The following is a 115,343-nucleotide window of genomic DNA, read 5'->3' as shown; positions in this document are numbered from 1 at the left end:
GAAGCTCGACCACATCATGCCCCAGATCGCCTCGATGGGGGCGGGGGTCGCGGCGGTCGATTTCGACCGCGACGGTTGGCAGGACCTGTACGTGACCAACAGCGGCGAAGGGAGCCTGAATCGGCTCTATCGGAATCGGGGCGACGGCGCGTTCGAGGACGTCGCCGGGCCGATGGGCCTGGCCGACCTGAACCAGGCGGGCACCGGCGTGTCGATGGGGTCCATCTGGGGAGACTACGACAACGACGGCTACGACGACCTGTTCCTGTACAAGTGGGGCCGCCCCGAACTCTTCCACAACGACGGCGGCCGGGGCTTCAGCCGGGTCACGGAATCGGCGGGATTCGCCGCCTGGATCAACGCCGGATGCGCGACCTGGCTGGACTTCGACCGCGACGGCCTCCTCGACCTCTTCGTCGGGGGGTACTGGCCCGACGATCTCGACCTCTGGCGGATCGACACGACGAAGATGATGCCCGAGAGCTTCGAGTACGCCAAGAACGGGGGCGCCAACCACCTCTACCGCAACCTGGGCGAGGGACGCTTCGAGGACGTCACCGGGGCGATGGGCCTGGACAGCCCGCGTTGGGCGCTTTGCGCCGGCGCGGCCGACCTGCGCGGGACGGGCTATCCGGACCTGTTCGTGGCCAACGACTACGGCGTCTCCGAGCTGTTCGCCAACGACGGAGGGCGAGGCTTCCGCGAGATCGGCAAGGCGACCGGGGTCGGCTACGCCCCGAAGAGCGGGATGAACGTCAGCTTCGGGGACGTCTTCAACCAGGGCCGCTTCTCGATCTACGTGACGAACATCTCCGAGGAGGGGGTCCTCATCCAGGGGAACAACCTGTGGGTCCCCCGGGAGGGGACGTCGGGCGATTCGCTCGCGTACGACAACCTCGCCGACGACCTGGGCGTCGAGCTCGGCGGCTGGAGCTTCGGAGCCCAGTTCGGCGACCTGAACAACGACGGGAACCAGGACCTCGTCCTGACCAACGGCTACATCTCCGCGGCCAAGGACGCCAGCTACTGGTACGACTATTCCGTGATCGCCGGCGGCCACAGCTCCATCATCTCCGATGCGAAGAACTGGCCGGCCATGCGAGGCAAGAGCCTCTCCGGCTACCAGCAAAAGAAGGTCTGGGTCAACGACGGCGCGGGCCGGTTCGCCGAGGTCGCCCAGGCCGTGGGGTACACCGACCTGCACGACGGCCGAGCCGTCGTCCTGGCCGACCTCTGGAATCGCGGCGTGCTCGACCTGGTCGTGGCCAACCAGAAGGGGCCGCTGCTGGTCTACAAGAACACGGTCGATCCGGCGAACGAGTGGATCGGCTTCGACCTGACGAGTCGGTCGTCCAATCGCAGCGCCATCGGCGCCGAGGTCCGCGTCTTCTGGGACGGCCAGGAGCAGCTCCAGCAGGTTTCGGGAGGCGGGGGCTACTCGGCCCAGAACCCCAGGCGCCTGCACTTCGGCCTGGGCAAGAACCCGAAGGTGGAGAAGGCCGTGATCCGTTGGCCTTCCGGTCGCGAACAGGTGATCGAAACACCGACGACGGGGCGGGTCCACCAGGTGGAGGAGTCCTGACATGTCGACCGTCGTCTCGATCGAGCCGTCCCCCCCGAAGGCGGGCCGGCGCCTGCTGACGCTGATCTCGCCCGAGAATCGCTATCTGCCGCCGTTCCTCATCACCTGCATCTTGCTGGTGGGCCAACTGGGGTTCGGCTTCTTGGAGAGCTTCTCGCGAACGCTCCTGGCGATCGGCTGCAGCATCGGCCTGGAGCTGATCCTGGGACGCCTCCTGGTCGGCAAGTGGCCGCACCTCGCCAGCGCGTACATCTCGGGGATCAGCGTCGGCATCCTGATCCGCTCGCCGGCCTTCTGGCCTTATGCGCTTTGCGCCTTGATCTCGATCGCCTCGAAGTACGCGATCCGGTGGCATGGACGTCACCTCTGGAATCCCTCGAACCTCGGCGTCAGCGCGATGCTCTTCCTGGCCCCGGCCACCGTGGCGACCCTGAGCGTCCAGTGGGGAAACTCCCTGTGGCCGATGCTCGTCGTCTGGACGATCGGCTCGCTGATCGTCCTGCGGTTGAGACGATTCCACATCTGCGCGACCTACGCGATCTCGTTCGTCGCCCTGTCCTTCGTGCGCTGCGTCCTCACAGGCGCCCCCTTCCTGGCCCAGGTCGCCCCGATCACGGGGCCGATGTACCAGCTCTTCGTCTTCTTCATGATCACCGACCCGAAGACGACCGTTCGGACGAAATGGGGCCAATGCCTCGTGGCGTTCCTGGTCGCCTTGGTCGAGATGATCCTGCGTCTGAACCGGGTGGTCCACGCCCCCTATTACGCCCTGTTCCTCGTCGGGCCGGCGGCCGTCATCGTCGAGATCTGGCTGCAGCAGCGACGTGGGGCGAGGGAGTCCTCGGCGACGGCGCCCGAGGCCGCCGCGACGGCGGCCTCGACCTGAGCGTATTCGGACCAAGCGAGACTTCATCGATTTCCAAGAAAGGTTTCATCATGCTGCAAGGCGTCGAGAGGCTGGACGATCTGATCGGGCCCCGCGAGTCGGGCCTCACCGGGGCGACGCTCGCCGAGGTGGAATCGGCCGTCGACCGCAACGACCTGGGGCGGTTGGCGGAGACCGACGGCCACTTCGCCGCCGTCGCCCGCGAAGGATGCACCGTCCGGCTTGCGCGGACCATCGGGCTCCCGCTCCGGTACTTCGTCGCCAAGCGGTACCACGGCCCGTACCTCGTCGTCTCCGACCGGATCGACCGCCTCTACGATTACTGCTGTTCGCTGAAGATCGGCTGGCAATTCGACCCGCTCTACACGCGCATGATCCCGGCCCACTACCTCGTCGAGATCGATCAGATCGGATGTCCGGATCCGAATCCCCGCTACCACCGCTTCTTCGACCCCGAGGTCGCGCAAGGCCCCCGCGAAATCGACGCCGCCGGCGACGCGTACGTCCGGGCCGCGTACGATTCGACGCTCGACTGGATCCGAGGCGTTCCCGACGGGGAGCGGATCGCGATCCTTTTCTCGGGCGGCGTCGACAGCGGCTCGACGTTCCTGCTGGCTCGCAAGGCGCTCGAGGCGCTGGGCCGCGACCCCGGGCTGGCTCGGGCTTATACGCTGGACCTCGGCGGCGGCCAGGACGCCATCCAGGCCGAACGCTGGGTTCGCGAACTGGGCCTGGAGGCGCAGTGGGAGCGGATCTCGCTCGAAGGGACCGTCCCGGACCTGGAGGGCGCCATCGCGACGATCGAGGATTACCACCCGCTGGACGTCGAGTGCGCCGCGACCTCGCTGCTCCTCCTCGGTGCGATCCGCGACCGCGACCCCTCGGTCCGATTCCTCATCGACGGAGACGGCGGCGATGAGAACCTGAAGTCGTATCCGCTCGAAGACTCGGACCTCACCATCTCCAGCGTGCTGCGCAACCCACTCCTCTACCAGGAAGGGTGGGGGATCGACGCCGTGAAGCACAGCCTGACCTACTCGGGCGGCCTGTCTCGCTCCTATGTCAGGACCTACGCACCGGCACAGAAGTTGGGATTCACGGCCTTCAGCCCCTACACGACGCGCAGGGTGATCGCCAAGGCGGCCGCCATGCCGTTCGAGGAGTGGCTTGGGGGCGACGCCTCCCGGCTCGACACGCTGAAGGCCGACGTGGTCCAGGCCGGGGTCAAATCCTTCACCGGGGTCGACATGCCAGTCTTCCCCAAGCGACGATTCCAGGACGGGGCCGGCGGGTCCTATCGCCGCTGGAAGGTGAGCAAGGCATGGTGTCGCCAGGTCTTCCTCCGCCAGTGGGAGGAACGCCTCAAGGTCGCCTGGTCGCCGTTCGCCGAGCGCGTCTCGGGGAACGCCGTGCCCACCTGAGGATTCGACAGTGGCCCCCTACCCCGACTCCCCGGCCGCCCGAGATCGCTGGATCCTCGACCGTCGCCCCGATCGGAACCGCCTCGACCCCCGGCTCCCCTACGCTTACTTCGTGGAGGAGGAGCCGGGGCCTTCGGGGCCGGTCGACGTGGCGACGATTTTCCTGACGAACCGCGAATGCCCGTGGCGTTGCTTGATGTGCGACCTCTGGCGGAACACCCTTGAGGAATCCGTTCCGATCGGGGCCGTCCCTGCGCAGATTCGCCATGCCTTGGAGGGGATGCCGGGACTCGTCCCCGGACGATCGGAGCTGAAGCTGTACAACGCGGGCAGCTTGTTCGATCGCCGCGCCGTCCCTCCGGAGGACGACGAGGAGATCGCCCGACTGGCTTCGCCGTTCCGCAGGACCATCGTCGAATGCCACCCCGCGCTGGTCGGCCGTCGGTGCTTGGAGTTTCAGCACCGATTGGGCCGGCCCCTGGAGGTCGCCATGGGGCTGGAGACCGCCCACCCCGAGATCCTGGAACGTTTGAACAAGCGGATGACGCTTGATCAGTTCCGACGGGCCGCCTCGTTCCTGGGCGAGCACGGCGTCGGCTTGCGAGTCTTCATCCTGGTGCGGCCGCCGTGGATGACGGAGGACGAGGGTCTCGAGTGGGCGAAACGTTCCCTGGATTTCGCCTTCGATTGCGGGGCTGCCACCTGCTGCCTGATACCGACGAGGGCGGGCAACGGGGCGATGGACGCTCTCAGGGCGACCGGAGAATTCTCCCCCCCGTCGCTTCCCTCGCTCGAAGCGGCCTTGGAGTACGGACTTTCGCTGACGGCGGGCCGGGTTTTCGCGGACCTTTGGGAAATTGAGGCGATCTCCTTATGCCCTGTTTGCGCCGACGCACGCGTACGGCGACTCCGCGAGATGAACGCCACCCAAAGGATCCCGGAGTCCATCCCCTGCGCCGCTTGCCGACTGCCGCCTTCCCCGCCTCGATCGCCTTGCGGCGGCAAGAGTTCGGTCTGAACGTCTCGGGGACGGGAATCTCCGTCAAGGCCTTACGCATGTTCGAGGAGGCGTCGAACGCTTGGGCTCACGTTCGAACGACGCCCTCGGACGTGGATCTCTCCCATGTCATGGGTGTCCCCTGCCGGCGTGATGCTCCGTTTTCCGTCAGGTCGTCGACGCCCGGCCCACTCCGTACGCCGAAACGTTCTTCCTCGATCGAGCGGTTTCTCATGTAATGTCGATGTCGCTTCTCGTCGATTTCGCTCCTTCGCTCCTTCGCTCCCGCTCGACGCCTGTGTAGACTCGGCCGGCCCCACCCCCTCGAACCACGTTGGAGAACGACCTTGGCCCACATCTCGCTCCCTGACGGCGTCCCCGGGATCCGTGGCCTTATGGCCGCCTATCCTGAGGCGCAGAAGCCCCTGTGCGACCTCGCTGAAGCCCTTCTCAGGGGGCCGTCGTCGCTCACGTCCGGAGAACGCGAGATGATCGCGGCTTACGTCTCGGCGGGCAACCAATGCGGCTACTGCTGCGAGAGCCACGCGGCGGCCGCTCGCGCCCACCTGGGCGACCAGGCGGGAATCGTCGACCAGGTGCTGGCGGAGGGAGTCTCCGCGCCCGTCTCGCCGAAGTTGAAGGCGCTGTTTGTCATCGCCGAGAAGGTGCGCCGCGACGGCAAACTGGTCATGGACCGGGACGTGGAACTGGCCAGGGCGGAAGGGGCGGACGACAAGGCGATCCACGACACCGTCCTGATCGCCGCCGCGTTCTGCATGTTCAACCGCTATGTCGAGGGTCTGGGGACCTCGGCGTCCCGCGATCCGGCCGACTACGTCGAGGGCGGCAAGCGACTGGCCGAGCAAGGCTACCACGCGCTCGACTACGCCCAGGTCAGGGGCGACTGGACGCGGCCGGCGTGACGCGATTGGCGGGACGCGAATCGCGCGTTCCGGCACACGCCGTCCTCGGTCGACTCTCCAGCAGAGACAGCCGCGGAGGAAGTTGCCGGGGATAAGCTCCGCAATCGGGAGCGACCTCCCGCCCTCCCCTGCTCAACCCGGGTTGCCCCAAAGTCGCGCGTCCTGCACAATGGACGGCGGCGCGCGTGCGCGCCTTGCGGCCAGTCCGTCCCCCGTCAGCTTGCGGACCTTCCATGAAAACCGACGACCTCCGTGAAGCCTTCCTCGACTTCTTCGCCTCCAAGGGCTGCGTCCGCAAGCCGAGCGACGTGCTGGCGCCGAACGACCCGACGGTCCTCTTCACGCCGGCGGGGATGAACCAGTTCAAGCGCGAGTTCATGGGCCTGGGAGATCCCGGCCTCAAACGCGCGGCCACCTGCCAGAAGTGCATCCGCACCGGCGACATCGAGAACGTCGGCAAGACCCCTCGCCACATGACGTTCTTCGAGATGCTCGGGAACTTCAGCTTCGGCGACTACTTCAAGCGCGAGGCGATCCACTGGGCCTGGGAGTTCCTCACCAAGCGGCTCGCCATCGACCCGAACCGCCTGACGTTCACCGTCTACCAGGACGACGACGAGGCGTTCGACATCTGGAACAAGGAAGTGGGGGTCGCGGCCGACCGGATCAAGCGGATGGGCGAGGACGACAACTTCTGGCCCGCCGGAGCCCCGACCCACGGCCCCAACGGCGTCTGCGGCCCCTGTTCCGAGATCTTCTACCACGGCGACGGCGTCGAGGAAGTCGAGATCTGGAACCTCGTGTTCACCCAGTTCAACCGCGTCGGTCCCGGCCAGCTCGAACCGCTGCCGAACAAGAACATCGACACCGGCATGGGCCTTGAACGGGCCGCGGCGGCCCTCCAGGGGGGCAAGTCGAACTTCGAGATCGACCTGTTCGTCCCTATCGTCGCCGCCGCGGCCGACGCCTTGGGCGTCGACTACGCCAAGGTCAAGGACACGCTCGACGGCGTCCGCATCCGCCGCGCCAGCGACCACGCCCGGACCCTGACCTTCTGCCTCCACGAGAACATCCGCCCCGGCGCCGAGAAGCAGGGCTACGTCGTCCGCCGCCTCCTCCGCCGCGCCGTGCTCGACGCCTACCAGATGGGCCGCCGCGAACCGTTCCTCTACACCCTCGCCCCGGTCGTCGCCGAGGCCATGAAGGGGGGCTACCCCGAACTGGTCGACAGCGTCCCGCGGATCCAGCACGCCATCCGGGACGAGGAGGAACGCTTCCTCCGCAACCTGGAGAACGGGATGTCGCTTCTGAGCGACACCTTCCGCAAGACCAGGGCGGCCGGCTCTGACGTAATTTCCGGCGCGGACGCATTCGATCTGCATTCGACCTACGGCATCCCCGTCGAGGTCACCGAGAGCCTCGCCGCCGACCAGAACCTCCGGGTCGACGAGAAGGGCTTCGAAGCCGCCCGCGCCCGGTTCGCCGCCGTCTCGCGCGGGACCGCCGAGGCCGCCGACGTCTTCGCGGTCGGACCGCTCGACTCGCTCAAGGAGGCCTACCACAAGGGGAGCGCGTTCCTGGGCTACACCGCCACCGAGGCCAAGGCCAAGGTCATCGCCGTCCTGGAGCAGGGAAGGCTCGCCGACTCGGCCGAGGCGTCGTCGGGCGGCCCGCCGATCGCGGTCGTGCTGGACGAGACCCCGTTCTACGGCGAGTCCGGCGGTCAGGTGGGCGACGTCGGCGTGATCAAGGGGGCGGGCTTCACCTTCCAGGTCGAGGATACGAAGAAGGAAAACGACTTCTTCCTGCACCTGGGCCGCGTGGTCGAGGGCCGGCTCGACGTCGGCGCCGAGGCCGTCGCCACGGTCGACGCCGACCGCCGGCAGGCCATCCGTCGCGCCCACTCGGCGACCCACCTGCTGCACAACGCCCTGCACACGCACCTGGGCAAGCACGCCCAGCAGGCCGGCAGCAAGGTCGAGCCCGACCGGCTCCGGTTCGACTTCGCCAACCCCGAGGCCGTCGGCAAGGAGCGGCTCCAGGCGATCGAGAAGACGGTCAACGACCTGGTCATGACCGCCGCCCCGGTGCAGTGGAGCCTCATGCCGATCGCCGAGGCCAAGTCCCTGGGGGCGACGGCCCTTTTCGGCGAGAAGTACCCGGAGATCGTCCGCGTCGTCCAGATGGGCGATTTCTCCCGCGAACTCTGCGGCGGCACCCACCTGGACAGCGTGGGACAGGTCGGCCTGTTCAAGATCCTGGGCGAGGAGTCGGTCGCCGCCGGCACCCGCCGGATCATCGCCCTGACGGGCAAGGCCGCCCTCGACTTCGTGCACCAGGAAGAGGAGGCGCTCGGCAACGTGGCGGCCAGCCTCCGCGTCCCCGCCGCCCAGGTGAACGACCGCCTCGCGGCGCTCCTGGAAGAGATCAAGGCCCTCAAAAAGCAGGCCGCCCAGCGCAAGCCCGAGGCCGGGCCGAAGGCGACGGTCGACGACCTGCTCGCCGCGGCCCGCACCGCCGGCGACGCCGCCGTGGTCCTCGCCGCCGTCGCCGACGCCACGGCCGACGAGCTGCGCGTGCTGGCCGACGGCCTCCGCCGCAAGCGCGAGAAGGGGCTGGCCGTGCTGCTGGCCTCGGCGGGCGAAGGGAAAGTCCAACTCGTCGCCGCCTTCTCCAAGGACCTCGTCGATCAGGGCAGGCACGCCGGCCAGTGGCTCAAGAAGGTGGCTCCGGCCGTCGGCGGCGGCGGCGGCGGCCGCCCCGACCTCGCCCAGGCCGGCGGCAAGGACCCCGCCAAGATCCCCGACGCCCTCGAACTGGCCTGGACCGTGATCCACGGGGAACTGGGCGGGAACTGAAGAAACTCGTTATAATCGCCGTGGTCGTCGCGGTCCGGCCGCCTCGCGGGGGCGTCGAATCGTGGGTGAGGCCTTGACGCCGGCCCCGGCGTTTGTAGGATGGTATTTTTCCAATGGACTGCGCGTTTCCGCGTTACGCGTTTTGCTGTTCAGGCGTATTTTTCCATGAAGTGTTACCAAGCGAAGACCGGCGAGCTGACGCGCCAGTGGTTCACGATCGACGCGGAAGGCCAGGTCGTCGGCCGGCTCGCCGCCCAGATCGCTCCCATCCTCATGGGTAAGCATCGCCCCACCTACACCCCCCACATCGACACCGGCGACTACGTCATCGTCACCAACGTCGAGAAGGTCGTGTTCACGGGCGACAAGTGGCGGCAGAAGACCTACCAGAGGTACTCCGGCCATCCCGGCGGCCAGCGCGAAGAAGCCGCCTGGAAGCTGCTCGAACGTCGTCCCGAGCGCATCCTTGAGCTGGCCATCCAACGGATGATGCCCAAGAGCAAGCTCGGCCGGCACATGATGGACAAGCTCAAGCTCTACGTCGGCCCGAATCACCCGCACCAGGCCCAGACCCCGGCCCCCCTGGAGGCCTACTCCGGCCGCCCGGCCCCCGCCGGCGCCCTGGTCGCCCCCCCGGCGGTCGAGAAGGCGAGCCACAAGCCCGCCCCGGTCGAAGCCCCCGCCTCCGAGGCCGCCTCGACCGAAACGGCCGAGTGAGCTGAGCCCCGGACCAGTCACGCCGGATCGAATCCACGGACGGCCCCCAGCGAGCCGGCCCCCCCAGACACGCCAGAGGGTTAGAATACGAACATGTCCGCGACCGCGACTGCACCGAAAACGTATACCTGGGGCACCGGCCGGCGCAAGACCGCGGTCGCCCGGGTTCGCATCGCCGAAGGCACCGGCCAGTTCATCGTCAACGGCCTCGACGCCCGCGAGTACTTCCCGCTCGAGGTCCAGCAGACCGACATCCGCGCCCCCCTCAAGGCGACCGAGATGACCGAGCGCGTCGACGTCTGGGTCAACGTCGTCGGCAGCGGCAAGCCCAGCCAGTCGGGAGCCGTCGTCCAGGGCCTCGCCCGCGCCCTCAAGGAGTTCCGCAGCGACCTCGACGAGGCCCTTCGCGCCGGCAACTACCTCACCCGCGACGCCCGTATGGTCGAGCGTAAGAAGTACGGCCACAAGAAGGCCCGCAAGAGCTTCCAGTTCTCCAAGCGCTGATCGCAAGTCGTTACCAAGACGAACTTACAGCACCACGAGCCACGGGGGAATACCAAACCCCGTGGTCTACGTGGTATTCTACGTTTGTAAAACACCTGTTCCGGGGGAGATTTTCGGCGGCGTGCGAGCATGATTGGGTGTGGCGTTCGTCCGTCAGGTTCAAGTCTGGATATGGGACGGAATCCCCAGTCATCGAGGGACCGGCGACCAAGGACCGATCCGCCCAAGGTTGGGAGCCCTTACCCCGGTCGCCATCCCGAAGGGGCGTCCAAAAACCTACACACGGTCTGGTTTTCCAGCTTTTGCACCATGTTCACGATCAGCACGGGGGCGACCGCTATGGCCATCGTGACCGCACAGACCACGGTGCCCCCCTTCGCTCGATGGAAAAAACGCCCTGAAAAATCGGCGTGAAAGCTGGCTCACGGGATGTCCGCTGTTCGGACCTCGCACGGCCGACGTACCAGGCCCCCCTTCGACCGTCGGAATCCAGACGGCCGAGACCCCCGGCCCGATCGCCCCATCCTTACACCCACGCCTTGCATCGGACGCTCACGCACGCCTATCTGGCTTGATGGCGGCGGGGGCCGCCACCGCCAGATGGCTTCCGATCAGCGGCGGCTCACGGGGTCTCTGAGGGGGTCGGTCCCCGCCGGGGGAGTGTCGGTAAGATTAGTATCTGTATTGGACGCCCAGAACCGGACCGGCTTGGAACCCGTGATCTTGCCGCCGACGAACGTGTCGGCGTAGGTGTCCGGCATGTACACCGTGTTGTAGTGGTGCTTCCCCTGGAGCAACTCGCCGCCCGTGACCACGACGCCGGGGATCTTGGCCAGGATCTCTTTCAGGTAGTCGATCCCGAACCCCAAGCGATAAGCAAAGTCACCCAAGCCGATCGAGTCTTCGACCTTCCTCGGAAGATAGCGGTTGACCACCTGACGGTCGGCCTTGGGGTTCTCACCTGGGACGTAGACCTTGGGTGGAGTGTCGGTAAGATTAGTATCTGTATTGGACGCCAACCACTCGGCGATGATCGCCTTCCAAATCTCGTCTACGCTCTGGCCGTCCCAGAAGCCGGACGTGTACCACGTTGACTCCAGACCACAATCACGCCTAGCGGCCGGGATCAAGTGGGGCTTGTTCCGATCCCGGAGCACGGGTTTCGACTGGTAGCGGGCCGATGCGTCCAGGTCGTCGGCTTCGACTAGCGTACAGACACCGCCCTTCGATTGGGATTCCCACGACTTCCTCAAGAACGAGGCCAACGTCGTCGTCGGGTCAGACCCATCGTGCCAGAGGTGGAAGTCCCAGTGGGCGGCGTCGATGGCGGTGATGTGCAAAGTGGCGTGGATCTCGGCCCGGACGCCGTGCCGTTCCTTCCACCGCTTGAAGGACAACAGGAACCCCGCCTTGGCGGCTCTGTGGTCCTCTGGAGTGGCCCCGGACGGCATCGACAAGTTGCCCCGCTCGACCACCCGACCTTGTTCTTTCAGACGGCCGAGATGCTTGGCCAACACGCTCCCCTGTTTCGACGACCAGTTCCGATGGCATCGGAGGGAACACCGGGGGTCACGGCACTTGACGATGTACCCCTTGTCTTCGGACTTGGACTTGAAGTAAGAGGCACGGCGGCAAAAATATCGGGGGTTCACCTGGCCGAACTGGACGATCTTCCGATCACTAGCTATAGATACCATTGTAAGTTGACATGTGCTGGGGAGCACTGTTCCGAAGAAACCAAGGGCCGGGAAGATTTCGCCGTCTTCCCGGCCCGCTTTCGTCTATAGACGATTGTGCTCACACGTTTATTCGATCGTGTGGTCAGATTTTCATGTGTCGGCTTGGCCGGTGGCGGTCGAGGATTACAACACCGCTACAACGCCCCGGCCCAGGCCCACGACCGATCCGACCTTGTCGTCGCCACGGGCGGCTCAGGCGGCCTTCCAGGGGCCTTTCGAGGGGAGTTGAAAGGAACCGGCCCGTACCTCTGGAGTGAGGCGGGCCGGTCGGAGTCCCTAGGGCAGGATTAGCGAGGAATTAGTCGGTCGTCGGTTTGTCAGCAGAGGGCGAATGCCTTCTCGACGCCAGCGGCGATGGCATCGTCTTCGGTCGTGTGGTCGTACCTCTGGGTGCAGGCGACCGTCGTATGCCCGGACATCTTGGAGGCGTACAAGAGCGGCACGCCGACCCGAAGGACTTCCGTGATGAACGTGTGTCGGAGGATGTGGTTGTAGTGGCCCTTGTCGGCCGTGAACTCCCCCGCCTTGACGAGACCCTTGACCACGTAGTGGAGACGGGAGTACAGCCAAGCCCCGCCCTTGATCTCCGGGAACACCCTGACGGCTTCGGAGCCGAGTTCTTGGCGGCGGCGTGCCACGATGGTACGGACGGTCGGGTTGTAAAGCGTGCTGTACCGCTTGCCGCTCTTGCTCCAGTCCTTCGGCACGGTCGTCTTGCCGTTGCCTGTCGGGTCGAACCACGAGAACTCGGCGTGGATGGCGGCGTTGACCCGCAGCCCGGTGTTCAACATCACGAGCACGGCGTCTTCGACCCACTGGGGCAACTTGCCCCGAGCACCGGCGGGACGGTCGATCCGGCGGCGGATCTCGGCTAGGAAGTCGGCCCGCTCCGTTGCGGTAAAGACCTTCGGCGAGTCGGTGGTGTCGGTCCCCTTGAGGTGTTTGCACACCGCTCGGATCGGGTTTCGGCCCGTGTACTCATCCATGTCGATCGCTTCGGAGAAAAGATGCCCCAGCAAGGACAAATACGCCTTGGTGGTCTGTTCCTGGCAGTCGCCGAACGACATCTCGGCGAAGTCCTTGACGGTGGCCGCACGGACCTCATGCAGCCATCGGAGGCCGTTGTCCCGGCAGTAGGACCGGAACCGCCCCACGACGTACAAGAGCTTGTCCTGGGATTTGGGCCGGAGCGTGCGGCACTGGGCGGTCACGTAGCGGGTCAGCCGCTTATCCAGGTCGATCTGAGTCTGAGTCGGATTTAGACTCTGAACCACCGGGGCGATCGTCGGGGGCGTGATCTTGGTAGGCTGGTAGGCGGCGGCTTTGGCTAGGACGTGCTCAGGAACTTCGTCGGGGGCGGCGGGGGCCGGTTCGTTCGTGGCCAGCGTGATCGACTTCCACTTGCCGGTCGTCTGGTCCTTGGTCTTAATCAGCCACTTGCGGTGCAGTCGGTCGTAATAGGGGCGGGACATGCCAGGATCTCATTCTCATGTTCCTGCGATAGCTCCACTTGTCCCTGGAAGCGGTCTCAAATCCATAGGGCGAGCAACATACCCAGACCTGAACCTATGGGCAACCCCAGCTTCCAGTTCTCCAAGCGCTGATCGATCGCTCGGAGCGACCTGGACCTCTTCTCTTTCCGAACACGACACGGCCCGTTTCGACCCTGCGTCGACGCGGGCTTCGTCGTTTTCGAAGCCGGGCGTTCTTTCTCAACCCGATTGCGGCCCCCCTGCGTCTGGCTTATCCTGCGGCCACGTTATCGGGCGAACCGCAGCGCAGGACCGCCGACCCACTGCCGAGGAGATCGCGACGATGGATGAGAACCCGGAATTTGGCGAGCTGATGGATACCAGCCTTGAGGAGCTTCGCCTGAAAACCCAGGCTCACAAGGAAGCCTGGGGGTTCGGCGGTTTCGACCGCTGGGCCATGGACATCCGTCAGGGCGACCTGATTTTCAAGAACGAAGACGGTCTCACGGCCACCTGCCCGGCTCAGGCCGTCGGCTCTTACAACAGCGAGGACGGTTCCTGGATGTGGGCCTGGGCCAACGCGTCCCTCCCCGAGGCCTTCAAGCAGGACGTGCTGAAGGTGAAGCAATACGGGGAGGAGCACGGCATCGAATTCCTCGTCGAGCCTCAGCTTGAGATCGGCGAGGAGAAGGGGGCCTGGGAGTTGACGGCCCTCGCCACCAAACTCGGCGACGCCCAGGGCGCGTACTGCTGCCCGCTGGGGGGAACCTCGCTGTTCGTAACCTTCGGTGAGGTCCGATTGTCGAAGGCTGCGACCCCCTGAAGAGCCTGCTGGAAGTTCTGGGACTGAGCTTCCAGCCAGCCGGCGTCAGGACTCCGCCAGGTCGAGGTCATCCTCGATGGGCCCGTAGAAATCGAACCTCAACTCGAGATTGAGATCGGCCAGGCTCCTCATCTGGGCCGCGGGGAGGATCGGGCCGCCTTGCCCTTCTTGAGAGAGCCAGTAGCACCAGACGCACATCCGGCATCCCAACTCCTGGAGTCGGCGGGCCACGTCGTCCTTCGCCTCCAGGTGGTCGAGGAGCCAGTCCCGGTGGCGACGCGAATCGCGCGAATCGCGCGAGTCGACGCGGTCCTTCGTCGCGAGGAACCAACCGTCGATGGTCGCGAGCCTCGGCGGCCCGCCGTCGGTCCGGCTTGAGAGTGCGCCGCGGCGTTGCCAGCTTGAGGGATCAAGGCCGAGGCGTCGGGTGATCTCGACCGGGTCGATTCCGTTGGGATGAATGCAGAGCGTTGCGTAGGTCCGGGCGCACGTCGGATATTCGTCGTCCATGGGGCCCGTCTCGCCTCCTCTCGGTATCAAACCTTGACGCTCGGCCCACGCGAATGGTTCGCTCACCGAGAGGACAAGGTGCGATCGTCGAAGGCCGCGACGCTTGATCAGAGTCTCGGAGGGCGGGCGGCGGCCTGTCGTCCCGAGTTTGGCGGCCGGGGCCGCCCTTTTGCGAAGAATTCTTCGAGGGCTCGAGGCGCGTCGAGCTGGCGGTTGTTTCAGAAGCTCAGGAGGAACTTCCGTTGCGGCTCTTGCTCGGGTTCTGTCTGGGGATGCCGGCCGGGGCGTTACTCGGCCTGGGCACCTTCCTCGCCATCCTCTACTGGCCGCGGAGCGAGCCGATCGAGTTCGAGGGGGGAGGGCTTCAGTTCAGCTTCTTTCTGATCGTGTTCGGCGGCGGTTTCGCGATCGTCGGCGCGGCGGTCGGCGGCGTGGTCGGCCTGCTGCTGAGCTGGATCTTCGGCGGCGGACGCGGCGATGCGGGCTCGGAGTGGCGTTCGGCCGGGTGAGGACGCCTCGGGATGGGGCGTCCCCGCCCGGCCATGTCGCGGCACGTCCGCTCAGATGCGGAGGTGCTGGGCGATGATGTTGCGCTGGATGTCGTTGGTACCGGAGAAGAGGACGCCGCCGGTGCTGTCGCGGACGTCGCGTTCGAGGCCCTCCTCGATCGTATACCCCTGGGCGCCGAAGATGCGCACGGCGTCGAGGCTGTTCTGGGCGAAGCACTCCGAGACGTGGAGCTTGGCCATCGAGGCGGCGATGGTCGCGTCCTTGCCCTGCTTCTTCAGCCAGGCGTAGCGGTAGACCATGTACCGGCTGGTCTCGAGCCGGGTCATCATGTCGACGATCCGGTTCGACACCGACTGGAACTTGCCGATCGACTGGCCGAACTGCTTGCGCTGGCGGGCCCGCTGGACGCAGCGGTCGACCTGCCGCTGCATCGTGCCGACGACGCTGGCGAGGATCGCCCCTCGCTCCCATTCCAGGGCCTGGTTGAAGATCCGCGAGCCTCGCCCCTCGCGGCCCAGGAGGGCCTCCGCGGGAAGCTCGCAGTCCTCGAAGACCAGCTCGCCCATCGGGGCGGTGCGCATGCCGAGCTTGTCGATCTCGCGGACGACCTTGAAGCCGGGCGCGTCGCGGTCGATGAGGAAGGCGGTGATCCCGAGCACCCCCTTGGTCGGGTCGGTGGTGGCGAAGACGAGGAAGACGTCGGCGACGGGCCCGCCGGTGATCCAGACCTTGCGGCCGTTGAGGACCCAGCCGTCCCCCTTGCGCTCGGCCCGGGTCTTCATGCTGAAGATGTCGGAGCCGGCCTCGGGCTCGCTGGCGCCGTTGGCGCCGAAGGAGCGGCCGTCGCAGAGGGGGGGGAGATACCGGCGCTTCTGGGCCTCGTCGCCGAACACGAGGATCGGCATCGTGATCGTCCAGAGCGAGGCGTTGAGCGAGAAGAGGAGGCCGGTGTCGGGGCAGGCGTAGCCGAGGCCCTCCATGGCGGCGACGGTGGTCTCGATCTCCTCGCCCTGGCCGCCGAATTCGCGGGGGACGGGGAGTCCGGCGGCGCCGAACCGGGCGCAGCGCTCGTAGCCTTCACGCCAGAACTCGCCGCGGCGATCGCGGTCGAGGCTCTCGGGGTCGACGAGTTGCTCGCGGGCGAACGTGACGGCCGCGTCATACCACTTCCGCTGCTCAGTCGAGTATCCGAAGTCCATGGCTCCGACCTCCTTGCCTTCCTGCGCGTCCATTCGAAGCGCCGGATCGACGCCCGCCGCGACGCCGGGGCGGGACGGGATCTCGATCCGGGCGATGCGATGCGATCCTGATCTGGGCGACGGGCCTCGAACGGGTCAAACGGAGACCGGCTCCGGCCGTCCTTTTCGGCTTCCGGCGGCTTTCGTCCCACGGGGCGACGGGGTCACGCCGACGAAGCGCGGTTCGGCGTCCAGGTATCGCCGCTCCAGGACGATCCAGGCGGCCAGGAACCGCCCGAGCTGCTCCAGGCACCCCCCGCCCTCGTAATCGCGCAACTGCGCCGCGAGCTCGGGGAGCCACCCCGCCAGATGATGGCCGAAGAAGTCGCGTTGGGCAAGGTCACAACCGCGGACCTCGTCCCCCCGCCCCGCGCCCAGGCAGGCGACCCGCCGCTGAAATCGCGACTGGGCGATCAGCCAGGCCATGAACCCCAGCTCCCTCGCCACGTGGTCGCACCGCGACGGCGAGTCTTCGCGTGCGGGGAGCCCGGCGGCGTCGTATTCCCGTGACAGCTCGTCGATGCTCCGGTCGGGACGGCGACGCAGCCACGCGCTCTTATGGTCCATCTCCAACGCCGAGTGCGAAATCCGCCGTGACTTCACGAAGAAGCGGTCGTAGTCCGCCCTCAGACGACCCAGCGGCTGGCACAGTTCGACCATCAGCGGCCGCAGGTCCAGATCATCGGTTTCCAGGGGCTCCGAAGGCTTGCCCGAAGCCGGCGACGCCGCCGAACGCAGCACGTCGACCGCCGCCACGTCCCGCGCCTGCTCGGACGGATTCGTCACCCGCCCCCACGTCCCAAGGTCGGGATGCGTGAGGATGGCCGCCAGAAAGTCGTAGATCCGCTCGCGCAAGGTGTCGAAAGTGTCGGCGTCGCAACGGCATTGGTCGCACATTGATGAGGTCTCCCCGCCGGGACGGTGCCGATTCGGATGGGATTTCGTCGGCTGGAACGACCGTCGTCGGCTGCAAGCTCCATTTTGATTCCCGATCTCCAGTCTATTCGGTTTCGACGGAAATCCAAAACAGAAACACCTGCGCTTTTCCGATCCTGGATGACTTCGAGACGGCCTCGTTTCGCCCACTCGCGCCGATCCCCTGCGTGATCGGGGGTCGAGAGTATAGAATGGAGCAAGGCGATGATCGCGGGTTCGGCGGATGGGTCTGCACGACGTCGAGAGGGATGAGCGGATGGTGGACGCGGCCGTATCGGGACGGGGTGCGAGGCTGGATGTGGAGCGAGTGCGGGGGGACTTCCCGCCGCTGGGCGAGGAGTTGCGCCCGGGCGTTCCCCTGCGGTACTTCGATTCGGCGTCGACCGCGCTCAAGCCTCGATCGGTGATCGAGGCCGTCCGAGAGTGCATGGCGGGCTACCCGGCGAACGTCCACCGCGGCCTCCACGCCCTCAGCGAGCGGGCCACCGAGGCGTTCGAGGAAGCCCGGATGAAGGTCGCGCGGTATCTCGGCGTGGAGGATTCCGCCCAGGTGATCTTCACCCGGGGGACGACCGAGGCGATCAACCTCGCAGCGAGATCCTGGGGCCGGCTGGCCCTTCGGCCGGGCGACGCGATCGTGGTCAGCGAGCTGGAACACCACGCGAACCTCGTCCCCTGGCAGTTGATCGCGCGCGAGACCGGTGCCGAGCTGCGCTACGTCGAGCTGACCGACGACATGGAGTACGACCTCGACGCGTTCGACCGCCTGTTCGACGACGGCCGGGTCCGCATGGTCGCGACGACGGGTATGTCGAACGTGACCGGCGTCCGCCCCCCGGTCGAGGAGATCGTCCGTCGCTCTCGCGAGCGGGGCGCTCGGGTGCTGATCGACGCGGCGCAAAGCCTGGCGCATGAACGCCTCGACGTGACCTCCCTCGGCGTGGACTTCGCGGCGTTCTCCGCCCACAAGGTCTTCGGCCCGACCGGCGTGGGCGTCCTCTACGGCAAGCGCGAGCACCTGGAGGCCATGGAGCCGGTCCTCGGCGGCGGCAACATGGTGCTGCGCGTCGAGCGCCATCGGGCGGTCTGGAACGAGCTGCCCGACAAGTTCGAGGCCGGCACGCCCGCCATCGCCGAGGCGATCGGCCTGGGAGCGGCGATCGATTACCTCGAAACGCTGGACCATGAGGCCGTCGCGCGGCACGAGCGAACCTTGATCGAGCATGCGCACAAGGTTCTGGGTGCGGTCGAGGGGATGCGGATCCTGGGACCCGCGGCGATCGGGGGGAAGGGGCCGATCGTCGGTTTCACGCTGGAGGGGACGCATCCCCACGACCTCTCGCAACTGCTGGATCGATCGGGAGTCGCGATCCGGGCCGGGCACCACTGCGCCATGCCGTTGCACGCCCGACTGGGGATTCCGGCCTCCGCGCGGGCCAGCTTCGCCCTGTACAATACAACCGAAGAGATCGACCACCTCGCCGTCGCTTTAGGGTCGATCAAGACGCTGCTCCGCCGTCGCTAGGCCGGGGCCGGCCCTCGCGGGCGCGGCTTCCCCCGCGCCGCCAAGGAACCGAAATGGACGACCCGCTGTATCGCGAAGAGATCCTGGATCACTACTATTCCTCCCCCTACCGGGGCCGGATCGAGGACCCCAAGGGACCCAATTACGTCTGCGACCTGGACAATCCCTTCTGCGGCGATCAGATCCACGTCGAGATGACGGTGGGGGCCGACGACCGCATCCGGGAGATCCGGTTCGACGGCAAGGGCTGCGTCATCAGCCAGGCGGCGACGTCCCTGCTGGCCGAACACCTGGAAGGGGCGAGCGTCGAGGACGCCCGCAAGCTCGGCCCGGCCGACGTCGTCAAGCTCCTCGGGATGTCCCTCACGCCCACCCGCATGAAGTGCGGCCTCCTGGGCTGGAAGGCCATCCAGCAGGCCCTCCAGAACAAGGAAAATGCGACGGCCTGAGACGGGCCGAAACGACCCTCCCGCCCCTCCTCCGCTTCCCCGTCTTCCGGGAAGTTGGAGGGGCCTCCCCCTCCAGACCGGGGCGATTCCCACCCCTGAGCAGCCGCGTGCACTACCCCGCCAGGCCCCGCGCCTTGTGAGGCGAGCCGCCTGCGCGCCACGCTTGCCGCCCGACCGGTCGGATCCTGCAACGCCAGGGGACGCACGAGTCCCTTGGCCCTGACGGGGTTCCGGTCGCAGCCCTCCGCCGAGATTCGGGCCTTCTCGAAGAACCACGGCCGAATGGCACGTCGATTGCGATTTCCCTATTTCAACCGCCAGGGGCGAACGGACGAGCGGCGTCCGGCCGAACGCCTGGCAGGAACGAGCCGGGATCGCCAGGCGATCGAGGCCCGCGACCTCGGAACCGTGAAAGATCGCGCCGACGTCGTGGAGGCCGATCCGGCACTCCTAACCAAGAGGAAACCAATCATGGCCGTCAATCTTCAGAATCTCCAGGGGCAGTGGAATCAGCTCAAGGGCGAAGTCAAGAAGAAGTGGGGCCAGTTGACCGACGACGACCTCCGCTGGACCAACGGCAACGTCGACCAGCTCATCGGCCGGATCCAGGAGCGGACGGGCGAGAAGCGTGAACAGATCGAGAAGTACTTCGACGGCCTCCTGAGCGAAGGTTCGTCGATGCTCTCGAACGCGGTCGAGACCGTCGGCCACGCCGCCAATCAGGCGACGAACCGAATCCGCGAGGGCTACTCCCAGGTGAGCGACCAAGCCGGCGAGCAGCTCGGCCACGTCCGCGAGATGGCCGGCGAGCAGCTCGGCCACGCACGCGAGATGGTCATTCGCAACCCGGTGCAGTGGGTCGCCGCGGCTTTCGGCATCGGCTTCATGGCGGGCATGATCGCCGGCTACACCAGCAGCGCCGTCTCGCATCAGCAGCAGTCGCGCCGGTTCTTCTAATCGGATCGACTTCGCCTCGTCGAATTGAAGGCCTGACGCCTGGCCCGCGAATCCTCTCGCGGGCGGCGTCCAGCCCTCCCCTAACCTTTTGAAATCAAACGGAGGCCCGCGCATGTTGCGCCTGGCGATCCTTTTCGCGATCATCTCGATGCTGGCCGCGGCGTTCGGCTTCTACGGCGTGAGCGACGCCTCCGCCGGGATCGCCAAGTTCATCGCGCTGATCTTCGCCGTCATGTTCATCGCTTCCTTGATCGTCGGCCTGACGGTCGTCCGCAAGACGACCGCCTAGCCCGGCCGGTCGGATCCGAGAACAACCGACGCATCAACTCCGGGACGGTCGGCCTTCAGGTCGGCGGTCCCGGAGTTTTCGCGCGCTCAGGGGGACATCGCCTCGATGCGGTCGAGGTCGCACCAGGGCCCTCGGCTCCGGAAGGTGGGGGATGGCAGCTTGCGGGCGAGGTCCAGGGCCCGCGCCCGATCGATGTCGCCACGACGTCGGCCGATCCCCCGGAAGACCTTCAGCCCGCGCTGGAGGGCGATGATCTCGCGTCGGGTGCGGCCTTCGGGACTGTCGGGCCAGGGGCCGGGATGCTCCTGGAAGTCGAAGAAATGCGGGACCAGGCGGGTCATGTAGGCCCAGTAGTCCGGGTTGTCGGTCTGGAGGACGAACAGGCCGCCCGGCTTGAGGACGCGATGGACGTCGGCCGCGAACCGCGGCGTGACGAGCCGCCGATGAGCCTGGCGGGCGTCGTGGTACGGCTGGGGATGGTAGAGGTGGACTTCCTCGACCGCGTCGTCGCCGACGTACCGGTCGAGGAACGTCTCCGCGTCCTTGACCGCGAACCGGACGTTGGAGAGCCCACGCTGGTTGCCGCGACGGGTGGCGTAGCGGATCACCACGGGGAGGACGTCGATCGCGAAGTGGTCGACCTCGGGCCTGGCCAGCGCGCTGATCAGGGTGGACCGACCGTTGCCGCAACCCAGGTCGAGGACCAGCGGGGCCTCGCGGCCGAAGACCGCGGCGAAGTCGAGCGGGCCCGTTTCGGGAAGCCGCTTGACGGCCGTGCGGGCCCACTCCTCCTGGGGGAGGATCCGGCCGGGGATCGGGACCCCGAATTCCTGCTCGACCTCGTTGTCATCCGCCTGCATCGCCCCGCCCCTCGCCCGACCGTGTGCGCGGATCGCGGCCACTCGCCCCGCTCCTCGGCGGCTCGAGTGTAACCGACGAACGGGGTCGCGGTCGAACGATCTCGGGCCCGTCAGCTCTCGGAGTCCTCGAAGCCGGCTTCGTCGTCGGGGGCGGCCTCGACGTCGATTTCCAGGTTCATCCGCCAGCCGATCTCCTTCAGCCCCGAGGTCCAGTCCTCCTCGACCTCGGGCGGGACCAGGACGAGGGCCCTCATGGAGAAGAGCGGCGAGCCGCTGGTGGGTGCCGGCGCGGATTCGGAGTCCATCTCCACGATGCTGATCCCATGCCGGGCGAGGTGGCTGGCGACCTCGTGGATGATCCCCTCATGGTCGGCTCCGTCGACGGAGAGGTGGAACGCAGACCAGCCGACGTGCGACGACCCATCGTCCTCGTCGGCGGCGGTGATCGTGACCTTGTAGCCCTGGTCCGCCAGCCCCCCGAAGTCGCCGCCGAGGCCCTCCCCCTTCCCCTCGGGGACCGCGACGAGCATGAGCACGGCGAACTCGCCCCCCAGCCGCGCCATGCGGCTGGTCTCCACGTTGCCCCCGCGGTCGAGCACCAGGCGGGTCACTTCCTCGACGATCCCGATTCGATCCGGGCCGGTCAGGGTGAGCACGAAATTCCGGGGCATTGGGGAAGCTCCTTCGGCCGTATCGCGCCCGGCAGACGCCCCGATCGTTCGGTCGCCGCCGCATCTCGCGGACGCTTGCGAGCCTATCCCGGGGAAGGATCGGTCGCAAGCCTCGATCCGACGCATCGGCGATCGCATCCTGGTGATCGCCCCCCGGCCGGCCGCGTCGTCATCGCTTACGGGTTGAGGTTGGCGGCGTCGGGCGGTAGTTTACCCTGTTCGAGACACGACGAACGCGATTCTTCACGACAGGACTCCAAGCGTGGCCAGACCGAGCGTCTATTTCGACGTCAGCATCGACGGCAAGCCCGCCGGGCGCATCACCATGGAACTCTTCGACGACGTCGCCCCCAAGACGGCCGAGAACTTCCGTGCGCTCTGCACGCACGAGAAGGGCTTCGGCTACAAGGGCTCGTCGTTCCATCGCGTCATCCCCCAGTTCATGCTCCAGGGGGGCGACTTCACGAACCACAACGGCACCGGCGGGAAGTCCATCTACGGGACCAAGTTCGCCGACGAGAACTTCACGCTCAAGCACGACCGGCCGTTCCTGCTGTCGATGGCCAACGCCGGGCCGAACACCAACGGCTCGCAGTTCTTCATCACGACCGTCCCCACCGCCTGGCTGGACGGCAAGCACGTCGTCTTCGGCGAGGTGACCGAGGGCTCCGACGTCGTCAAGGCGGTCGAGGCGCTCGGCTCCTCCAGCGGGAGGCCGTCGGCCAAGATCACCGTCGAGGATTGCGGCCAGCTCTGATCCGCGATCGAAGCCGGACGGCCGGGGCTCCGGCCGTCCGCTACGACGCGTCCCCCTCGTTTCAAGGCTTCTTCGGCTCGGGGGCGGGGGTGGGGGCGGGGAGGATCGTAAGCCAGGGCCGATCCGTCTCGACCTCGAAACCGGCGACCTTCGCCAGGGCGACCCGCCGGCGGCCCTTCCCCTCGGCGGGGTTCGCGACGATCCGGAACGGGCCCGAGGCGGGTCCGGCCTCGGCACGGATTTCGAGCGTCACCGACTTCGCCGAGTCATCGGAAGGTTGGGACACGACTTTCGCGGCCGTGACGCCCTCCGGAAGTCCCTCGGCCGTCACCTCGATCGCGTCGTTATAGCCGTCCTTGCGGGCGACCGTCACGACGATCTTGGTCTCTTTTCCGGGCGTCGCCTCGAACAGGTCGGCCGGAAGCTTCAGCTCGAAATCGGGCTCGGGGACGGTCGCCGTGAGGAGGTACGCGTAACGCGGCCCTCCGCGACGATTCAGGTCCCGAACGACCACGCGAAAGTCGCCGTCCGCCGGGGCCGTGAAGGTGATCTCGGGATCGATCGATGCACCGACGTCGTCGGCCTCGGCCAGGGCCTTGCCGTCGGCGTCGAGGACCTGGAGGACGGCGTCGAGCGGGAGGCCGAAGGCTCGCGATTCCAGCCGGAAGCGGCGCTTCTCGTCCTTCTTCATGGCGATCCGGTAGGCGTCCCGGTCTCCCGGCGGGTCGATCCTCCCGCTGACGGCGCCTCGGTCGACGAACGTCTGAGGCGAAGCCGGATCGTTGGGCTCGACCTCGGCTTCCAAGGACCCCCCGACGCGCCGGACCTGGGCGCTTCCGGCGAGCAACGGATGGGTGAGCATGATCAGGTCGGACGCGGCGTCGGCGGGGACGACGAGGACGGAGTCGGCTTCCGCGATGTTCGGGCCGACGGCCGCGACGGACGTCGGGCTCTCGGCGGAAACGGCGAGCGGAAACGCGTGCTCGATGAAGCCGCCGGTCGTCAGCGTAAGGCGGTAGATGTAGGCGTCCCCCCCGGCGAATCGGATGGTGCTGTCCGGGGTCGCGGGGAAAGCGAAGAGGCGGACGACGTACGTCCCTTTCGCGGGGGCCTGGAACAGGATGCGCGGGTCGCGGCCGACGGCGTCGTTGTTCTGCGCGAGGATGAAGCCCTTGGTCGAGGCGACCTGGAGCACGGCGTCCATCGGCGAACCGATGTTGCGGTCGGCTTCCAGATCGGCCGCGAGGACCTGACCCGCCTCCAGGTTCACGGCATAGCCGTCGACGTCGTCGGACTTGGCCAGGCGGCCGTTGACGGTGGCGCGCGCGGGATCGATCGCCTGAGCATGGCGCGGGTCGTCGTTCGGTTCCGTCTCCATCACTTCGGGAAGCGCACCGATGAGGAAGGGCCGCAGGCTCGTCGCCCCTTCGTCGTCGTACACGCGCACCCAGCGCACTCCGGGCTGGGCGTCGTCGGCGACCTGGACCGACAATTTCCCCTTCTCTTCCCCGGGCTTCACCGAGAGCCCCGCCCCTTCGACCCAGCACTTCACGGGCCAGCGTTCGAACGTCCCCGACATCGTCACCGTCAGGGACTGGCCGCGCGCGGCTCCGGCCGGGAAGAATCCGGTGAGCGCCGGCGGCTTGGCCGGGGAGTCCGGGACGGCGACGACCAGCAGGCCGATCGAGAAGAGCGAGGCGGTGAGCGATCGCCGTCTCATCCCATCAGCTCCCGGATCGGGGTCGGGTCCGAGACCAGATAGGTGGGCCGGCCGCTGGGAGTGTAGAGGATCGTCCCGGGGTCGATCCCTAGCTTCCGATAGACGGTGGCCGCGAGATTCTCGGGAGAGAGGACGCGTTCGCTGGCGGCGTATCCCCGAACGTCGGTCGCGCCGACGACCTGACCCCCCGGGGTGCCGCAGCCCGCGACCAGGACCGACATGGCGTTCGACCAGTGGTCGCGCCCCGCGTCCTTGTTGATCTTCGGGGTCCGGCCGAACTCCCCGAGGGCGAGGACCAGGGTGGAGTCGAGCAACCCGCGCTGGTCGAGGTCCTGGATGAGGGCCGCGATCGAGGAGTCGAAGGCGGGCATCCGCTTCTCGTAGCCGTCGAAGATCGAGACGTGGTGGTCCCATCCCCCCTCGTTCAGTGTCACGAAGGGGACGCCGGCCTCGACGAGTCGTCGGGCGAGCAGGCAGCGCTGGCCGAACGAACTCCGACCGTACCGATCGCGGACGCGGGGATCTTCCTGGGTGATGTCGAAGGCGCGCTGGGCCTGATGCGACGACATCAGCTCATATCCCTGGTCGTAATATTCGTCGAGGGCCAGGGCCGGGTCGCCCGCCGACTTGTCGGTGAATCGCTTGAAGTGGTCGAGCCGATCGCGGAGGCCGCGCCGGCCGTCGACCCGGGGGCCGGCGACGTCGCGGGGCGGGGTGACGTCCCGGACGCGGAAGCTCTTGGAATTCGGGTCGTCGGGCACGACGAACGGGGCGTACTTCGCGCCGAGGAAGTTCGGCCCTCCGGAGCGCGTCATGCTCGGCATGGAGAAGTAGGCCGGGAGCCCGCCGACGGCCCCGCGCTCATGGGCGGCGACGGCGCCCATGCTCGGATGGAAGCTCACGAACGCCCCGCACCCGACCGGGATCCGGGGCGGCGCGCCGGTCATCATGTAATGGTTGCCCGCCCCGTGATTCCCCTGGTCGTGGCGGATGGAACGGACGATGGCGAGCTTGTCGGCGATCGCCGCCAGCCCCTTCATGGGCTCGGCGAACTGGATCCCCGGGACCGAGGTGGCGATCGGGCCGAACTGCCCCCGGATCTCGGCGGGCGCGTTCGGCTTCGGGTCGAAGGTCTCGTAGTGGCTCGGGCCGCCGTCCATCCAGATCAGGATGCAGCTCGTCGGCCTCGCCCCGGGGATGGCCGCCTGCCCTCGGACCCTCAAGGCGTCGACCAGGCCGCCGCCGATCAGGGCGCCCAGGCCGAGGCGGAGGCAGTCGCGTCGGGTCGTGGATTCGCAGTTCCTGGAGATTGCCATCGGTCTCGCCTTTATCAGGAGGGACGTGGTCCGGCCGATCCGTGGATCAGTCCTTGAACACGAATTCGGGGGAATTCAGCAGGGCCCAGAGAAGGTCCTCGACCGCGCCTCGGCGATCGCCGGCGGCTTCCGGGAAGAGCGCCTCGGCCACGCTCCTCTCGTCCTCGGTGGGGGGCCGGCTGTAGGCGAGGAGGTAGAGTTCGTCGACGATCGCCCGGGGCGTTTGATCTCCCTTGGCCAGCGCGGCGACCCGACCTTCGTCGGATGAGAGTTTCTGGTGGACGCCGGGGGAGTTCATGAGGTGCAGGGCCTGGACGACGGCCGTGTCGCTGGTCCGTTCGCAAGGAGGATCCTGATTCGGGTCGGGTCGGCCGAACGTATCGAGGAAGAGCGAAGGGATCCGGGTGGTCCAGGTCGTCGTGGCGAGGCTGCGGGGGGGCGACGCCTGGAAGTCGTCGGCGACGTCGGTCACGTCGCTGATCGCGTCCAGGAGGATCTCCGCCCGGAGCCGCTGGCGGTAGTAGCGGGAGAAGTTGCGGGTGTCGGCGACGTTCCGGTCGTTGGGCTCGGAGCTCAGCCCGTAGACCGACGACGTCATGATGGTCCGGATCAGGTGCTTGACGTCGTAGCCGTGGGACCGAAAATCGTCGGCGAGGGCGTCGAGGAGGGGGCCGTTGCTGGGCGGGTTGGTCGCGCGGATGTCGTCCACGGGATCGACGACGCCCACGCCCATCATGTCGGCCCAGACGCGGTTGGCCATCACCTGCGCGAAATACCGGTTGTCGGGGGCGGTCATCCAGCGGGCGAGCGCCTCGCGGGGGTCCGCCTCGGGGTCGTCGTCGAGCGGGGCCGAGCCGAAAAGCGGCTTGGGGGGGAGGGCCTTGCCGGTCAGCGGGTGCTCGACCGACCCCGACTTGGCGGTGAAGACCATCTCCTCGCTCCCGGAGATCGGCGGCGAGAGGCCGGTCCCCTTGCGTCCCACGCGGGCGAAGAAGGCCGCGAACTCGTAGAACTGCTCCTGGCCCCACGACTCGAACGGGTGGTGGTGGCACTTGGCGCAATCGAGCCGGATGCCCAGGAAGAGCTGGCTGACGACCGGGGCGACCTCGATCGGCTCGCGATGGTCGCGGAAGATCGTCGCGGGCCCCTCCTCGAACGTGCTGCCCCGCGCGGTGACGATCTCGCGCACGAACTGGTCGTAAGGCAGGTTTCGCCGGAACGCGTCCCGGATCCAGCCGTCCAGGTTGAAGACGGCCTTGATCCCCACACGGTAGGGGTTGGGCCGGAGCAGGTCCATCCACTTGTTCGCCCAGTGGTCGGCGTATTCGGGCCGGTCCAGCAGCCGATCGACGAGCCGGGCGCGCTTGTCGGGAGTGGAATCCGCGAGGAACTCCCGAGCCTCCTCCGGCGTCGGCAGGCGGCCGATGACGTCCAGGTAGGCTCGCCTCAGGAACGTGGGATCGCCCGCGGGAGCGGAAGGCGTCAGGCCCAGCTTCTTCAGCTTGGTCCAGACGTGATCGTCGATGAAGTTGGATCGAGGGAGCGCGGCGTACACCTCGGCGGGGACTTCGCCCGGCAGGGGGATGGAGACGTCGCAGTTGGCGAACATCCCTTCATAGCGCGCGGAGATCGTCGCCTCGCCCGCGAACTTGCCCGCCTTGACGCGGCCCTCGGGGTCGACCGCGACCATGGTCGATTCGCTGGAGCCGTACGCGGCCAGGTGCGTCACGTCCTCCGAGGAGCCGTCGGAGAAGAAGGCGGTGACGTGCAGGTTGAAGGATTCCTCGCGATCGAGCCTTCGCTCGGCCGGCTCGACGGCCACACGCTGCAACTTCGGCGCGTCGGCGGCGGTCCGGGGGAGCCCGGCCGCGATCCAGCTTCGGAGCGTCTCGTAGAACGGCCCCGAGGGGTCGATCGGCTGGCCGCCGCCGTGGGGGAGCCCGCCCGAAGCCTTCAGCAGGACGAGGCTCTGCTCGGGAAGGGCCGGGAAGACGCGCCGTCCGCCGGCCTCGCGCGCGATCGCGATATGGTCGAACTCGGGATCGAACCCCAGGAGGGAGAGCTTGAAGCCGTTCTGGCCGCTCGCCTTGCCGTGGCAGGCTCCGGCGTTGCACCCGGCTCGGGTCAAGATCGGCTCGATGTCGCGCTCGAAGGTGACGCCGGCGGGAGCGTCCGCTCCCGACGCCGAACCCCCGAACAGGCCGCTCGCGCCGACCGCGACCACGAAACTGAAGATTACGGCTCGCATCCTGATGGCCCCGGTCCCCTTGCGACGCAGTGCTCACGCAGGATTGGTTTTAACCGATCCGCCTCACCTTTTCAACAATTATTCGACACCCTCCGGCCCGTCGCGACGGAGGGTCAGGGCTCGACGGTGATGGGGCCGAGGTCGGTCATGAGCCGGGCCGGTCCCTTCACGTCGGCGACGACCTTGGCGAATTCGGCGGGGTCGGTCACGGGTCGTCCGCCGATCTCGCGGATCGTCTGCCAGGGCTTGAGGCCGGCCTTGTCGGCCGGGGAGCCGGGCTCAACCTCGCGGACGACGACCCCCTGGGGGGCGGCGTCGACCGGGTTGAATCCGACCTGGGGGGCGATCAGAAGGCTGCGGTGGTCGACGCGGATGCCTCGCCAGGCGGGGGGACGGACCGTGGCGATGATCTCCCCCTCGACGGGGAACTTGGCGAGGACCAGGGTCTTCTCAAGCTCGCGGCCTTCGCGAAGGATCTTGAGGCGGATCTTGTCTCCGGGGGCGTAGGCGCTGACGGCCACGATCAGGGAGGAGAAGTCGTGGACCGGGGCCCCCTCGACCGCGACGATCACGTCGTCGCGCTGGAGGTCGCCGAGCGCGGCCGGCGAGTTGGGGGAGACGGAGTCGATCCGGTTCGAGTTCCCCATGTTGGCGTTGAAGCCGGCGGATTGGCGGATGCCGAGCAGTCCGTACTCGACTTCCTTCCCTTGCTTCAGGGTCTCCACCGCGCGACGGCCCATGCGGTCGATCGGGAAGGCGTAGCCGGCCATGGCGTCGAAGCCCGCCGGGCTGGCGGCCGTGGTCACCAGGCCCACCAGCTCGCCCTTCAGGTTCACGACGGCCCCGCCGCTCATGCCCAGGTTGAGCTTGGAGTCGAGCTGGAGGAGGGTCGGATAGTGGGGGAGCTGGACGACCCGGCGGCCGGTCGAGTCGACCTCGGAGTCGTACATGACGCGGCGGGCGACGTTCGACAGGATGCCCCAGCTCGCGTTGGCCCGGCCGTCCTGCATGGCGGCGTTGAAAGGGTTCCCCAGGGTGATGAGGAACGATCCCTTGCGAAGGCCGGTCGCATCGCCCAGGGGGATCGGCTTCAGACGGGGCTTGGGGAGGCCGGGGCCGGCGACCGGCGCGATGACGGCGAGGTCGCTGCGGGGATCGGCGGCGATCACCTCGGCCTCGAAGGCCTGGCGGTCGACGGCCCGGACGATCAACCGGCTCGCCCCCTTGACGACGTGGAAGCACGTCAGGATCTCGCCGTCGTCGCCGACCACGACGCCCGAGCCGAAGTCGAACGAGATGGCCTCGTCGTCGAGCATCCGGGCGCGGAGCATCCGCGCCTCGACGTCGGCCTTCGCGCGGGGGCGGCCGCGCACGGCCAGGGTCTCGCGGGCGTTCTCGTCCCGGTCCCGATGGATCGCCACCACGGCCCCCTCGGTCCGCGCGATCGCGTCGGTCAGGACCTTCTCGAACGCGCTCACGACGTCGAGCGGGGCCGTCGCGGGCGCCGGGGCGTCGTCCCACGCCATACCCACACAGACCAGGCAAAGCAGAAGCGCCATCAAGCCGTCCTTCCGGGCCAGGGCGGACCAAGCGGCCCGACGCGCCGAACGCGCGTCGAGGCCCGACCGTCTCGTCTTCATTGTTTCCCCGGCGCGCCCGGGCGACAACCCGAGAAACCGCTCAGGGGTGGTCGGCGGAGGGGAGCTTGAGGGCTTCGGGGGCGTGGGCGTCCGCCTCGGCGGGAAGCTCCATCACGTCGCGAAGCTTGGTCGACTTGTTTTCGGTCGCTCCGCCGGTGACGAGGGTGAACCGACCGTCGCGGGCGTAGGCGTCGATGTTCAACACAGGGTTGGAGTCGGCGGTGAACCTCGCCTTCGTCAGCGGGACGGCCTCGCCGGCGGTCGTCCTGATCCAGCCGTTCGCGAACTCGGCGCGGCGGGCGTGGGTGGTCGATTCGCGGTCGCGCTTGAAGTCCTCGATGAAAGCGTAGTAGCCGCCGAGGTCCTTGCCGCCGGTGATCGTGGAGAACGTCACGAGCTTCTTCCAGGCCGCATCCTCCGGGACGTAGAACCAGCCGGTGTACTCGGTGCGGTCGCCGTCCACCCGCGACGAGACCATCAGCTTGTAGGTCTCGCCGAGCTTCCAGTCGTAGTCGAAGAACGACTGGCCGCCGCTCCCCTCGCCGCCGAACCGCTTCACGCGGACCTTCTCGTCCTTGTGCAGGAGTCGGGTCCGGGCCTCCGGCGTCTGGGCGTTCGGGTCGTTGCTCTCGGAGTCCCAGACCGAGAAGATCAGGAGCTTCTTGCCGTCCGCCAGCTCCTGGAGGCCGAAGTACCCCTTGTCCCAGCCGCAGACCATGAAGTACGTCCCGACGGCCGACTCGCGGATCGTCACCTCGTTGTAGAAAGCCGTCCCCGCCCCCGCCGGATATCCCAGGTGGACCGATCGGCAGGCGACGTCCTTGAGCCGCTCGTCGGCCCTCGTCCGCCCCGACGCCGCGACCACGACCGCCGTCGCGATCATCGCCAGCCCGACCCACCCGATACCTCGAACGCTTCGCGTCGCCATCTCGTCCCTCCGTTCGTCCCGACTGATTTTCCTGTCTCGATCAGACCGCCCCCCGCACAGTCCGTCAACCGTTCAGCGCCCGGGGAGGACGTCGAGCAGTTTCTCCACGAGTCGCTCGGCCACCCGTGCGTTGGCTCGCTCGGTCGTGTGGCAGTAGTCGATGAAAACCAGTTCCGGGGAGTCGCGGAACAGCAGGCCCAGGTCGAGGAAATCGCCGCGGTTCTTGAGGGCGTCGCGTCGGCCGCGTTCGTCGGCGACCTTCGCGAAGATCGGGGCGAGCCAGGCATATTTCGCGGCCTCCTCGCGTTCGAACGGAGAGGGCGAGGCGCGATCGAACACGACCGGCTGCCAGGCGAAGAGGGTGCGGAATCCATACCGCTCGGCGAGGGCGTCGACGAGACCCAGGTTCGCCTGGTAGACGTCGACGACGCCGAGGGCGAGCGCGTCGAGGTCGGCGGCCGGGAGGGCGGGAGGGCCCCCTTCGGCCGCGCCGAAGACGCGACGGCCGATCGACTTCGCGGTCCGCTGCAGCGCCGACTCCCCAATCAGGCGGCCCGCGATCGCCGTCGCCATTCGGCCGGGGGACTGGAGCATGTTGAACTCCAGGACGCGGTTCCGCTCGTTGGTCGTCAGCCCGGCCGCCCCCTCCAGCAAGGCCGACGCCGCGTCGTTGGCGCCGTCGTACATCAGCACCACGTCGGGCCGATATCCGGCTTGTAGCTCGCGCACCAACGCGACGACCTCCTGGGTGCTGACATAGCCGATCTCCGAGAGGTTGCGTATCTCGACGACCACACCTCGTTCGTGGAGGGCGCGGGCCATGAGCGAGGGGATCGTCTCGTCGTCGCGGGCGCCGAAGCCCCAGAGCGACGAGCCGCCGAGCATGAGGATCTTGACCGGCGGGCTCGCCTCCCCGCCCCCCCCCTGCTCCGTCGTCGCCCGCCAGACGGCGCGTCGGCCGCGATCGTCGACGGTGATCGTCCGCCCCTGGAACGGCCGCTGCCGGAAATAGGTGTAGGGCTCCCAGCGGTCCGCGAGAGCTTCCAGCTCGCGATAATGCTCGACCGGCCAGGCTTGGCCGCCGTAGCCGTCGCGGACGACGCGAGGATCGGGCGAGGCCGGGGCGGCGACCCGATCCTTGAGCGCGAACGCGCCCCGGAGTCCCGTCTCCAGGACGAGGGCCAGGACCAGGGACAGGCCCAGCAGCAGCCAGCCGTCACGGAACAGTCGAAGGATGCGAAGGAGGTTGCGGACCGGGGGGCGGCTCATGGGGGCTCTCGGGGCTTGTCGTGGGAAACCCGTACGGGATAAGGTGTAGTGTCGTCGAATGGGGACGCCTCGTCCACACTCCGCCCGGCCCGTCGAGCGATCCGCCGATGTCAGAAGTCCAATCCGATTCGAGCCTCCGGGGGTTGCGTTGCGCCGTCATCGGCGCGACCTCGGGCATCGGCCGGGCGACCGCCCTGGCCCTGGCCCACGCCGGGGCCGACGTGATCGTCCACGGCCGCAACCTGGAGGCCGCCGTCCGGGTCGTGCGCGAGATCGAGGGGCGGGGGACGCGGGTCGCATCGATCCTGGCCGACCTCCGCTCCCGGGAGCAGGGGGACCGCCTGGTCGCGAACGCCTGGAAGCTCTGGGACGGCCTGGACGCCTGGCTCCACTTCGCCGGCGCCGACGTCCTCACCGGCGAAGGACCGGATCTCTCGTTCGAGGCCAAGCTCGACCTGCTGTGGGAGGTCGACGTCGTCGCGGCGATCCGGCTCTGCCGCGACGTCGGCCGGCGGATGGCCGACGCCGGCGGGGGCGCCATCGTCACCATGGGCTGGGACCAGGCCGAGACCGGCATGGAAGGGGACTCGGGCGAACTCTTCGGCGCGGTCAAGGGGGCCGTCATGGCCTTCACTCGGAGCCTCGCCCTGAGCCTCGCGCCCGGCGTCCGCGTCAACGGCGTGGCCCCCGGCTGGATCCAGACCGCCTGGGGCGAGACGGCCCCCCCGGAATGGCAAGACCGGGTCCTCCGCGAGACCCCGATGCGACGCTGGGGCCTCCCCGAAGACGTCGCCCGCGCCGCCGCGTTCCTCGTCGGCCCGTCCTCCGGCTTCCTCACCGGCCAGATCCTCCGGGTCGACGGCGGCGCGGTGCGCTGACGAGCCGAGCCGAGACGGGCCCCCAGCCATGCGACAGCCGAAGCAAGGAATCTCGCGATGAACCTGCCTGCGCTCCTGACCCTGTCGATGGCCGTCGTCGCCTCGGCCTCGGAGGCGAAGCCGCCGAACATCGTGGTCTTCCTCGTCGACGACATGAACCTGTCGTCCTGTTCGCCGTACGGGGCGGTCGGGCGCGACGTCGAGACTCCGGCCATGGAACGGCTCGCGAGAGACGGGATGATGCTGACGCACGCCTTCGTGGCGTCCCCGAGCTGCGCCCCCAGTCGCGCGGCGCTGCTCACGGGGCTGGACCCGATGCGGAACGGGTCGATGCTCAATCACAGCCGGCCGAAGCCCGGCGTGAAGCTCTGGCCCGCATACTTCCGCGACCTGGGCTACGAGACGGCGGCCATCGGCAAGACGGCCCACTACGCCCAGGTGACGACCTTCGGCTTCGATCACGCGAGCCACTACACCTATCATGACGACGCGTGCGTCGAGGCGGCCGTCGGCTGGCTGGCGAAACGACGGTCTCCGGCCCCTCTCTGCCTGATCGTCGGGACGAACTGGCCCCACGTCCCCTGGCCGAGGCGATCCGCCGTCCCTCCCGAGGACGTCGCCCTGCCCCCCACGCTGGTCGACACCCCGGCCACGCGGCGGGCCGTGTCCCATTACGCCGCGGCCGTCGCCAACGCCGATCGCGACCTCGGCCTGCTCTACGACGCGGCGCGCGAGCATCTGGGCCCGGACACGGTCTTCGTCTTCACCAGCGACCACGGCGCGCAGCTTCCGTTCGGAAAGTGGGACGTCTACGACGCGGGCGTCCGCACGCCCCTGATCGTCGTCTGGCCCGGACGGATCCAGCCGGGCTCGCGGAGCGACGCGATGGCGAGCTGGATCGACCTCCTGCCCACCTGCCTGGAGATCGCCGGAGCGACGCCGCCGGAGGGCCTCTCCGGGCGTTCGTTCCTCGGCGTCCTGACCGGGAAGGACGACCATCTTCGCGACGAAGTCTTCCTGACGCACAGCGGCGACGGGGCCATGAACCGCTACCCCCTGCGCGGCGTCCGGACTCGCGACTGGAAATACATCCGCAACCTGGACGCGGAGGCCGAGCACCACACGCACATCGACAAGGGCGTCGCCGGGGACGGCCGCGACCTCTGGGATTCGTGGGTCGCAAGGGCCGCGGACGACGCCGGGGCCGCCGCGACCGTCTCCCGCTATCTCCGGCGCCCCGCCGAGGAGCTTTACGATTTGAAGTCCGACCCTTTCGAACTCCGCAACCTGGCCGCCGACGCCGACCACGCCGAAAACCGGGCCCAACTCCGCGAGAAGCTCGACCGCTGGATGGAGTCGCAGGGCGACCGGGGGCTTGAGACGGAACGCTCGCTCTCCGTATCCCCCGCGAAGGCCCGGGCGAGCCGATGAGCGATCGGCCGCCGCCCCTCAACCGACGGCGGCGCGTGGCGACATAACGATCGGGACGCCATGCTCCTGATCGAGGGCCGGGCGCGGTAAGATGGCTGGTCGATTCGAGACGTCCACGTCCATCCCTTGACCGCTTGGGAGGCGGCTGAAAATTGGAACGACTCATCGCCCCCCTGGGCGACAAGCTCGGCGCCCTGGGCTTCCGTCGGCACGAGCGTCCGCGAATGGCGGACCTGAACGTGATCGGGTTCTGGCGGCGATGCACCTGGAACTCGAACCGCGCGGTGGCCGTCCTTCGACGCCCCCCGGGGGACGTCGCGATCGGCCCTTACTGCCAGCAGGCCAAGTGGAAACTGCTCCGTTGCACCAGGTTCATCCCCTTCCTCTACGAGGTCGGACTCCAGATCGTCGTCGTCGGCGAATGGCCGGAACACGCGCCCGACGACGGCCGGACGCTGCAGCAATCGGTGGACAAGGTGAGCAACCAATTCATCGTGCTCCAGAGCCTCTTCTCGGTCGACGAGTCCTCGAACCGCTACGCCTGCGCGAGGACGTGGGGCCAGCTCGTCACCGGCAGGTTCCAGGATGCGATCGCGGATAGCCTGGAGGCGGCGGGGATCCAGCTTGTCAGCCCCGATTGACCACGTCCCGGCCGACGAGCCCCGACGGCCCGCCGTCGGCGCCGGCAGCAATCCAGACACCAGTCCATGAGCGACACCGCCTCTCCAGCCCGCGTCCTCTTCGTCACCGGCCGGCTCGCGGAATTCGCGCTCAGGCAGGTGCTCGACGACCTCGCGCCTCGGGCCGGGATCGTGGCGGAAGTGGCCGTGCTGCCGATCACGGTCGCCGCGCTGATGACCCCGGCGTGGGTGGCGAAGCGCCTGGAGCCGCCGCCGGGGGTCGCCCGCATCATCCTGCCGGGTCATTGCCGGGGCGACCTGACTCCGATCGAGGCCAGGGTGCCCGGCGTCCCGGTCGAGATCGGCCCGGAAGACCTCCGCGACCTCCCCCGATGGTTCGGCCACGAACGGGCCGGCTTGCCGGACGACTACGGCGCCTATGACGTCGAGATCCTCGCCGAGATCAACCTCGCCCCTCGCCTCCCCCGCGCCGAGCTGCTCCGCCAGGCCCTCGACTTCGCCGCGCAGGGGGCCGACCTCATCGACCTGGGCTGCGAGCCCGGCGCCCGCTGGGCCGAGGTCGGCGACGCCGTGAAGGCCCTCAAGGACGCCGGGCTGCGGGTCTCGATCGACACCTTCGACCCCGACGAGGCCGCCCTCGCCGTCGCGGCCGGGGCCGAGCTGGTCCTGAGCGTCAACGCCGGCAACCGCGACGCGGCCCGGGACTGGGGGGCCGAGGTCGTCGTCCTCCCCGACCAGCCCGGGACGCTCGACGGGCTTGACGCGACGATCGACGCCCTGGAAGCGGCCGGGGTCCGCTACCGCATAGACCCGATCCTGGAGCCGATCGGCTTCGGCTTCGCCGCCTCGCTGGACCGCTACCTGGAGGTCCGACGCCGCTACCCCGACGCCGCGATGATGATGGGCGTCGGCAACCTGACCGAGCTGACCGACGTCGACTCCTCCGGCGTCAACACGCTCCTGATGGGCTTCTGCCAGGAGCAGGCGATCCACAGCGTCCTGACCACGGCCGTCATCAACTGGGCCCGGTCTTCGGTTCGCGAGCTCGACCTGGCGCGTCGGCTCGTCCGCCACGCCGTCGTCAACCGCACCCTCCCCAAGCGCGTCGAGCCCCGCCTGGTCATGCTCCGCGACCCCAAGCTCGACCGCTTCGGCCGCGAGAACCTCGCCGAACTCCAGCGCCGGATTCGCGACCCCAACTGGCGGATCTTCGCCGAGGACGGCGTCGTCTACGCCCTCAACAACGGCCACTTCCTCAGCGGGCCCGACCCCTTCGTCCTCTTCGACGAGATGGACGTCTCCGACCCCTCCCACGCCTTCTACCTGGGCTACGAGATGATGAAGGCCAAAACCGCCTTGACGTTGGGGAAGGCCTATCGCCAGGATCAAGCGCTCTCGTGGGGCTTCCTCACGGAGCCGGAAACCAGCCACCGGCTGCGGCGAAGGCGAGCCGGGGGCGACGGGCCGGCGGAAGGATCGGCCCTCCCACCCCCTCCGACGCCCGAGAAGGACGACCGCTCGTGATCCTCGAAGGTCTCGTCACCACCCTGAGCCCCGAGGGCGAGCTGAACATCGCCCCCATGGGCCCCAAGATCCCCGCCGATCTGAGCCTGGGCACGTTCGTCCTGCGGCCTTATCGGAGCTCGACGACCTACCGGAACCTCAAGGCCGGCGGCTCGGGGGTCTTCCACATCACCGACGACGTCCTGCTGCTGGCCCGGACCGCGATCGGCGCGGCCCTCGACCCGCCGCCGGCGACGACCCCCGCGCGGGCCGTCCTCGGCCGGGTGCTCGCCGACGCATGCCGCTACTACGAGTTCCGCCCCATCGTCGTCGACGACATCGACGAGCGCACGACCGTCCTGGTGGAGACGCTGGCCGAGGGCCGCATCCGCGACTTCCTCGGCTTCAACCGGGCGAAACACGCGGTCGTCGAGGCCGCGATCCTCGCCACCCGGACCGCGTTCCTCCCCCTGTCGGAGATCCTCGAGGAGTTCCAGAAGTTCTCGGTCATCGTCGACAAGACCGGCGGCCCGGCCGAGCGCGAGGCGCTCGACCTGCTCCTGGACCACGTCCGCCGATCGTCCCGCCCCCCGCTCGAATCGAAGGCCCCCTCCTCATGACGCCCCTGCGAATCCGGACCGCCAGCCGGCTCCACTTCGGGCTCCTCGGCTGGGGCCCCTTCGTCCGACGCCAGTTCGGCGGCGTCGGCCTGATGATCGAAGCCCCAGGGCTGGAGTTCGTCGCCGAGCCCGCCGACCGATTCCACGCCGAAGGCCCCCTGGCCGGCCGCGTCGCCCCCCTGCTCGATCGCATCCGGGACCGATGGACCGCCCCCACGCCGATCGTCCCCGTCAGGGTCCGGGTGCTCCAGGCCCCGGCGGAGCACACGGGACTGGGCGTCGGCACCCAGCTCAGCCTGGCCGTGGCCCGGCTGGTCCTGGCGGCGGCGGGGATCGAACGGCCGACGCTGGAGCAGCTCGCGCTCCTCTCCGAGCGCGGCCGGCGATCGGGAGTGGGGCTCCACGGCTTCCTCCACGGCGGCCTGATCGTCGACGCCGGCCATAAAGACCCCGGCGACATCCCCCCCCTGGTCTCCCGGATCGAATTCCCCCCGGAATGGTCGATCCTCACGGTCCGCCCCCCCGCCCCGCCGGGTCGCCACGGCCGCGACGAGGCCGCCGCCTTCGCCGGCCTCCCCCCGGTCTCCCAACGCACGTCCGAACGCCTCTGCCGCCTCGTGCTGCTGGACCTCCTCGGCGCCGCGGCCGGACGCGACCTGCCCGCCTTCGGCGAGGCGCTCGGCGAGCTTCAGCGCGAGGTCGGCGCGGCCTTCGCCCCCGCCCAGGGAGGCCGCTTCGCCTCCCCGGAATCCGAGGCCCTCGTCGCCGACCTCGACCGCCTCGGCCTGGTCGGAGCCGGCCAGAGTTCCTGGGGACCGTCGCTCTACGCCTTCGGGACCCCATCTGAAGACGAACGGGAAGAGATCGCCGCCCGCCTCCGGACTCTTCACCACCTGGGCCCCGGCGACCTCTCCTGGACCCGCGCCCGCAACACCGGCGCGGAGATGACGGCCTCTCCGACGCCCCGGCCATCCTGAACGCGAGCCGGGTTTTCGCGTGACCGTCCGTGGGACGATCGCTACGATCGAAACGTGACTCCTCATCACTCTTGACGAGCGTCTTCGACCGTTTTTCAACCTGTTCCACCCTTCGAAGGGACTCCCCGATGATCAAGTCCGCCAGATGGACGGCGCTGGCCCTGCTTACCGGCCTGTCCGCCCTCCCCGTCGCCCGCGCCGAGGACCTCGGCCTCGGCGACCCGGCGCCGAAACTCGAGGTCAAGGAATTCGTGAAGGGCGAGCCGGTCAAGGCCCTCGAACCCGGCAAGTTCCACGTCGTCGAATTCTGGGCCACCTGGTGCGGCCCCTGTCGCGCCACCATCCCCCACCTCACGGAACTTCAGAAGAAGCACCCCGAAGTCCAGTTCATCGGCGTCAGCGTCTGGGAGCAGGACCAGGACGCGGTCAAGCCGTTCGTCGAGGAGATGGGCGACAAGATGGACTACCGCGTCGCCACGGACGCCGTCCCCGAGAAGGGAGACGCCGACGACGCGCCGATGGCGAAGAACTGGATGAAGGCCGCCGGCCAGAACGGCATCCCCACCGCCTTCATCGTCAACAAGGACCTGAAGGTCGCCTGGATCGGCCACCCCGGCGAGATGGACGAGCCCCTGGAGAAGATCGTCAACGGCTCCTGGGACCTCAATACGGCCATCGCCGAGGCCAAAAAGGCCAAGGAGGAACAGGCCAAGATGGCCAAGTTCCAGGAGAAGCTCCAGAAGGCCATGCAGTCCGACGACCCCAAGAAGCTGGTCGAGACGATCGACGAGATCATCAAGGAGGTCCCGGCCGCCGAGAAGAACCTCACCGCCATGAAGTTCAACGCCCTCGTCCGAACCGGCGACGAGGATTCGGCCCTCGCGCTGGGCAAGACCTTGATGGCGGGCGAACTCGGCGAGAACTCCCAGGGTCTCAACTTCCTCGCCTGGGCGATCGTCGACCCCGAGGTCAAGCAGAAGCCCGGCCCCAAGCTCATCGCCCTGGCCCTCGAAGCCGCCAAGAAGGGCGACGCGATGGAAGACGGCAAGAGCCCCTTCCTCGCCGACACTCTCGCCAAGGCCTACTTCGACTCCGGCGACGCCGCCAAGGCCCTCGAAACCCAGAAGCGAGCGATCGAACTCGCCAAGGGAACCGACCTCGAAGAGGAAACCAGCCTCAAGGACCGCCTCGAACAGTATCAGAAGGCCGTCGACAAGAAGGACTGACCCCGTAGCCTCACCATCGCCCGGCCTCGAAACTTCAGGGCCGGGCGATGGGAGACGAGCATCGACTTCCCCTTGGCCTCGACTCGCGTCATCGTCGTCAGCGTCAGCGTCAACATCAAGCGACACTCGTTGAACATACGCTCATACGCGTCGAGGGCGGCGGCGACTCGCCCCTGAGCCTCATCACGGCGCCTGGAAGAAGCGATCGCCCAAATCGACCCGGACTCGTCCTCCGTCTCGGCGATCCGAGAGGATGAGATCCGGAGGGCGAGCGGCCTTCAGAAGATGGTGATGACCTGTGCCTGGATGAGCGTGCCGGTCTCGCCCGCCCGATAACCCGTCAGGATGTTGTCGGCCGGAGAGTGAAGGATCTGGAGCACCTCGAAGGTTCCGCGGACGTTGCGGTTCTGATAAACGAACCAGTTGAGGCCGCCTCCGACCTCGTGGCCCGTACCAAAGCGTCCCGAGACATACGACGAGCGCACGAACAGTTCGTACTTCCTGGGGACGAGGAAGCCCGCGGCCTGGATATAGCCGCCGTTGTCGTAGAGCGTGTCGAACGGGATGCGCCCATTCGCCTGGAAGTCTCCCAGCCACCTCAGATAATACTCGCCCGTCAGGCTCAGGCCCCGCCACTTGAAGCCGAGGTCGAACGCCGAGGTCATGCTGGTCTGCCGCAGCAGGGTCACGCCCGGGGCCAGCGCCCCGGTCTCGAACACGGGAGTTCCGTCCGAGAGCCGGGTCTGGGTGTTTTCGGGAAACGCCTGGGCCGGATCCAGCTGTCGATCGTCTCTCGCCGTGGTTTGCGACGTGCCGATTCGGACCGCCAGCTTGTCGTGATACTCCAAATCGGAGAACCCCGGGCCGAAACTCCCCAGCGGCTCCCACCAGACGGTTCCCGAATAAGCCATGCCGAAGCCCTTTCGCGAGGCGTTCAGCGGCGAGGAATTCAGCGCATTGCCGATCTTGGCGACGTAGTGGAAATCCTTGAACAGCTCGCCGGTAGCCCAAACTCCGCCCGTCATATTCGGGCGAAAGAAGGTCGTCGCCATGGTCCGGTCGACGCCCTGCGTGGCCGTGTAGGACTCGTACCACTCGCGGCTGCCGGGCAGCTTCCAGAAACCGCCGAACAGATTGAACCGCTTGGAGAATTCGTAATTGATCCAGCCGAACCACGCGACTTTGTTCGCCGCCGAGGAGCCCAGCAACGTGGCGTTGAACTGGAGCCTCGGGTCAAATGCGAATCCCTTCAGAGCCAGGTAATTCCGCTGGATTTCGAAGTCGCTGCGTTCGGCGATCGGTCGCGTCGTGCCCGCGGCATCGGTCCACGTCTTGCGGCCAGGCGACAGGTTCGTATACCGAAACTGACTGACGACGTTGACCTTGAGCTGGAACGGCTGACCGGCGATCGCATCGGGCTCCAGCAGGACGAATCCCTCGTCGAATCGAGGATGCCACGGTGCGGGAGCGACATAGGTGGGATTGAATTCCTCAGGTGCCCAGCCGTCTGGATCGGCGTCTCGAACGCTCTCGACGGCCTCCTGCGACTGCGGGCGACCGACCTGTTCGGCGAGGCGTCGGTTCTCGTCGCGGAGGTTTTCATTGACGTGTTCGAGCTCATTAAGCCGACTCTCCAGCAGTCGGAACCTCTCGTCGACGTCGAGTGCGGTGGCCGGCTTCTCGGCGGAATCCTTCGACGTCAGGGGCAACGGCAAGACCGAGGGGGGCTCCTCGCCCCTGACCACTCCTCCACCAATGAGCGGCAGGAGGAAGATGGAGAAGAGCCGGGATGAGATCCTGGTCGCCGAGATCGGCCTCGGATCTGGGTGAGACGATACGTCGAACATCAGGCGAGACCCCGTCCTCAGGTCGCCCACACTGGAATCGCCGGAAGATTGAAGCGCAGGCAATAGCCCGGATCTCGTCGTCGGCTCGGACGAACCACGCGCAATCTCATGACAAGGCAGGTTCCACATACTCTGTATCGACCGATCCTTCCGGTCGAATGAATCAGTACCCCTGGATTCCTCGACAAAACGACGCTGGCCACCGACGGAAAGCATGGGCGCACGCCCACACCATGAGACCGTAGCGGTCGGAGACGAAAGATAACCGCGATGTCGTCGCGATCAGGTCGCGGCCGGAGCGATCAAGTGGGCTCCGTCTCGGCCACGCGGAGCGCATGGGCAAGCGGGTTGGGAAACGGGGGCCTGCATATAGAACTCACGGTCATGGGAACATTCCCTCGCCTGACTCGGCACCAGACCGCCCCGTCTCACGTGCTCGGCAGCCACCCGCTCGACATCGGCGACCCGACAGACCAGACCAAAAAGTCATCAGACCCGATCGCCGGGAACGAACTCGCGAACGGAATCGCCATGGCCCCTGCGAAAACCGACCATACCCATGATCGCCGGCCGAAATGCAAGGCGGCAGGGTCGATTGGCCCAGTAAGCCCGGACGAATCCTGAACGATGCGATCGGACGCTGGGTCCGAACTCTACGACGGAAGAAGGGGGATGCCCAAAACGGAGACGCTCGAGCCGGGCATAGGGATCGAGTGCAGCGCAAACGGGAAACCGTCGTTCGAAACGAAGACGCCCCCGCCTTGGGGGCGGGGGCGTCTCTGGGGGATTCCGGCGATGACCGACTTTCGCGCCTGAGCACTATCATGGGCCCGTCGGGCTTAACGGCCGTGTTCGGAATGGGAACGGGTGTGGCCCCGACGGTATGGTCGCCGGAAAAACGGCCGGCGGGGGTTTCGCCCCGCCGGGCGTGGATCTCGGTGGGTCGGTCGATACGTCACGAGGCGAGCGGTTCGTCCACTCCAGCTTCCGATCTCGAGGATCACGGACCCGGGGTCCGGACCGGGAGTCGGCCGGTTTCACTTCGGCGAGGCTCGCCGTGCGGAGGATCTTGCAGCCGCCGCGACCCGGGCCCGGCTCCGCGTGCGGAGGGGACGGATCGGGGTGGTCAAGCCGCTCGGCTGTTAGGACCGGTCGGCTGAGGCGGTCGCCCGCCTTGCACTTCCGGCCTATCGACCTGGTCGTCTTCCAGGAGCCTGTGCGGGACATGCCCGCTGGAGACCTCATCTCGGAGAGGGCTTCGCGCTTAGATGCTTTCAGCGCTTATCCCGTCCCGACCTGGCTACCCGGCGGTGCCGCTAGCGCGACAGCCGGCACACCAGAGGTCGGTCCTCCCCAATCCTCTCGTACTAGGGGAGAAGCTCCTCAAGTCTCCTACGCCCACGGCAGATAGGGACCGACCTGTCTCACGACGGTCTGAACCCAGCTCGCGTACCGCTTTCATTGGCGAACAGCCAAACCCTTGGGACCTTCTCCAGCCCCAGGATGCGATGAGCCGACATCGAGGTGCCAAACCTCCCCGCCGCTAGGGACGCTCGGGGGAGATCAGCCTGTTATCCCCGGAGTACCTTTTATCTGTTGAGCGACGGCCTTTCCATCCAGCACCGCCGGATCACTAACGCCGACTTTCGTCCCTGCTCGACCCATCGGTCTCGCAGTCAGGCGCCCTTCTACGTTTGCGCTCGCGTTGCCCGATTGCCGACCGGGCTGAGGGCACCATTGCGCTCCTCCGTTACTCTTTGGGAGGAGACCGCCCCAGTCAAACTGCCCGATGAGCACGGTCCCGGTACGGGCTGCGTACCGGTGAGGGCCGACGATCATTCAGGGTGGTATTTCACCGTTGGCTCGCCGACGGCTGGCGCCGCCGGGTCGAAGCCTCCCACCTATCCTACACAGAACGAGCATCGGACCAGTGCCAACCTGCAGTAAAGGTTCACGGGGTCTTTCCGTCTAACCGCGGGTACGTGGCATCTTCACCACGACTACAGTTTCACCGGGTCCCTCGTGGAGACAGCGCTCCAGTCGTTACGCCATTCATGCAGGTCGGAACTTACCCGACAAGGAATTTCGCTACCTTAGGACCGTCATAGTTACGGCCGCCGTTTATCGGGGCTTCGGTCGCCGGCTTCGCTTGCGCTGACCGCCTTCCTCAACCTACCGACACCGAGCAGGCGTCAGACTCTATACGTCCTCTTGCGAGTTGGCAGAGTCCTGTGTTTTTGATAAACAGTCGCTAGAGCCGATTCTCTGCGGCTCCCCCCTCGCGGAGGGAGCACCCCTTGTACCGAAGGTACGGGGTCATTTTGCCGAGTTCCTTCACGAGGGTTCTCCCGAACGCCTTCGGATTCTCACCTGGCACACCTGTGTCGGATTGCGGTACGGGCCGGCGGATCGTCCCGAGGGGGCTTTTCGCGGCCGGATTCTCTCGAGCTTCCAGATCGAATGCTGTCGGCCTTGCGGCACGGGGGCGTCTACCACCCCGACTCGAGAATCCTCCGGCGTCCTCCCTCGTTCAACCTCCCCGCCGGGTGACGGAATATTAACCGTCTGCCCATCGACTACGCCCTTGGGCCTCGTCTTAGGACCCGACTGACCCTGGGCGGATTGACCTTCCCCAGGAAACCTTGTGCTTTCGGCGGACGGGCTTCCCACCCGTCTTGTCGTTACTCGTTCCGGCATGCGCACTCGACGCCGCTCCACGGCTCCTCACCGGTGCCGCTTCGACGCTGGCGTCGACGCTCTCCTACCATTCTTGCGAATCCGCGACTGCGGCACGACGCTTAGTCCCCGTCATTTTCGGCGCGGGATGGCTCGACCGGTAAGCTGTTACGCACTTTTGAAATGGTGGCTGCTTCTAAGCCAACATCCCGGCTGTCACGGCGATCCCACTTCCTTTGCCACTGAGCGTCGCTTTAGGGGCCTTGGTCGGCGGTCTGGGTTGTTTCCCTCTCGAGCATGAAGCTTATCCCCCACGCTCTGACTCCCGGGGTCCGACGCACGGTATTCGGAGTTGGGTTCCGATGGGTAGCCGGGGAGGCCCCCAAACGGATTCCGTCGCTCTACCCCCGTGCGTTACTTCCCGAGGCTGGCCCTAAAGCCATTTCGGAGAGAACGAGCTATCTCCAGGTTTGATTAGACTTTCACTCCTCCCCACGGGTCCTCCCCCAGTTTTTCAACACTGGTGGGTTCGGTCCTCCACGGCCGGTTAGGGCCGCTTCAACCTGCCCATGGGTAGTTCACCTGGTTTCGCGTCTATCGCGCCCGACTGAGTCGCCCTGTTCAGACTCGCTTTCGCTGCGGCTCCCCCCCTGAAGGGGTTAACCTGGCCGGACACGATAACTCGCCGGATCATTATGCAAAAGGCACGCGGTCAGCCCGACTTGCGTCAGAGGCCTCCCACCGCTTGTAGGCGCGGGGTTTCAGGTTCAGTATCCTCCCCTTGTCGGGGTTCTTCCCACCGTTCGGTCGCCCTACTGGGTTCGCTATCGGTCGTCGTCGAGTACTTAGCCTTGCGGGATGGTCCCCGCGAATTCAGGCCGGGTTTCCCGTGCCCGACCCTACTTGGGCGACCGGATGAGGAACCGCCGCTGCACCTACGGGGCTGTCACCCGCTCCGGCGCGATTTTCCAAACGGCTTCGGTTCGCGTTGGTTCCTCGTGATTCCGGGCCCTCGACCCCGGACGGTGACCCGTCCGGTTTGGGCTCTTCCCCGTTCGCTCGCCGCTACTGAGGGAGTCTCGGTTGATTTCCTTTCCTCCGGGTACTGAGATGTTTCAGTTCCCCGGGTGTTCCTCGGGCATTCCGGGATCGACGCTCGTTATGCAGCTCCCCCGGACTTATCGCAGCCTTCCACGCCCGAATTCCTGACGACGCCTAGGCATTCCCCCCGCGCCCTTAGGGGCTTGACCACGCCGATCGGGCCCCCGCGCCTGGGAAGGCGCGGGCCTCTCGACGGGCAGCCGCTCGATTCTTCGCTTCGCGATTCCTCGCCAAGCCGGACAGGGGATTCGACCCCGGCGTCTCGCGACGCGGAAGTCGGCCCCAGGCCCGATCCAGATCCTAAAGGGTTCGTGTTCTTCGAGCCGCCCCGACTCGCGTCGCGGCGGCGTGAAACTGTAGTGGAGTATGCCACTCGCCCTTCCCGCCGGCGCGTGCCGCCCGCGTCCGAGGACGCCGACCGCACGACCCGCGTTGGGGCTCGTGTCGAATCCGCCCCGCCTTCGACCCCCCCGCCCCGAGGGGCGAAGCGGCCGGCCGCGGCCGGATTCGTGTATCGACCAACCACCGAATTGTCAAAGAGGCTCGCGGCCGGCGGACCTGCGTCCGCCGTCCGGGCCCTGGCGCCTGGCCAGGGGGCGAGGCCGTCCCCGGGGGAGACGGCCCCGCCCCGCGTCCAGGAGGCGAGGGTCGGAACGTCGACCCGCCCGGCGGAGGCCGGGCGGGCGACGCGTATGCCGATCGATCGTGGCCCGGTCCGCCTTGCGGCGGATCCGGAGGGCCGGGCTCGGGGCCCGGCGTGGTCGGAGAGGCTCGATGCGTGAGCCGATTCCGGCGTTCAAACCCTCGGGGGGAGCAGGCGTACGGGCGTCTCCTCGGGGTCCGAGGCGGCGCCGACGAGCCGTGGGGGCCGACGAAGGAGGCCTGGCGGCAACCTTCGCGATCCGGCGTCCCCGGCTTGGTTTTCCAAGTTTCCTTAGAAAGGAGGTGATCCAACCGCAGGTTCCCCTACGGTTACCTTGTTACGACTTAGTCCCCATCACGGGTTTCATCTTCGGCGCCTGCCTTTCGGCTCCGACGACTTCGGATGCCCCCCGCTTTGGTGGCTTGACGGGCGGTGTGTACAAGGCTCAGGAACACATTCACCGCGGCAATGCTGATCCGCGATTACTAGCGATTCCAGCTTCATGCGGGCGAGTTGCAGCCCGCAATCCGAACTGAGGGACGGTTTTTGCGATTAGCGCGGCCTTGCGGCCTGGCGACGCTTTGTCCGCCCCATTGTAGCACGTGTGCAGCCCTGGGCATAAGGGCCATGATGACTTGACGTCGTCCCCGCCTTCCTCCGGCTTGACGCCGGCGGTCTGATCAGAGTCCCCGCCATGACGCGCTGGCAACTGATCACAGGGGTTTCGCTCGTTACGGGACTTAACCCAACACCTCACGGCACGAGCTGACGACAGCCATGCAGCACCTGCACAGGTTCCACCTTGCGGCGTCGCCGACGTTTCCGCCGGCTAATCCCTGCATGTCAAGCCCAGGATAAGGTTCTTCGCGTAGCCTCGAATTAAGCCACATGCTCCACCGCTTGTGTGAGCCCCCGTCAATTCCTTTGAGTTTCAGCCTTGCGACCATACTCCCCAGGCGGAGCACTTCACGGTTTCCCTGCGGCAGGGAGCCCATCGGCGAGCCCCCTACCCAGTGCTCATCGTTTACGGCTAGGACTACCGGGGTATCTAATCCCGTTCGCTCCCCTAGCTTTCGCGTCTCAGCGTCAGTAGACGTCCAGGGTCTCGCTTTCGCCACGGGCGTTCCTTCCGATCTCAACGCATTTCACCGCTCCACCGGAAGTTCCAGACCCCCCTACGTCCCTCCAGACCGGCCGTTTCGTGCCGCGTTCCCCGGTTGAGCCGGGGGATTTCAGGCGCCGACGCACCGATCCGCCTACACGCGCTTTAAGCCCAGTGATTCCGAATAACGTTCGCACGGTTCGTCTTACCGCGGCTGCTGGCACGAACTTAGCCCGTGCTTCCTCCAGGGATCGATCAAGCCCCTTGCAGGGCCTTTCTCCCCCTCGACAGGAGTTTACAACCCGAAGGCCTTCGTCCTCCACGCGGCGTCGCTCGGTCAGGCTTGCGCCCATTGCCGAAGATTCTCGACTGCAGCCTCCCGTAGGAGTCTGGGCAGTGTCTCAGTCCCAGTGTGCCGGGCCACGCTCGCACGCCCGGTAGGCATCGAAGGCTTGGTGGGCCGTTACCCCGCCAACGACCTAATACCACGACGGCCCGTCCCGAGGCGGACGGATCCTTTGGCGAAGCGTCGATGCCGACGCCCTCGCATCGCTGGGGATTACCCGCAGTTTCCCGCGGCTATACCCATCCTCGGGGTTGGTTGCCGTCGCCTTACTCACCCTTCCGCCACTGGCCCCTTGCGGGGCCCGTGCGACTTGCATGCCTAATCCACGCCGCCAACGTTCATTCTGAGCCAGGATCAAACCCTTCACAATGGTCCTCGGACCGTTCGCCCCCCCGAAGGAGGCCTTCCCGATCTCCGGTCCCCATCCTCGAAGAGGTCTGAGGAATGCTCGGCGATCCGTCCTTCATGACCCCCCGCCCCGCCCGAAGGCGTGACGGCTGGCCGCGAGTCCGGATGCGCCACCGGTCCTTGCGGCCGCCCCGACGTCGTTGCGAGGTCCAGGACCTGGGCCTCCGACGTCCCGATGGGACGATCCCGCACGCCGGCTCCCCTCAAGGGTTCGCCCGCGGTACGCGTTCCGAGGGGCTGGTGGCCCCTTCCCGCGTCCCGCACTCGCTACGCATCGTTCTCTCCGCCCCGCGTCCTGCGACGCGAGGCTCGTTCCACGATCGACCGGATTGTCAAAGAGCGGCGATCCGCCCCGTCCCAGCCTCGCGGCCGTTCCGAAGCCTCCGCCTTCCAAGCGATCCCGCCGCTTTCCACTCGACGTTTTCGGCCGACCCCGTCGTTGTTGGCGACTCGGTCGGCCGTTCGTTTCGTTTGAGCGTCGTTTCGCTTGACAGGGGTAATAGTACCAGGGAATCCCCGGGGGTCAACAACCCACCGCGATTTCTTCCCGAAATTCTCTTCCGGGCGTTCGGGGAGTCGCTTGCGTCGTCCATCGGGGCCTTCTAGGATAGCGGGCTCTTCTCATGAGTCGTGCTTGATATATTGAGTCGTCGCGGCCCGCAGCGAGGCGGGTTTTGTGGGGGGGTGTCGTCGTGACGTCCGAGACTCTCTTATTCGCCGCCGGCGCGCCTTTGATCTCGATGGGTCCGCTGGACGTCGCGATCATCGTGATTTATTTCGTCGTGGTGCTGGGGATCGGCTTCTATCTGAAGCGGTACGTGAGCACGGGCGACGACTTTTTCATGGCGGGCCGGAAGATGACGGCCTGGATCGCCGGGTTGAGCTTCATCTCGGCGAATCTGAGTTCGCTGGAGACGATGGGCTGGTCGGCGATGGCCTATCAGTATGGGATGCTGGGCGCGCACGCCTACTGGTTGGGGGCGGTGCCGGCGATCCTGTTCCTGGCCATCGTGATGATGCCCTTCTACTACATCTGCAACACGCACTCGGTCCCGGGGTATTTGAAGCTGAGGTTCGGGACGGGGACGAGCGCCCTGGCGGGGATCTCGTTTTCGTTCCTGACGGTCCTGGTCAGCGGCGCCAGCATGTTCGCGATGGCGAAGATCCTGAATTTGCTGCTGGGCTGGGACATGAACGTCAGCATCTGGGTCTCCTCGCTGACGGTCGCTCTTTACGTGGCGCTCGGGGGGTTGATCTCGGCGGTCTTCAACGAGGTCTTGCAGTACTTCCTGATCTGGTTCGGGTCGCTCTTGATTCCGATCCTCGGTTTGATCGACGCCGGGGGCTGGAGCGGTTTGGTGGAGAAGATCGAGCGGAACGTGCCGGTGATCCATCCATCGGTGGCGAACGCCAACTTCACGAGCCTGTGGCAGAATCTGGGTTCGTTCGACGCCAACCCGATGGGTGTGGACTGGATCGGGATCGTCTTCGGCCTGGCGGTGGGGGTGGGGTTCGGTTACTGGTGCACCGACTTTCTTCAGGTGCAGCGGGTGATCGTGGCGAAGGATCTCCGCTCGGCGCAGAACGGGACGATCATCGGGGCGGCGCTCAAGATGTGCGTCCCCCTGATCGTGACGCTTCCCGGGTTGCTGGGTCTGGCGGTCCTGCTCCACAGCGACGGCTCGCCCATGGTGCTGGTGTCGGAGACCGACCCTCGGGCGAACATCACGCACCGGACCTACAACGACGTGCTCCCGCTCTTGATGGGCCGTTATCTGGGTCCGGGCCTGCTGGGCCTGGGGGTGACGGCGATGATCGCCGGGTTCATGTCGGGGATGGCGGGGAATGCGAGCGCCTTCGCGACGGTCTGGACGTACGACGTCTACCGGACCTTGATCCGGAAGAACGCGACCGACGCCCATTATTTGTCGATGGGCCGCTGGTGCTCGCTGCTGGGGATTCTGATGTCGGTGGGGACGGCGTACTCGCTGTTCTACTTCTCGAACATCCTGGAGTTCCTCCAGGTGCTGATCTTCTTCTTCATCGTACCGTTGTTCGGGGTGGTGATCCTGGGAATGCTCTGGAAGCGGGCGACGCCGACGGGGGCGTTCGTCGGCTTCCTGACGGCCATCCTGTCGTCGATGGCGATGTGGGCGTTCGTCCACACGTTCCCTGAGGGGCATCGCCCGCGGCCGACGGCGTTCCTTGATCACGGCGCGGTGGTGAGCGTCGAGAAGGTCGGCGAGGGTGCATCCGAGGTCGTCAGCCGAGTGACGGTCGAGTCGGGACTCGTCCGCACGACCAACATTCCGATCGCGCCGTCGGGCGAGGCGTCGTGGGCCTCGGGCGATCGGACGCTGGATCGCGAGGCGACCACCCCTGCCGAGGTCGAGGAGAGAGGCCAAGCGATCCCCGTGAGGCTGATCGCGCCTGACGTGGTGCTGGCCGAAACGAACCAGCCCGACAAGTTCGGGGCCGAAGGAGCGGTGGTCGTCCTCAAACCGGGAGTGCGCGTGGTGGCGTCGGACGTGACCCAGACGTTCAACCCGGCCGAGTTCAATTCGGCCCACGCCAAGTACATCGCCCGTTCCGAGAAGGCCAAGCCGATGGCGGTGAACGTCTACAGCTCGATGTGGACGTTGCTCATCTGCGTGTCGGTCATCACCCTCGTGAGCCTCTTCACGACGCCCAAGCCGGAATCCGAGTTGCACAACCTGGTCCTGGGCCTGACGCCGATCCCCCACGACGGCCCCGTCCCCTGGTACCGGGCGCCGAAATTCTGGGCGCTCATCGTCCTGATCGTCCTCGTCGGGCTCAACATCCTCTTCTGGTGAGGTGGGCGTAACCTGCCCGTCGAGTTAGACGCCGAGGCCCCTGCCCTGCTTGATCGAATCGATTCGAGGGGGGGTCGTCCTTACACGTCATAATCATGAAACGCCGCCGGGGGTGAATCCGGAGGCGTTTCATGATGGCCGAGGGAGCACCGCCGGGGTCACCCCCGCGTTGCAATTAGGGGCCGGCTCCGACCTCGACCTAGGTCTTCAGCGATGCAGAAACCGCGCCGAATCGGAAAGAAAACTCGGGTATTCCGGCTGAGCACGCACTCCGTATTTGCTCTTCTTCGTCAAAGTTCCGGACAGGCAATCGTTTCGCTTGCGACCGAAACTCCAGTCGAAACCGAATCATTCTCTGGAGGGTCAGGCCGTGCTCATGTAGACTGGAAAGGACCTGGAAGGCTGGCGAACCGGTTTTTCGGGATTCTGCGAGGGAGTCAAGCATGAGTACGCAGTCGAATCGAGCGGCGTGGTTTCAGGGGGGCGAAGCGGAGTGCGACATCAAGCCCGGGGCCCGGGCGCGGGCATTCCGCCTGGTGTTGCTGGGTCCTCCGGGGGTGGGCAAGGGGACGCAGGCCGAGTTGCTCTGTCAATCGCTCGGGACGTGCCATCTCTCGACGGGCGACGTCTTCCGGGCGGCGTCCTGCCAGAACGAGCCGAGCCCGGCGTTGAAGTCGGCGCTGGACGCGATGCGGCGTGGGGAGTTGGTGTCGGACGGGTTGGTGGTCTCGATGGTCCAGGAGCGGTCGGGTTGCCTGTCGTGCTCCGGGGGATTCCTGCTGGACGGATTCCCGAGAACCGTCTCGCAGGCCGAGGCCCTCGACGAGTTGCTGGAGCGCGAGGGTGTGACGATCGACGCCGTGCTGGCCTACGAATTGCCGCTGACGGAAATCGTGGATCGGTTGAGTGGGCGCCGGACGTGCTCGAAGTGCAAGGCGGTCTATCACGTCTCGGCGCGTCCTTCTCTTAAGGAGGGCGTCTGCGACCTGTGCGGGGGAGAGTTGATCCAGCGCGAGGACGATCGGCCCGAATCGATCCGAGTTCGGATGCGAGCTTATGAGGAGAGCACCCGTCCCCTGGCCGATTATTATTCGAGGAACGGTCGATTGGTTTCGGTCTCGGCCGATGGCTCGCCGGAAGCGATTTTGGAACGTTCCCTGAAGGAGTTGCAAGCTCGCGCGACGCTGTCGAGATCTTAACCTCGACCGGCCTCCCATGGATGACGTCGAGGTGCGGCCGCGAGGAAGAAACGCCCGCGCCGCCGAGTTTGCCCATGTGATATAATCCCTGTATCAGACGTCGACTCAGGCGTCGCGAGCCGCCCCCCCAAATCGTCTTCGGGCGACCCGGGAAGGTCGAGGCGGTCCGATACTCCGGAGAGAGGCCCATCTATGCTTGGACTGCTGCTGCTCATCACCCCTTGGATGTTTAATCCTCCCGAAGAGCGGGAGATGACGGAGCGAATGGTCCCCAGCGAATATCAGGGGAAGAATTACTGGGGCCCCCAGGCCACCAACGATCGCAAGGATGGTCGGCTCCCCAAGATCTCGATCACGCCGAAGATGCAGCGTTGGGATGATTGGGGGCGGAAATACCTCCGCAGCGGAGACGTCGTCTTCCGCATGGGCGACGCCAGGGTGGGCAGGGGCTGGTTCCCGATGAGCCGCTTCCTCGCCAACGCCAGCAACAGCAAATTCTCCCATACGGGGGTGGTGGTCATCGAGGACGGCGACCCGGTCGTCTACGACACCACGCGGACGAGCGTGGCGCGGCAGCCCTTCTGCGTCTGGATTCTGGACAACGTGGGCAACTTCGGGGTGAAGCGGCTCCGGCCCGAGTATCGCTCCAAGATCCCCCAGGTCGTCGAGTACTGCCACAACGTCTTCGCCGAGCAGGTCCCGTTCGACTACGAGTTGGGGCTCGACGATGCGGCCCTGTACTGCGTCGAACTGACCGAGAAGGCGTTCCGCCACGCGGGGCTGAAGCTCTCCGACCCGATCAAGCTGGGCGACATGGAGCGAGCCCCGGAGTACCCTATCCAGATGATCGGGATCGCGACCGCCTCCAAGTGGGCGCTCGACAAACCCCTCACGTTCGAGCAGGAAGTCTTCTTCCCGGGCAATGAGCGGCACGGCATCTGGTCGTCGCCCAAGCTCGAAGTGGTCGTCCCGCCGACGTTTAAGCCGGGATACCCGTTCATGGACGATCACGGCGTCCCCGAGATCGTCTCCGCCACGAACTGACGTGGAAACAGGATGGCGCATCCCCAGGGGACGTCAACGAGAGAACGGCCCCGCCCCGGGAATCGTGTAACGCCGTGCGCCCGCTGATTCGTCGCGGGCGTCTCCCCGGCCGTCGCCTGACGCCCGGCGCGTCAACGTCAGGGCGACCAGGCCCAGGATCGTCAGCTCAATGATGGTGTTCCAACGCACCCCTGCGACGGTCGCGTAGAGCACGGCGTCGATGTCGTGAAAGGATGTCGCCCGGACGCCGAGGAATCCCAGCAGCAGGACGACCGGCGCCAGCGCGGACAGGTTCCGCCACGAGGTCTTCCGGGCCGCAAGCCAGACGAGGGCGACGGCCCCGATCACGGCCAGCGAACCGGCGACGAGGATGAAAGCGAACTGGTAGTCGCGTCGTACGGCGTACCAGTCGCCCTCCACCGCACGCTTCCTGATGGATTCCGTGAGCATCGCCTGGAGCGCGAACGGCTTGGCCAACCCCAGCGCGGCGAACAGGATCGCCAGGCCAAACCAGACGGGCGACCCCAAAGGACGTCGGGGTCGCCTCGTTGCCCGGTCCTGCCACCAGGTCCAGGTGCAGAGCATCGCCAGCCAGAGGTAGACCGCCGTCGTGATCCAGGCGGGGATGGTCGGATCCTCGCTCCTCGTCGTCGCGGCAAGCAGGCAGAGCGGTTGCAAGATTCGGGCTCCCGGGGCTTCGTCGGGGCGTGGCGTACGGGCCGCGCCAGGTCTATCCTATAGAGGATAGGTCCCCTTGGCCGCGACTCCAACCCTCTCGGGAGGCCCGCCGATGGCCGCCACCCTGACCGTCCGCGACGAGACGCCCGCCGGCGGCGTCACGAACGAGTGGTCGCTCGAATTCCTGAACGAGACGATCACCGTCCGTGAGTTGATCCGCGAGCGCGTCTACCAGGAAGTCCAGGACTACAACGTCAAGCGGCAAGCCTCCGGCCCCTACCGCGGCCTCGTCCAGCCCGAAGGGCTCGAACTGGCCCTCAACGGCCCTCGCACCGGGGCCAAGGCCCACCCCATCGACTGGAAGAAGCAGTACGAGAAGGCCGTCGAGGCCTTCGAGACCAACCGCGTCCTGATCCTGATCGACGACCGCCAGGCCGAGTCGCTCGACCAGACCTTCACCATCGCCCCGACGACCTCCGTCACCTTCCTGCGGCTGACCCTCCTCGTCGGCGGCTGAGCCCCGGCCGCGATTGGCTTCGTTCTCGCCCCCCGCGAACGAAGCCAATCGACCGAAACTCTTACACCCAAAACCTTTACTCGAAAATTCGCCCATCACGAATTGGGTTCGCTCGACGCTTTTCTCGCAATCTCCGAGGCTTCAGGGCCGGCCACGGCAGCTCCCCCGCGACGCAAATCCTCTCATCTCGGCACCTTACGACCGCGAGCCCGCAGACGGCTCCCCACGGCCCGCGAATGGGGCCGAAATTGGGTTCGTTCTCGCCACCCGAAAACGAAGCCATTCTCTGCAAACCCCTGAAATCTGAAGACTTAACCGAGATATAAGCCTTCCGAAATTGGCTTCGATCGGCGACTTTTCCCACTCGCCGGGCCTGGCCTGGGTTCCGGCTGCCGGCCGACGGCGGGACCTTCCGACGAATTGCCAGGGAGCGCGGTGTCTTGCCATCCCTCCAAGTGACGATGCGACCATTTCGGCGAACGCGAGCGAGGATGTCGATTTTCCGCATCACGCGACCTTGCCAGCCCTGGATCGCAGCCCAGCGCCCCCCTGCGTGGGAAGACCGACCTGGCCGGGAGATGCGACGACGGCGGCCCCTCGTCCGGCCTGCGGCCACCTTCCCCACGCGGTGCTCCGTCGAAAACCTCCGGCGTCGCTCCGCTCATCCGACCCGTGGGCCGGCCGGGTCATGACGCCATGCCGAAGTGTTCTCGACGGAGCACCACGCGGGCGGAAGGAGGCTCGTCCCCCTCTCCTCGCGCCTCGTCGACGAGCATCGCGACGGAAGCCAACGATCAGGAGGCTCGCGGGGGGCTCGCGCGCGTCCTATGATTTGTTGGCTTGGGTGTCGGTCGGATCGAGGCGGGACGAACGCCCGCCGCGTGGGAGGAATCCAACTCGTCCCGCCTGGGGGGGATCATGGCCAAGGTCGAGAAGCCGGCGTCGGTCGATGAGCTGGGCGAGTTGATCGACGCATTGGCGCAGGAGGAGCCCAAGGGCAAGTCCGGCGATTCATGGTACACCGCCCAACTCGGCGACCTGAAGTCCGGGAAGGCGCTGCTGGCCCTGGACGGCGCGAAGCAGATCGAGGTCGTCGACCGACTCGTCGCCCGGCTCCTGACCATCGAGGAGCGACGGCGCGAGTTGTCGAAGGCGCACCTCGGCTCCTCGGCCGAGGGGATCGGCCTCGGCGAGGCCGCCGTCCGATTCGGGCAGGTCGTGCGCGGGCTTCTTCGAAGGAAGCACGCCTTTCCCCCGGCGACCGTGGCCTCCCTCCTGAGGTGGGTGGACGTCAGCCACCATCCCGACCCCTACTCGCTCCCGCTCGCGGGCGTCGCGGCGGCCGTCGAGAACCTCGCGGCCGGCGGCCCCCTCGGCGAGGACGTGAAGTCCGCCCTCCACGCGGCCGTCGCCCGGCTGAGCCCCCTGACCCATTACGGCGACGCCGTCCGCAAGCCCCTCGGCCGCCTCATCAAGCTGGACGCCGTCGAGGCGGAGGCCCGCATCGACCCCGGCGAGGCGTGGTCCGACGTCGCGCTCGGCGATCTCGCCGCCATGCCCCCGGATCGGCGGTCGGCGTGGCAGGCGCTCCTGGTTTCCTGCCAGAAGGTGGGGACGGGCAAGCCGTCGGCGAAATGGCTCACCGCCGTCAAGCCTCTGATCGCCGCCGTCGGCCGCGAGGACTTCAAGGCGAACCTCCTGCGGTGGTTCCCGCTGGTGGACAGGCCGCGCACCCAGACGAGGCCGCGGGCGATTCAGTGGGAGGTGCTCCAGGTCGATTCGATCGATCCCCACCACGTTGACCTGCTCAAAGGGCTCGCCTGGTGCGCGGGGCTCCAAACCGATCGCGACCTGGCGCGGGCGCTGGCGGCGCTGGCGTTGTCGGCCTATCGCAAGATCCCCGGAAGGGGGCCTCGGCTGATCTCGCTCGGGAATGCCGTCGTCGCGGCGCTGGGGATGATGCCGGGGATGGACGCCGTCGGCCAGCTCGCGATCCTCAAGCTCAAGATCAAGTTCATCCCGGCCCAAAAGGAGGCCGAGAAAGCCCTCACGGCCGCCGCGAGCCGCGAGGGGCTCCCGCGCGAGGATATCGACGAACTGGCCGTCCCCTCCTACGGGATGGAGGAAGTCGGCCGCCGCGTCGAGGCCCTCGGCGACTACACGGCCGAACTCGTCGTCGACGGCCCCGACGCCCGCCTGACCTGGAGTAAGGCCGGCAAGCCGCTGAAATCGGCCCCCGCCGCCGTCAAGAAAGACCACGCCGCGGAGGTCAAGGAGCTTCAAGCCGCCGCCAAGGACGTCGGCAAGATGCTCACCGCCCAGCGCGAGCGGATCGACGGCCTCTTCCTGGCCCGCAAGACCTGGCCGCTCGAAGCCTGGAAAACCCGGTACCTCGACCACCCGCTCGTCGGCGCGATCGCCCGGCGGCTGATCTGGACCTTCGAGACGAACGGCCAGTCCGACGCCGGAATCTGGCTCGACGGCCGGATCGTCTGCGTGGACGACGTGCCGCTGGAGGGACTCGGCGAAGTGACGAAGGTCGCGCTCTGGCACCCGATCGACCGCCCCGTCGAGGAGGTCGCGGCCTGGCGCGACTGGTTCGACCGCCACAGGGTCCGCCAGCCGTTCAAGCAGGCGTATCGCGAAGTCTACGTCCTGACCGACGCCGAGCGGAGCACTCGCGTCTACTCCAACCGGTTCGCCGCCCACGTCTTGCGTCAGCACCAGTACCATGCCCTCTGCGCCGCCCGGGGATGGCGGAACAAGCTCCGGCTGATGGTCGACGACAGCTACCCCGCCACGTCGCGCGATCTCCCCGAGTGGAACCTCCGCGCCGAGTTCTGGGTGGAAGGGATCAGCGGCGAGTATGGCGCGGCGACCACCGAATCGGGCTCGTACCTCCACCTGGCCACCGACCAGGTCCGGTTCTACGAGATCGGCACCCCCCAGCGCGAGGCTCATGCAGGAGGCGGCGGCTACTCCCCCGGCTGGCGGCAGGCCGACGCCGAGCCGGTCCCGCTCGACCAGATCCCGCCCCTCGTGCTGAGCGAGGTCTTCCGCGACGTCGACCTGTTCGTCGGCGTGGCGAGCGTCGGCAACGACCCGAACTGGTCGGACGGCGGCCCCGAGGGCCGGTTCGTCGACTACTGGCGGACCTACAGCTTCGGCGACCTCTCGGCCAACGGCAAGACCCGCAAGGCCGTGCTGGAACGACTGATCCCACGCCTGAAGATCGCCCCCCGCTGCTCGTTCGCCGACAAGTTCCTGGTGGTGCGCGGCGACCTGCGCACCTACAAGATCCACCTGGGAAGCGGCAACATCCTGATGGAGCCGAACGACGAATACCTCTGCATCGTCCCCAAGCGAAGCGGCGAGCCGCAAGGCGACGGCGTCTTCCTCCCCTTCGAGGGGGACGCCACGCTCTCGATCGTCCTCAGCAAGGCCCTGATGCTGGCCGAGGACAAGAAGATCACTGACCCCACCATCACCAGCCAGATCGGCCGGAGATGAAAGGCGTCGGCCCCGGAACGTCAGGCCCGATCGGTCGATCGATCGACCGAGCAAGCCCTAACATGAAGGACTTCAGGAAGATGGGCGCTTCAATCCTCATGCGGACCGCGACGGCGGTGCTCGGCGTCCTTCCCCTCGTCCCCTGCCCCACGGCGTCCGGCGAGGAGCCGAAGGAAGTCGTCAGGGCCGCGCTCGACGCGATTCGCGACAACTATGGACGGATCCACGACGGCTCGGCGACGATCCAGACCCGCATCACGGATCGATCCGTCTCCAAACCGGAAACGAAGCGATTCGAGAGCGACGGCCTCGTCATTGAGGTGAAGACCGCCCCGGAATCCCGCTCGACGGAATCCGTGATCTTCCGGGGCGACCACGTCCTGTCCCGCATCAAGGACCAGACGACGGGCGGCGAGGAGATCTTCCTGCGCCTCGGCGACGCCTGGAAGGTCTACTCGGGCCGGATGAATCGACTGCAAATCGTCGATCGCGAAGGTCTGCCGGACCGTTTCCCGATCGACCCGCGAGACGTCGGCGCGCCGTCGATCCGGACGAGCCTGATCGAAACCCTGAACTCGCCGGACGTCGCCGAAGCGGCGATGGCGGATTCCAGGGGCGTCCCCATCGGCCGAATCGTGCGGAGCCGCCGACTCGGTCCCGAAAGCCTTTTCAGCACGACCTACGAATTCAGCCCCAGGGACCGCTTCCTGCTCAAACGGCGCATCGAGACCCTGAACGGCGACGTCACGTCGATCCTGGACGTCGAATACCAGGACGTGCTCGACGGCGAAGCGAAGTTCCTCAAGACGGCGTCCTGGAAGTTCTACGACGCCAAGTTCCCCCTCGAGAACCTGATCACCGACGCCTGGCGGCAGGAGGTGCGCATCGAGGTCGAGGAACTCTCGCTCAATCAGGGCGTCGACGAGGCGCGGTTCGGCGAACTCTCCCTGCCGAAAGACGTCGAGGTCTTCGATTCGTCTTCCGCGAAGGAGGATCGACCGAGGTGAGGCGAGTCGCCTCTTCTCTCGCTGGGTGGGATGATGGCAGCTCTCCACCGCTCGATCCGACGGCAGGAGAGAAAGCGCGCCCGGTAGGAGTCGAACCTACAACCTTCGGATTCGAAGTCCGCGACTCTATCCAATTGAGCTACGGGCGCCTGGTCTCGGTTCGGCACGATAGCTGAACCGCGGGGATCAGTATAACCAAGCTGGACGGCAAGACAACAGTTGAGGTTCGGATTCGAAATCCGCGAGCGTCCCCGAGGCGGTCGATGCAGGGGGCCGGGCCGCCGTTTCCCGATCGCGAAGGCGCGTCGGACCGCCGCGAACGCGGCCGCGCACGGAATCTTCCGCGGATTGGGGGGCCACGAACGGCCGGGGGCGGGATATAATGAGGGCTCATCAGCCCGAGTTCCCCCGCGCGCCGAGCGAGAGTCACCACGAGCCCATGACGCCTGAACGCCCGACCGAACAGACCGATACCGATGTCCGGGGGACGATCTCGTTCGTCAGCCTCGGCTGTTCCAAGAATCTCGTCGACTCCGAGCGGATGCTCGGCCTGCTGGCGCAGGAGGGGTACGCGCTCGTGCCCGAGGGGCGGGATTCCGACCTCGTCATCGTCAACACCTGCGGGTTCATCGACGCCGCGCGCAAGGAATCGTGCGGGGTGATCGAGGAGATGCTGGAACGGAAGCGGGACGGCCGGGTCAAGGGGGTGATCGTCGCGGGTTGCCTCGCCGAGCGCCAGAAGGACTTGCTGCTGGACGAGTTCCCGGAAGTCGACCAGGTGGTCGGCGTCTTCGGCCGCGAGCAGATCGTCCACGTCTCCAACCGGATCCTCGGCGGCCTGCACGAGCAGCGGACGCTGTTCCGCCCGGCCCCGATCCAGGCCCAGGACGACCGGGCCCGGCTGCGGATCACCCCCCGGCACCTGGCGTACCTGAAGGTGTCCGAGGGCTGCGACCGGCTCTGCACCTTCTGCGCGATCCCGTACATGCGGGGCAAGCACGTCACCAAGCCGATCGAGCTGGTCGTCGACGAGGCCCGCGAGCTGGCCCGCGACGGCGTCCGCGAGCTGATCCTCGTCGCCCAGGACATGACCTACTACGGCATGGACCTCTACGGCGAGCCCCGCCTGGCCGACCTGCTCCGCGAGCTGGACCAGATTGAGGAGCTGACCTGGATCCGCATCCTCTATAACTATCCCCGGCACTTCACCGACGAGCTTTACGACGTCATCGCCGGGGCGAAGCGGATCGTCCCGTATCTCGACATGCCCTTGCAGCACATCAACGACCGGATGCTCAAGGTCATGAACCGCCGCCACACGCGGGCCGAGACCACGGCGATCGTCGACCGGCTGCGGTCGTCGATCCCCAACCTCGTGCTCCGCACCACGTTCATCGTCGGCTTCCCCGGCGAGACCGAGGCCGAGTTCCAGGAGATGGCCGACTACGTCGCCGAGGCGAAGTTCGAGCGCCTGGGGGTCTTCACCTACTCCCTGGAGCCCGACACGCCGGCGGCCAAGGTGCCCGGCCACCTGCCCGAGGACGTGAAGGAAGCCCGTCGCGAGACGATCATGCGGATCCAGCAGCCGATCGCCGAGGAGTTCAACCGGACCCTCGTCGGCCGCGAGCTCGACGTCCTGATCGACGGCCGGGCCCCCGGCCAGCCGGACGTCTGGGTCGGCCGCTCGTACGCCGACGCCCCGGACGTCGACGGCGTCGTGCTGGTGCCGGACGCAGGCCTCCAGCCGGGGGACGTGGTCCCCTGCGAGATCGTCGACACCCAGGGTTACGACTTCGTCGCCCGCTCGCTGGCCCTCCCGTCGCGACGGAAGCGGGCGCGGCCCCGACCTCGCAAGTCGCGCCCGGGGCCGTCGCTGAACATCCTCGACGGAATGTGAGATCCCCATGCCCCCCGAGAACCACTCCGTCCTGGACGCCCCCGCGCGGCCGGCCGGCACGTTCTGGAACGTGCCCAACACCCTGACCGTCTCGCGCCTGGGGCTGACGGTCCTGGTCTGCGCGGCGATGTCGCTGGAATGGTACGGCTGGGCCTTCGGCCTGTTCGTCGTCGCCGCCGTCTCCGACGCGCTCGACGGCTACTTCGCCCGGCTCCTGGATCAGGACACGCCCCTGGGCCGCCAGCTCGACCCGCTGATCGACAAGGTCATCGTCTCGAGCGCGTACATCTACCTGGCGGCGATCCCCGGCACGGGGGTCCTCCCCTGGATGGTGACGGCGATCGTCGTCCGCGAGCTGCTGATCCAGGGCCTGCGCAGCCTGCTGGAAGGCCAGGGCCAGGCGTTCGGCGCCAAGATGGCCGGCAAGCTCAAGACGCTGTTCCAGTGCCTGTCGGTCTCCGCCGCCCTGCTCTGCCTCTGGCTCGTCTCCCCCGCGCAGGAGCTGACGATCCTCCGCGACGCCTTCACCTGGATCGCCGTGGCGCTGACGCTCTACAGCGGCGCCAGCTACCTCTGGGGCGCGGGCCCCGCCCTCCGGGGCGAGGCCGCCCGACGACGCTGAGGGACGAGGCCCCCTCGCCCGTCCCTAGGCAACCGTCCCCGAACGTGGACGGGCCGGCCTTTCGACGCCTTCCCCCTGACGAGGGAAGGGCGTTAGGATTGCGGCCGGCTTCGCGCCGGACCTCGTACGCTTACTAACCCAAGATGGATCTTCGCATGCTGATCGAATGGATCGAGGCCCTCGCCCTCGGCATGGTCCAGGGCGTCACCGAGTTCCTGCCCGTCTCCAGCGACGGCCACCTGCTCATCACCCAGCAGTTCTTCGCCTGGCTGACGGGGACGCACCGGGGCGGGGAGGAGAACCTCTTCTTCGACGTGATGCTCCACCTGGGGACGATGGCCGCGATCCTCTACCACTACCGGGGCCCGATCCGGCTGGGCGTCCGCGGGCTCCTGACCGACGACCCCGACGTCGGCCCGGACTTCCGCCGGCCGACGGTCCTCCGCGTGGCGATGCTGGCGATCGTGGCGACCCTCCCGCTCGTCCCGTTCGCCCTCTTCTTCAAGAAGTGGGTGGACAGCCTGTTCCAGAGCCACACGGCGGCCCCGGTCGGCTTCCTGATCTCGGCGGTCTTCCTGGCCCTGGTCTCGCTCAAGATGCGGGGGCCGGACGGTCGCGGACGAGGCCCGTCGGAAACGACCTGGGTCGACGCCCTCCTGATTGGGCTGGCCCAGACGCTGGCCCCGCTGCCGGGAGTGAGCCGCAGCGGCGTGACGATCGTCGCCGCGCTGTTCCTGGGCCTCTCGCGGGTCTGGGCGGTGCGGTTCAGCCTGATGATCGCCATCCCGGCCATCGCCGGCGCCGTCGCCAACGAGCTGAAGGACGCGATCAAGGACCCGTCGCGACTGAACCTGACGCCCGACCGCGTGATGCAGACGATCGCGGCCATGATCCTCGCCGGACTGGTCGGCTACGCGGCGATCCTCTGGCTGATCCGCGTTGTCCGCTCGGGGAAGCTGTGGTATTGTTCTGTATACTTGGTCTTGCTGGCGGTGGTGGTCCTCGGGCTCGTCTCGTCGAGCGGAAATGGGAGCGACGTTGACGCCTCACCGAACGCTCTGGACGGGACCTCCCGGCGCGTCGATGCGGGGGCGTCTCCTGCAACTGGACCCGTCGCTCCGGGCGGCCCAGTGGATCGTGCCGACGCCCCTCTGCCGTGACCAGACGATCCGCGAACTGGCGTTGCATCCCTCGAAGTCGACCTGGCTCGCCGAGCCCCGCGTGCGGTGCTGGGCCGACCTCTGGCGCTGGGTCGCCTCGATCGTCCGGAAGGGGCCGACGCTGCTGTCGGACTCGGCCGCGACCGCCGTCCTCGACGAGGCCCTGCGCGACGAGACCGCCGGCGGCCGTCGCGGACCGCTCGCCGAGCTGACCTCGCGGGTCGGCTACCGCCGCCGCCTCCGACGCCGCGTCCGCGACTGGACGGTCGCCGAACGCCATCGCGAGCGGGACGACGAACGCCCGGAACCGGAAGACGACGGGGACGACGCGATCCGGGCCGCCGAGGTCTCGGTCTTCCGGCGCTACCGTCGGCTCCTGACCGACCTCGACGCCGAGGACGAGGCCGGGCTTTCGGTCTGGGCCTCCTTGCGGCTCCGAGACCGAAACGCGCGGGCGGGCTCCGGCGAGGGCGACCACCTCGTCTTCCTGGACTTCGAGGGGAAGTCGCCGGCGCAGTGGCGGATCCTCCGCGACATCCTGGAGCGCCCCCGGTCGGTCGACGTCACCCTCTGCCACCAGGACGCCCCCGAACGCGCCGAGCTGTACCTGGCGACCGCCCCGATCCGAGCCCGGCTGCTGGACCTGGGGATGGTCGAATCGCTCGTCCCTTCCGACTCCCATCGGCCGGCGGGGCTGCGGGCGGTCGACGCGCTCCTGTTCGCCGCGTCGGCCCCGAAGATCGAGACCGGCGAGGGGCTGTCGATCCGGGGCGGCCCGGCCGGGATGGACCTGGGCCGAATGGTCGCGCGCGAGGTCAAGGACCTGATCGGCCGCGGCGTCGAACCGGACGAGATCCTGATCGCCTTCCCCCGCTGGGACGATCAGGCGGAATCGGCCTGCCTCGCCCTCCGGCGGGCGGGCCTGCCGGTCCACGACGCCGGGCCGAGGACCCTGGACGTCGACCCGTCCGTCGCGGCGACCCTCCAGGCGGCGCGGATCCCGGTGGAAGAGTGGGAGGCCGAGCAGCTCGTCCGGTTTCTCCGCAACGGCCAGTTGCAGCCGAGCTGGGGCGAGGACGTCGACCGCCTGGCCCTCGCCGAAGCCGCCTCCACGCTCCACGAGTCGTCCGTCTTCCGGGGGGACCGCCAGATCCTCCAGGCCCTCGAACGCGCGATCGCCCGCAACGAGGACGCGCCCGACCCGATCGAACGCGACCGCCGCAGGCGCAAGGTCGAGCGGGCGCGGCGGGCGCACCCCATCATCAAGCGGGTGATCGACGTCCTGGCCCCGCTGGACCGTCCCCGCCCCTGGAGCGAGCACGCGATCGAACTTCGCCGCGCCGCGACGGAGCTGGGCCTGGGCTCGCGCGACGGCCGGGCGCTGGAGACGCTCTGGGACGCCCTGGAAGACCGCGCCGAGATCCTCGAACGCCTGGGCCGAGATGCGGTCGTCGTCCCCTGGGCGGAATTCGTGGACGTGCTGACCGACGTCACCGCCGAGGTCCAGGCGCCGAGGCCGACGGCCCCGGACGGCTCGATCCGCACGACCCTGGTGGACGACCTCGGCGGCTGCCGCGCGGGCCGCGTCCTCCTGGTCGGCCTGGTCGAGGGGAGCTTCCCGAGACGCCCGGCCGTCGAGCGATTCCTGGAGCTGAAGCCCGGCGAGGAGCCCAGCCCCGCCGGCCGCGCGGCGTATGCGGCCGAGACGCTCCGGTTCCTCCGGGCGCTCGGCGCGGCGGAGCGCGGGGCGCACCTGTTCTATCCGACGACCGACGCCAAGGGCCAACCCCTGCTCCGCGCGGGGTTCCTCGACGACCTGCTGGGCGCGATGTCGGCCCCCGCGGAGTCGGCCTGCCACGTCGCGCACGCGCGGTTCCACCCCGCCCTGCTCGACCGCGAGGACCTGGCCGTCGCGCCGGGCGACGCCCGGGTCCTGGCCGCGGCCCTGGCCGCCGAGCGCGGCCGCACGGCCAGGCTCCGCGATCTGGCCGCCGACCCGGGCCATCGGGCGCCGCTCGAGGGGGCGGCGGCCGCGCTCCAGGCGCTGGATCGCCGCCGCCGGGGGGCCCCGTTCGGCGAGTTCGAGGGGCTGCTCACCGATCCCGAGGCCCACTCCCGCCTGGCGCGGGACTTCGACGGGCTCACGCACACGTTCAGCCCCAGCCAGCTTGAGACCTACCTGAACTGCCCCTTCCAGTTCTTCAGCCGGCACGTCCTCCATCTCGATCCGATCGCCGAGCGCGACGAGCTGGACGAGGACGCCACCGAGCGCGGCAGCCGCCTGCACGACATCCTCGAGGAGTTCGAACGCCGACGCGCCGAGACCGACGCCGACACCCCCGACGAACGCCTCCTGGCCGCCGCCGTCGACAAGGTGCTGGCGAAAGAGCTGGACGAGTTGAGCGAGCTGGACCTGGGCCTCCGCGAGATCGAGCTGGGCCAGGTGCAGCGGATCACCGCCCAGTACGCCCAGCAGCGGGCCGAGTACACCTCGCAGACGCCGACCGCCCCCGCGCCCCGGATGTTCGAGTTCGGCTTCGGCGAGCCCGGGACCGACCATCCCGAATTCGAGCTGACCCTCGGCGCCGAGGTCGTCCGCCTCAAGGGCCGGATCGACCGCATCGACATGGTCGACGCCGGGGCCGAGTCCGGACCGCCCCGCTACCGGATCATCGACTACAAGAGCGGCAACCCGCCGAGTTCCAAGGACGTGACCGAAGGCCGGATGCTCCAGCTCCCGCTCTACGCGATGGCCGTCGAACGGCTCCTCTATCAGCGCGGAGAGGCCGAACTGCTGGACGTCGGCTACTGGGGCCTGAAGGATAAGGGGTATCGGCCGATCGTCTTCGCGCAGTGGCAAGACGTGCGCGAGGCCCTGATCGAACGCGTCTTCGCGATCATCCACCGTCTCCGCGACGGGGCGTTCCAGGTCGCGCCGAGGAAGGAAGGCTGCGAGGCCTACTGCGAGTATCGGGGCGTCTGCCGCATCCGCCAGGTCCGCGCGGCCGGGAAGACGATCGAGCCCGACGCGCAGCCCACGGCCTCGGCCGACAAGACGCTCGGGGGCCGCCCGGCCAGGGCCTCGAAGTCCGCGAAATCCACGGAACCGAAGGCGGAGCGGTCATGAGCGACGATCGGGTCTCGTTGACGCGCGAGCAGCAAGGTCCGCTGAAGGCGCGCGGGGTGAGCGTGGCCCTGGCGGCCGGCGCCGGCTGCGGCAAGACGACCGTGCTGACCGAGCGGTTCCTCCGCGAGATCGACGGCGCCGAGGGCCGCGCCCTGCGCTCGCTGGCCGTGATGACGTTCACCGACAAGGCGGCGCGGGAGCTTCGCCAGCGGATCCGCGAGCGATGCCGGTCCCGGCTCGCCGGCGGGTCAGACCCGGACTGGTGGACGACGGTCCTTCGCGCCCTGGAAGCCGCGCCGATCGGCACGTTCCACCAGTTCTGCGGCCGGGTGCTCCGGAGCCGGGCCGAGGCGATGGGCGTCGACCCGGAGTTCGTGGTCCTGGACGAGGTCGTCGCCGGGGCGCTCCGCGAGCAGGCCGTGGCCGCCGCGATCCGCCGCCTGCTCGCCGCCCGCGACCCCGACCTGCTCGAACTGGCCGTCCCCCACACCCTGCGCGGCCTCCGCGCGATGCTCGAAGACGCGCTGGCCCGCCGCACTCCCGACGAGATCGACCCGCTCTGCGACCTGGAGCCCGAGGAGATCGCGGCCCGCTGGCGAGACGTGTGGAAGGCCCGCGCCCGCCCCGCGATCCTGGCGAGGCTCGCCCCCGTCGCCCGCGCCTGCCGCCGCGTCCTGGAGCCGCTCCAGGACGTCGGCCCCAAGCTCGCGCTCGTTCGCCAGGACGTGCTCGACGCCCTGGTGGCGGTGGAAGCCCCAGGCTGTCGCGACGACGACCTGGACCGGCTCCGCGAGGCCGCCAAGGTCGCCGGCCTCCGGGGCAAGAACGACTGGCCCGACGCCGACGTGAAGGAACGGGTCGCTAACGCCTTCAAGGACCTCCGAGGCAAGGTCGGCGACGTCCGCGAGAAGCTCGTCTGGGACGACTCCGTCACCCGAGAGGCGGCCGCCGAAACGGCCCGCTTCGCTCGCGTCGCCCGCGAGGCCCGCGCCGAGTACGACGCGCTCAAGGTCCGCCGTCGCGGGCTCGACTTCTCCGACCTCATCGTCCTGGCCCGCGACGCCCTCCGCGACCTCGCCGGCGCGGCCCCCGAGGCGGGACCGCGACCGCGCCCGACCCCGACCTGACGTTCGAGCCCGACGCCGACCTCCAGGTCGAACCGTCGGCGATCGAGTTCGTCCTGGTCGACGAGTTCCAGGACACCGACCAGATCCAGAGCGACGTGCTCCGGCTGCTGGGAAGCGATGGGTTCCTGGGCGGCCGGATGTTCGTGGTCGGCGACGCCAAGCAGTCGATCTACCGCTTCCGGGGGGCCGAGCCCGCCATTTTCGGCCGCTGGCGCGACGAGTTCCCCGAACCCGGCCGGCTCCGGCTCTCGGAGAACTTCCGCACCGTCCCGCGCATCATCGACTTCGTCAACGCCCTGTTCGCCGAGTCGTTCCCCGACCCCGGCGCGGAGGTCGCCGATCCCCTGGCCGTACGCCTTTCCCCCGCGCGCCCCAACCACGCGGACGAGCCGGCCGTCCACTTCTTCTGGGTCGAGCCCCCCCCGCCCGAGGCGGAGTCCGAGACCGCCGCCGACGCTTCGAAGCCCTCGGCGCGGGACGGCCGGATCCGAGAGGCCGAGGCCCTGGCGCGCTGGCTCCGCCGCCGGCTCGACGAGGGCTGGATGATCGTCGACCGCAGGACCCGCAAGCCCCGCCGCGCGCACGCCGGCGACGTCGCGCTGCTGCTCCGCGCCATGACCGACGTCTGGCCGTACGAGACGGCGCTGGCCGACCAGGGCTTCGAGTACCACACGATCGGCGGCTCGGCGTTCTACTCGCAGCAGGAGATCCTCGACGTCGTCAACCTGCTCTCGGTGGTGGAAGACCCGCTCGACGAGGTGGCGCTGGCCGGCTGCCTGCGGAGCCCGTTCTTCGCCCTGAGCGACGAGGGCCTGTTCTGGCTGGCGAAGACCGGCGACCTGAGCCGGGGCCTGGAGCGGGCGGCCGACGCCCCCGGACTCTCCGACGCCGACCGCGCCCGGGCCTGCCGCGCCCGCATGCTCCTGGCGCGATGGCGGGCCTTGAAGGACCAGGTCCCGATGGCCGAGCTGCTCGCCGCGGCGCTGGACGAGTCCGGCTTCGAGGCGGCGCTGACGTGCGAGTTCCTCGGCGCGCGGAAGCTCGCCAACGTGCGGAAGCTGGTGGAGACGGCGCGCGGGTTCGACCGCCGGGGCGGGTTCGGCCTGGCGGACTTCGTCGGCCGGCTGCGGGCCTTCGCCGACGACCCCCCGCGCGAGGAGCAGGCGACCACGACCGAGGAAGGCAGCCCGAGCATCCGCATCATGACCGTCCACCAGGCCAAGGGCCTGGAGTTCCCGATCGTCGTCCTGCCCGACCTCAACAAGGACTCCGGCTCCAAGACCGGGGCCCAGGGCTTCGACCGCGAGTTGGGGCTGGTCCTCAAGCCCCGACCGGCGGCGACGGACCTCGACCCCGACCTGCCGGGGAGCGGCGAGAGCCTGGGCTGGCTCGCATATCGGGCCGTCGAGGATCGCGAGGAGCGTGAGGAAGCCCTGCGGCTGTTCTACGTCGCCGCCACCCGCGCCCGGGACGACCTCGTCCTCTCGGCCGGGTTCGCCAAGCCGCTCGACGAGATCGCCGCCTCGGTCGCCAAGCTCTCCCCCGCGCTCAACCTGCTGTGGGAGCGTTTCGACGGCCGGACCGGGCGTTGCCTCGCCCCCCTCCCCGACGGCTGGCCCGCGCCCGAGATCCGGGTCGTCGACGTCGCCGGGATCACGACCGCCGAGGAGACCTTCAACCGCTCCGACGGTACGAAGCTGGCGGAGATCGTCTCGGCGATCCTGGACGCGCCCCGCGAACGCCTCGCCCCGCCGGCCCCGCCGTCGCCGCTCCGCTTCCTCGACCTGGAGACGCCCCGGCTGGGGGCCTCGCGGACGGCCCGCCTCGGCGACCTGGTCCGCGCGGCGGCCGTCGATCCCGATCTCCTCGCCGGCGCGGACCCCGAGGAGGTCGCGACCCGGCTGGGGAGCCGCCGGACTCCCGCCGCGAACGCCTCGCTCCGGGCCGATGCCGTCGCCTGGCTCCGCGCCTGGGTCGCCAGCCCGTTCTTCGCCCGTCTCCGCAACGCCCCCCCGCCCGGCGTCCGCCCGTGCGAGAGCTGGATCCTTCAAGGCTCGACGACCGTCAGGGGCTCGTGCGACGCCCTCGTCCGGGGCGACGACGGCCGATGGCGCCCGCTGACCTTCCTCGCCCCCGGCGAGCCCGAATCCTGGGCCCAGCTCAGGGCGTCCCTCTCGATCCCGGCCCTCGATCGGAAGGGCCTCGGCCCGCTCGGCCCCTCCTGGCTGATCCGCGTCGCCCCGGACGGAAAGCTGCGCGCCGAGCGCCGCGATCCCATCGACGACGCCGAGCGCGAACGCCTCTCCCGCCTCTGGCGAACCGAATCCGCGAGCTGAGCGCGCCGCGCGAGCCGTCCGTCGGGATTCGCAGTCCATTCACCCGAAACGCCGTCGCCTTCCGTCCTCAACAACGGTCTTCCCCGACAGACCGCGAAGCGGTCAGATGAGGGGGTGACGAGCATAAGCGCCGTCGGGATTCGCAATCGGGCCGGACATTACGGCGGTGGCCTTCGATGCGATGAAAGTCTTCCCCCCTCGCGGGGGAAGACAGACCCCGGAGGGGTCAGATGAGGGGGAAGACGAGCACGAACGCCGGCGGGATTCGCAATCGGGCCGGACATTACGGCGGTGGCCTTCGATGCGATGAAAGTCTTCCCCCCTCGCGGGGGAAGACAGACCCCGGAGGGGTCAGATGAGGGGGAAGACGAGCACGAACGCCGGCGGGATTCGCAATCGGGCCGGACATTACGGCGGTGGCGTTCGTGCTCGTCCCCCCCTCATCCGGCCCTCCGGGCCACCTTCCCCCGCCAGGGGGGAAGGGCGTTATGGTTCCGGATGCGGAGACCGGCGGTCTTCCTCCGCGAGGGGGGAAGGCATGATTGCGCCGGCATTTGATTGCGCCGGAGTTGTGGGATCGTTACTTGGTCGTCGAGGCGTCGGAGGCGGTCGGGGCGACGGCCAGGCGCGAGGATTCGCGACGGGCGTAGTCGCGCCATCGGCGTTCGAGGTCGTCGAGACCGGCGATGCGGTAGGTGCCGCGAAGGGCTGCGTCGGTCCCGTCCTGCTGGGCGTTCTTCAGGAAGGCGACGAACTGGGCGGGGGTCCCCTCGGCCATCAGGAACTGGGTGAGCGAGACGCTCTGGGCGTAGTAGAGATTCCAGTCCTGGGACTCGGGATAGTCGATCGCCATCAGCTTTTCGAGCTGGAAGACGCGGTTCTCGGCGAGAGGGGCGTGGAGCTCGACGGCGCGGCCGACCTGCTCGGCGGCGGGTTCGGCGAGGACGGCCATCCCCTCGTCGGCCCAGCGGGGAATCTGCTGGTCGGCGAAGACGTCGGCGAGGACGACGTGGGTGACTTCGTGCGGAAGGATGGCCGAGATCAACTGCGGGTGATCGGCCCTCAGGTTCACGCGGCGGGCGACGACCTGGCCGCCGCCGATCCCCATCGTCGAGAAGCCGGGCGAGGTCTCGGGCTGGCCGGTCATGCGGGCGAAGTCGGACGCGGTGGGATAGAGGTAGATGTCGCATCGCGGCGACCAGGCCCCGCGCGCCGTGGGACTCCCCCAGCGCGTCCCCTGCGAGACCCTGACGGCCTCGGCCGCCGCGGCCGCCTTCGCGGCGAGCGCGGGGTCGACGTGGAAGATTCGGAAGCTCTCGGTCTCGTGGACCTGCCACGAGACGGGGGACGCCCCCAGCCCGGCGGCGGGAGCCGACGCGGGAGCGGCGTCCGGGATCGAGTCGGGGAGTTCGGCGGCCGGCGGGGCGAGCTCGGGAGCCGGGCTCGGGAGGGGATCGTCGGCGGGCGGAAGGTCGAGGGCTTCCCCGGCCGCGGCCCTGCGCGCCTGGGGGTCGGCCGTGGGGCGTCGTCGCGGAGTCGGGGCCGGGGCCGGAGCGGGAGCCGGCGTCGGATCGGATTCCGGTTCGGATTCGTCGGGCGAGGCGCCGCGGACGGCCAGCCCGCCGGGCCCCTTGCCGATGGGCCGCTCGCCGTTGCGCGCCGCGGCGACGCGGTCCTTGAGGTACTCGCCGTACCAGTTGCCGGGCGTCAGGCGCTGGATGCTGTCGATCTCGCGCTCGATGAGTTCCCATTCCTGGTTCGATCGCGGGCCGGCGTTGATCCGGGCGACGACCGCCGCCCACCGGCAGTAGGCCCAGACCTTGTTCCGGGCGGCGGGGAGCTGCCCCTTGCGGGCGAGGACCGCGTACCGCTGGCCCGCCTGGTCGTATTGCTTCTTGTTGAACAGGGCGTCGGCCTCCGCGAGCCCCTCGATCGGCTCCGCGGTTCCGGCCGAGGGCGCCGAAGACGCCTCGGGGCGGGATTCAGGGCTCGCGACGGCGGCCCGCCCCACCCGGTCGTCGAGCGACCTGGGCGGGGGGCGGTCTTCGCCGGGGCCGCCGACTGGGGCGCGGGCTCCGGTCCGCCCAGCGGAGGGAGCTGCGCGGGGGGATCGGCCGGGGCCGGCTCGGGCGCGGCGGCCGGAGCAGGCTCGACGTGGGGGATCGAGACCCGTTCCGCCGGTGCGGGCGCGGGGGCCGGTGCGGGCGTGGGAGCCGGTGCGGGCGCGGGAGCCGGCTCGGGCGCGGCGGCCGGTGGCGCCGTGGGGGCCGGAGACGGCGAGGGGGGCGTGGCAGCTGGAGCGGGAGCCGCCGGGGGGGGCGAGGCGGCTTCCAGGATGGCCAGGTCGTCCTCGAAAGAGGCGGCCTCCTGGGTGGCGCCGGCGGCCCTGGCGTCCCGGATCAGGCCCTTGTAAGTCTCTTTCAGCAGGTCGACGGCGGCCTTGCGGTCCTCGGCCGAGGGGGCGGCCCCGAGCGCGTCTTCGAGCACCCCGGCGGCGGCCTTCAGGTCCTTGGCGGCGATCAGCTGGCGAGCCTTGTCGATCGCCTCGCCGGCCAGGGCGGCCGGGGCGACCGCCACGGCGAACAGGAGGGTCCAGAGAGCCTGGCGCATGACGTCCATGTCCTGCTTGGGGGTGCGATCCGATCGTCGAGGCGGCCTGGCGAATCCTTGCGGCCGTGGGCCGGGCGAGCCCGCGCGGACCCGTTTCCGGGTCGAGAGGTCCGGCGGAGTATGGTCGAAATCCCCGAGGCCGTCAACCGAAACCCGGCCGCAAGGATTCGCCAGGCCCCCCGGACGATTCCCCGAGGGGAGGGCTTGCGGGGGCGTCCCGGATCTGGACATGATCGATGCGAGGAACCTTTCGGATACGGCACGCGAGGCGGAAGATCATGGCGGCCAGCTCGTCGAAATCGCCGGCGCCGGCGTCGCGAGATCGGGGGCCCGCGCCCTCGCCCGCGCGGACCCCCTCGGCCCGACGTCGTCGGATCGGCGTCGGAATCGGGATCGGAGTTGCGACGGCCCTGCTGATCGCGGCGTCGGCGTACGTGGTCCGGTCGCGGTCGGTCGAGCCCGAGGAACTCTGGCGGCAGGCCCAGCGCAGCCTGCAGGAAGACCGGATCGGCGACGCGGCCCGGCTCCTCGGCCGCCTGACCCGGGCGCGAGACCCGCAGCCCCAGGACTGGATGCTGCGAGGCCAGGTGGCCATCGCCCAGCAGCGCCCCGACGACGCGATCGCCGCCCTGGCGAAGATCCCCGACGACCACCCCGTCGCCCCCCAGGCCCGGCTGCTGACCGGCCAGATCGAATTGCGGCGGGACCGCGCACGGTTCGCCGAGGCCGCCTTGCTGGAGGCGGTTCGGCTCGACCCGACCCTCGTGCAGCCGCGTCGCGAGCTGATCTACATCTACGGGATGCAGCTCCGCCGTCGCGAACTGTCCGAGCAGTTCGCCGCCATGTCCGAGGTCACGGCCCTGCGCTACGAGAACCTGTTCCACTGGTGCCTGATGCGGAACTGCCTGTGGGAAGCCGGCGAGGTCGCCCAGACGCTGAGCCGCTACCTCGAAGCCGACCCCGACGACCGCGAGTCGCGGCTGGCCCTGGCCGACAACGACCGCCGGCTCGGCCTTTATGAAGAGGCCGAGGAGGTGCTCGCCCCCCTCCCCGCCGACGACCCTCGGGCCCTGGCCCATCGCGTCATGATCCTGATGGACCGCCGCGAGGAGGACCAGGCCGAGGCCCTGCTGGAAACGGGACCGGCCGACGACCCCGAGCTGGCCCGGCTGCGCGGCCGCGTCGCGCTCGCCCGCCGCGACGGCCCTGCGGCGCGGCGCTGGTACCAGATCGCCTACGAGGCCGACCCGGGCAACCGCGACGCCGCTTTCGGGCTGATCCATGCCTACGAGCTGTGCGGCGAGCCCGAGAAGGCCGCCCCCCTGCGCGGCGCCGCCGAGGCGCTGGAAGCCTTCAACTCGCTCGTCCAGCGAATGGCCACGCCGACCGGCCGCAGCGACCCCAACCTTATCAAACAGGCCGCCGAGGTCTGCGCCCAGGCCGGCTTCATCCCCGAGGCCCGCGCCTGGCTGAAGCTGGCGATCGGCCGCGATCCCCTCGACGCCACGTCTCAACAGGCGCTGTTCCGGTTCAACGAGAAACACCCGCCGTCGCCTCGGCTCCCCACCGCCCGGCCCGAATCTTAAAATTTGCAAAGACTTCGGGCAGCCGAGCATCTGGGATCGTACAAACTCCGGTATCGGCATGGCGATTGCGATAGCCAAATGCCAGGAGGGGAGTGCGATGAATTCCAGATCCACGGATCGGGTGCCGCCCGGTCGCTGCGTCCTTATTATTGATGACAACGAAGACCTGGCGCTGTCTCAGGCCAGTCTCTTGCAATATTACGGATGTCGCGTGGAGGTCGCCCATGACGGATGGGAGGGCCTTCGACTGGCGACCCAGAAACCCCATGACGTCGTCTTCATCGACATCGGCCTGCCGGGGATGTCGGGATACGAGGTCGTCCGAGCGATCCGATCGGCCCTGGACGATCCGCCGATCCTTTTGGCGCAAACGGCTTACGGCCAGCCCGAGGACGTGCGGAAGTCGCGAGAGGCGGGCTTCGACGCCCATCTCATCAAGCCCGTCGACCCCAGTGAGATCATCCGTCACGTCCTCGACGGTCGCGACGCGCTACATCGACCAGCTTCCGACCAGGGAGACCAGGGGCCCCCGACCCCGCTCCCCCCGAGGAACGTCCGCTCGTTCGGCCCGTCCTCGTCCTCGGGCTCGAACCGATCCGACGCCCAGCCCTGTCTCTGATCGCCGTCGGCGACCGATTTCGAGGTTCAAGGGCTGGCCGACCGCGAAGGTCGTTCGATCATTCGACCCGACCTCGAGCCCCGAACCGGAGTCAACGGCGAGAGAGAAACGGATTGCCCGCGATCGTGAAGCGGAGGGGTTCCAGCGCCCACTCCTTGGCGTAATCGACCCCGATCCGAGGGCTCGTCGCGATGGTGAAAGCCTCGCGCGGCCCTTCGGGTCGCGCGATCACCAATTCTCCCTCCGTTAAATCATGCCCGTACAGGCTCAGGTCGATCCCGAGGGCCCGGCACAACTTCCCGGGGCCGTTGGTCGCGGACTCGACGCCTGAAATCGGCTCCAACGCCCGGATCAGCACCGCCGACGAATGCTCCCCCGGCCCGGTCACCGCGTTGAGGCAGTGGTACATCCCGTAGATCAGGTAGACGTACGCGTAACCGGGCGGGCCGTACATGACCTTCGTCCGTCGGGTCAGCCCCTTCGTCGAATGCGCCGCCAGGTCGGGAGGGCCGAGATACGCCTCGACCTCGACGATCCGACCGATCCGAGGGACCCCGTCGAGTGTCCTGATCAGGTTCATCCCCAGGAGTTCCGGGGCCACGTCCTTCGCTAGCCTATCGTAAAAACTTCTGGGCAGGATGTTCATACGAACAGACTACCTGAAGCGGACCGTCGGCGGCAACATGGCCGGGAAATCCTGGCGATTCTTGAACATGTCTCCTCGCCGTCATAGTCTGGATCGCCCTCCGACGCGGGGGGATCGAGTTCTCGACTCCAGGCGGGGGGGCGATGATGCCTGACGTGAAGCTCCGGGCCGGCGTGGCGTTCTACCTGTTGACGGCGCTCTCGCTCTCGGTGGGCTGGGGCGTGAGGGGGAACTTCGGGCACGAGTACGGGGCCCTCATCCCGGGGGCCCTGGCGGCGATGGCCGCCGTGCTCCTCTCGGGGCGTCGCGACTGGTACGGCCGGCTGCCGTTCTTCGCCCTGTTCGGGGCGCTGGGATGGTCGTTCGGCGGCAGCATCTCGTACATGCACGTCATCGGCTACACCCATTCGGGGCACTCCGAATCGGTGCTTTACGGATTCGCCGCCCTGTTCACGATCGGATTCCTCTGGGCGGCGCCCGGCGGCGCGGGGACGGCGCTCCCCGCCGAGGCGGATCGCGAACGCCTGGTCGAGCTGCTCCCGCCGATCGCGGCCGTGTTCGCGGCCTGGCAGGTTCAGGGACGGCTGCTGGAGCCGTGGCTGCGAGACCTGGGATACAGCCTCGACTGGTACGATTCCGACTGGCTGGGGGTGGCGGCGGCGCTGGCAGCGGCCCTGATCTACGCCGGGGTCCGACGGCGGGTCGACCGGGCCGCGTCACTCATCCTGCACATGACGATCGGATGGTGGATCGGGTTCCTGGTGCTCGTGCCGGTGCTGGGACTTCGGATGACGCCCCCTCGCGGGGACAACTGGGCCGGTTGCCTGGGGATGGTCGTGGGGATGCTGACCTACTGCCTGCGCAACGGCTTGCCGCAGGTGGCGCGGGCCGCCGTCGTGACGGGGGTCGTGGGCGGGATCAGCTTCGCGGGGGCCTCGATGATCAAGCTGGTCGCGGTGACCAGCGGCTACGAGACGAACTGGCACAGCGTCCTCGAACAGACCACCGGGCTGATCAACGGCCTGGGCCTTGCGCTGGCCGTGGCGGGGTTGGCGAAGCGGGTCGGCAGGGTCGACCACGAGGCCGTCGCGCCGTCGCGGCGCTGGCCGGAGCGGCTGGCGATCGGCTTCACCCTGCTGGCGATCCCGCTGGTGAACTTCCGCAAGGGGGTCGGCCACTGGGTCGACTTCCAGGCGGTTCCGGCGGTCATGTACGGGCTCTCGGCCCAGGTCTGGTTCGACCTGGGGTTCGCCATCGCGACGGCGGCCCTGTTCGCGCTCATGATCCGCCACGACCGGCGGCCCCTCGCCGTGGTCCCGGAGGGCGCGCTCGGGCGTGGCCAGGCGCTGTACCTGATGCTGCTGGCGATCGTCGTCGTCGGCAATTTCGGGAAGGCGGTGGTCAAGTTCACGGACCAACGCCTGATCACGGAAGGGGTGGTGTATGCGAACGCCGTGGTCTGCGCGCTGATCCTGCTGCTGGCGTCCCCTTCGCGCGACGAATCGGCCGGTGCGTATGAGGTCCCGACGCCCCGCGAACGCCCGGTGCGCTGGGGGAGGCTGATCGCGGCGGGAGTGCTCGCGTCGGCCCTGGCGATCCTGGCGGACTGGGCGATCGTTCGCGCGATCTACGGCGACCGCTTCGCCGGCCACGCCGGGCTCCACATCCGGTTCGGTCCCGACGCCACGGTGAACGGCCCGAACCGGCCCTGAGGCGGCCCACTCATTCGCTCACGTCTTCATCCAGGAACGCGAGCGTCTGGGCGATCAGCCGCTCGCGGTCGCGGTCGAAGGCCGCGAGGTGGTCGCTGCTCGGCAGCATGACCAACCGCTTGCGGCGCGAGCCGAGGCGTTCGCGAAGCCGGGCCGCGCGGCAGGGCTCGACGACGGAGTCGAGGCTCCCCTGGAGGATCAGGGTCGGGGCGTCGATCGCCGGCAGGAGGGGCTCGACGATTTCGATCAGGTCCAAAGCGGAGACGGCCGCGGCGAGGCTGAAGGTCCGGAAACGGTCGAGCGCCGCGACCTGACGCCGCGCCTCGGGATCGCGCACGGCGGGGCCGCGCCGGGGGACGTCGGGCCGGAGCTTCGCGCAGATCCGGAGCAGCCGAGACGGCCGGAACGGGAGCAGCCGGGTATACCGGATCGCGAAGAACGGGGCGATCAAGACCAGGCGGTCGACCGGCCGCCGGCTCGCCAGGTGGAGCGCGACCAGGGCGCCCGTCGAGAACCCGACGACGCTCGTCGGCCCTCGCCGCGCGGCCGACTCGTCGTACCACGCCTCCGCGGCCCGGGTCCAGTCGGTCCAGGACGAGGCGGGCATGACGGGCCCCGGCCCCTCGTGCCCGGGGAGCGCGGGGGCCTCGACGCGGCGGCCCGTCGCGCGAACGGCGTCGATCAGCGGTTGCAGCTCATAAGGCCCGCCCCCCAGGCCGTGGATGGCGAGGCAGGCGGCGGGCTCGGCGGGTTCCATCGTCGTCCTCGGGCGGCGTTCGGCGAATCAAGGGCTACGCCCCAGTCTACCCGATCTCCGCGCGAGCGTCGGGCTGCCAGGCGTTCGGTCGGGACAGGTAGTGGGGCCGACGCGGCCCAGGCGCGGGTTCGATGGCGGGATCGCGGCTCGCCTGGGGGGTCGCGGATTCGAGGGCGTCCGCGAAGTCGCCGGCCGAGCGGTAGCGGGCCCTGGGATCCCGGGCGGTGGCGCGGAGGAGGACGGGCTCGAAGCTGGCGGGGAGGTTGGGGTCCACCGACCGGGGCGCCCGGGGCCGGGCCGCCGCGAGAACGGAGGCGAGCGCGGGGAGCGGGACGTTCCGGACCGGCTCGTACAGGCGGCCCAGGGTCAGGGCCTCGAACAGGGTCACGCCCATCGAGTAGACGTCGGAGAGGATCTCGTCGGCCGGGGCCTTCAGGAGCCGCTCCGGAGACATGTACATGGGGGTCCCGGCGCCGTCGCGCATCTGCTCGCTGGTGGCCCAGTCGAGGTCGCGGCCGAGGCCCAGGTCGCAGAGATAGACGCCGAACGGCCGCCGACGCTCCAGCAGGATGTTGGCCGGCTTGACGTCGCGGTGGACCACGCGATGGCGGTGGACGAGTTCGAGCGCCCGCGCGGCCTTGACCAGCGTCCGGGCGATCTCCACGTAGTACCGGGCGTCGTCCAGCTCGACGAGGGGGTGGACCAGGTCGGCGGGATCGCCGCCGCGACGGACCCGGCGCTCGTGGATCACGTCCTGGAGGGTCGCGGCCTCGACGAACGGCATCGCCATGTAGAAGCAGCCGTCGACCTCGCCGGCGTCGATCACCTGGAGCAGCGACGGACCGTCGAGCCGGGCCCCGCGCTCGGCCTCGCGGCGGAACTGCGCGAGCCGTCGGGGGTGGATCGAGAGCCCGGGGTTGAGGATCTTCAGCGCGACCACGCGGTCGCGACCTTCGCTCCGGACGGCCTTCCAGACCTCGCCCTGCGCCCCCCGTCCCAGCCGCACGAGCAGCCGATAGGCGCCGATCCGCTGGAACGGCCGGAGCCGATTTCCGCCGGCGGCCGTGGCGGATCGGTCCGGCTCGACGCCGGGCGGGGCCGAACTCGCCTCTCCCGCGTCGAGGGGGCTGGACATCAAGATGTGAGTCAGGGCCGAGGTGGCCGCCGAGGATGCGACGGCGTCGATCCTCAGGCGCGGCCCGCGGGCGGCCTCGCTCGTCGGCGAATCCTTTGCGACGATCATGGTTCTCGCTGCGCCTCCGGGTTGTGTCTGGCCCTGGCCGCGTCGCCCGCCGGCCCCAATCAACGCTAGGCCCGGTCTTGCGGTCCGGTCGCCGCGAATCGACGCTTGTTGCCCGAACGCCACGCCGGACGGCCGCCGGCTCGCATCGGACGGCTGGTACAAGTCGATGGCGTCGGGCCTCCGGGCCGCGTACGATGGCTCGCCTCGTCACAGGCCGAGGGTCGCCGAAACGTCGGGTCGCGGAGTGGATCGATGAGCGAGCAGGAGCATGAGGAGCACGACCTCTACGCCACGCCGGCCGACGCGGTGGAGGAGCCGCCGCGCACGCTGGTCAAGGCGCTGGGGCGGATCGGCCCCGGGTTGATCCTGGCCGCGGCGATCGTCGGCACGGGCGAGCTGATCAACACGACGGGCCTGGGGGCGAAGGCCGGATTCACGCTCCTCTGGCTGATCCTGGCGAGCTGCGTGGTCAAGGTGTTCGTCCAGATCGAGCTGGGGCGATACGCGATCGTCCACGGCAAGACGACGCTCGCGGCCTTCGACACCCTCCCCGGCCCGCGCGCGGGGGCCTCGTGGGTCTGCTGGCTCTGGCTGATCATGATGCTGGCGACCCAGGCGCAGATCGCCGCGATGGAGGGGACCGTCGGCCAGGCGGCGCACATGGCCTTCCCCGCCGCATCCGAGGCCATGGCCGACGCGGTGGCCAAGGTCTCGCCGTCGTGGGGTGCGTTCCTGCACACCCGCGAGGAGTACATCTGGGCGGGCCTGACGACGATCGCGGCGACGGTCCTGCTCCTCTCCGGCGGCTATCGACGGATCGAACGGATCACGACGATCCTGGTCGGCGCGGTGACTCTCTTCACGGTCGCCAGCGTGGTCGTCCTGCAATGGACGACGTTCCGCATCAGCATGCCGGACCTGGCCTCAGGGTTCACGTTCGCCCTGCCGGCCACGGCCGTGGGCCTGGCCTTCTCGGCGTTCGGGATCACCGGCGTGGGCGCGGCCGAGTTGGTGGCCTACCCTTACTGGTGCATCGAGAAGGGCTACGCCCGGTTCGTCGGCCCGAAGCCCGCCGGCGACGACTCCCGATGGGTCGACCGCGCCCGGGGCTGGACGCGGGTCATGCAGCTCGACGCCTGGGTGAGCATGATCGTCTTCACGATCGCGACGATCGCCTTCTATCTGCTAGGCGCGGCGGTCCTCCACCCGCAGGGGCTCGACCCCAAGGGCCCCGAGATGATCCCGACCCTCGCGCGGATGTACCTGGGGCCGCTGGAAGGGACGCCGCTGGCCCCGCTGCGGGGGGGCGTGCGGATCGCCTTCCTGCTGGGCGCCTGGGCCGTCCTCTTCAAGACCCTGTACGTCTCCACGGCCGCCAACAGCCGCCTGACCGTCGACTTCCTGAACCTCACCGGGATCTGGCGGCCCGAGGGCGACGCCGGCCGCGAGCGCGCGGTCAAGGCCTTCTGCATCGTCTATCCCGCCCTGGCCCTGGCCCTCTACTACGCCGTCCGCGAGCCCCTGGGGCTGGTCAAGGCGGGGGGCGTGGCCCAGGGGATGATGCTCCCGCTGATCGCCGGCGCGACCATCTACCTCCGGCATCGCGACGACGACCCCCGCGTCGGCCCCTCGCGCCTGAGCGACACCTTCACCTGGATCGCCTTCATCGCCATCGTGATCGTCGCCGGCTACAGCGCCTTCGACCTGGCGCGGAGCCTCGTCGCGGGGTGAGGACCGCCGGCTTCAGTCGGCTTCGATTTCAAGGGAACGGGGAGTCGAAGTCGTCTGCGACGGTCTTTTTTTTCGGGGACCAACCGAAGAGTTCCAGCTTCTCCTCGCGGGTGAGGCGGCGCCAGTTCCGGGTGTCGTGGTGGGCCTGGTCCCAGGTCACGCCCCGAAGCTCGCGATAGCGGCGGATCGCGGCCGACGGGCGCTCACGGTATCGGGCGTCGACGTCCGCGATCGCCGCGCCGATTTCGCGCGCGAGGTCCGTGTCCGGCAGGTCGCGGAACGGCCCCCGGTCGAACTCGTCGAGCTGCTGCCGGGCGATCTCCTCCCCGCTCCTCTGGATGAAGTCCCGGAGCGCCGCCGGGTCGATCGCCGTCCAGACGAAGCCGCACGAGACGCAGGTGGAGAACGGCGACCGGATCCCGACGCCGGAGCCCATCGCCCGGCAGTGACGCGGCCGGAGGATGAGCGAGCCATCCCCCTCGCCGGTCAGGACGTCGACGGTCAGGACGGACTCGCTTCGGCACGAAGGGCAGCGGGCGGTCTCCATCGCTCCTCCAGTCGTCTCGGAGGGTTTACCGGACCTCGGCCAGATCCAGGAAGACGACGTGCGACGGGTTGCCGACCGGGACGTAATGGCCGGTGAACGCCAGGCCGCCGGTCTGCGGATCGACGCGGAAGACGGCGATATTGTCGCCGCGCTGGTTGCAGCAGTAGAGGAATCGGCCGGTGGGGTCGAAGGAGAAGCTGCGGGGGTAGTCGCCCCGGGTCCACTCCTCGCCGACGTACGTCAGGGCGCCGTCGGCCCCCACCGCGAAGATGGCGATGCTGTCGTGCAGGCGGTTGCCGGCGTAGACGAACCGGCCGTCGGCCGAGACCAGGATCTCGGAGGTGAAGTTGCTGCCGGCGAATCCCGGGGGCAACGTCGAGATCGTCTGCCGCGGCGCCAGCCGGCCGTTCTCGGCGTCGTAGTCGAACAGGACGATCGTCGAGCCTTCCTCCTGGATGGAGTAGAACCAGCGCCCGTTGGGGTGGAAGTGGAAATGCCGGGGTCCGTCGCCCGGCGGCAGCGCGACCGCGTGGGGCTCGTTCGGGGTCAGCGTCCCGGTCTTCTCGTCGAACTTCCAGACGAAGATCCGGTCCAGGCCCAGGTCGACGTGGATCACGAACCGGCCCGAGGGGTCGGCCTGGATCATGTGCGCGTGGGTCCGGTCGTGCCCGCTGATCGCGAAGGAGCCCGGCGGGGCGTTCGTCGCCTTGCGAGGGCCGATCTCGCCCGCGTCGACCTTCACGTCCACCGGCTCGCCCAGGCGGCCGTCCTTGCGGATCGGCAGCACCGCTACGGAGCCGCCGAAGTAGTTCGCGACCAGCAGGAACCGCCCCGACGGATGGATGCTCACATAAGTCGGCCCAGCGCCGCCGGATCGGACGCTTCCGAGCGGCTTCAGCGAGCCGTCGGCCCGATCGACGGCGAAGGCGGCGACGGTCCCTTGCTTGTCGTCGCCCTGGCGATCGGTCTCGTTCGCGGAGTACAGCCGATCGCCGGCGGCGTTCAGCGCCAGGCAGCTCGGGCTGGTCCCCATCTCCTGCACGCCGACGGCCGTCATCGCCCCGGTGGCCCGATCCACCCGGAAGACGTGGATGCCCCGGCCGTTGCCGGGGGGGAGGTCCACCTGCGTCGGCAGGACGTCCTGGAGCGGCGAGCTGAACGTCCCGACGTAGGCGAGCAGGTCCCCCCCGCCCTCCCCCGCGCGGAGCGACCCGGCCAGGAGCGGCGCCGTCCCGGCCAGCGCCAGGGAGCCTTTCAGGAACGTACGGCGGGAACGGTCGGATGAAGTCATGGAGATGATGTCACCTGGGACGACGCGGTCGGTTGATCAAGGAAGCCGCGCGCCCGGATCGTCCTTCCGGCAGCCGGGCGGCGGTCATCCTGAGATTTTCGGGCCGGGAGGCACGCGATGCAAGACGATCGGGGGATTCGAGCTTCGCTGGCGACCGGCCTCGCAGGAATTTGACACGAGCCCGCCCCGGGCCGGGAGTCGCACGCAGCGCAGGCCCGAGCCGACCCGATGCGTGGGAACTTCGGAAATCCGCGGCCGGGCGACTCCGAATGGTCCACGCTCCGCTAATTCGTGTCCTATCTTCCCATTGGTTGAGCTTCCGTAGATCACTTCCTCCGAGTGCGAGGGCGTCTATGAAACGCAAGTCGTGCCGACCGGTGAGCGAGCAGCTTGAATCGCGGGCGCTGATGACGGTTTTCCTGGTCACCAGCGCGGCGGGCGCGGGGCCGGGGACGTTGAGAGCGGCGATCAATCAGGCCAACCAGACGCCGGGCGGCGACGTCATCGAGTTCCAACTCCCCAGCGACGCGCCCATCAGGCCGGGGGGCCAGGCGCTCCCTCCGATCACCGGCAAGGTCGTCATCGACGGCTACACGCAGGCTGGGGCCTCCCCGAACACGTCCACGGACCCCTCCGTCAACAACGCCCACCTGACGGTTCAGATCATCAAGAACGGGGGGAGCGGCCCAATCATGTCGGTCAACCCCCGCGGCGGCGGCTCGCGGATTCGAGGTATCTCCTTCATCAACGAGGGCGCGGGCGCCCCCTCAGGGATCGAGATCAATCAGGCCGACCTCGTCTCGGTCGACGGCAACGCCTTCGGGGCCGTGGGCCAGTCGCGGCTGGGGGCGGCCGTCAGGATCGTCGGCGGCAGCCGCAACACGATCGGCGGCGGCGTGTCGACGACGCCCGCCCTGCAGAACGTCCTGGGCACCTACAACGCCGGCGTGGAACTCGTGGGCCCCTCGAAGCACAACGCCGTCGTCGGCAACCTCATCGGACGTGACACCTACTCGTCGCGAGTCCAGCTGCAGGCCGTCGGCGTGTGGCTCCGTTCAGCCGCCACGAACAACACCGTCGTGAAGAACGTCCTCTACAAGAACGTCACGGCGATCAAGAACGAGGCCGCCGGCAACGTGATCGAAGACAACACCATCGTCACGGCCTGATCCCGGGCGCCCCCGGTTCGGGGGCTCGGGAGACTTCGCGACGGGGGTGCGGCGGCGCTGTCAAATGGGGGCCGGATCGGTAAACTGGTGAAATTATCGCGGCGGACCTGCCACGGAGACTGCCGGCGCGACCGATCGGAACCACCCCGAGAAGGATCTTGGCCCCCGTGATCGAACTCCTGCTGCGCTCCCGCTACGTCGTCGGCTCGGTCGTTCTCGCGCTGCTGGCCTACCTGATCGTCTTCGGCGAGCACGTCGGCTACGAGCAGTCGATCAGCTCGTTCTTCGCCGAGGACGACCCGGCGATGCTGGTCTACCAGGACGCCGCCGGGACTTTCGGCGACGACAACTTCGTGTTCCTCGTCTACGACGACCCCGAGGTCGTCAGCGCGGCCGGGGTGGACCGGGTCGCCGAGCTGGCGGCGGCGGTCGCGCCCGAGGCGATCCCGGGCGTCTTGCGGATCGAGTCGCTCGACGCCATGCCGCTGGTCTGGGCGCTCGACGACGCGCTGCTGGCGCTCGACAAGCTCCCCGGCTTCGCGCGCAAGATGGCGATGGACGCGGCCCGGCGGGCGGTCGGCAACATCGACCTGAAGGCGAACGCCATGACCGTCGGCGGGGCCGTCCGCGCCGGCGACGCCGCGCGGCGGGCCGCCATCCGGGAGCGGCTGATCAAGAACCCGCTGTTCGTCGGCACGCTGATCGATTCGACCGCGACGACGACGGCGGTCGTCGCCCGACTGCGGAAGACCAGCGATCACGACGTGATCGAGACCGTGCGTCTGCTCCGCGAAAAGGCCGACGCCTTCGCCGCGCGGCATGGGATCGCCAGGCCGGCGGTGGTCGGCCCGCCGGTCCTGCTGGCCGACGGCTTCGCCTCCATCGAGATCGACGGCCGACGGCTGGCGGCGGTGGGGATGATCCTGATCGCGCTGGTGACGCTCTCGGCCGTGCGGAGCATCTGGTGGGCGATCGTGCCGATCCTCGCCGGCTGGACGGTCTGGCTGGCGACCGAGACGCTGCTGCACGCGTTCGGCGTCCGGCTCTCGCTCTCGGGGGGCCCGCTGGTGGCCCAGATCATCGTCCTGACGATGCCCGCGGCGAGCCATCTGGCGATCCACTTCCGCGACGACCGCCGCAAGCACCCCGCCCCCACCGCGGCGCGGCTCACCCTCCGCAGGGTCTGGACGCCGATCTTCTGGACGGCCGTGACGGGGGCCGTCGGCTACCTCGCGCTGGTGACCAGCGACGTGATGCCGATCCGGCAGTTCGGGGCGATCCTGGGCGCCTGCACGCTGACGGCCGCGGTGCTCGTCATGGCGCTCTCGCCGATCGCCATGCTGCCGCCGTTCCCGCTGGAGATCCCCGTCCGGGAAGGCTCGCGATCGCGGGTCTCCGGCGCGATGAACCGGCTGACCTTGCTGGTCCACCGCCGCCCGGCGTATGTCGTCGCGGCGATCGCCCTGGCCACGATCCCGCCCGCCTTCGGCATGTTCCGGCTGACGTATGAAACCAACTACATCAACCTGTTCAAGCCCCAGACGCGGGTCGTCCGGGACTACCAGGCCGTGGAGTCGAAGCTGGGGGGGATCGGCCTGGTCGAGATCGTCGCGCCGATCGAGTCGGACCTGGACCCGGAGGTCCTCGCCAAGCTCGACCGGGTCGGCGACGCGATCGCGGACCTGGAACCGGACCGGCCGGGGGCCGTGGCCCAGGTGCTCTCGCTGGCGACGGTCCTGGACCCCGACGGCCGGATCGCCGAGCTCGCCCCGGACGCCCGCGCCCGGGTCCTGGCCGACAAGCTGGAGCTGATCGCGGCCTCTCCCCAGGCGTCGCTCCTGCAAAGCTTCTGGAACCCGGAGGCGAAGCGGGCCCGGATCCTCGTTCGCCTGCTGGAGCAGCAGCCGGCCGCGACCAAGGCGTCGATCTTCCGACGGGCCGAGGACGCCGCCCGCGCCGAGTTCGGCCCGGGGTCGTTCCTGACCGGCCTGTCGTACCTGATGACCAAGACGACCGAGGGGGTGGTGGCGACGCAGTGGGGGACCTTCGCCTGGTCGGCATTCGGCATCCTGGCCATGCTCACGCTGGCCTTCCGCAGCCCCACCCTGGCCGTCCTGGCCCTGCTGCCGACCTTGCTCTCGGTGGCGCTGGTCCTGGGCCTGATGGGCTGGCTCTCGATCAAGCTGGACATCGCCACGGCGCTGGTCGCCAGCGTGGCCCTGGGGCTCTCGGTGGACGACACCTTCCACTGCCTGATCCAGTACCACAAGCTGCGCCGGACGCGGGGATTCCGCCGCAGCCTGTTCGCCAGCTATTCGGTCTCCGGGCCGGGCGTTCTGCTCTCCAGCCTGGCCGTGGCGGTCGGCTTCCTGGCCTTGCGGACGAGCGAGTTCGAGCCGTTCGTGAACTTCGGGACGATGGTGGCCGTCGCCACGGCCGGGAGCACGCTGGGGAACCTCCTCCTCCTGCCCGCCTGCCTCACGCTGTTCGAACGCCGCCGCCGGCTCCCCCCCGGAAGGACCACGCCCCCCGCCCCGGCCTCGCTCGCGGCGGCGAAACGCCCCGGCCTCCCCTTCCGCCGCCCCTCGGAGCGAGGGTAATCTCGGGAGCGGCCGTCGCGGAACCAGACGCGGCGGCCGGATGGCATCGGATCGAGCGAAAGGGGAATCGCATGAGCATGGGTGGACGAATCCGAGGTCTGCGGTCCGCGCTGGGGATCGCCCTGGGGCTGGCCTGCTGGTTCGATCACGTCGCCGCGAGGGGGGCCGACGTGCCCCCCGCCGACGTCGTGCTCCAGGGGGGCGTGCTGGTCGACGGCACGGGCGCCCCCCGGCGCAAGGCCGACGTGGCGATCAAATGGGACCGCGTGATCGCCGTGGGCGACCTCGCCGGCATGGCCCGCGCGCGGACCATCGACGCCTCCGGACTGGTCGTCGCCCCCGGCTTCATCGACCTCCACACCCATTCCGACGACGGCATCATCGGCGCGAAGGGACGGCTCAACCTCAACTACATCACCCAGGGCGTCACCACGATCGTCACCGGCAACTGCGGCTCGGGGCCGATCGACGTCCATGCGTACTTCGGCAGGATCTACGCCCTCGGCGCGGGCTCGAACGTCGTCCACCTGATCCCCCACGGCTCGCTGCGCCGCGCCGTGATGGGCGTCGAGGACCGCGAGCCGACCGCCGAGGAGATGACCAGGCTGAAGGACCTGGCGAGGAAGGCCCTGGACGACGGCGCGTGGGGGATGTCGACGGGCCTGATCTACGTCCCCAGCCGGTACGGCCGCACCGCCGAGCTGGTCGAGCTGGCGAAACTCGTCCATAGCTACGGCGGGATCTACGCCAGCCACATCCGCAATGAGGAGAGCGGCCTGCTCGACGCCGTCGACGAGGCCCTGGCGATCGGCGAACAGTCCGGCGCCCCGGTGCACATCTCCCACCTCAAGGCTAGCGGCCGGCGGAACTGGGGGAAGACCGCCGAGGCCCTGGCCAAGATCGCCGACGCCCGCGCAAAGGGCCGCGTCGCGACCGCAGACCAGTCCCCCTACGTCGCCTCCAGCACGTCGCTCGGCGCGATGGTCGTCCCCCACTGGGCCGTCCGCGTGAGCAAGGAGGAGTTCGCGAAGCTGGCCGACGACCCCGTGCAGGGCCCCAAACTTCGCGAGGAGATCCTCCGCTCGCTCGACGAGCGCATGGGGGGCGCGGCGATCCGACTGACGACCTACCCCCCCAGGCCCAGCCGCGTCGGCAAGGACCTGGCGACCATCGCCAAGGAGGAAGGGACGACGCCGCTGGAGATCGTCCTGGACGTCCAGCGCAACGGCGGCACGCAGGCGATCAACTTCAGCATGAGCGAGGACGAGGTCCGGGCCGTCATGCAGTCCGACTTCGTCGCCACGGCCTCCGACGGCGGAACCCGAGGCGAATTGAACGACGCCTCCCGCCCGCATCCCCGCTCGTTCGGCACCTTCCCCCGCAAGGTCCGATACGCCGAGGACGAGCACGTCATCACCCTTGAACACGCGATCCGCGCCAACTCCGGCCTCCCCGCCTCGATCCTGGGCCTGCGCGACCGAGGCGTCGTGAGGCCGGGCGCGTACGCCGACCTCGTCGTCTTCGACCCGAAGACCTTCCGCGACGCGGCGACGTTCGAGGACCCGCAGAAGTACGCCGAGGGCGCCCGCTTCGTCTTCGTCAACGGCCAGGCGGTCATCGCCGACGGCCAGCGGCCGGAATTCCCCGCCGCCGACCAGAGGCTCCCCGGCCGCGTCCTGCGTTTGAAGCACGACGGCCCGGCCGATCTGGTGCTCCTCCCCGGTCGGATCTGGACGGGCTACGCCGCGAACCCCTGGGCCGAGGGCCTCGCGGCGCGCGACGGCGAGATCGTCACCGTCGGCTCGCGCGACCAGGTCCTCGCCTGGAAGGGCCCGTCGACCCGCGTGATCGAGGCCCCCGGAACGCTCGCCACGCCCGGCCTGGTCGACGCCCACGGCCACATCGCGGCGCTCGGCGAGAGCCTGACCCAGCTCGACCTGCGGGGGGTGAAGTCGCTCGACGAGGTCTCGCGGAAGGTCAGGGAATACGCGGCGACGCTGCCGGCGGACGCCTGGGTCCTGGGGGCGAACTGGGACCAGAGCCTCTGGCCCGGCGGCGAGTTCCCCGACGCCTCCCCCCTCGACGCCGCCTCGCCCGACCGGCCGGTCTGGCTCTCGCGCGTCGACGGCCACGCGGGATGGGCCAACACCGAGGCCATGAAGCGGGCGAAGGTCGACGCGAGCACTCAGCCGCCCTCCGACGGCCAGATCCACCACCTCGCCGACGGTCGGCCTTCGGGCGTCTTCATCGACGGCGCGATGGGCCTGGTCGGCCGCGTCGTCCCGGCCGCCTCGCGCGAAGACGTTCGCAAACGAATCCTCGCGGCCCAGGATCGCATCCTCTCCCTCGGCCTGACCGGCGTCCACGACGCGGGGGTCTCCCGGCGCGAGGAAGAGGTCTTCCGCGAGCTGGACGAGGAAGGCTCGCTCAAACTCCGGGTCTACGCGATGGCCTCGCCCCCTGCGGGCGGGGAGGCCGTGTTCGTGAGCCAGGCCCCGCCGCCCGCCGGGAACCGCTTCGAGATGCGGGCGATCAAGCTGTTCATCGACGGCGCGATGGGCTCGCGCGGGGCGCTCCTGTTCGAGCCCTACGCCGACGACCCGCACAACAAGGGGCTCCTCCTCATCGACCCCAGGACGCTGGAGCAGACGACCGTCGCCGCCCTCAAGAACGGCTGGCAGGTGGCCGTCCACGCCATCGGCGACCGGGGGAACGCCCTGGTGCTCGACGCCTTCGACGCCGCGCGGAAGGCCGTCCCGGAGGCGGCCGATCCCAGGCTTCGGATCGAGCACGCGCAGGTGGTCCGCAAGGAAGACGTCCCCCGCTTCGCCGAACTCGGGGTGATCGCCTCGATGCAGCCCTCGCACGCCAGCACCGACAAGCGCTGGGCCGACGCCCGCCTCGGCCCCGGCCGCGTCGACGGCGCCTACGCCTGGCGATGGTTCCTCGACGCCAGGGTCCGGCTCGCCTTCGGCAGCGATTTCCCCGTCGAGATCGTCGACCCGCAATGGGGCCTCTTCGCCGCCCTCACCCGCCAGGACGCCGAGGGCCGTCCCGAAGGGGGTTGGCACCCCGACCAGCGCATGAGCCTCGAAGAGACCCTCCGGGCCTTCACCGCCGGCGCCGCCCACGCCGCCTTCGCCGAAGGCCGCCTCGGCGTCCTCAGGCTCGGCCTCCGCGCCGACGTCACGGTCTTCGACCGCGACCTCTTCCAGGTCCCGCCCCCCGACGTCCTCTCGGCCAGGGTACGCTACACCATCATCGACGGATCCGTCGCCTTTGAAGCGACCGGACCGTGAGCGCCTGATTCCGACCCTTAACGTCCTTCCCCCCTGGCGGGAGAAGGTGGCCCGAAGGGCCGGATGAGGGGGGGGCGAGCATGGAAACCGCCGGCGTTTCGTGCGGCCGGGCTGCGAATCCCGACGGCGCTTATGCTCGCCCCCCCTCATCTGACCGCTTCGCGGTCTGTCTTCCCCCGCGAGGGGGGAAGACCGTTTACAAGGGGACGACGAGCACGAGCGCCGTCGGCGTCTTGCGTTCGTCCGCGATGTCGATCAGGGCCGGGACGCCGCGCTGTCGCGTCGACGAGACGAGGCCGACCGCCGGGGCTCCCGGCGGCCGGTCGTTCTCGGATCGTCACCGCGTCAGCTTGTCGTAGCCGGGGGTGACCTGCTTGATGTTGGGGGCGACGTCGGCGTCGGCGAGGCCGGTGGACCAGGCGAGGGCGCCGAGGAGGAGGGACTGGTAGTTGGGGTTGGTCCAGACGTCCTCGCGGTGGCCCATCGAGGTGTAGAAGACGCGGCCGTCACCGTACTTGCGGGCCCAGGTGGCCGGGAAATCGGGGCGGTTGTACATGTGGCCGTCCATGCCCTCGGTCTTCTGCACGAGGATCACGTGCAGGTCGTCGGGCTGGTTCTTGAGGGCGTACCACTCGTCGTTGATCTGGAACGAAGACGCCTTGCCGAAGCCGTCGGCCAGGCCGGGGAACTTGGGGTCGACGACTTCCAGGGTCGCGACCTGCTGGGGGCCGTGCGAGACGAACTCGCCGCCGATCATCTGGATGAACGGATCCTCGGCCCCCTTGTTCCTCGCCCCGTGGTGGCCGAAGGTGTCGGTGGCGCTGTGCATGCCGATGAAGCCCTTGCCCTTGCGGATGGCGTCGTAGAGGGCCTTCTCGCCGTCGGCCGAGAGCGGGGGGGACTTGTCGGTCCCGGGGGTGGTGAGGTCGCCGGTGGTGTAGAAGACGAAGCCGTCCCACTCGCCGATCTTGTCGGGCTCGAAGAGGCGGCCGTCCTTGGAGGCGACGACCTCGAAGCCGTGCTCCTTGCCGATCTCGGTCAGGATCTTCTCGGCGTGCGCCGGGGTGCCGTCCTGCCGGGTGACGACCGAGTGCGGGAAGCCCGAACTCTTGGTGAAGAAGAGGACCTTCTTGGGGGCCCGGGCCGTCGCCCCGACGGACCGCGAGAGGACGCCCGCGCCCAGCCAGGCGGCGCCGGCGCCGGCCAGGAGCAGTTCGCGGCGGTTCAGGTTTCGGGACATGATAGGGTTCTCCTTCGGGCGAGAGGGATGGCGAGCGAGGCGGGCCCGGCCCGACCTCGCGTTCCGACGCTTCCTTGTACTACGCCCCGGATGCGGAAGGAACCCGGCGCCGGTCGAAGTGCCCAGGCGTCCACCGGGGGATGGCTTTCCGCTTGCAAGCGGCCGGGGGTCGGAGTAATCTCCAGGGGAATTTCGGTCCCCTGCGGATTTTGACTCAAGATCCCGGGCGACGACCCTCTACACCGCACGGACGCTGACGCCTCGCTCAGGTGTCCGGCCCTCGGCCCGGAGACACTTCCAGGATGTCCCAGCTCACAGCGCCACCGGAGGCCGCGGGAAGCGCCACGCTCTCCCGGCTCTCGGTCTCGATCCGCGGCAAGCTCCAGTTCATGGACTATCTGGTCCGGGCCGCCGTCGCCGACGTCGAGCGGTTCCAGGACGAGCCGGACCCCGGCACCCGCATCTTCATCAAGCAGCTCGTCGAGATGCACACGGCCAACCTCCGCCAGGAGAGCCAGCACATGCAGGCCATCGGCGAGCTGTGCGACCTGCTCGACGCCCAGGTCCAGTCGCCCGAGCCTGGCTTCCCGGCCGGAGACCCCTCATGAGCACCTCGGCCGAGAACGGCGTCCCGACGCTGCACGAGTTTCACGACGGCGACGGCCACGCGGAGCACGTCGAGGACGCCGCGTCGCCTCGCGAGCTGATCTCCCCCGACCTGCGGAAGTACCTGGCCGAGATCAAGGGCCAGGCCCAGTTCCTCCTGTATCTGGCCGACCAGATCGAGGAATCCCTGGACCAGCTCGTCCAGGAAGGCGACCCCTGCCACGGGGCCTTCCTCTGCAAGGTGCTGGGGATGTACTCCGCCCAGCTTGAGACCAAGCACCAGGGGCTGGGCGAGAAGATCGCCGAGACCTGCCAGGAAGTTTACGTCACCGTCCGCGAACGCGAACACGGTTGACGAAGGCCGGGCCGGGCCAGGTCGAGCTGGTCCGGGCCGAGGAGGGAGAAGCAGGCGCCGCCTCCATTGCGTCGTCCTTCCGCGACTCGCGTCGCGTCGGGGCCGACGCCGCCGTACGTCTCGCCTCCCCCGGGAAGGGGGGCGAGTGGGAGCACCGCGTTGAGCGTCGACGACGCCTGCTCATCCGAGATTACCAAGCACGACGCGTGGCTTTGGCTCGCGCCTCGCTCGGTCGTTATGAAAGCCATCGGCCCCCGTCGACCGCTTTCATCAATCGTTCCGTCCGAAAATCGAGGGCCGGTTCTCTGGCCTGGGCCGGATGCGAGGGGGCCGGACCCGCGGCTCCCCGCCGATCGCCGGGCGAGGCCGAAGCCTCTCGCCGTCGCGACGCATCGCGGTCCAGCCCCCCACCGGGGAGGCGGCCCGCAGCGATAAAAGAGGGGCCGAAGAGCACAAAAGCCGCGCCTCCTCGATTCGTCCGCGTCGACGATCCCCTTCGCCCGATGGGATTAGGGCGAACTTATCCCGGCGTAACGGTGGTTTAACCTTCAAGCCGTATCCTTCCTCAACGTCGGGCGGGGCCCCTTGCGGCCGCCATCGAAGCGTGACGAGAGGGAGGATGAAACATGGCGATCAATGCGTTCACGATCCTGTTCCTTCCGGCCTGTCTGGCCGTCGCCGTGGGCACGATGCTCGGACTCGGCCTCGGCCAATTGATCCAGGGCTTCGACCGGACGATCCTCGGCGGGAAGGCCCCCGCGCCGGGGCGGGACGTGGCGGAGCCCCGGCCGCGTCCCAGGCCCCGGGACGAGGCGTCGCGACGCGACGAACCGGCCGGGATCGCGCTCGCCGTCAGGCCGACCGGATGCGAGCGTCGCGACGAGATGGGCTTCCTGGTCGGCCCGTCGACGTTCGCGGTCTCGCCGGCCCGCTGGATGTAACGGGCGCGACGGGTACAATTCCCAGAGAGCGTCCCCGCATCCCAGCCCGGCCGAGGCGATCGGAATCACGACATGGGCATACGCATCCTGGTGGTCGAGGACGACGAGTTGATCGCGGGCTCGGTGGTCCGCGGCCTCCGTGAAGAGGGGTTCAGCGTCGAGCACGAGGCCGACGGCGAGGCCGCGTGGCACGCGATCCAGGCGGGGGGGTGGGACGCGGTGGTCCTCGACTGGTGGCTGCCGTCGCAGGACGGCCTGTCCATCCTCCGCCGGCTCCGCGCGCGCGACCGCGATACGCCCGTGCTGTTCTTGACCGCCCGCGACTCGGTTCCGGACCGGGTCAAGGGGCTCAACGGCGGGGCCGACGACTACCTGTGCAAGCCCTTCGCCTTCGACGAGCTGCTGGCGCGGGTGCACGCCCTGATCCGTCGCGGCGAGGGGAGAGGGGGAACGCGCCTGGGCCATGCCGACGTCGAGATCGACCTCGCCACCCAGCGGGTCTCGCGGGCCGGCAAGGGGATCGACCTGACGGCCAAGGAGTACGCCCTGCTCGTCTACTTCGTGCGGAACCCCGAGCAGGTCCTCTCGCGGACGAGAATCTATGAGCACGTCTGGGACGAGCGGTACGACGGCCTCTCGAACACGCTGGAGGTCCACGTCTTCGAGCTTCGCCGCAAGCTGGAGGCCCACGGCGATCGGCTGATCCACACGCTCCGGGGCCGGGGCTACTCGTTCGGGAGTCCCCCTGGATCGGCGCCGGGGGCCGGCGAATGAGCCTCGCCAATCGGCTGCTGATGTTCTTCCTGGGGACCCTCGGCGTCGTCTTGCTGGGGTTCTCGGCGACGATGTACGCGCTCGGTTGGTCGTATCTGCATCGCCGGGTCGACGACCACCTGGTGAAGTCGCTCACGGCGCTGGAGTCGTCGGTGCACGTCGAAGCCGACGGCCTGGAATGGAAGCCGGAGGAGCGGCGGATCACCATCGGGCTCGACCCGTCCCCGGAACAGGTCCGTTGGAAGGTCCAGGACGCGCGGGGCCGGGTCCTGGACCGCTCGGCGAACTGGGAGGCCGGGCCGTCGCCGCCGGTCTCCGAGCCCGGCGCGCTCGCCGGGGCGAAGGCCGACGTCACGATCCTGGAAGACTCCCCGGTCTGGCGGATCGGCCGTCGCCGGCTCCTCCTCGCGACCATGATCCGGCAGGGGCGCGGGGACCAGACGCCGATCCCCCACGACCGCGACCCAGACGACGACGAGTACGACGAGATGATCCTGACCGCGGCGCTCGTGCGGGCGCCGGTCGACGCGAGCATCGCCCGGCTGGGGGTGGCGCTCGCCGTCGCCTCGACGTCGACCTGGCTCCTCTGCGCCGCGCTGGGGGGGTGGCTCTGCCGTCGCGCCCTGGCCCCGATCGCGAGGTTGGCGGCGGCGGCCCGCGAGAAGGCGGCGGCCGACGACCAGGACGGCCTGCCGACCCCCGAGACGGGCGACGAGCTGGAGGAGCTCGGCCGGGCCTTCAACGCCCTCCTCGAACGTCGCCGAGAGGCGCTGGAGCGCCAGCGGCGGTTCACCGGCGACGCCTCGCACCAGCTTCGCACCCCGATCGCCGGCGTGCTGAGCCTCGTGGACGTGGTCCGTCGCCGCCCCCGCCCCTCCGAGGATTACGAGCAAGCCCTGGATCAGATCCGCCGCGAGGCCCTCCGCCTGCATCGGATCGTCGAGTCGCTCCTGTTCCTGGCCCGCGCCGAATCCGATGCGGAGCCGCTTCGCGAGGAGCCGATCGACCTGGCGGCCTGGGTCCCGGAGCTGCTCCGGAGCTGGGAAGGCCGGCCCCGGGCGTCGGACCTCCAGCTGACGTGCGAATCGCCGTCCGTCTGGGCCCGAGCCCACCCCCCGCTGCTGGCGCAGGCCGTCGAGAACCTGGTCGACAACGCCCTGAAATACAGCGAGGCCGGCTCCCTCGTCACGGTCGAGGTCCGCCGCGAGCCGGGGACCGCCGTGCTCTCGGTCGCGGATCGCGGCTGCGGCCTGACCGCCGACGAGCGAATCTCGGCGTTCGAGCCCTTCTACCAGTCCCCCCGCGCCCGACTGCTGGGCCGGGGCGGCGTCGGCCTGGGCCTCTCGGTCGTCCAGCGGATCGTCCGGGCCTCCCACGGCAGTCTCGGCGTGGAGAGCGTCCCCGGCGCGGGCTCCCGCTTCACCATCCGCCTGCCCGAGGCGGAAACCTCCCGGATCGACGATTTCGATCCTTCCCTCCCAAACGCCTGACACCGGTGCCGGCCCATCAGGAGGCGACGCTCGTCCTGGGAGCCCCCAGGCGATCCGCCAGGCCGGGGAATCTCGCCTTGAAGCGTTCCCGGGCCGGGCCGTCGGAAGGGATCCGGAGGGCGTTGTAGAACGAAGCTCGGCGGGCGGATTGATCGATCCGGCGGCGCGGCCCCATCCTCCTGAACGCAACCCCGGAATCGGGCGCATGATCCAGGATAGGGCGAAGTGCGCGCGGAGGCCGGTCGGGAAGCCCGGAGCGGCCCGAGGAAGTGAGTCGAAACGCACCACGAAAATCGCCGAACGAAGCCAATTCGAGCCCGACGACTTATCGCTCAAAGGCTTTGATCGGCAGCATTTGCGATGTTTTTAACCAGCCTCGCCCCGGTGAAAACGAAGCCAAATCAGAGGGCCGACGGGGCGTGGCCGTTGAGCTGGGAGTCGACGGCGATTTGATCGGGGGTCTCTTCGAGAAAGACGCCGATCTTGCGGTACTTGGCGTAACGTCGGTCGAGCAGCTCGTCCTTGGGGACGGTGGCCAGTCGGCGGAGGTTGCGGAGGAGGAACTGCTTGAGCGAGGTGGACATTTCGGGGTGGTCGCGGTGGGCGCCGCCGAGGGGCTCCGGCACGATCTCGTCGACGATGCCGAAGCGGAGCAGGTCGCGGCTGGTGAACTTGAGGGCCGCGGCGGCCTTCGGGGCGTGTTCGGCCCCCTTCCAGAGGATCGTGGCGCAGCCTTCGGGGCTGATGACGGAGTAGTATGTGTGCTCCAGCATCCCCAGGTGGTCGCCGATGCCGATGCCGAGCGCGCCGCCGGAGCCCCCCTCGCCGATCACGACGCAGACGATCGGGGTGGCGACGCCGGACATCTCCATCAGGTTCTCGGCGATGATCGCGGCCTGCCCGCGCTCCTCGGCCGAGATCCCCGGATAGGCGCCGGGGGTGTCGATGAAGGTCACGATCGGCAGGCCGAACTTCTCGGCGAACCGCATCTTCAACAGCGCCTTGCGGTAGCCCTCGGGGTGGGCGCAGCCGAAGTGGCAGGCGGTCCGCTCGGCCAGGTTCTTCCCCTTCTGGTGGCCGATGAACATCACCTTCATATCGTCGAGGTAGCCCAACCCGGTGACGATGGCCTGGTCGTCGCCGATGGCGCGGTCGCCGTGGAGTTCCAGGAACTGGTCGAAGATGAGGTCGATGTAGTCGCGGGTCTGGGGCCTCTGGGGGTGCCGCGAGACCTGCACCGTCTGCCAGGGGTCGAGCTGGGAGTAGATCTCGCGCTTGAGGGCCGCCAACTCGCGGCGGAGGCGACGGATCTGCTCGCCGATCTTCGAGTTGTCGCCGCCGGCGCGGTTCTTGGCGTACTGCGCCTCCATGTCGCCGAGCCGCTGCTCCATCTCGTAGATGGGGGCCTCGAAGGGGAGTCGCTGTTCGTGGGCGCTGCGCATGGGACGCTGGATCCTCGAAAACGGGCGGACGCGGGGCGGGGCCGGCCGGGCTCAGGCGAAGGGCCCGTCCCGATTATCGGCGCGAGGGTCGGGGTCGTTCCGGGAAATCCGGACATTCCGGAAGATCGCCAGGAACTCCTGGAGGCTGGCGAACCGATCCTCGGGCCGCTTCTGGAGCATCCGCAGGACGGCTTCGTTGAACTCGGGCGTGATCTGGTCGTCTCGCGAGATCAGCGAGAGGGGCTTCTCCCGCAGGTGCTTGTTCAGCAGCTCCTGCTGGGACCCGGCCCGGAACGGCGGACGGCCGCAGGCCAGTTCGTAGCAGGTGGCGCCGAAGCTGTAGATGTCGGCCGTGGGGGCGGGGGACTCGCAGCGGATCTGCTCCGGGGCCATGTAGGTGCCGGTCCCCTGTCGGGGGACCTTGCCGGCGAACAGCCGGGCCAGCCCGGTGCGGGTCCGCATGGCGATCGTGTAGTCGATCACCCGGGTCTCGCCCCCCCGGTCGGCCAGGATGTTCTCGGGCTTGACGTCGCGATGCACCCACCCCTTCTCGTGCATGAACGCCAGCCCCGAGGCCGCCTGGCGGATGATCTTGTGCAGGTGCTCCCTGGGCATCGGGTATACGGTCGGCCGCGAGAGCGGGAGCTTGAGGTTGAGCCCCGGGAAGTACTCCATCACGAAGTAGGGCTGCTCGCGGTCGTTGACGAATTCGTGGACCCGGATCAGGTTCGGGTGCCGCAGCTCCAGGCCGAGCTTGGCCTCGAAGGCGAACTTCCGGCGTTCCGAGGCGTCGTCGCAGCGTGAGGCCGCCAGTTGCTTGACGACGTACCGCCGGTGCGTGGTTTCGTCGACCACCTCCATGACGACGGAGGTGACGCCCGCATGGATCACCCGGACGACGCGATAGGCGCCGATTCGATCTTCCGCGCTGGCCGCGCCGCCGCTCGTCGCCAAACCCAAGCCCCCTCACGGATGCGGTTGCGCCGATCCTTCGGGCCCGCAGCCTCGTTTTCGGCGAAATCCTGGAATCCCGGACGATCGACGCCATCCTACCGAAAACCGCCGCTCTCGACAACGCGTCCACCCTCCCGCGACGCTCTCCCGGCTCGGCATTCAAGAGTGGAGGCGGGCCGGGTCGATCATGAAAGAACGGGAAGATCGCCGTGCGGCCCGTGCGCCGGCGGCCCCGACGAGTCGAAGCGGCCCCCCGGCCGCCGAAGCCAGGATGTCGGGGACCGGTCGGGCGACCTCCGCGTCGCTCGAAGGAGCCAACCAAGGAGTCGGTCGAATATGGAGCGGAATCGGCACAACGCCCCGCAGGGAAGCGCCCCGGAACCTCGGCCCGGCTCGGGCCCCGGCTCATGGGACGCCGCCGTCGCCAGCCGTCGCGCGGCCCTCGAATCGCTCGGCTCGACCCTCCTGGACGCCTCGGGCTCCGCCCCGGTCCTGCTGCTCACCGGAGAAGCCGGCGCGGGCAAGACCTGGGTCCGGGGGCGGCTCGTCGAGCGGCTCCCCGAAGGCTGGCGGGCCGCCGTGGTCGAGGTTTCCCCGACGCTCGACGCGGTCGATTTCCTGACGCTCGCGGCCGCCAGGCTCGGCGCGGCCCCCGCCGCCGACCGACCGGCCACGCTCCGGCTGGCCGTCGCCGAGGCCCTGGAGGACGACGCCGACGAAGGACGGGCCTGGCTGCTGGTCGTCGAGCACGCGCAGCACGCCGCGCCCGAGGTCTGGGCCGAGATCGAGGCCCTGTGCGACGGCCTCGGCGCGTCGGGGGGATTCGCGGCCGTCGTCCTCGTCGGTCGGACCGAGCTGGCGCGCCGGCTGGCCTCGCGGTCGCTCCGGGCCTTCGCCACTCGGCTGACGAGGCACGCCCACCTCCCCCCGCTGGACGTGGAGGAGGCGGCCCGGCTCCTGGTCGGCGTCGACGAGCACGAAGTGGAGCGGCTGCATCGCGACGCGGCCGGGAACGCGCGTCGGCTGCTGGCCCTGGCCGGCGATCGATCCGCGCGGCGATCCGCCGTCCCGACGACGCCTCGCGAGGCCCCTCCCCGGCCCTCCCCCGCGCCGAGGCCCCGCCCCCGACGCCGGCCCTGGCCCCCGCGCCCCGGTCGAGCGGCCCGTGGAAGTCGCCGCCGATCCCGTCGTCTGGAGCCGGCCGTCGGCCCGGCGCGAGGTCGTCGAGGCCCCGCCGGAGGTCGAATCGCGGCCCGTCCAGGCTCCCTTGCTCCCCAGCCGGCCCCCGCTCCGCGTCGAGGACGGCCTGATCGAGGTGGGCTGGGGCGGCAGCCTGGAAGCCGAGGAGTCCGCCGCGTTCGAGACCTCGGCCGAGCCCCCCCGGCCGACGGTGAACTCGTCGAGGACCACTACGCCGCCCTCCAGGCCTGGTCCGAATGGGCGCGCAACCGCGACCAACTGACCCGAGGAGCCGAGCCCGCGACCGACGACGGCGATGACGAGGAGGCCGAAGTCGAAATCGAGAGCCGGACGGAACCCGTCGAGGAACTCGCGGCCGTCGAGGCCGACGCCGACGCTCGGGATGAGAACGAGGTCGACGCCGAGGAGGACGAGGAGCCGCTGATGACCGGCGACCTTCGCGCCGAGCTCCGGCACGAGCACGCCCCGTACAGCCAGCTATTCACCAAGCTCCGGCAATCGAGCTGAGCGAGGCCGACGACCTCCCGGCTCGCCCCCCTCATCGCCTCTGATGGGGGGGGGCTGGGACCGAGACGCCGGTTTCTCAGCGGAGATAGAGCGGGCGTTCGACGACGAGACCGGGCTCGACCTTGGCCCTCAGGTCGTGGGCGGCAAGGGCGAAGAGCGGGCTGATCTCGATGGCGAAGGGGACGGAGCCGTCGGGGCGGCGGGGGACGACGACGCCGGCCTGTTCGAGCCAGCCGCCGAACAGGTCGCTCATCCGCTGGTGGACGGTGGCCGGGGAGTCCGGGCCGACGGCGTTCTTCAGGGGCTCGAACTCGACGGCCCGATCGGTCTCGACGATCACGAACCGCTCGGCGGCCGGCAGGGCGTCGAAGATGAACTGCTCGAACTTGACCGCGTTGGGCTCGGCCGGCTGGACCGTCTCGCCGGTCGGCAGGACGTACGGGACCTTCTTGACGGCCCGGTGGAACGGCAGCCGCAGGCCCCCGACCAACCGCTCGATGAACGAGCGTTCGAAGGCGTGGATGGCGATGCTGCCGGCCCAGTAGGCGAGCTGGCCTTCCTCGCCGCGCTTCTCGGCGAGGGAACGCGGCAGGTCGGAGTATTCGATGACCTGGGGGCGGCCGTCGACCAGGACGACGACGCCGACCTTCTCGTCGGGGGTCATCTTCTCGACGACCTTGAACGACATCTCGGCCTGGCCCTGGCGATGGAGGCCGATGAAGGTCGGGTCGGCGATCTCGACCATGGGGTTGTCGACCTGGAAGTAGAACAGGGTCTGCACGCCCCGTTCGCCCATCTCGGCGAGGCAGCTCGGCTCGCACCCGGCGTCGCCGGGCCCGGCCAGGGCCGCGAGGGTGCCGCCGTGGCCGTCGGGGCTCATGGCGAGCCGGTCGCGGGCGGCGAGCAGGATCTTGCCCGTCTTCAGGTCGACGGCCGGCATCCGGCCCTGGATGAAGAACCGGACGTGATCCAGGCCGAACCGGCCGTTCCGCTCGAAGAACTCGACGGTCGCGTCGTGGTTCTCGGGGCTGGTCATCACGTACAGCGGCGGCTGCTTGCCGTAGCGGCTTCCCAGGGCGACGAGCTTCTCGGCGTGGATCTGGAAGAGGCTCGCGGAGGAGACCGGGCCGATGGGGAACGTCCCCTTGGGGCCGGGGAAGCCCAGCCGCGTGCCCGAACCGCCCGCGACCAGCACGACGCCCACCTCGCCGGCGGCGAGCGCCTCCTCGCCGGCGTCGGTCGCCCGCCGACGCGCCGTCCGCTCGCCGTCGGTCTGGGGAAGGCGGACGACGTCGATGGGATGGACGCGCTCGGCCGGGATCTCCGGCTCCTCGACGGCGCCGCGCACCAGGCCGGCGATCAGTCTGTCGAGCTGGTCGAAGTCGATCGATGCAATTTCTTTGGCGAGGAGGTCGCGCCCGGCCTCATCCAGCTCGTCCCAGAACTGCAGCAGATGCTCCTGTCCGTGGCACCCCAGCCGCTCCGCCAGTTCCTGCTTCGACTCCATCTCCATCGCGTGCCATGCTCCTGATTGATCGCTTGCGCGGCGCTCCTCGCGGTCGCGTCGTCGACGCGCCCGGTGCGGTTCGATCCTACCATTTTCTCCGCGGTTCGGGCATCCTCCCGGCGGCCGGCGGCTCAGCCGGGGTCGGCCGTCGCGAGCGGGGGGCGGCGGAGGAGCTCGGCCAGGGCCTCGGCGAGCTTCTCGTTGGCGGCGGGGGTGAAGTGGCCGTCCGCGACGAAGTTCAGGCGGTTGGAGGTCGGGCAGATGGCGTTGGTATTGAACGCGAGCGCCCCGCGAGCCTCCACGATCGGCCCGAGGACGTCCTGGAGCCGGGAGCCGGAGGCCTGATCCTGGACCATCAGGACGAGCGGTCGTTTGCCGTCGGCCCGAGCCTGGTCGATGAACCGCCCGACCATCCCCTTGAGGGCCCGGATCGCCTCGGAATCCTCCAGGAAGCGGCCGTCCTCCTCATACAGCCCGGTGATCGTCTGCTTGTGGCTGCGGAAGAGGGCGCGTCGGATCATCCGGGCGAGCGACGATTCGTCCAGGAAGTTCTTCCGGAAGTAAAAGGGGCTGTAGTAGAGGTCCCACTTCAGCAGTTCGTCGATCAGCCGGGCCCGTCCCTCGGGGTCGAGCCAGGCCTCGCGGAACTCGGCCAGCGACCGCGCGGGGGGCTCGTGGGCGTCGAGGCCCTCGGGGGTCGCGAAATAGCGGCGATACATGAAGGGCTGGGGGGCCTCGAAGTTGCGGCAGGCGCCGTCGATGGTGAGGACGCCGCCGACGGACGAGTCCAGCACCGTGAAGACCACGACGTCGGCGTCGTGGCGGCCCCGGTCGATCTCGTACATCTCCATCACGTGATTGGGGGGCGCCGCCGGGCCGCCGATCTTGCGGACCGCGACTTTCGGCTCGGCCGCCTTGAGGGCTTCGGCCATCTGGTTGCTGAACGACATGCCGTAGAAGGCGACGAGGAGGTCGGCGCCGGGGGGACGCTCCTTCGGCTGGTCCTCTCCCGGCTGGGGGTCGGGCCAGCCGGCGAAGGCGATGGGCGCGGCCTGATCGTCGCTCTCCCCGATCGCGCGGTCGAGCTTGTCCTCGATCGAGCGGCCGTACTGGAAGTAGGCCTGGAGCGCCGAGGGGGCCGCCTGGGGTCGGCGGGGGGCGGGAACGCCCGGCTGGCCGCGACGTCGAGCGCCGCGAGGCACGCCAGCGTCCACGCCAGGGTCCGGGCCGCGTCGCCGCGACCCCCGCGTCCCGAGGCTTCCGGGAGTGGCGCGTCAGAACTGGAAGTAGATGAACTGGGTCGCGGCATTCGACGTCCCCATGACCAGGATGAAGAGCAGCAGGGCGTACAGCGCGCCCCGGACGGGGCTGGGGAGCGAGCGATAGAAGAGCCGCGTCCCGGCCGAGTACTCCAGGCACTCGAAGGCGATCAGCAGCGGCAGCCCGAGGACCCCGGCGGTCGTCGGCTTGGCGATCGTCGTGTGCAGGTCGAACGGGCCCGACAGCAGGATCCGCGTGTAGTCCACCACCTGCTCCAGCGAGCCGGCCCGGAACAGCATCCAGCCGTAGCAGGTCAGGACGAAGAAGAAGCCCGTGGAGAGCACCGCCCCGATGCGGCGGCCGAGGTCCAGCCCCCCGGCCGGCGACGGCTCGTCGAGGTCGGCCGGCCTCGCCCGGGGCGTGAACAGCCGATAGAGGCAGAGGATCGCCCCCTGGTAGGCCCCCCAGAGGACGAAGTTCCAGGCCGCCCCGTGCCAGAGCCCCCCCAGGAGCATCGTGATCATCAGGTTGCGGTAGGTGGCCCCCTCGCCCCCCCGGCTCCCCCCCAGGGGGATGTACAGGTAGTCCCGCAGCCAGCTCGACAGGCTGATGTGCCAGCGCGTCCAGAACTCGCTGGGGGTCCGCGAGAAGTACGGCAGGTTGAAGTTCAGCATCAGGTCGATGCCCAGCACCTTCGCGACCCCGCGCGCCACGTCGGTGTAGCCGGAGAAGTCGCAGTAGATCTGGAACGCGAAGCCGACCGTCGCCAGCACCACGTCGGCCCAGGTGGCGCTGGGGGCGTTGAAGACCGAGTTCACCGAGACCGCCAGGCTGTCGGCCACCGCGACCTTCTTGAACAGCCCGAACAGGATCAGGAAGCAGCCGCGGGTGGTCTGGTCCAGGTTCAGCACACGGGGCGTCGTCAGCTTCGGCAGCATGTGCCCCACCCGCTCGATCGGCCCGGCCACCAGCACGGGGAAGAAGGTCACGAACAGCGCGTAGTCCTCAAGGCTGCGCACCGCCTCCACCTTGCCGCGGTAGACGTCCAGCGTGTAGCTCATCGACTGGAACGTGTAGAACGAGATCCCCGCCGGCAGGATCACGTGCAGGTGGAGCGACTCCACCGGCACCCCCATCGGTTCGAGCATCCTCGCGAAGCTGTCGATGAAGAAGTTGAAATACTTGAAGAAGCCCAGCAGCGTCAGGTTGGCCCCGACCGTCAGCCAGACGCCGACCCGACGCCGACGATCCGCCTGCATGTTCGTGAGCGGGTAATACAGCAGGTTGGCCGCGAAGACCGCCGCGACGGTCCCGACCAGCACCGAGACGCCGAGCCAGTCGGGCGAGACCAATCGGCCCCAATCGACCGCGATCGTCCCCCAGGAGCCGGCCGCCGGCTCTCCGGGCGACCGGAACGCCGCCGGGTCGACCCAGCGCACGGCCTTCCAGTCCAGGGTCACGAAGAGGAGGCTGGCGAGGATCGTCAGCACCGACACCTTGAGGCGGTCGCGCCCCGGGATGCGGCCCGGCCCCAGGAGCAGGCCGCAGCAATAGTCCAGGGCCGTCGAGAGGACCAGGAGATAGAGGAACCGGATGTCCCACCAGCCATAAAAGAGATAGCTGGCGGCCAGGAGCATGCGGTTCTGGCCCCGCAGGTCCAGCAGGCGGTACAGGGCGTAGACGATCAGGAAGAAGACGAAGAATTCCGGCGAATTGAACAGCACTGCGCCGCCCTCGATGCCCGTTCGGTTGAAAACGTCCGATCCTCGCCCGCTTCGCGAAGGTGACCCGCGACGGACGCTCGCTCGGGGCCGTCCGGGACGCCGCCGAAGCTCGGCCCGGAGGCCGGGAGGGGATCGACCCGTCGGGGGGATCGACCGGCGGGATATCGTATTCTCCCCGCGTCTCGGCCCGCAAGCCGTATCCGAAGGGCCCGCCCAAGCCTAGAACGGCACCACCAGCCCGTCGAAGGCGAGCCGGACGTGCGGCGGCAGCATCGCGTCGACCCGGGCGTGGTCGAACTCGTGCGAGCAATGCGTGAACAGCGCCCGCCGGGGCTTCAGCCGCTCGACCACCCGGAGCGCCTCGTCCAGGTGGAAGTGCGTCGGGTGGGGGTCGAACCGGAGGGCGTCGAGGATCAGGACGTCGAGCCCCTGGAGCGCCTCGAAGGTCTCTTCGGGGATGCGGTTGACGTCGGTGCAATAGGCGAGGCCGCCGACCCGGAACCCCAGGACCTCGAACCGGCCGTGGTGGAGCCGCACCGGCAGGATCGTCTCGCCGAGGACCTCAAACGCCTTGTAAGGCACCAGCCGCTCGAAGTCGATCTTGGGGACGAAGCCCGGCGGCCAGGCCCGCGTCTCCTCGCGAAAGGCGTACGAGAAGACCCGCTTGATGTAGTCCTCGGTGTCGGCCTCGCAGTAGACCGGGACGGGGCCGCCGATCCACCTGGGGAACACGCGGGCGTCGTCCAGGCCGAAGAGGTGGTCGACGTGGGGATGGGTGTAGGCGATCGCGTGCACCCGCCGCACCCCCTCGCGCAAGAGCTGCATGCGCATCTCGGGGCCGGTGTCGATGAGCAGGTTCCCCGCCGGGAACGTCAGCAACACGCTGGGACGGGTCCGATTGTTGCGCGGGTCGTCCGACATGCAGACCGAGCAGTCGCAGCCCAGCACGGGGACGCCCGACGACGTCCCGGTGCCTAGGAAAGTCAGACGCCGTTCCGACGCGATGGGGCTCTCGATCAACCGACTCATCCTCCTGGACCTGGCGCGTCCTCCCGACGCCGGCCGAGCGCCGCGGGCGGCCTGATTCTACCTTCCCGCCCCCTCCCCCGCGACCCAAACCCCGGTTCCGCCGCCGCCGTCTTGACAAACCTCCTCATCCAGGGTGGAATAAGACCCGTCAGACGCACCCGTAGCTCAATTGGATAGAGCGTTAGCCTCCGGAGCTAAAGGTTATAGGTTCAAATCCTATCGGGTGTACTCAGCGACAAAGCCGCACGCGGCCCAAAACACGACGGCCTCGGGAGTTGAAAGACTCCCGAGGCCGTTCTGGTTTCCAGTCCCAGGCGTCCGGGTCGCTCACTCGACGGAGGAGCGAAGCTCGGCGGCTCGGGTTTCGAGCTTGACGGCTTCGTCGGTCCGGTCGAGCTTCCGGAGCACGGCGGCGTGGTCGTCCAGGGCCGTCGCCAGTTCGCGAGGGTCGTCGGAGGCCTTCTCGAGGATGGCGACGGCGCGCTTGCCATAGGATTCCGCCTCGTCCCGGCGATCCAGGGCCAGGCAGACGCGGCTCAGTTCGCCGGCGCAGCGGGCGACGTGGGGATGGTCGGCGCCCAGGTCGGCCTCGTACAGCGCCAGGGCTTTCTTCAGCAGCGGCTCGGCGTCGGCGGGCTTCTCCTGCGAGGCGTGGAGCCAGCCGAGGGCCTCGAGCGACAGGGCCACGTCGGGGTGACCGGCGGGGAGCGACTCCTCGCGGATCGCCAGGGATCGCTTCAGGAGCGGCTCGGCCTCGGCGTACTTCTTCTCGTCGATGTAGAGCAGGCCGAGGTTGTGGAGGGTCGAGGTCAGCTCGACCGATTTCGGGCCGTCGAACTTCTCGCGGAGGGCGAGGGCCCGCTTGTAGAAGGCCTCGGCCTCATCGAACTTCCCCAGTCGATGATCGACGGCCGCCAGGTTGTCGATCGCGGCGGCGACGCCCACGCCCCCGGCGCCCTCGGCCTTCTCCGCGGCGGCGAGGCAGCGGATGTAGAGCGGCCGCGCCTCGGCCGGCTTGCCGGCCGCCTCATAGACGGCGGCCAGGGTGTTGAGGCTGTCGGCCATGGCGGCGTCCGTCGCCAGCGACTTCTCGCGGATGGCGAGGGCTTCCTTGGCCAGCGGCTCGGCCTCCTCGCATCGTCCTTCGGCGCAGTAGACCCAGGCCAGATGGTCGAGGGTCAGGGCCAGCCGGGCGTCTCCGGGGCCGAACGCACGGGCCTGCTCCTCGGCCGACTTCAACAACGTCTCGGCCGCTTCGATCCGGCCTTCCTTGTAGGCTTTCCAGCCGGCGTCCTGGTCGGCCTTCCAATCCGCGGCCCGCGCCGGGCCTGCGGCCAGGACGCCGACGACGACGACGACCGAAAACCCGATGACTCTCGCTCGCTTCATTCCGATCCCCTTTCCAACCATTGCGATTCGATCTCGGTGTCCATTTCCAGGCTTCTCGTCCGCGGGGAGGGTCGCGTCAGCTCCGGGAGCGGAGCCAGGGGCGATGGGACGGGACTCGGTTGCCCGTGGCCCAATTCCGGGAGCCAGGGCCGACGCTCCGGCCGGCGGCGGGGGCGGAAGGCCGCGCCTGGGTCGGAACGGTCAATCGCGGCGCGACGGCCGGGGCGGGCACGACGCCGGGGACCGCGTAGTAGCCGAGCCCCTGAGGACCGTAGCCGTAGATGTAAGGAGCCTGCGCCGGGGCCTGGAACGCCGCGGCCCCTGCCAGGGCCGCGGTCCAGACGGCCAACGCCGCGACGGGGAGGGATCGTTTCACCAGCGACGACCGAATCTTGAGAGGCATGACGTTCACCACCCTTTCGGGATCGCTCCAGCCGGAGCTACAGACCGAGGCGCGATCCCGGATCACCTCGGTCCGATCGGCACCCTCATGGAACGAACGGCCGCCCGACGTCGGGGCCTGGCCTGCAAACGCCCCGCCAACCACGGCAGGATCGGGAGCACGAGAATCCTCGGGATGAAGTCCAGGGTCGGGATCGATTCGGGTCGACGTTCCGGGTCGGATACGAGACCTCGGCGGTTCCGACGCATGAACCTTGAGGAGGATCGACCACGACCCCGGTGGAGAGATGTCCGGGGCGGCGGGAGATCAGGGGGAATCGCCAGGGGGAATCATCCGCGGGCGTTCGACCGGCGGGAGCGACTGGGCTTCAGAGGTTTCCGGGCCGTGAGCTTCGCCGAATCGGACGCCGTCGCATGAGTCAACCCATATCTATCGATCCGCCGGAGAGGTGAATCCGGACTCATCCTAGAGCACGGACCGAGACGACGCAAGCAGGTGTCGCATTTGAAGCTCGACGCGGCGGGGAGGCCCGCCCGAGCCTCGTCCGCGAGCGAAATTCCCCGCTTGTGCGGGAACGGCTTTACGAGTAGGGTGCCGGGCGATTCCGGGGGCCGGGCGGGCCTATTCACGTCAAACCTCGCATGCCTGGACGGGAATCTCAAGAACGGGCGGGAGGCTCGTCGATGGGATCGAACGCGATCCTTCGTCGTCGGCGTCTTCTCACTCTCGATATCTGAGAAGGTCTGCGCGACGACGCGCCGTCCTGATAGGAGCCGAATGGTCGTGATCCGGGCCTGGACATGGGCGACGAGCCTGTTCGGATTCGTCCTCCTGGCCGCGCCCGGGGACCCGGCCCGGGCGCAGGCCCCGCTCGCCGACGCGCCGGGCGCGTCGGCCCCGAGCACCGCCGCTTCGAAACCGGCCACGACCGTCGAACAGCTCGCCGAGCGGCTCCGCGCCATGGAGGAGATGAATCAGAATCTCGCGCGAGAGCTGGAGAGCACGAAGCGGGAGCATCAGGAGCAGATGGGCCGAATCCTGGAGCGATTCGAGGCGCTCCAGGCACGACCGGACGCGGACGGCCTGGAGCCGGAGCCGGCGGAGCCCGACATCGGGGAAGCTCCATCCAGTAACGGGGACGGCCGCGACGACGTATCCTTCGACCCGGTGCCGGACTATACCGAAGGGCAGTTCGCCCCCTTCACGCCGGCCCCCGGGTACAGGTCGTCGGACATCAAAAGCGGCGGCAAACGGGCGCTGCGGGGCGTGTTCGGCCCCGGATTCCAGTTCCAGACCAAGGACGAGGAGTACCGCCTCCAGATCCATTACGAGTCCCAGATCGAGGCGCGGATCTGGTCTCAAAGCGATCAAACGCCGGCCAACAGCGGCATCTTCCTGCCTCGCCAGCGGATCTTCTTCTCGGGCAACATCACCAAGCCGGTCGAGTACGAGCTCGCGGTGAATCGGGGCTCGGGCGGCACGTTCAACCTGCTCAACGCTTTCATCAACCTGCATTTCAACGACCGCTTCCAGTTCCGGTTCGGCCGCTTCTTCACCCCCCTCCCTTATGACCAGTACGCGATCTCGAATTACTGGCTGCCGACCCCCGAACGGTCCCTGTTCACGACCAATCTCAGCCTGAATCGCCAGTTCGGGCTGATGGCCTGGGGCTATCTCTTCGACAAACGCCTCGACTATGCGGCGGGGGTCTTCAACGGCTCTCGCAACTCGTTCGAGAGCCTCGACAACGGGGTGGATTTCGTCGCGTATTTCAACGCCAGGCCGTTCCAGCAGTCCGAGGCGCTGGAGTTCGCCCGATTCCTCAACGTGGGCAGCTCCGTCGCCTTCGGCCGCCAGGACCAATCCCCCGTGCCCCTGTCCTTCCGCATCGGCGGGGGTTCCCCGAACACCGACAGCCCGGGAGCCGGCACGACCCCCTTCCTGATCCTCAATCGCGACGTGGTCGAGCGTGGGGACCGATTGCTGGGGTCCGTCCATGCGGCCTACTTCAACAGGGGCCTGTCGCTGATCGGCGAGTGGCAGTACGGCTACGGGAGTTATGCGTCCGCCGCCCGTCCGTCGGGGGATCCCGTCCCGTTCTCGGGGTTTTACGTCACCGGCGGCTATTTCCTGACCGGCGAGCACGTCGAGCAGCGGTCGCGGCTCTACCCCAAGCGTCCCCTGATCCCGACGAAGAAGGGGGGGGCTCGCGGCATCGGGGCGTGGGAGCTGGTGGCCCGCGCCAGCGAACTGCGACTCGGCGAGCAGATCTTCTCTTCGGGGTTCGCCGATCCGAACCTCTGGTCGAACCGGGCCGCCACGACCGAAGTCGGCGTGAATTGGTACTGGAACGAGTACATGAAGATCTACGGATTCTGGCTGCACGGCGAGTTCGGCGACCCGGTCTTGTACCGGCCCGGGGGCCTGCAGAAATCGGCCGACATGTTCTGGCTGCGATTCCAGCTCTATTTCTGATTTCTCGCCCTTCCGACCCCGTCCGGCGGAATCGAAATATTTTGGAATGAGGACGATTTACACCGGATGAAGCGGGCGTTATCGTATGCCGCCAGGGATCACACGTCTCGACACAGGCCTGTCACCGCGACACGGTTCGTCCCGACGATTCGCGCGATCCTCGGACAGGCCGGCGAGCCCCCCGGCCGGATCGAAAAGGTGGATGTCATGAGAGCCGGCCGCCCCACTTCGCGTCGCGAGTTCGTGAAGCAGACAGCCCTGACGGCCGGCGCGGCGAGCCTGGCCGCGTCCGGCGCGACGGCCGCCCAGCCGTCGCCCGACGCCGACGCCGTGCTCGCCAAGCTTCTCGAAGGGAACGCGCGGTTCATCAAAGGACAGCCGTCGCTGATGTCGCGGCGCAGGCCGTCGGACTTCGCCGCGCTGGCGGAAGGCCAGGCCCCCACGGCGATCATCGTCGCGTGCGCCGACTCGCGGGTGGCTCCGGAGCTGATCTTCGACCAGGGCGTGGGCGACCTCTTCGTCGTCCGCGTGGCCGGCAACGTCGTCAGCGGCGCGGGGCCGATCGTGACCGGGAGCGTCGAATACGCGGTCGCCGAGCTCGGCACGCGATTGATACTGGTGCTCGGCCACAGCAAGTGCGGCGCGGTCAAGGCGGCCATCCAGCACATCGAGGCCGACGACGCCCTTCCCGGCTCGATCCACGACCTCGTCCACCTGCTCAAGCCGGCCGTCCTCGACGCCAAGGGCCAGCCCGGCGACAAGCTCGACAACACCATCAGGGCCAACGTCCGGCGCTGCGTGGGCCAGTTGCGGGCCGAGGGCCCGATCCTCGCCGAGACGGTCAAGTCCGGGGGCCTGAAGGTCGTCGGCGGCGTCTACGACCTGGCCACGGGGAAGGTCGAGATCCTCGACTGAACGGACGAGCGGCGGGCTTCGACCTTCGCCTCTCAGTTCCCTGGGGACGCACCACGATGAAATGGCAGCCGGATCGCGATCCTGCGGCTTTCGCCCTCGCGGCCGCGCGGGGCGTCGGGCAGGTCTTCTTCCAGGATAACGCCGCCACCGGGGCCTTGTTCCTGCTGGGCATCGCCTGGAGTTCGCCCCTCATGGCGGCGGGGGCGATCGTCGGCGCGGTCCTCGGGACGGCGACCGCGCGACTGCTGAAATTCGACGACGCGGAGACGACGGCGGGGATCTACGGGTTCAACGCGACCCTGGTCGGGATCGCCTCGCTCTTCTTCTTCCGGCCCGGGGCGGCGAGCCTCGGGCTGCTGGTCGTCGGCTGCGTGGCGGCGACCCTCCTGACCCGCGCCCGCCTCCCCTTCCCGACCTACACCGCGCCGTTCATCGTCACGACGTGGGCGATCTTCTTCCTGGGGACGGCGATGGGCGCGGAGCGGGTCGTCCACCCGGGCCCCGCCGACGTCGCGCCCTGGGTCGGGGCGGTCCAGGGGGTCAGCCAGGTCATGTTCCAGGCCGACGTCGCGACGGCGGCCCTCTTCCTGGCGGGCCTGGCGGTCGGCAATTGGCGGCACGCCGCCTGGGTGCTGGCGGGGTCGGTCGTGGGCGCGATGGTGGGGGGCTGGCACGCGACCGGGGCGTCCCGGCTGCTCGACCCCGAGAGCCTGGTCGTCCGGCCGCTGTTCGAGAACATCGCGCTGGGGCTGTACGGCTACAACGCGACGCTGGCGGCCGTGGCGCTCTCGCTGTGGCGACGGTCGTCGATCCCGCCGCTGCTGGGGATGCTGCTCGCGGTGCTGCTGACCGATCTCGTCCCCCTCCTCGGCCTCCCCGCGCTGACCGCGCCGTTCGTCCTGGCGACCTGGCTGGTGCTGGCGCTCGGCAAGCTCGACGAGACGTTCCTCGCGGACCGAGGGGCGAAGGTCGCTTGAACCGACGACCCGCGGCGGTCGCCGACGCCTCCTCCCCATCCACTCCCCCGATTTCGAGGTGACCGAGCCATGAATCTCTCGCCGCAGGAACGCGACAAACTTCTGATCTTCGTGGCGGCCCAGGTGGCCGCGCAGCGCAAAGCCCGAGGGCTCAAGCTGAACGTGCCCGAGGCGACCGCCTTCATCACGGCCCAGTTGCTCGAGATGGCCCGGGACGGCAAGTCGGTGGCCGAGATCATGAGCGCCGGGCGCGAGATCCTGGGCCGCGACGACGTGATGGAAGGCGTCCCCGAGATGGTCTCGATGATCCAGGTCGAGCCCACCTTCCCCGACGGGAGCAAGCTGGTCACGGTCCACGACCCCATCCGCTGAGCGTCGCCGAGCGAACCCACCCCGTGCACGTTGCGAGGCCGACCATGATCCCAGGCGAATACTTCTTCGACGGTCCCGAGATCGAACTCAACGCCGAGCGCCCCACGGTGACGATCACCGTGAACAACACCGGGGACCGGCCCGTGCAGGTCGGATCCCATTACCACTTTTTCGAGGTCAATCGCGAATTGGTGTTGGATCGGGCCAAGGCCTACGGGATGCGACTCGACCTGCCCAGCGGGACCTCGGTCCGCTTCGAGCCCGGCGACGTCAAGGAGGTCCGATTGATCCCCTACGGGGGCCGTCGCAAGGTCTTCGGGTTCAACGGCCTGGTGTCGGGCCGGCTGGACGAGCCCTACATCCGGGAGACCAGCCTCAAGCGATGCCTCGACCAGGGATACGGGAACGAGCCTTCGTGAGCGGGCCCCCCGCCGGATCGCGCCTCTGCTCGAGTCGAGCGTTCGCCTCCACCTCCGAGGACCCAGGAACATGAGCGTCAAGATCTCCCGGCAGGCATACGCCAAGAAGTACGGGCCGACGGTCGGCGACCGCATCCGCCTGGCCGACACCGAGCTGATCATCGAGATCGAGCAGGACTACGTCGACTACGGCGAGGAGTCGATCTTCGGCGGCGGCAAGTCGATCCGGGACGGCCAGGATCAATGCCCGGTCGTCGACCCGATGGGCCCGCCCCACTGCGACCTGGTCATCACCAACGCGGTGGTGCTCGACTACTGGGGGATCGTCAAGGGAGACATCGGCATCCGCGACGGCCGGATCGTGGCCGTGGGGAAGTCGGGCAACCCGCTGACCCAGAACGGCGTCGACCCCCGCCTGGTCATCGGCCCGGGGACCGAGATCATCGCGGGCGAGGGGCGGATCGTCACCGCCGGCGGCATCGACACCCACATCCACTTCATCTGCCCGCAGCAGATCGAGGTCGCGATCGCCTCGGGGGTCACCACGCTCATCGGCGGCGGCACCGGCTCGGCCACCGGCACCTGGGCCACCACCTGCACCCCCGGCCCCTGGAACATCATGCGGATGCTCCAGGCGTTCGAGGGCCTGCCGATCAACGTCGGGGTCCTGGGCAAGGGGAACGGCAGCCTTCCCAAGGCCCTGGAGGAGCAGGTCAAGGCCGGCGCCTGCGGCCTGAAGCTCCACGAGGATTGGGGCACCACCCTCGCGGTCATCGACACCAGCCTGAAGGTGGCCGACGCCTTCGACATCCAGATCGCCATCCACACCGACACGCTCAACGAGTGCGGATTCATCGACGACACGATCAAGGCGATCGACGGCCGGGCCATCCACAGCTTCCACACCGAGGGCGCCGGCGGCGGCCACGCCCCGGACATCATCAAGATCGCCGGGCTGCCCAACGTCCTGCCGTCGAGCACCAACCCGACCCGGCCGTTCACGGTCAACACGATCGACGAGCACCTCGACATGCTGATGGTCTGCCATCACCTGTCGCGGAGCATCCCCGAGGACGTCGCGTTCGCCGAGAGCCGCATCCGGGCCGAGACGATCGGGGCCGAGGACGTGTTCCACGACCGCGGCATCATCAGCATCATGAGCTCCGACTCCCAGGCGATGGGCCGGATCGGCGAGGCGATCGTCCGGTGCTGGCAGACCGCCCACAAGATGAAGGTGCAGCTCGGCGCCATGGCCGAAGACACCGCCCGGAACGACAACGAGCGGGCCAAGCGCTACGTCGCCAAATACACGATCAACCCGGCCGTCGCGCACGGGATCTCCGACCACGTCGGCAGCATCGAGCCCGGCAAGCTGGCCGACCTGGTGCTGTACGACCCGGCCTATTTCGGGGTCAAGCCGTTCCTGATCCTCAAGGCGGGGATGATCGTCGCCGCCCAGATGGGCGACCCCAACGCCAGCATCGCCACGCCCCAGCCGGTCTACATGCGTCCCCAGTTCGCCACCCTCGGCCGGGCGCTGTCGAAGTCGTGCTTCAACTTCGTGTCGCGGGCGTCGCTCGAGGCCGGGATCGTCGAGCGCTACGGGCTCCAGCGCGAGACCCTGGCCGTCGAGGGCTGCCGCACGATCGGCAAGAAGGACATGAAGCGGAACGAGGCCACCCCCGAGATCCGCGTCGACGCCGACACCTACCAGGTCTACGTCGACGGCGAGGCGGTCGGCAGCGACCCGCTCGCGGAACTCCCGATGGCCCAGCGTTACTTCCTGTTCTGAGCCGAGGTCGAGGCATGAACCTGCGGCTCCTCCAGATGTCCGACTCGGCCCTGCCGATCAGCGGCTACACCCATTCCTGGGGCCTCGAAGGCGCCCTCGCCCGGAGATTGGTCCACGACCCGGAGAGCCTCGAACGCTGGATCGCACTCTGGCTCCGGTCGTCGCTCGGCCCGCTCGAGGGGGTCCTGGTCGCCTCGGCGCACCGGGCGGCCCTGGCGGGCGACGCGGCCGAGCTGGCGGCGCTCAACGAGCTGGCCGACGCTTCGATCGTCCCCCCCTCGATCCGCACCGCCGGTCGGGAGATGGGCGAACAACTGCTGGGCCTGGGGCGGACCTGGACCTGGTCCGCCCCAGGCCTGGCGACGCTCCTCGGGCCGGCGAGCGACGGCCCCCGGGGCTGGCATCATCCGATCGCCTTCGGGATCCTGGGCGCGCTCGCCGGAGGCGAGGGCGCCGAGGTCCTGACGGCGTATCTGCACCAGGCGGCCCTGGGGATGATCGGCGCGGGCGTCCGGGCCATCCCGGTCGGCCACACCCACGGCCAGCAGATCCTGGCCTACCTCCACGACGGCCTTCGCGCGCTCGCCGCGGACCTGATCGATCGCGACCCCCGGACGGCCGGCGGCGGCTGCCCCTTCTACGAGATCCTTTGCGATGAACAGACTCGACTTTACGCGCGCATGTTCCGCTCTTGACCCGCCGCCCGAGATCTCGGGATCCGCGGCCCGGCCGCGGCGTCGGTTCCCTAGATCCGCGGCCGTCCTCCACGGCGATCACGGCCACTCTCACGACCACATGGGGAAGCCCGGCCCGGCGCGCTACGCCGGGCCGTCGCGCCAGGTCTTCACCCTGGGCGTCGCCGGCCCGGTCGGATCGGGCAAGACGGCCCTGCTGGAGACCCTCTGCCGCGCCCTCTGGCCGGCGATCAACCTGGCGGTCGTCACCAACGACATCTACACCCACGAGGACGCCGAGTTCCTGTCGCGCCGCGAGGTCCTGCCGGTCGAGCGCATCGTCGGCGTCCAGACCGGGGGCTGCCCGCACACCGCCATCCGCGACGACGCCAGCGCCAACCTCAGCGCCGTGGCCAACTTCCAGCGCCAGTTCCCCGGCCTCGAGATGGTGATCGTGGAATCCGGGGGCGACAACCTCACCGCCGTCTTCTCGCGCGAGCTGGCCGACCGTTTCATCTTCGTCATCGACGTGGCCGAAGGGGACAAGATCCCCCGCAAGGGGGGCCCCGGCATCTGCAACAGCGACCTGCTCATCATCAACAAGACCGACCTGGCGCCCCACGTCGGCGCCGATCTCGACGTGATGCGCCGCGACAGCCTGAGGATGCGCGGCGAGCGCCCGTTCCTGATGGTCAGCCTCCGCGAGAAGGAAGGCGTCGAGGAGGTGATCCAGTGGGTGCGCGAGCAACTCGCATCACGTCCGACGAATTCCTGACCCCCCCCGAGTTCCTCGACGCCGTCTCCACCCACCACGCCGCCGCCCGGGTGGGCGGCGCGCGGATCGAGCTGGTCGCCGTCGGTGGCGAGACGCGATTGGGCGCCTGCTACCAGCAGATCCCCGTCCGCGTCTTCCCGCCGTTCGCCCTGGAGTCCCCGTCCCAGTCCCAGTCCCGGTCGGTCGCCCTCCTCTACCTGATCAACCTGACCGCCGGGCTGATGGACGGCGACGCCCACCTGATCGAGATCACGGCCCGGAGCGGGGTCTCCGCCGTGGTCACCGGCCAGTCGGCCACCCGGATCCACCCGGCGCTGGCCAGCCACGCCACCCAGCAGTGGGCCGTGACGGTCGAGGACGACGCCTGCCTGGTGGTCCTTCCCGGGCCGGAGATCCCGTTCCGAAACGCCCGCTACCATCAACGCGGCCGCATCGAGATCGCGCCCGGCGGCCGGCTGATCTGGGGAGACGTCTGGCTCGCCGGCCGCTATGACCGAGGCGCCCTCTCGGAGCGGTTCGTGTTCGATCGGATCGTCCAGGACGTGGAGTTCCGGCGGGGCGGCCGGCTGATCTACCGCGACCGCTTCCGGTGGGACGGCCCGTGGTCGGCCGAGGAGGCCGATTGGTACTTCGGGGGGCGCCTGGCCACGGCCGGGCTCTTCCTCGCCGGCCCTCCCCCCGGCCCGGAGATCCTGCTCGACCCCGGCCCGAACGTCCTCCGGTCGGTCTTCCCGCTCGGAGACGAGGCGACCTGCATTCGGTGGTGCGGCCCCCCCACGGCCGTCACCGCCGACCTGGCACGCGTCGCCCTGCTCACGGCCGCGAGCTGGACCCACGGCCCCGGCTCGCCCGCCTGGCTCCTCGGCTCGAACGAACTCGCCCCCAATCACTGGTTCTCGACGCCCGTCAGCTCCCCACAGGGCGGGGCGGGCGAGGCGTCGACCGATGAAGACGAGGCCGGGAAGGAAAAGGAAAGCGTAGGCGAAAACGGGAACGGGAACGGCGACGGGAGCCGGAACGGGGACGTCGCCGACCGCGCCCCGGTCGGCGTCAGAACTTGACCAGGAAGCTGACGCCGCCGGTGAGCTGGCTGAAATCGGTGTGAGCCCCGTTGGTCCCGAAGGCCGGGGCGCCGGCGAAGTCGCCCCGGATCTCCGGCCGGATGTCCAGATACTTGACCGGATGCCAGTTGAGCCCCAGCGTCACCGCCGCGTAGTCGGTGTCGATCCCGGTGCGCGTCCCCTTGACGTCGGCGAACCACTCGCCGCGCGCCAGGCCGTCGAGCTTGTCGGTCAGGTGGTAGATCCCGATGGTGTAAACGCCGTACCACGACCCGGTGCCGACCGGGGTGTTCCGATCCCAACCCATGTTGGACTGGACGATCTGCGTGAACCGCTGGCTCCAGTTCTGCTGGACGCGGAGTTCGACGGTCGTGTTCTGATCGCCGGCCAGCCCCGGCGCGGCGAAGATGGCGTTCGGCCCGGTGTAGACCGAGGCCGTCAGCCGCGTCTTCTGCTCGTCGGTCAGCCAGTAGTTCACCTGGCCGATGTAGCAGAACGAGTGGGCGCTTCGCATGGTGAAGAACGTGTTGGCGCCCAGCGTCATGCCGTTCCAGAACTCCAGGCGCTTCGTGACGTTGAGGTTCGTCAGGAAGCCGGTGAAGGCACCGTCCTGCGAGTAGAAGAACTGGTAATCGCTGGAGTAGAACGGCCGGTACGGGGCGAGGAAGCCGTTGTACCCGATGATGGTGTTCATGCGGCCGACCTTCACGTCCATGCCCCCCTCGGTCAGGATCGGCAGGTGCGCGGAGAGGTAGAGGTCGCGGAAGTCCTGGCTGAAGCGCTGGTTGGTGATGGTCGAGCCGATGCCCCCCTTGGGCTGGCCCAGGGCCGCGTCGGCGCCGGCGAAGTAGCGGATGTTGAACCCGAAGTTGAGGCCGTCCTGGTGGAGCGGCTTCTGCAACACCAGGCCGATCTGATTCAGCAGGAATTCGTTGCCGAACCGGTTCTGTCGAGGCTCGACGGAGAGCAGCCCGGGACCGGTCGAGGCGCCCGTGTATCCCCCCTCGACCCAGCCGAACGCACGGATGCCGCTGTCGCCGAACGCCCGCT

The 115,343-nt window shown here is 68.8% G+C and carries 87 protein-coding genes, 2 tRNA genes and 3 rRNA genes (2 of these 92 cut by a window edge); 57 read left to right on the top strand and 35 right to left on the bottom strand.

Annotated elements, in window-relative coordinates; genetic code table 11:
- The 8 genes from VT85_RS12950 to rpsI all read left to right on the top strand — a co-directional run.
- Window positions 1–1,582 carry the 3' portion of a CRTAC1 family protein gene (locus VT85_RS12950; protein ID WP_068415695.1) on the top strand. The gene continues 230 nt to the left of window position 1, outside the view, so the window shows 1,582 of its 1,812 coding nt (coding positions 231–1,812); its start codon lies off the left edge, out of view; it ends in the stop codon at window positions 1,580–1,582.
- Between the two features lies 1 nt (window position 1,583).
- Window positions 1,584–2,468, top strand: coding sequence for an RnfABCDGE type electron transport complex subunit D (locus tag VT85_RS12945; RefSeq protein WP_068415692.1), 885 nt, complete (start codon window positions 1,584–1,586; stop codon window positions 2,466–2,468).
- Between the two features lie 50 nt (window positions 2,469–2,518).
- Window positions 2,519–3,889 carry an asparagine synthase-related protein gene (locus VT85_RS12940; RefSeq protein ID WP_068415690.1) on the top strand — a complete coding sequence of 457 codons (1,371 nt, stop codon included), beginning with the start codon at window positions 2,519–2,521 and terminating at the stop codon, window positions 3,887–3,889.
- 10 nt (window positions 3,890–3,899) lie between these two features.
- Window positions 3,900–4,907: a radical SAM protein gene (locus VT85_RS12935; protein WP_068415687.1), complete on the top strand. Its 1,008-nt coding sequence runs from the start codon at window positions 3,900–3,902 to the stop codon at window positions 4,905–4,907.
- 326 nt (window positions 4,908–5,233) lie between these two features.
- Entirely contained in the window at window positions 5,234–5,809 is a 576-nt protein-coding gene (locus tag VT85_RS12930; protein WP_082858574.1) for a carboxymuconolactone decarboxylase family protein, read from the top strand.
- Window positions 5,810–6,042: 233 nt separating this feature from the next.
- Window positions 6,043–8,667, top strand: a complete 2,625-nt coding sequence (gene alaS, locus VT85_RS12925; RefSeq protein WP_068415680.1) for an alanine--tRNA ligase — start codon at window positions 6,043–6,045, stop codon at window positions 8,665–8,667.
- 165 nt (window positions 8,668–8,832) lie between these two features.
- Window positions 8,833–9,384: a 50S ribosomal protein L13 gene (gene rplM / locus VT85_RS12920; RefSeq protein ID WP_068415677.1), complete on the top strand. Its 552-nt coding sequence runs from the start codon at window positions 8,833–8,835 to the stop codon at window positions 9,382–9,384.
- A 93-nt stretch (window positions 9,385–9,477) separates the two neighbouring features.
- The gene (gene rpsI / locus VT85_RS12915; protein WP_068415676.1) at window positions 9,478–9,888 is read left to right on the top strand and encodes a 30S ribosomal protein S9; all 411 of its coding nucleotides are present in this window, start codon (window positions 9,478–9,480) and stop codon (window positions 9,886–9,888) included.
- 611 nt (window positions 9,889–10,499) lie between these two features.
- Here the strand turns inward: rpsI and VT85_RS12910 are convergent.
- Window positions 10,500–11,402, bottom strand: a complete 903-nt coding sequence (locus tag VT85_RS12910) for a hypothetical protein (protein ID WP_156512845.1) — start codon at window positions 11,400–11,402, stop codon at window positions 10,500–10,502.
- Between the two features lie 542 nt (window positions 11,403–11,944).
- The gene (locus VT85_RS12905; protein ID WP_068415670.1) at window positions 11,945–13,099 is read right to left on the bottom strand and encodes a tyrosine-type recombinase/integrase; all 1,155 of its coding nucleotides are present in this window, start codon (window positions 13,097–13,099) and stop codon (window positions 11,945–11,947) included.
- 343 nt (window positions 13,100–13,442) lie between these two features.
- Here VT85_RS12905 and VT85_RS12900 point away from each other — a divergent pair, with 343 nt between their 5' ends.
- A complete protein-coding gene (locus VT85_RS12900) occupies window positions 13,443–13,922 on the top strand; it encodes a DUF6882 domain-containing protein (protein WP_068415667.1) in 480 nt (159 codons plus the stop codon).
- A 45-nt stretch (window positions 13,923–13,967) separates the two neighbouring features.
- On the opposite strand, the gene VT85_RS12895 is transcribed toward VT85_RS12900, so the two are convergent.
- Window positions 13,968–14,432, bottom strand: coding sequence for a DUF4279 domain-containing protein (locus tag VT85_RS12895; RefSeq protein ID WP_068415660.1), 465 nt, complete (start codon window positions 14,430–14,432; stop codon window positions 13,968–13,970).
- A 242-nt stretch (window positions 14,433–14,674) separates the two neighbouring features.
- On the opposite strand from VT85_RS12895, the gene VT85_RS12890 reads away from it, so the two are divergent.
- Window positions 14,675–14,941, top strand: coding sequence for a hypothetical protein (locus VT85_RS12890; RefSeq protein ID WP_068415657.1), 267 nt, complete (start codon window positions 14,675–14,677; stop codon window positions 14,939–14,941).
- A gap of 51 nt (window positions 14,942–14,992) precedes the next feature.
- Here VT85_RS12890 and VT85_RS12885 read toward each other — a convergent pair whose 3' ends face one another.
- The gene (locus VT85_RS12885; RefSeq protein WP_068421941.1) at window positions 14,993–16,141 is read right to left on the bottom strand and encodes an acyl-CoA dehydrogenase family protein; all 1,149 of its coding nucleotides are present in this window, start codon (window positions 16,139–16,141) and stop codon (window positions 14,993–14,995) included.
- Window positions 16,142–16,276: 135 nt separating this feature from the next.
- Entirely contained in the window at window positions 16,277–17,077 is an 801-nt protein-coding gene (locus VT85_RS12880) for a molecular chaperone (protein WP_068415655.1), read from the bottom strand.
- 262 nt (window positions 17,078–17,339) lie between these two features.
- Between VT85_RS12880 and VT85_RS12875 the strand changes: the two genes are divergently transcribed.
- The 4 genes from VT85_RS12875 (at window position 17,340) to VT85_RS26770 (ending at window position 20,336) form a co-directional block, all read left to right on the top strand.
- A complete protein-coding gene (locus VT85_RS12875; RefSeq protein WP_197490640.1) occupies window positions 17,340–18,641 on the top strand; it encodes an aminotransferase class V-fold PLP-dependent enzyme in 1,302 nt (433 codons plus the stop codon).
- A gap of 53 nt (window positions 18,642–18,694) precedes the next feature.
- A complete protein-coding gene (locus VT85_RS12870) occupies window positions 18,695–19,090 on the top strand; it encodes an iron-sulfur cluster assembly scaffold protein (protein WP_068415652.1) in 396 nt (131 codons plus the stop codon).
- 471 nt (window positions 19,091–19,561) lie between these two features.
- Window positions 19,562–20,047, top strand: coding sequence for a CsbD family protein (locus VT85_RS12865; protein WP_068421931.1), 486 nt, complete (start codon window positions 19,562–19,564; stop codon window positions 20,045–20,047).
- A gap of 112 nt (window positions 20,048–20,159) precedes the next feature.
- Entirely contained in the window at window positions 20,160–20,336 is a 177-nt protein-coding gene (locus tag VT85_RS26770) for a DUF1328 domain-containing protein (protein WP_082858573.1), read from the top strand.
- A gap of 86 nt (window positions 20,337–20,422) precedes the next feature.
- On the opposite strand, the gene VT85_RS12860 is transcribed toward VT85_RS26770, so the two are convergent.
- Together VT85_RS12860 and VT85_RS12855 are read right to left on the bottom strand one after the other, a co-directional pair.
- Complete coding sequence (locus VT85_RS12860; protein ID WP_231871368.1) at window positions 20,423–21,238, bottom strand: tRNA (guanine(46)-N(7))-methyltransferase TrmB; 816 nt, start codon at window positions 21,236–21,238, stop codon at window positions 20,423–20,425.
- Window positions 21,239–21,306: 68 nt separating this feature from the next.
- Window positions 21,307–21,867: a glycine cleavage system protein R gene (locus tag VT85_RS12855; protein ID WP_068415648.1), complete on the bottom strand. Its 561-nt coding sequence runs from the start codon at window positions 21,865–21,867 to the stop codon at window positions 21,307–21,309.
- A 262-nt stretch (window positions 21,868–22,129) separates the two neighbouring features.
- Between VT85_RS12855 and VT85_RS12850 the strand changes: the two genes are divergently transcribed.
- Window positions 22,130–22,624, top strand: coding sequence for a peptidylprolyl isomerase (locus VT85_RS12850; RefSeq protein ID WP_068415644.1), 495 nt, complete (start codon window positions 22,130–22,132; stop codon window positions 22,622–22,624).
- A gap of 61 nt (window positions 22,625–22,685) precedes the next feature.
- Here the strand turns inward: VT85_RS12850 and VT85_RS12845 are convergent, their stop codons facing one another.
- The 6 genes from VT85_RS12845 to VT85_RS12820 all read right to left on the bottom strand — a co-directional run bounded on the left by VT85_RS12845 (window position 22,686) and on the right by VT85_RS12820 (window position 31,745).
- A complete protein-coding gene (locus tag VT85_RS12845; RefSeq protein WP_068415641.1) occupies window positions 22,686–24,344 on the bottom strand; it encodes a PPC domain-containing protein in 1,659 nt (552 codons plus the stop codon).
- On the bottom strand, window positions 24,341–25,660 hold the full coding sequence (locus VT85_RS12840; RefSeq protein ID WP_068415637.1) for a DUF1501 domain-containing protein: 1,320 nt from the start codon (window positions 25,658–25,660) through the stop codon (window positions 24,341–24,343). The genes VT85_RS12845 and VT85_RS12840 overlap by 4 nt, the downstream gene beginning before the upstream one ends.
- 46 nt (window positions 25,661–25,706) lie before the next feature.
- Window positions 25,707–27,908, bottom strand: coding sequence for a DUF1549 and DUF1553 domain-containing protein (locus VT85_RS12835; RefSeq protein ID WP_082858572.1), 2,202 nt, complete (start codon window positions 27,906–27,908; stop codon window positions 25,707–25,709).
- Between the two features lie 113 nt (window positions 27,909–28,021).
- Window positions 28,022–29,467 carry a trypsin-like peptidase domain-containing protein gene (locus VT85_RS12830; protein WP_068421927.1) on the bottom strand — a complete coding sequence of 482 codons (1,446 nt, stop codon included), beginning with the start codon at window positions 29,465–29,467 and terminating at the stop codon, window positions 28,022–28,024.
- 121 nt (window positions 29,468–29,588) lie between these two features.
- The gene (locus VT85_RS12825; protein WP_068415632.1) at window positions 29,589–30,476 is read right to left on the bottom strand and encodes a DUF3472 domain-containing protein; all 888 of its coding nucleotides are present in this window, start codon (window positions 30,474–30,476) and stop codon (window positions 29,589–29,591) included.
- A gap of 72 nt (window positions 30,477–30,548) precedes the next feature.
- Window positions 30,549–31,745 carry an SGNH/GDSL hydrolase family protein gene (locus VT85_RS12820; RefSeq protein WP_068415629.1) on the bottom strand — a complete coding sequence of 399 codons (1,197 nt, stop codon included), beginning with the start codon at window positions 31,743–31,745 and terminating at the stop codon, window positions 30,549–30,551.
- Window positions 31,746–31,852: 107 nt separating this feature from the next.
- On the opposite strand from VT85_RS12820, the gene VT85_RS12815 reads away from it, so the two are divergent.
- The 7 genes from VT85_RS12815 (at window position 31,853) to VT85_RS12785 (ending at window position 39,021) form a co-directional block, all read left to right on the top strand.
- Window positions 31,853–32,623 (top strand): SDR family NAD(P)-dependent oxidoreductase, encoded by a 771-nt coding sequence (locus tag VT85_RS12815; protein ID WP_068415628.1) that lies wholly within the window; start codon window positions 31,853–31,855, stop codon window positions 32,621–32,623.
- A 57-nt stretch (window positions 32,624–32,680) separates the two neighbouring features.
- The gene (locus tag VT85_RS12810; RefSeq protein ID WP_068415624.1) at window positions 32,681–34,054 is read left to right on the top strand and encodes a sulfatase; all 1,374 of its coding nucleotides are present in this window, start codon (window positions 32,681–32,683) and stop codon (window positions 34,052–34,054) included.
- Window positions 34,055–34,206: 152 nt separating this feature from the next.
- Window positions 34,207–34,695, top strand: a complete 489-nt coding sequence (locus tag VT85_RS12805) for a hypothetical protein (RefSeq protein WP_068415621.1) — start codon at window positions 34,207–34,209, stop codon at window positions 34,693–34,695.
- Between the two features lie 66 nt (window positions 34,696–34,761).
- On the top strand, window positions 34,762–36,219 hold the full coding sequence (locus tag VT85_RS12800) for a DUF6513 domain-containing protein (protein ID WP_068415619.1): 1,458 nt from the start codon (window positions 34,762–34,764) through the stop codon (window positions 36,217–36,219).
- On the top strand, window positions 36,216–36,818 hold the full coding sequence (locus VT85_RS12795) for a DUF447 domain-containing protein (RefSeq protein ID WP_068415610.1): 603 nt from the start codon (window positions 36,216–36,218) through the stop codon (window positions 36,816–36,818). Before VT85_RS12800 ends, VT85_RS12795 begins: the two co-directional genes overlap by 4 nt.
- On the top strand, window positions 36,815–37,795 hold the full coding sequence (locus VT85_RS12790; RefSeq protein ID WP_068415607.1) for a beta-ribofuranosylaminobenzene 5'-phosphate synthase family protein: 981 nt from the start codon (window positions 36,815–36,817) through the stop codon (window positions 37,793–37,795). The genes VT85_RS12795 and VT85_RS12790 overlap by 4 nt, the downstream gene beginning before the upstream one ends.
- Before the next feature lie 128 nt (window positions 37,796–37,923).
- Window positions 37,924–39,021 (top strand): TlpA family protein disulfide reductase, encoded by a 1,098-nt coding sequence (locus VT85_RS12785; RefSeq protein ID WP_068415605.1) that lies wholly within the window; start codon window positions 37,924–37,926, stop codon window positions 39,019–39,021.
- A gap of 278 nt (window positions 39,022–39,299) precedes the next feature.
- Here VT85_RS12785 and VT85_RS12780 read toward each other — a convergent pair whose 3' ends face one another.
- The 4 genes from VT85_RS12780 to VT85_RS12765 form a co-directional block, all read right to left on the bottom strand.
- A complete protein-coding gene (locus VT85_RS12780) occupies window positions 39,300–41,084 on the bottom strand; it encodes a hypothetical protein (RefSeq protein ID WP_156512844.1) in 1,785 nt (594 codons plus the stop codon).
- 571 nt (window positions 41,085–41,655) lie between these two features.
- Window positions 41,656–41,763, bottom strand: a 5S ribosomal RNA gene (gene rrf, locus VT85_RS12775).
- 227 nt (window positions 41,764–41,990) lie between these two features.
- Window positions 41,991–44,794 (bottom strand): 23S ribosomal RNA (locus tag VT85_RS12770).
- A gap of 789 nt (window positions 44,795–45,583) precedes the next feature.
- A 16S ribosomal RNA gene (locus VT85_RS12765) occupies window positions 45,584–47,106 on the bottom strand.
- The 16S, 23S and 5S rRNA genes sit together here, the layout of an rRNA operon.
- Window positions 47,107–47,836: 730 nt before the next feature.
- Between VT85_RS12765 and VT85_RS12760 the strand changes: the two genes are divergently transcribed.
- The 3 genes from VT85_RS12760 (at window position 47,837) to VT85_RS12750 (ending at window position 52,221) form a co-directional block, all read left to right on the top strand.
- Entirely contained in the window at window positions 47,837–49,978 is a 2,142-nt protein-coding gene (locus tag VT85_RS12760) for a sodium:solute symporter family transporter (protein ID WP_197490638.1), read from the top strand.
- 443 nt (window positions 49,979–50,421) lie between these two features.
- Window positions 50,422–51,177 (top strand): adenylate kinase family protein, encoded by a 756-nt coding sequence (locus VT85_RS12755; protein WP_082858571.1) that lies wholly within the window; start codon window positions 50,422–50,424, stop codon window positions 51,175–51,177.
- 252 nt (window positions 51,178–51,429) lie between these two features.
- Complete coding sequence (locus VT85_RS12750) at window positions 51,430–52,221, top strand: YiiX/YebB-like N1pC/P60 family cysteine hydrolase (protein WP_197490635.1); 792 nt, start codon at window positions 51,430–51,432, stop codon at window positions 52,219–52,221.
- Between the two features lie 33 nt (window positions 52,222–52,254).
- Here VT85_RS12750 and VT85_RS12745 read toward each other — a convergent pair whose 3' ends face one another.
- Window positions 52,255–52,899, bottom strand: a complete 645-nt coding sequence (locus VT85_RS12745; RefSeq protein ID WP_068415599.1) for a hypothetical protein — start codon at window positions 52,897–52,899, stop codon at window positions 52,255–52,257.
- A gap of 76 nt (window positions 52,900–52,975) precedes the next feature.
- Between VT85_RS12745 and VT85_RS12740 the strand changes: the two genes are divergently transcribed.
- From VT85_RS12740 to VT85_RS12730, 3 genes are all read left to right on the top strand, one after another.
- Window positions 52,976–53,416: a hypothetical protein gene (locus tag VT85_RS12740; protein ID WP_231871367.1), complete on the top strand. Its 441-nt coding sequence runs from the start codon at window positions 52,976–52,978 to the stop codon at window positions 53,414–53,416.
- A gap of 918 nt (window positions 53,417–54,334) precedes the next feature.
- Window positions 54,335–56,926, top strand: coding sequence for a DUF4132 domain-containing protein (locus VT85_RS12735; RefSeq protein ID WP_068415592.1), 2,592 nt, complete (start codon window positions 54,335–54,337; stop codon window positions 56,924–56,926).
- 80 nt (window positions 56,927–57,006) lie between these two features.
- Window positions 57,007–57,933 carry a hypothetical protein gene (locus VT85_RS12730; protein ID WP_156512843.1) on the top strand — a complete coding sequence of 309 codons (927 nt, stop codon included), beginning with the start codon at window positions 57,007–57,009 and terminating at the stop codon, window positions 57,931–57,933.
- Window positions 57,934–58,008: 75 nt separating this feature from the next.
- Here VT85_RS12730 and VT85_RS12725 read toward each other — a convergent pair.
- Window positions 58,009–58,082: transfer RNA gene (locus VT85_RS12725), tRNA-Arg, on the bottom strand.
- A 290-nt stretch (window positions 58,083–58,372) separates the two neighbouring features.
- Between VT85_RS12725 and rimO the strand changes: the two genes are divergently transcribed.
- The 6 genes from rimO to VT85_RS12695 all read left to right on the top strand — a co-directional run bounded on the left by rimO (window position 58,373) and on the right by VT85_RS12695 (window position 68,202).
- The gene (gene rimO, locus VT85_RS12720; protein WP_082858976.1) at window positions 58,373–59,830 is read left to right on the top strand and encodes a 30S ribosomal protein S12 methylthiotransferase RimO; all 1,458 of its coding nucleotides are present in this window, start codon (window positions 58,373–58,375) and stop codon (window positions 59,828–59,830) included.
- 7 nt (window positions 59,831–59,837) lie between these two features.
- Window positions 59,838–60,452 carry a CDP-diacylglycerol--glycerol-3-phosphate 3-phosphatidyltransferase gene (gene pgsA / locus VT85_RS12715; RefSeq protein ID WP_068415583.1) on the top strand — a complete coding sequence of 205 codons (615 nt, stop codon included), beginning with the start codon at window positions 59,838–59,840 and terminating at the stop codon, window positions 60,450–60,452.
- Window positions 60,453–60,607: 155 nt separating this feature from the next.
- On the top strand, window positions 60,608–61,612 hold the full coding sequence (locus tag VT85_RS29155; protein WP_068415579.1) for an undecaprenyl-diphosphate phosphatase: 1,005 nt from the start codon (window positions 60,608–60,610) through the stop codon (window positions 61,610–61,612).
- Window positions 61,536–64,739 carry a PD-(D/E)XK nuclease family protein gene (locus tag VT85_RS29860; protein ID WP_068415575.1) on the top strand — a complete coding sequence of 1,068 codons (3,204 nt, stop codon included), beginning with the start codon at window positions 61,536–61,538 and terminating at the stop codon, window positions 64,737–64,739. Before VT85_RS29155 ends, VT85_RS29860 begins: the two co-directional genes overlap by 77 nt.
- A complete protein-coding gene (locus VT85_RS12700; RefSeq protein WP_068415570.1) occupies window positions 64,736–65,866 on the top strand; it encodes a UvrD-helicase domain-containing protein in 1,131 nt (376 codons plus the stop codon). The genes VT85_RS29860 and VT85_RS12700 overlap by 4 nt, the downstream gene beginning before the upstream one ends.
- Window positions 65,863–68,202, top strand: coding sequence for a UvrD-helicase domain-containing protein (locus VT85_RS12695; protein WP_315850947.1), 2,340 nt, complete (start codon window positions 65,863–65,865; stop codon window positions 68,200–68,202). Before VT85_RS12700 ends, VT85_RS12695 begins: the two co-directional genes overlap by 4 nt.
- Window positions 68,203–68,782: 580 nt before the next feature.
- Here the strand turns inward: VT85_RS12695 and VT85_RS12690 are convergent.
- The gene (locus tag VT85_RS12690; protein ID WP_068415561.1) at window positions 68,783–70,213 is read right to left on the bottom strand and encodes a peptidase MA family metallohydrolase; all 1,431 of its coding nucleotides are present in this window, start codon (window positions 70,211–70,213) and stop codon (window positions 68,783–68,785) included.
- A gap of 877 nt (window positions 70,214–71,090) precedes the next feature.
- Between VT85_RS12690 and VT85_RS12685 the strand changes: the two genes are divergently transcribed.
- Complete coding sequence (locus VT85_RS12685; protein ID WP_068415558.1) at window positions 71,091–72,398, top strand: tetratricopeptide repeat protein; 1,308 nt, start codon at window positions 71,091–71,093, stop codon at window positions 72,396–72,398.
- A gap of 97 nt (window positions 72,399–72,495) precedes the next feature.
- The gene (locus tag VT85_RS12680) at window positions 72,496–73,017 is read left to right on the top strand and encodes a response regulator (protein ID WP_197490631.1); all 522 of its coding nucleotides are present in this window, start codon (window positions 72,496–72,498) and stop codon (window positions 73,015–73,017) included.
- 91 nt (window positions 73,018–73,108) lie between these two features.
- Here VT85_RS12680 and VT85_RS12675 read toward each other — a convergent pair whose 3' ends face one another.
- A complete protein-coding gene (locus VT85_RS12675) occupies window positions 73,109–73,663 on the bottom strand; it encodes a DNA-3-methyladenine glycosylase (protein WP_068415549.1) in 555 nt (184 codons plus the stop codon).
- A 143-nt stretch (window positions 73,664–73,806) separates the two neighbouring features.
- On the opposite strand from VT85_RS12675, the gene VT85_RS12670 reads away from it, so the two are divergent.
- Complete coding sequence (locus VT85_RS12670) at window positions 73,807–75,375, top strand: hypothetical protein (protein WP_068415546.1); 1,569 nt, start codon at window positions 73,807–73,809, stop codon at window positions 75,373–75,375.
- 10 nt (window positions 75,376–75,385) lie between these two features.
- On the opposite strand, the gene VT85_RS12665 is transcribed toward VT85_RS12670, so the two are convergent.
- A complete protein-coding gene (locus tag VT85_RS12665; RefSeq protein WP_068415543.1) occupies window positions 75,386–76,132 on the bottom strand; it encodes an alpha/beta hydrolase in 747 nt (248 codons plus the stop codon).
- 46 nt (window positions 76,133–76,178) lie between these two features.
- On the bottom strand, window positions 76,179–77,375 hold the full coding sequence (locus VT85_RS12660; RefSeq protein ID WP_068415540.1) for a serine/threonine-protein kinase: 1,197 nt from the start codon (window positions 77,373–77,375) through the stop codon (window positions 76,179–76,181).
- A 252-nt stretch (window positions 77,376–77,627) separates the two neighbouring features.
- Between VT85_RS12660 and VT85_RS12655 the strand changes: the two genes are divergently transcribed.
- Entirely contained in the window at window positions 77,628–79,106 is a 1,479-nt protein-coding gene (locus VT85_RS12655; RefSeq protein ID WP_068415536.1) for an Nramp family divalent metal transporter, read from the top strand.
- A gap of 28 nt (window positions 79,107–79,134) precedes the next feature.
- On the opposite strand, the gene VT85_RS12650 is transcribed toward VT85_RS12655, so the two are convergent.
- Both VT85_RS12650 and VT85_RS12645 read right to left on the bottom strand, forming a co-directional pair.
- Complete coding sequence (locus VT85_RS12650) at window positions 79,135–79,653, bottom strand: hypothetical protein (RefSeq protein ID WP_068415534.1); 519 nt, start codon at window positions 79,651–79,653, stop codon at window positions 79,135–79,137.
- Window positions 79,654–79,678: 25 nt separating this feature from the next.
- On the bottom strand, window positions 79,679–80,944 hold the full coding sequence (locus VT85_RS12645) for a lactonase family protein (protein ID WP_068415532.1): 1,266 nt from the start codon (window positions 80,942–80,944) through the stop codon (window positions 79,679–79,681).
- 353 nt (window positions 80,945–81,297) lie between these two features.
- On the opposite strand from VT85_RS12645, the gene VT85_RS12640 reads away from it, so the two are divergent.
- From VT85_RS12640 to VT85_RS26760, 3 genes are all read left to right on the top strand, one after another.
- A complete protein-coding gene (locus VT85_RS12640) occupies window positions 81,298–82,113 on the top strand; it encodes a hypothetical protein (protein ID WP_068415530.1) in 816 nt (271 codons plus the stop codon).
- A gap of 167 nt (window positions 82,114–82,280) precedes the next feature.
- Complete coding sequence (locus tag VT85_RS12635) at window positions 82,281–84,713, top strand: efflux RND transporter permease subunit (protein ID WP_197490629.1); 2,433 nt, start codon at window positions 82,281–82,283, stop codon at window positions 84,711–84,713.
- A gap of 77 nt (window positions 84,714–84,790) precedes the next feature.
- Window positions 84,791–88,012, top strand: coding sequence for an amidohydrolase family protein (locus tag VT85_RS26760; protein ID WP_082858569.1), 3,222 nt, complete (start codon window positions 84,791–84,793; stop codon window positions 88,010–88,012).
- A gap of 337 nt (window positions 88,013–88,349) precedes the next feature.
- Here VT85_RS26760 and VT85_RS12625 read toward each other — a convergent pair whose 3' ends face one another.
- The gene (locus VT85_RS12625; protein WP_068415527.1) at window positions 88,350–89,252 is read right to left on the bottom strand and encodes a ThuA domain-containing protein; all 903 of its coding nucleotides are present in this window, start codon (window positions 89,250–89,252) and stop codon (window positions 88,350–88,352) included.
- Window positions 89,253–89,554: 302 nt separating this feature from the next.
- Here VT85_RS12625 and VT85_RS12620 point away from each other — a divergent pair, with 302 nt between their 5' ends.
- From VT85_RS12620 to VT85_RS12600, 5 genes are all read left to right on the top strand, one after another.
- Window positions 89,555–89,860: a hypothetical protein gene (locus tag VT85_RS12620; RefSeq protein ID WP_068415524.1), complete on the top strand. Its 306-nt coding sequence runs from the start codon at window positions 89,555–89,557 to the stop codon at window positions 89,858–89,860.
- Window positions 89,857–90,213 (top strand): hypothetical protein, encoded by a 357-nt coding sequence (locus tag VT85_RS12615; RefSeq protein WP_197491246.1) that lies wholly within the window; start codon window positions 89,857–89,859, stop codon window positions 90,211–90,213. The genes VT85_RS12620 and VT85_RS12615 overlap by 4 nt, the downstream gene beginning before the upstream one ends.
- 626 nt (window positions 90,214–90,839) lie before the next feature.
- Complete coding sequence (locus VT85_RS12610) at window positions 90,840–91,154, top strand: hypothetical protein (RefSeq protein WP_068415522.1); 315 nt, start codon at window positions 90,840–90,842, stop codon at window positions 91,152–91,154.
- A gap of 72 nt (window positions 91,155–91,226) precedes the next feature.
- Window positions 91,227–91,928, top strand: a complete 702-nt coding sequence (locus tag VT85_RS12605) for a response regulator transcription factor (protein WP_068415515.1) — start codon at window positions 91,227–91,229, stop codon at window positions 91,926–91,928.
- Window positions 91,925–93,418 (top strand): sensor histidine kinase, encoded by a 1,494-nt coding sequence (locus tag VT85_RS12600; protein ID WP_068415513.1) that lies wholly within the window; start codon window positions 91,925–91,927, stop codon window positions 93,416–93,418. The genes VT85_RS12605 and VT85_RS12600 overlap by 4 nt, the downstream gene beginning before the upstream one ends.
- 401 nt (window positions 93,419–93,819) lie before the next feature.
- On the opposite strand, the gene VT85_RS12595 is transcribed toward VT85_RS12600, so the two are convergent.
- Together VT85_RS12595 and VT85_RS12590 are read right to left on the bottom strand one after the other, a co-directional pair.
- The gene (locus VT85_RS12595; RefSeq protein ID WP_068415511.1) at window positions 93,820–94,860 is read right to left on the bottom strand and encodes an acetyl-CoA carboxylase carboxyltransferase subunit alpha; all 1,041 of its coding nucleotides are present in this window, start codon (window positions 94,858–94,860) and stop codon (window positions 93,820–93,822) included.
- Between the two features lie 51 nt (window positions 94,861–94,911).
- Window positions 94,912–95,814, bottom strand: coding sequence for a serine/threonine protein kinase (locus tag VT85_RS12590; RefSeq protein WP_068415509.1), 903 nt, complete (start codon window positions 95,812–95,814; stop codon window positions 94,912–94,914).
- 336 nt (window positions 95,815–96,150) lie between these two features.
- Between VT85_RS12590 and VT85_RS12585 the strand changes: the two genes are divergently transcribed.
- Complete coding sequence (locus VT85_RS12585) at window positions 96,151–97,521, top strand: ATP-binding protein (RefSeq protein ID WP_068415507.1); 1,371 nt, start codon at window positions 96,151–96,153, stop codon at window positions 97,519–97,521.
- Between the two features lie 76 nt (window positions 97,522–97,597).
- On the opposite strand, the gene VT85_RS12580 is transcribed toward VT85_RS12585, so the two are convergent.
- The 4 genes from VT85_RS12580 to VT85_RS12565 all read right to left on the bottom strand — a co-directional run bounded on the left by VT85_RS12580 (window position 97,598) and on the right by VT85_RS12565 (window position 103,041).
- Window positions 97,598–99,034, bottom strand: a complete 1,437-nt coding sequence (locus tag VT85_RS12580; RefSeq protein WP_197491245.1) for a UTP--glucose-1-phosphate uridylyltransferase — start codon at window positions 99,032–99,034, stop codon at window positions 97,598–97,600.
- A 125-nt stretch (window positions 99,035–99,159) separates the two neighbouring features.
- On the bottom strand, window positions 99,160–100,230 hold the full coding sequence (locus tag VT85_RS12575; RefSeq protein ID WP_068415505.1) for a hypothetical protein: 1,071 nt from the start codon (window positions 100,228–100,230) through the stop codon (window positions 99,160–99,162).
- 72 nt (window positions 100,231–100,302) lie between these two features.
- Window positions 100,303–102,012: an MBOAT family O-acyltransferase gene (locus tag VT85_RS12570; protein ID WP_068415503.1), complete on the bottom strand. Its 1,710-nt coding sequence runs from the start codon at window positions 102,010–102,012 to the stop codon at window positions 100,303–100,305.
- A 219-nt stretch (window positions 102,013–102,231) separates the two neighbouring features.
- The gene (locus tag VT85_RS12565) at window positions 102,232–103,041 is read right to left on the bottom strand and encodes an MBL fold metallo-hydrolase (RefSeq protein ID WP_068415500.1); all 810 of its coding nucleotides are present in this window, start codon (window positions 103,039–103,041) and stop codon (window positions 102,232–102,234) included.
- A 154-nt stretch (window positions 103,042–103,195) separates the two neighbouring features.
- Here VT85_RS12565 and VT85_RS12560 point away from each other — a divergent pair.
- Window positions 103,196–103,269 (top strand) — tRNA-Arg (locus tag VT85_RS12560).
- Window positions 103,270–103,368: 99 nt separating this feature from the next.
- On the opposite strand, the gene VT85_RS12555 is transcribed toward VT85_RS12560, so the two are convergent.
- Complete coding sequence (locus VT85_RS12555; protein WP_068415497.1) at window positions 103,369–104,430, bottom strand: tetratricopeptide repeat protein; 1,062 nt, start codon at window positions 104,428–104,430, stop codon at window positions 103,369–103,371.
- Window positions 104,431–104,506: 76 nt separating this feature from the next.
- Window positions 104,507–104,833, bottom strand: a complete 327-nt coding sequence (locus VT85_RS12550) for a hypothetical protein (protein WP_156512841.1) — start codon at window positions 104,831–104,833, stop codon at window positions 104,507–104,509.
- A 777-nt stretch (window positions 104,834–105,610) separates the two neighbouring features.
- On the opposite strand from VT85_RS12550, the gene VT85_RS12545 reads away from it, so the two are divergent.
- From VT85_RS12545 to VT85_RS12505, 9 genes are all read left to right on the top strand, one after another.
- Window positions 105,611–107,308, top strand: a complete 1,698-nt coding sequence (locus VT85_RS12545; RefSeq protein ID WP_068415483.1) for a porin — start codon at window positions 105,611–105,613, stop codon at window positions 107,306–107,308.
- A 207-nt stretch (window positions 107,309–107,515) separates the two neighbouring features.
- Entirely contained in the window at window positions 107,516–108,223 is a 708-nt protein-coding gene (locus VT85_RS12540) for a carbonic anhydrase (RefSeq protein WP_068415480.1), read from the top strand.
- Window positions 108,224–108,279: 56 nt separating this feature from the next.
- The gene (locus tag VT85_RS12535; protein WP_068415477.1) at window positions 108,280–109,200 is read left to right on the top strand and encodes an urea transporter; all 921 of its coding nucleotides are present in this window, start codon (window positions 108,280–108,282) and stop codon (window positions 109,198–109,200) included.
- A 69-nt stretch (window positions 109,201–109,269) separates the two neighbouring features.
- Entirely contained in the window at window positions 109,270–109,572 is a 303-nt protein-coding gene (locus VT85_RS12530; RefSeq protein WP_068415474.1) for an urease subunit gamma, read from the top strand.
- Window positions 109,573–109,616: 44 nt separating this feature from the next.
- Window positions 109,617–109,991 (top strand): urease subunit beta, encoded by a 375-nt coding sequence (locus VT85_RS12525; protein WP_068415471.1) that lies wholly within the window; start codon window positions 109,617–109,619, stop codon window positions 109,989–109,991.
- A 70-nt stretch (window positions 109,992–110,061) separates the two neighbouring features.
- Window positions 110,062–111,783 carry an urease subunit alpha gene (gene ureC / locus VT85_RS12520; RefSeq protein WP_068415469.1) on the top strand — a complete coding sequence of 574 codons (1,722 nt, stop codon included), beginning with the start codon at window positions 110,062–110,064 and terminating at the stop codon, window positions 111,781–111,783.
- 14 nt (window positions 111,784–111,797) lie between these two features.
- Window positions 111,798–112,478 (top strand): urease accessory protein UreF, encoded by a 681-nt coding sequence (locus VT85_RS12515; RefSeq protein ID WP_068415467.1) that lies wholly within the window; start codon window positions 111,798–111,800, stop codon window positions 112,476–112,478.
- A gap of 100 nt (window positions 112,479–112,578) precedes the next feature.
- The gene (gene ureG, locus VT85_RS12510) at window positions 112,579–113,232 is read left to right on the top strand and encodes an urease accessory protein UreG (protein ID WP_068415456.1); all 654 of its coding nucleotides are present in this window, start codon (window positions 112,579–112,581) and stop codon (window positions 113,230–113,232) included.
- Window positions 113,190–114,293, top strand: a complete 1,104-nt coding sequence (locus tag VT85_RS12505; RefSeq protein ID WP_068415454.1) for an urease accessory protein UreD — start codon at window positions 113,190–113,192, stop codon at window positions 114,291–114,293. Before ureG ends, VT85_RS12505 begins: the two co-directional genes overlap by 43 nt.
- On the opposite strand, the gene VT85_RS12500 is transcribed toward VT85_RS12505, so the two are convergent.
- Window positions 114,283–115,343, bottom strand: partial view of an outer membrane beta-barrel protein gene (locus VT85_RS12500; RefSeq protein WP_197491244.1) — the 3' portion only. 265 nt of this gene lie beyond the right edge of the window; the window shows 1,061 of its 1,326 coding nt (coding positions 266–1,326); the start codon falls outside the window, past its right edge; the stop codon is at window positions 114,283–114,285. The genes VT85_RS12505 and VT85_RS12500 overlap by 11 nt on opposite strands.

The organism is Planctomyces sp. SH-PL62, from assembly GCF_001610895.1.
Classification (GTDB): domain Bacteria; phylum Planctomycetota; class Planctomycetia; order Isosphaerales; family Isosphaeraceae; genus Paludisphaera.
The sequence above is the reverse complement of the archived record's forward strand: the minus strand, read 5'-3'. Positions and strand labels throughout refer to the sequence as shown.

Bases quoted from the DNA above. Each gene is read 5' to 3' on its own strand.
- VT85_RS12945 (WP_068415692.1), top strand. From the start codon at position 1,584: ATGTCGACCGTCGTCTCGATCGAGCCGTCCCCCCCGAAGGCGGGCCGG.
- VT85_RS12940 (WP_068415690.1), top strand. From the start codon at position 2,519: ATGCTGCAAGGCGTCGAGAGGCTGGACGATCTGATCGGGCCCCGCGAG.
- alaS (WP_068415680.1), top strand. From the start codon at position 6,043: ATGAAAACCGACGACCTCCGTGAAGCCTTCCTCGACTTCTTCGCCTCC.
- rplM (WP_068415677.1), top strand. From the start codon at position 8,833: ATGAAGTGTTACCAAGCGAAGACCGGCGAGCTGACGCGCCAGTGGTTC.
- rpsI (WP_068415676.1), top strand. From the start codon at position 9,478: ATGTCCGCGACCGCGACTGCACCGAAAACGTATACCTGGGGCACCGGC.
- VT85_RS12905 (WP_068415670.1), bottom strand. From the start codon at position 13,099: ATGTCCCGCCCCTATTACGACCGACTGCACCGCAAGTGGCTGATTAAG.
- VT85_RS12900 (WP_068415667.1), top strand. From the start codon at position 13,443: ATGGATGAGAACCCGGAATTTGGCGAGCTGATGGATACCAGCCTTGAG.
- VT85_RS12895 (WP_068415660.1), bottom strand. From the start codon at position 14,432: ATGGACGACGAATATCCGACGTGCGCCCGGACCTACGCAACGCTCTGC.
- VT85_RS12885 (WP_068421941.1), bottom strand. From the start codon at position 16,141: ATGGACTTCGGATACTCGACTGAGCAGCGGAAGTGGTATGACGCGGCC.
- VT85_RS12880 (WP_068415655.1), bottom strand. From the start codon at position 17,077: ATGTGCGACCAATGCCGTTGCGACGCCGACACTTTCGACACCTTGCGC.
- VT85_RS12875 (WP_197490640.1), top strand. From the start codon at position 17,340: ATGGGTCTGCACGACGTCGAGAGGGATGAGCGGATGGTGGACGCGGCC.
- VT85_RS12870 (WP_068415652.1), top strand. From the start codon at position 18,695: ATGGACGACCCGCTGTATCGCGAAGAGATCCTGGATCACTACTATTCC.
- VT85_RS12865 (WP_068421931.1), top strand. From the start codon at position 19,562: ATGGCCGTCAATCTTCAGAATCTCCAGGGGCAGTGGAATCAGCTCAAG.
- VT85_RS26770 (WP_082858573.1), top strand. From the start codon at position 20,160: ATGTTGCGCCTGGCGATCCTTTTCGCGATCATCTCGATGCTGGCCGCG.
- VT85_RS12855 (WP_068415648.1), bottom strand. From the start codon at position 21,867: ATGCCCCGGAATTTCGTGCTCACCCTGACCGGCCCGGATCGAATCGGG.
- VT85_RS12845 (WP_068415641.1), bottom strand. From the start codon at position 24,344: ATGAGACGGCGATCGCTCACCGCCTCGCTCTTCTCGATCGGCCTGCTG.
- VT85_RS12840 (WP_068415637.1), bottom strand. From the start codon at position 25,660: ATGGCAATCTCCAGGAACTGCGAATCCACGACCCGACGCGACTGCCTC.
- VT85_RS12835 (WP_082858572.1), bottom strand. From the start codon at position 27,908: ATGCGAGCCGTAATCTTCAGTTTCGTGGTCGCGGTCGGCGCGAGCGGC.
- VT85_RS12830 (WP_068421927.1), bottom strand. From the start codon at position 29,467: ATGGCGCTTCTGCTTTGCCTGGTCTGTGTGGGTATGGCGTGGGACGAC.
- VT85_RS12825 (WP_068415632.1), bottom strand. From the start codon at position 30,476: ATGGCGACGCGAAGCGTTCGAGGTATCGGGTGGGTCGGGCTGGCGATG.
- VT85_RS12820 (WP_068415629.1), bottom strand. From the start codon at position 31,745: ATGAGCCGCCCCCCGGTCCGCAACCTCCTTCGCATCCTTCGACTGTTC.
- VT85_RS12815 (WP_068415628.1), top strand. From the start codon at position 31,853: ATGTCAGAAGTCCAATCCGATTCGAGCCTCCGGGGGTTGCGTTGCGCC.
- VT85_RS12810 (WP_068415624.1), top strand. From the start codon at position 32,681: ATGAACCTGCCTGCGCTCCTGACCCTGTCGATGGCCGTCGTCGCCTCG.
- VT85_RS12800 (WP_068415619.1), top strand. From the start codon at position 34,762: ATGAGCGACACCGCCTCTCCAGCCCGCGTCCTCTTCGTCACCGGCCGG.
- VT85_RS12790 (WP_068415607.1), top strand. From the start codon at position 36,815: ATGACGCCCCTGCGAATCCGGACCGCCAGCCGGCTCCACTTCGGGCTC.
- VT85_RS12785 (WP_068415605.1), top strand. From the start codon at position 37,924: ATGATCAAGTCCGCCAGATGGACGGCGCTGGCCCTGCTTACCGGCCTG.
- VT85_RS12780 (WP_156512844.1), bottom strand. From the start codon at position 41,084: ATGCTTTCCGTCGGTGGCCAGCGTCGTTTTGTCGAGGAATCCAGGGGT.
- VT85_RS12755 (WP_082858571.1), top strand. From the start codon at position 50,422: ATGAGTACGCAGTCGAATCGAGCGGCGTGGTTTCAGGGGGGCGAAGCG.
- VT85_RS12750 (WP_197490635.1), top strand. From the start codon at position 51,430: ATGACGGAGCGAATGGTCCCCAGCGAATATCAGGGGAAGAATTACTGG.
- VT85_RS12735 (WP_068415592.1), top strand. From the start codon at position 54,335: ATGGCCAAGGTCGAGAAGCCGGCGTCGGTCGATGAGCTGGGCGAGTTG.
- VT85_RS12730 (WP_156512843.1), top strand. From the start codon at position 57,007: ATGGGCGCTTCAATCCTCATGCGGACCGCGACGGCGGTGCTCGGCGTC.
- rimO (WP_082858976.1), top strand. From the start codon at position 58,373: ATGACGCCTGAACGCCCGACCGAACAGACCGATACCGATGTCCGGGGG.
- pgsA (WP_068415583.1), top strand. From the start codon at position 59,838: ATGCCCCCCGAGAACCACTCCGTCCTGGACGCCCCCGCGCGGCCGGCC.
- VT85_RS29155 (WP_068415579.1), top strand. From the start codon at position 60,608: ATGCTGATCGAATGGATCGAGGCCCTCGCCCTCGGCATGGTCCAGGGC.
- VT85_RS29860 (WP_068415575.1), top strand. From the start codon at position 61,536: ATGCGGGGGCGTCTCCTGCAACTGGACCCGTCGCTCCGGGCGGCCCAG.
- VT85_RS12700 (WP_068415570.1), top strand. From the start codon at position 64,736: ATGAGCGACGATCGGGTCTCGTTGACGCGCGAGCAGCAAGGTCCGCTG.
- VT85_RS12685 (WP_068415558.1), top strand. From the start codon at position 71,091: ATGGCGGCCAGCTCGTCGAAATCGCCGGCGCCGGCGTCGCGAGATCGG.
- VT85_RS12680 (WP_197490631.1), top strand. From the start codon at position 72,496: ATGAATTCCAGATCCACGGATCGGGTGCCGCCCGGTCGCTGCGTCCTT.
- VT85_RS12675 (WP_068415549.1), bottom strand. From the start codon at position 73,663: ATGAACATCCTGCCCAGAAGTTTTTACGATAGGCTAGCGAAGGACGTG.
- VT85_RS12670 (WP_068415546.1), top strand. From the start codon at position 73,807: ATGATGCCTGACGTGAAGCTCCGGGCCGGCGTGGCGTTCTACCTGTTG.
- VT85_RS12665 (WP_068415543.1), bottom strand. From the start codon at position 76,132: ATGGAACCCGCCGAGCCCGCCGCCTGCCTCGCCATCCACGGCCTGGGG.
- VT85_RS12660 (WP_068415540.1), bottom strand. From the start codon at position 77,375: ATGATCGTCGCAAAGGATTCGCCGACGAGCGAGGCCGCCCGCGGGCCG.
- VT85_RS12655 (WP_068415536.1), top strand. From the start codon at position 77,628: ATGAGCGAGCAGGAGCATGAGGAGCACGACCTCTACGCCACGCCGGCC.
- VT85_RS12650 (WP_068415534.1), bottom strand. From the start codon at position 79,653: ATGGAGACCGCCCGCTGCCCTTCGTGCCGAAGCGAGTCCGTCCTGACC.
- VT85_RS12645 (WP_068415532.1), bottom strand. From the start codon at position 80,944: ATGACTTCATCCGACCGTTCCCGCCGTACGTTCCTGAAAGGCTCCCTG.
- VT85_RS12640 (WP_068415530.1), top strand. From the start codon at position 81,298: ATGAAACGCAAGTCGTGCCGACCGGTGAGCGAGCAGCTTGAATCGCGG.
- VT85_RS26760 (WP_082858569.1), top strand. From the start codon at position 84,791: ATGGGTGGACGAATCCGAGGTCTGCGGTCCGCGCTGGGGATCGCCCTG.
- VT85_RS12625 (WP_068415527.1), bottom strand. From the start codon at position 89,252: ATGTCCCGAAACCTGAACCGCCGCGAACTGCTCCTGGCCGGCGCCGGC.
- VT85_RS12620 (WP_068415524.1), top strand. From the start codon at position 89,555: ATGTCCCAGCTCACAGCGCCACCGGAGGCCGCGGGAAGCGCCACGCTC.
- VT85_RS12615 (WP_197491246.1), top strand. From the start codon at position 89,857: ATGAGCACCTCGGCCGAGAACGGCGTCCCGACGCTGCACGAGTTTCAC.
- VT85_RS12610 (WP_068415522.1), top strand. From the start codon at position 90,840: ATGGCGATCAATGCGTTCACGATCCTGTTCCTTCCGGCCTGTCTGGCC.
- VT85_RS12605 (WP_068415515.1), top strand. From the start codon at position 91,227: ATGGGCATACGCATCCTGGTGGTCGAGGACGACGAGTTGATCGCGGGC.
- VT85_RS12600 (WP_068415513.1), top strand. From the start codon at position 91,925: ATGAGCCTCGCCAATCGGCTGCTGATGTTCTTCCTGGGGACCCTCGGC.
- VT85_RS12595 (WP_068415511.1), bottom strand. From the start codon at position 94,860: ATGCGCAGCGCCCACGAACAGCGACTCCCCTTCGAGGCCCCCATCTAC.
- VT85_RS12585 (WP_068415507.1), top strand. From the start codon at position 96,151: ATGGAGCGGAATCGGCACAACGCCCCGCAGGGAAGCGCCCCGGAACCT.
- VT85_RS12580 (WP_197491245.1), bottom strand. From the start codon at position 99,034: ATGGAGATGGAGTCGAAGCAGGAACTGGCGGAGCGGCTGGGGTGCCAC.
- VT85_RS12565 (WP_068415500.1), bottom strand. From the start codon at position 103,041: ATGAGTCGGTTGATCGAGAGCCCCATCGCGTCGGAACGGCGTCTGACT.
- VT85_RS12555 (WP_068415497.1), bottom strand. From the start codon at position 104,430: ATGAAGCGAGCGAGAGTCATCGGGTTTTCGGTCGTCGTCGTCGTCGGC.
- VT85_RS12550 (WP_156512841.1), bottom strand. From the start codon at position 104,833: ATGCCTCTCAAGATTCGGTCGTCGCTGGTGAAACGATCCCTCCCCGTC.
- VT85_RS12545 (WP_068415483.1), top strand. From the start codon at position 105,611: ATGGTCGTGATCCGGGCCTGGACATGGGCGACGAGCCTGTTCGGATTC.
- VT85_RS12540 (WP_068415480.1), top strand. From the start codon at position 107,516: ATGAGAGCCGGCCGCCCCACTTCGCGTCGCGAGTTCGTGAAGCAGACA.
- VT85_RS12535 (WP_068415477.1), top strand. From the start codon at position 108,280: ATGAAATGGCAGCCGGATCGCGATCCTGCGGCTTTCGCCCTCGCGGCC.
- VT85_RS12530 (WP_068415474.1), top strand. From the start codon at position 109,270: ATGAATCTCTCGCCGCAGGAACGCGACAAACTTCTGATCTTCGTGGCG.
- VT85_RS12525 (WP_068415471.1), top strand. From the start codon at position 109,617: ATGATCCCAGGCGAATACTTCTTCGACGGTCCCGAGATCGAACTCAAC.
- ureC (WP_068415469.1), top strand. From the start codon at position 110,062: ATGAGCGTCAAGATCTCCCGGCAGGCATACGCCAAGAAGTACGGGCCG.
- VT85_RS12515 (WP_068415467.1), top strand. From the start codon at position 111,798: ATGAACCTGCGGCTCCTCCAGATGTCCGACTCGGCCCTGCCGATCAGC.
- ureG (WP_068415456.1), top strand. From the start codon at position 112,579: ATGGGGAAGCCCGGCCCGGCGCGCTACGCCGGGCCGTCGCGCCAGGTC.